The sequence below is a fragment of the Pseudomonas sp. RG1 genome (assembly GCF_025910115.1).
GTDB classification, from domain to species: Bacteria; Pseudomonadota; Gammaproteobacteria; order Pseudomonadales; family Pseudomonadaceae; genus Aquipseudomonas; species Aquipseudomonas atacamensis.
Window position 1 is genome coordinate 1 of record NZ_JAPCIK010000046.1, and the last position, 115,343, is coordinate 115,343.

Sequence of the window (115,343 nt, forward strand, 5' to 3'; positions counted from 1 at the left end):
CATATCTATGATCAGACCGCGCGGATCACATGCTTGATCTCCTGAAACGCCGCCAACCCCCAAGGCCCCAGTTCGCGGCCGACACTGCTCTGCTTGTACCCACCCCATGCCGTCTGCGGGAAGATCACCTGTGGCGCATTGATCCACACCAGCCCCGCCTGCAAGGCGTTGGCCACGCGATCCGCCGTTGCAGCATCGCGCGTCACTACACTCGCGACCAGGCCGAACTGCGTGTCGTTGGCCAGCGCAATCGCCTCGCTCTCGCTGGCGAAACTGCGCACACACACCACCGGCCCGAAAATCTCTTCACGCCATAACGCGCTGTCCAGCGGCACGTCGGTGAACACCGTCGGTTGCAGAAAATAACCGCGCGGCAAATGCGCCGGACGATTACCGCCGCACACCAACCTCGCCCCGGTGCTCAAACCGCGATCAATATGCCCAAGCACCCGTTGGTACTGCGCCTGATTGACCAGCGCGCCCATCTCCACATCCGCATCAAACGGATCAGCGACCCGGATCGCCTCCACACGTTTTTGCAGGCGCTGAAGAAATTCATCCATCAATGTCTCGGCGACAAGCACGCGACTGGTGGCCGAGCACATCTGCCCGGCGTTGAAGAACGCCCCGCCACAGGCCAGTTCCACCGCCAGTTGCAGATCGGCATCCGCCAGCACCAGCAAGGAAGATTTGCCACCCAGCTCCAGGCTCACACCCTTCACCGTTTCGGCAGCGCGTTGCATCACCTGCACGCCAACCGCATTGCTGCCCGTGAAGGAAATCCTGGCGATGCGTGGATCCGCCGACAACGGCGCGCCCACCGCCAGACCAGTGCCGCAGACCAAATTGAACACGCCGTCGGGCAAACCGGACTCAGCGATGATCGCGGCCAGTTCCAGCTCCGGCAGCGGCGTCACTTCAGAAGGTTTCAGCACCACGCAGCAACCGGCGGCGAGCGCTGGCGCCAGTTTCCATGCGGTGGTGACCATGGGGAAATTCCACGGCACGATCAGCCCGACCACACCGCATGGCTCACGACGCAGGCGTGCGCTGAAGTCATCGCTGGGCAGCGGCACGTTGCTGTCCTGACCGGCGTCGAAGCCTTCGGCGAGTTCGGCGTAATAGTCGAAAGTGGCGATCACATCATCGACATCGATGGCCGCTTCGAACTGCGGTTTACCGTTGTTGCTCGACTGCAGGTTCATCAAGTGATCGCGACCGTTGCGCACGCCGTTGGCAATGTTGCGCAGGATCGCAGCGCGTTCGGCGCCGGTGGTTGTCGACCAGTGTTCGAACGCCTCGGTCGCCGCGCTGATCGCCTGGTCGACGGCGTGTTCGTCACCGCCATTGACGGTGGTCAGCAGCGCTTCGGTAGCGGGATTGATCACCCGTAGATGCTCGCGGCCCGACGACCATTGACCGTTGATGAAGAGCCCATCAAGTGTGGTTGGAAAACTCATCATTGGGCCACCGCCTGCATCCACTGGTTCTGGTCGATTTCAATCAGCGTCGGGCCTTGCCGGTCCGTCGCTTTACGCAGCGCTGCGCGCAATTCGTCGATGCTGCTGATGGCTTGCGCGGCGCAACCGAGGCCCTTGGCCACGGCGACGAAATCCGGGGTGTAGATGTCCACGCCGACCGGATCGATGGCGCGGTTGACCATGTACTTTTTGATCTCCTCGTAACCCTGGTTATTCCACAGCAGCACGATTACCGGCACCCGCGCCTCAACGGCGCTAGCCAGTTCCGGCAGGGTGAACTGCAAGCCGCCGTCGCCGATCAGGCACACCACTGGCGGTCGCGCGCCGTTATCGAGTTGGCCGCCGAGCCACGCACCAATCGCCGCCGGCAACGCATAGCCGAGGGTGCCGTAACCGGTGGATGCGTTGAACCAGCGACGCGGACGCTCGGGATTGAAGGTGAGGTTGCCGGTGTACACCGGTTGCGTGGAATCGCCGACGAACACCGCGTCAGGCAGCTCGTGCAACACGGTTTCGAGGAAACGCGTCTGCGCCAGCGTTGGTGCATCCCAGCTCGCCGCCAACTCATTACGCAGACGCGCGGCGCGGACCTGGCCCCAATCATTGCAACGCTCGGCCAGCGGTTGGTGCGACAAGGCGCTGAGCAATGCTTGCGCGGCGTTGCGCGAATCAGCGACCAGTGCGATGTGCGGCGGGTAGTTGCGCACGGTCTGATCGGCATCGATGTCGATGCGCAACAGCTTGCCGGGAATCTCGAAGCCGCCGGCGAAAGTGACGTCGTAATCGGTCTCGGCCAGCTCGGTGCCGATCGCCAGCACCACGTCGGCCTCAGCGACCAGTGCGCGGGTGGCGACCAGGCTCTGCGTCGAACCGATCAACAACGGATGGCTGGTCGGCAGCGTGCCTTTGGCGTTGATGGTCAGCGCCACTGGAGCGTCGAGCAATTCAGCGAGTCGGGTCAACTCCGGCGCCGCGTCGATAGCACCGCCGCCGGCGAGAATCAGTGGACGTTGCGCCGTGGCGAGCAGTTCGCTCATGCGGGCCACGGCAGCCGGTGCGGCGCCGGCGCGATCGATATTCACCGGCAGGCTGGCGAGCAACTCATCGGCCTCTTCCACCAGCACGTCCAACGGAATTTCGATGTGCACCGGACGCGGTCGCCCGGCCTGGAACAGCGCGAAAGCGCGAGCAAGCACCACCGGCAGTTCGGCAGCGGACATCAGCGTGTGCGAGAACGCTGCGACGCCGCCGACCAGTGCGCTCTGGTTCGGCAGTTCATGCAACTTGCCGCGCCCACCACCCAACTGACTGCGCGACTGCACGCTGGAAATCACCAGCATCGGAATCGAATCGGCGTAAGCCTGGCCCATGGCCGTGGTGATATTGGTCATGCCCGGGCCGGTGATGATGAAACACACACCGGGTTTACCGCTGGTACGCGCGTAGCCGTCAGCCATGAACCCGGCGCCCTGTTCATGACGAGGCGTGACGTGGTTGATGCTTGAACGCGCGAGGCCTCGGTACAGCTCGACGGTGTGCACACCGGGAATGCCGAACACCTGCTCGACCGCGTAATTCTCCAACAGCTTGACCAATACTTCGCCGCACGTTGCCATGTTGATTGCCCTTTCATTCACTGAACACTCCCTGTGGGAGCGAGCCTGCTCGCGAATAAGCGGTCCAGCCAACATCCGTGTCGAACCTTGAACCGTCTTCGCGAGCAGGCTCGCTCCCACAGGGTCCGTGGAGTGCCCATTGGAACGGTGCGCAACTGGCAGCAACAATCGATTAAAAGTCATACTAGCCATGTCCCCACGTCATACCTCGGATCGCCATGAAACGCCTGCCACCCCTGCCCGCTCTGCATACGTTCTGGATCACCGCGCAATGCTGCAATTTCACTCGCGCCGCCGAGCAGTTGCACATCACCCAGGGCGCGGTGAGCCGGCAGATCGCCGGGCTCGAAGAACAGCTCGGTTATCAGCTGTTCATTCGTCTGGCCCGAGGTCTGGCGCTGACGGCCGAAGGCCGCGAATGGCTGCCGCGAGTGGAAAAGGTCTTCGGGCTGATCAGTGAAGCGACCGAGCAGATCGGTCAGACGCGGCAAACCTTGCAACTCAAGGCGCCGAGCTGCGTGATGCGCTGGCTGCTGCCGCGTCTGCTGCAATGGCAGAAGGAACGCCCGGACGTGCCGGTCAAATTGACGGCGTCGCTGCAACACGGTGTGGATTTCCAGCGCGAGCAATTCGACGCCGCCGTGATCTACGGCCCGCCGCCGGACCATTCGCCAGGCGCGCTGCATCTGTTCGACGAGCAACTGACACCGGTCTGCTCGCCGCAATTACTCAAGGGTTCGCCGGCGCTGAATTCACCGCAGGATTTGCAAGAGCATCTGTTATTGCACCCGACCCACGACATTCAGGACTGGTCGGTATGGCTCGATGCAGCGGGATTGCGCCTGGGCAACCTCGGCAGCGGGCAGCATTTCGAAACGCTGGATCAGGCGATGTCGATGGCCTCCCATGGCACGGGTGTGGCGATCGGGGACTGGTCGCTGATTGGCGATGATCTGAACGCCGGACGGCTGGTGATGCCGTTTGCGTTGAAGGTGAAGACGGGGTTGGCGTATTACGTGGTGGTGCCTGCCGCAGCCGAACCCTCGCCGCAACTTGAGGAGCTGATGCTCTGGCTGGTTGAGCAGGCTCATTTGCGCTGAAGCCTCTCCCCTCACCCTAGCCCTCTCCCCAAGGAGAGGGAACTGATTGGGGATTCTCAAGAAATTCATCGACCTGACACAGCCACGCCGAATCCACAATCGACACGGTCGTTCAGGTCAATGCGTGACCCAAGACAACTCGGTCGGCTCCCTCTCCCCCGGGAGAGGGAACTAATTGGGGATACTCAAGAAACTCATCGACCTGACACAGCCACGCCGAATCCATAATCGACACGGTCGTTCAGGTCAATGCGTGACCCAAGACAACTCGGTCGGCTCCCTCTCCCCCGGGAGAGGGCTGGGGTGAGGGGAAAAGGCTTGACTCAATACCCGACCGTATAACGCTGCCGCAAATGCTTCGGCGTCTCCACTTCGTCAATCAGCGCAATCGCATAATCGGCAAAGGTGATCCAGCTGCGCCCTTCGGCACTGACCAACAGGTGATTCTTGCCGACGCGATACTGGCCGCTGCGTTCACCCTCGACAAACTCCGCCGACGGCGACAGGAAAGTCCAGTCCAGTTCCTGCTCCTGACGCAACGCATCAAGAAACGCCGCCCCCGCGCTCGCCTCGGCTTTGTATTCAGCCGGGAAACCGGCACTGTCGATCACCCGTGTGTCATCCGGCAGCAACAGCGAGCCGGCGCCGCCGACTACCAGCAAGCGCTTCACGCCCGCCTGTTTTACCGGTCCGACAATCGCCGAGGCCGGGACGGTGGCGAAATGCGCTGCGCTGATCACTGCGTCGTGACCGGCCACCGCCGCTTGCAGCGCCGCCGAATCCAGCACGTCGAGGCTCTTGCTGACGACACCGGCGCGATCACCGACCTTCGAGGTATCGCGGGCAATGGCGGTGACGCTGTGGCCGCGACGCAGGGCTTCTTCCAGCAGTTGGCTACCGGCACGGCCGGTGGCACCAATGATTGCGATCTTGCTCATGACATTCTCCAGTTGGCTTGAAAATGCTGCGTGTTCAGGTTCGGCTTACCACTGCATCTCGCCCTTGGCGACTTTCGCGCTGAGCTCCAGCGAACTTTCTTCGCCCAGTTGCGGGTAGCGCTTTTTCATCGCTGCGATCAGTGCAGCGGAGTCTTTGGCCTTGGCGGTTTCGGCATCGAAGGCCTTGATGTAATCGGCGGTGAATTTCACGCTCGCCAGCGAGCGGCTGCTGTCACCCAGGTAATGGCCGGGCACTACGGTTTGCGGTTTCAGGCTTTCGATGGTGTGCAGGGTGTGCAGCCAGTCGGCGTGGGATTGCGCGGTCTGGGTGTCGGCCATCCACACATGAATGTTCTCGGCGACCACTACGCCACCGACCACTGCTTTGAGCGACGGGATCCATACGAAGCTGCGATCCGGTTGCTTGCCGTCGAGGCCGATTACCTGCAATTGCTTGCCTTCGAGGGTCAGGCTGTCGCCCTTGAGCACTTCAGGGACGATGGTTTTCGCCGGCACGTCGGCGCCCATTTTCGGCCCCCAATACGCCAGTTTGCCGTCAACGGTGTGCTTGATGTGATCGACAGTCGGCTGCGAAGCCAATACTTTCGCCTGCGGGAATGCTTTGGTCAGGGTGTCGAGGCCGAAGTAGTAATCCGGATCACCGTGGCTGATGTAGATGGTGGTCAACTGTTTACCACTGGCGCGGATCTTCTCCACCACCTGTTCGGCCTGGGATTTGCCGAATTGCGCATCGACCAGAATCGCTTCTTTCTCACCGCTGACCAGCACCGAGCTGACCGGGAAAATCGCCTGGGTGCCCGGATTGTAGACATCAAGGCTCAGCTCGGCGGCGGATGCATGGGCGGCAAAGCCGAAAAATGCCGCGGCGAGCAGAACGCGTTTGAAGGGGGTGAAGCCGATCATTTGTTGCTCCGGATTACCAATGCCAGTCTGGCGATGCAACAGAGCTTAGTTGCCAGACTCAGTACAAAAAATGCGATGCTTGGACATAGTTTGTTTCTGAAAGCGGGCAAATCATGGATCGGCTTCAAGCAATGCGGGTATTCGTCACGGTGGTGGACCTCGGCAGCCAGTCGGCGGCGGCCGACCACCTCGACCTGTCGCGGCCGGTAGTATCGCGCTATCTGGCGGAGCTGGAAGACTGGGTCGGCGCGCGGCTGATGCACCGCACCACGCGCAAATTGAGCCTGACCGCCGCTGGCAGTGAAATCCTCCCGCGCTGTCGGCAGATGATCGACCTGTCGCAGGACATGCAGGCCGCCGTCAGCGAACCCGATGACGCGCCGCGCGGACTGCTGCGGATCAGCGTCAGCACCTCTTTTGGCCAGGCGCAACTGGCCGATGCGATGGCGGCATACGTCAAGCTTTACCCAGGCGTGAGTATCGATCTGCAAATGCTCGACCGCACGGTGAATCTGGTCGATGAACGCATCGATCTGGCGATTCGCACCAGCAATGATCTTGATCCGAATCTGATCGCCCGGCGCCTGACCGTGTGCCGCTCGGTGGTCTGCGCAGCGCCGGCTTATCTGCTTGAGCATCCGGCGCCGCAGACGGTTGAGGATTTGAGCCGACATAACTGCCTGACCCATTCCTATTTCGGCAAAAGCCTGTGGCATTTCGAGGAGGATGGCGAACCGGTTTCGGTACCGGTGCAGGGCAATATCAGCGCCAACGAGGCCAGCACCCTTCTGCGCGCAACCCTCGCCGGCGCCGGCGTGGCGATGCTGCCGACCTACCAGGCTGGCGTGCATATTCACAACGGCGAACTGCTGCGTTTGCTGCCACAGGCAGAACCGCGCCAGATGAATATCTACGCGGTGTACGCCTCTCGCAAACACATGCCGGCGGCACTGCGAAGCATGCTCGACTTTCTGGTTCGGCGCTTTCCCGAAAATCCCGCGTGGGATGTCGGCCTGTAAACCCGCTCCCACATAGGCATCAATTCGCTGAATGGCCGGCTAAATCCTCAAGCGCACTCGCTGGCAAGTGCGCGCCGCTGACCTATGCTCAAAGTAATACCGCAAGGTAGACGTTCAGAGGTCGAACACCATGAACATCAAAACAAAAAGATACGCCGCCATCTTCATCACCTGCGCCGCCACGCTGGCGCTGTACGGCACCGCTGCCTGGCGGGTCGAGCAGTTGCGCCAGCTGCCGCGCGAGTATGCGAGCTGCAACTATGAGCGGTGTATTCCGCACAATGCCACGCTGAACGCATTGCGCTGATAGACCTGCGCTGGAATGCAACCCTGTGGGAGCGAGCTTGCTCGCGAAAGCGGTGGGTCAGTCAGCCTGTTTGTTGGATGACACTCCGCCTTCGCGAGCAAGCTCGCTCCCACAGGTGTTGGGTGGTGCTTTTAAGGTTGTTGCTCGGCCTTCAAGCGGTCGCGGAATGCCTTTGGCGAAATCCCCACCCGGCGACGGAACAGGCGCGTGAAGTTGGTCGGATCGGAAAAACCCAACAACTCCGACATCTCGTAAATCGTCATGCTGGTGTAGGTCAGCAGGCGCTTGGCTTCCAGCAACTGACGCTCGTGCATGATCTGCAACGCCGGTTGCCCGGCCAGTTCACGGCAGGTGCCGTTGAGGTGCGACACGGAGATGCCCAGGCGATGGGCGAGGTCTTCGACCTTGACGTGCTGGCGGTAAGTCTCTTCCACCAACTGAATGAAACCGTTGAGGTATTCGCGCTGGCGTTGCGGCCGTTGGCTGGCCTTGTGCCGAACGATCGCCTGGCGGCTGACCCAGACCATGATCACGCTGACCAGCGAATGCATGAGCATTTCCCGCGCCGGTTGATGGCCGTTGTACTCGGCCTGCAACGCTGAAAACAGGCTGTTGAGATAATCGCCATCCTTGCCGGCCGGGTAGTTTTCCGCCCGAGCCAAGGCGTGTACCGAATCGCCCAGTTGCGCCTGCAAATGGTTGATCAGCGGCGTGGCCAAGGTGACGATGAAGCCTTCAACATCCTCGGAAAAACGAAATCCGTGCACCGATAACGGTGGCAGCACCTGAATCGCTGGCGTCTCGAGTTGCGTGCGCTGGCCTTCGATTTCGAGCTCTGCCTGACCTTTGAAAACGAACAGCAGCTGGCACAGATCCGCGTGGCGGTGAGGTTTGATTTCCCATTGATGTTCGCGACTGCGCGAGGAAATGGTTTCACAGTGCAGCAAGTCCGGCGTTGGCCAGTCCAGGCTTTCGCCGTAGAGCTTGAACACCGGAATAGAAGGCAGGGCAGGCTTGTTCATACTTCAATCCAGGCCTCTGGTTTTTGGGCGATAATCGCACCGATTGGCAGAATGTACAGGTATCGGCTCAGTTTTCACCTTCAATTGACAGACCCGCAAGGGAAAAATGCAAGCACTCGATCCATAAAATCATTCACCGGTTGTTGCTGCGTGAAGCTTGCGAGTCATAAAAACAATGAAAACCCTGACAACCCAAGTCGCCATTATCGGCGCCGGTCCTTCCGGACTGCTCCTCGGCCAGTTGCTGCACAACGCTGGCATCGACACCCTGATCCTCGAACGCCAGACGCCCGATTACATTCTTGGGCGCATCCGTGCCGGTGTGCTTGAACAAGGCATGGTAGAGCTGCTGCGTGAGGCCGGCGTCGGTCAGCGAATGGATGCCGAAGGTCTGGTTCATGGCGGCTTCGATCTGGCGCTGGACGGGCGTCAGGTGCACATCGACCTGCACGCGCTGACCGGCGGCAAAACAGTAATGGTCTATGGCCAGACCGAGGTCACCCGCGACCTGATGGCCGCTCGTCGGGAGGCCGGCGCGCCAACAATTTATCAAGCGAGCAATGTCGTTCCCCATGACATGAAAAGCGACGAAGCTTTTGTCACCTTCGAAAAGGACGGTGAAAGCTGGCGCGTTGATTGCGATTACATCGCCGGTTGCGATGGTTTCCATGGCGTCGCGCGGCAGTCGATTCCGGCCGATTGCCTGAAGATTTTCGAGCGGGTCTACCCGTTCGGCTGGCTGGGCATTCTCGCCGACACACCGCCGGTCCACGACGAATTGGTCTACGCCCGCCATGAGCGCGGCTTCGCTTTGTGCAGCATGCGTTCAGCCACGCGCACCCGCTATTACCTGCAAGTGCCGGCGGATGAAAACGTCGATGACTGGAGCGATCAGCGTTTCTGGGATGAGCTGAAAAAGCGCCTGCCGGATGCCCTCGCGGAAAAACTGGTGACCGGTCCTTCGATCGAAAAAAGCATCGCGCCGCTGCGCAGTTTTGTCGTCGAGCCAATGCAGTACGGGCGCATGTTTCTCGTCGGCGACGCCGCCCATATCGTCCCGCCGACTGGCGCCAAGGGCTTGAACCTGGCCGCCAGTGATGTCAGCACGTTGTTCAATATTCTGCTGAAGGTCTATCGCGAAAATCGCACTGATTTGCTGGAAAAATACTCGGAGATCTGCCTGCGCCGAGTATGGAAAGCCGAACGGTTTTCCTGGTGGATGACGTCGATGCTGCATCGCTTCGACGAGCATGATGAATTCAGCCAGCGCATCAGCGCGTCGGAACTGGACTACTTTGTCAGCTCGCAAGCAGGGCAAAAAACCATTGCAGAAAATTACGTCGGGCTTCCGTACGAGGCTATCGAATAGCTTCCTACCGACTTACACTGCGAGCATCCACCCGCGCGCGAAGGCCGCGCGGGTCAATCACTGCCCGCAGGTTTTCCGTGACCACTCTCAATCAGCCTGAAACGCCCAAACCGGCCATTCGCAGCGTGCTGGTCGCCTTGATGATGGCGATCTTCCTCGGAGCGCTGGACCAGACCATCGTCGCCGTGTCGATGCCGGCGATCTCCGCGCAATTCAAGGACGTCAGCCTGCTGGCCTGGGTGATTTCCGGCTACATGGTGGCGATGACCGTGGCGGTGCCGATCTACGGCAAGCTCGGCGACCTGTACGGGCGACGCAAACTGATGCTGTTCGGCATGGGCCTGTTCACCCTCGCCTCGCTGTTTTGCGGCATGGCGCAGAGCATGGAACAGCTGGTGCTGGCGCGGATCCTTCAGGGCATTGGCGCCGGCGGCATGATCTCGGTGAGTCAGGCGATCATCGGCGACATCGTCCCGCCGCGTGAACGCGGGCGCTATCAGGGTTATTTCAGCAGCATGTACGCCGTGGCCAGCGTTGCCGGTCCGGTGCTCGGCGGCTACATGACCGAATACCTGTCGTGGCGCTGGGTGTTTCTGATCAACCTGCCGCTGGGCCTCGGCGCCTGGTGGGTGGCGCGACGTAATCTGCGCGGCTTGCCGATTCCGCAGCGCAAACCGGTGATCGATTACCTCGGCACGGTGCTGATGATCATCGGCCTGACCGCGTTGCTGCTCGGCATCACCGAAGTCGGCCAGGGTCATTCATGGCGCAGCAGCGAAGTGCTCGGCCTGTTCGCTTGTGCCGTGGTGGTATTGGCGCTGTTCGTCTGGCATGAACGCCGGGCACGGGAGCCGTTGCTGCCGATGCACCTGTTCGCCAACCGCAATGCCCTGCTGTGCTGGTGCACGATTTTCTTCACCAGTTTCCAGGCCATCTCGCTGATCGTGCTGATGCCGCTGCGCTTTCAAAGCGTCACCGGCGCTGGCGCCGACAGCGCAGCGTTGCACTTGCTGCCTCTGGCGATGGGCTTGCCGATCGGTGCCTATTTCGCCGGCCGCCGCACCTCGATCACCGGACGCTACAAACCGCAGATTCTCACCGGGGCGATCCTCATGCCGATCTCGATTCTCGGCATGGCCTTCAGTCCGCCACAAGCGACGCTGCTCAGCGGTTTGTTCATGTTGCTCAGCGGCATCGCTGGCGGCATGCAGTTCCCGACCTCGCTGGTCGGCACGCAAAACTCGGTGGAACAACGCGACATCGGCGTCGCCACCAGCACCACCAATCTGTTCCGCTCACTGGGCGGCGCGGTGGGCGTGGCGTTGATGTCGGCGCTGCTGCTGGCGTTGCTGCACGATTCCAGTTTCGCCCATCTGGCAAACAGTTCGCTGATCAGCGAAGGGCATTCGGGCAACGTCCTGCTCGATGGCCTGAACGCAGCCCCCGGCGAAGCGCAGAACGCTTTGCGCGCGGAGCTGCTGGTGACCTTCCGCCACTTGCTCTGGGTCAGCACGGCAGTGTCGTTGCTCGGGCTGGCAGCGGCGATTGCCATGCCGAACAACCTGCTGCGCGGGCGGGAGCACGGCGCGAAATGAGCCTTTTGCGCTGATCGTTGCCACGCTCTGCGTGGGAATGCCTCAACGGACGCTCTGCGTTCGGCCTTGGATGGGACGCAGAGCGTCCCGGGCTGCATTCCCAAGCGGAGCGTGGGAACGATCATCGCGCGCTCAAGGGCTGTAGTAGCCCACCGCGACGAGGAAATGCCCGACCTTTTTCAGGTACGCATGCTTGTCCTCGATCTTGCCGGTCACCGGGTTTTTCCAGCGGTATTCATATTCGCCTTCATCCTGCTTGCCGATCAGCGCCAGAATCGGCTCGCCCACCGGTTTGCCGTCCGGATCCTTGACCTTGCCAAAATCAGTGTTGATCAAACGCAGATTGGTGCCGTGGGCGACATAGCGCTGGTTGTTCAGATCGACCACGAAGACATACAGGTCATCCTGCAAGTAACCGCCCTTGAGTGAGTTGATCGCGGTCAGCGTGCCCTTCTCGTCCTTGGTCAGATCCGTCGCGGCTTTGTCCAGCAAGGCCTTGGCTTGCTCAGCCGAAGCCCGTGGCAGGTAGTAACCCACCGCGAGAATGCGCTGCCCGACGCGCTGATAGAACACATGCTTGCGCTCGACCTTGCCGTCGGCCCAGTTCTGCCAGCGGTATTCGGCCTGCTGGATGCCATTGCCTTCCGGCACTTTCAGCGCATCCTTGAACGCCTTCTGCAGATCCGGCCCGAGCACTTCGCTGACATCACGGCCGATCAGCGCCGATGACGGCCCGCCACTGGCAAGCATGACGCCTTTGGTGTCGAGGACGAACACGTAGCGATCCTTGTCGACGAACTCACCCTGGCGGCTGAAGGCGGCGAACGCCTTGTCACCATTGTCGTGGTAGTAGGCCAAGGCTTTTTCCAGCAGGGCGATAGCGGCCTGACTGTCCTCCTTGGCGGCGGTGGCGGCGCTGGCCTGGCCGAAACCGGCCAACAGCATCAGGCCGAGCCAGACCACTTTATGCAAAAACCCCATAGCGCATCCCTCGTTCTTTTTGGTGTTTCAAGAGCGTAGACGGCTTGGGCTGATGTACGAGTATTCAGAATGATGCAGGGGATTACAGGCCCCTGTGGTAAGGGGACAAAGCACTCCAGGGAACAGATCAGTCGCTATGGGCGGGAATTGATCTGCTGCTGGAGATTCTGGATCTGCGCCTGCAAGGTGTTGAGGTTGCGGGTCATCTGCGCGCGGAACGCATCGAACTCGGCGGTGTTGCCGCCACCCTGTGGCGCTGCCGGGCGGTTGTCCTGCTGACTTTTCAGCACCACGATGTCCTGCTCCAGACGATCGATCGCCGCGCTCGGGTTGCCCTGTTTCTTCAGCGCGGCGATATCGGCGCCGAGGCTTTTGAACTGGGCGTCGAAGGCTTTCAACTGGGCATCGACCTTGCTGGTATCGGCCGGGGTGCTTTTGATGGTCGCCAGCTCGGCACTCAAAGCTTTGACCTGAGCCTGCAACTGCGTATTGGCGTTCTGTTGTTCGGTGGTCTGCGCGGTCATCTGCGCCAGACGCTTGTCCAGTTCGCTGGCCTGCCCGGCCACGCCTTGCTGCTGCTTGCTCTGGTCGAGCAGCTTGCCTTCGAGTTGCTTGATTTGCAGCTTCAGCGCTTCGCTGTCGCTGCTGACGTTGCTCTGGCTGGCGACGACCTTGCCGGAAATATCCTGCAGGCGCCCTGCCGCTTCTTCGCTGATGCGGGCGAAGCTTTCCTGGGTGGCGACCAGTTGCTGCTCCATCAGCGAGATCTGCTGAAAGCTCCACCAGGCCAGACCGATGAAGGCAAAAAACAACGCGCCGACCAGCGCCCACAGCGGCCCGGTGCTGGCGGCCTTGACCTTGACCACTGGCGCGCTGCGCGAATGCACGGAAGTGCGGGGGCCGGGCGCGATGTCATCGTCATCGAACGGGTCGGCGCGCAGGCTTGGCACGTTGTCGAAATCGTCGTCGTGGGCATCGTTTCGCATGGACATTGAGGCAACCTTTGGCAAACGCGGTGATGGCTAAATGCTGCGAAGTATAACCGCCGCAGCCGCAGGCATTGACCCTCAACCCGCAAGGCGGTTCATTGCCGCCCGGCCGAATCGTTTCAACGGATGTCCTGGGCTTTCCACCACGCGCAGAACTCATCGAGGGCGGCCCACAGGCTGACTTTCGGATCGTAGTCGAGATAATGCCGGGCGCGGCTGATGTCGAGGGTGAAATTTTTTTTCATGACCTGCATGCCCAGGCGCGACAGGGTCGGCTCAGGGCGTCCCGGCCAGAGCATGCACGCGCCTTCGTTGAGCGCCGCGACGCTGTAGGTCAGACCGTAGGAGCGGTATTTGCGCACCTGATCGACGTCCATCCGCCGCATCACGTAATTGACCACGTCCCACAGCGGCACCGGCGAACCGTTGCTGATGTTGTAGGCCTTGCCCAGCGCCGAACCTTGGGCCAACAGGCTGCTGAGCATGGCTTCGTTGAGGTTCTGCACGCTGGTGAAATCGACCTTGTTCAAGCCATTGCCGATGATCGCCAGGCGGCCCTTGCGCTGCATCTTCAGCAGGCGCGGGAAGATGCTCATGTCGCCGGCACCGGTGACGAAACGCGGGCGCAGGGCGATGGTTTCCAGACCGAATTCCTGCGCGCCGAAGACTTTCTGCTCGGCCAGATATTTGGTCGCGGCGTAGGGATGCTTGAAGCGTTTGGGCACTTGCTCTTCGGTCAGACCGAGATGGTCGCGGCCATCGAAATAGATCGACGGCGACGACAGATGCACCAGCCGCCGCACCCGCTGCTTGAGGCACGCTTCGACGACGTTTTCGGTGACTTCGACGTTGCCCTGATGAAAGTCCTGATAACGCCCCCACACGCCAACCGCACCGGCGCAATGCACCACGGCTTCGACATCGTTGCACAGGTCGTGCACCAGATCGGCGTCGGTCAGATCGCCCGGCACGAACTCCGCGCCCCGGCGCACCAGATGCTCGACGCTCTCGGCCCGGCGACCGTTGACCCGCACTTCAAGGCCCTGCTCCAGGGCGAAACGCGCAAAGCGCCCGCCAATAAAGCCGCTGGCGCCGGTAACCAAAATCTTCATCAAAAACTCCAGGGAAGCAGCTGCAAGCTTCGAGCTTTCAGCTGCAAGTTGAAACGGTGCGTGTTCTTGCCGCTTGCAGCTTGACGCTTGTTGCTGCGTTCAAGCCACTAGCCATTGCTTTGAGGAGCGCAGCAGTTGTTCGGTCAGTAGATTGAGCAACTGGCCGCCATTGCGCCAATGATGCCAGTACAGCGGCACGTCGATCGGTTTATCTGGCAGCAATTCGCGCAGCACCCCGCGTTGCAACTGTTCGCGCACCTGCAGTTCCGGCACCAGCCCCCAACCCAGACCGGCCTCGGTCAGGCGAATGAAGCCTTCGGAAGACGGGCATAAGTGATGCTGGAACGCGCCGTCGACGCCCAACAGCGCCAGATAGCGATGCTGAAGAAAATCGTCCGGGCCGAACACCAGCGCCGGGGTGCGCGGCAGCTGTTCGGCGCGCACGCCTTCGGGAAAATGCCGAGCGATGAAGGCCGGGCTGGCCAAGGCGCGATAACGCATGGCGCCGAGCAATACGCTGCGTGCGCCGGCCACCGGGCGCTCGCTGGCGCACAGGCACGCAGCCACTTCACCGGCACGCATGCGCTTGAGGCCAACGGTCTGGTCTTCGACGATCAGGTCGAGCAACAAATGCTGCTCGGCGCAGAAACCGCCGACGGCCGCGGCCCACCATGTGGCGAGGCTGTCGGCGTTGAGGGCGATGCGCAGGCGATCGGGCAGGCCTTCTTCGTCCAGCGCTGGCACCGCCGACTGCAAGTCGCGCTCGAGCAAACGCACCTGCTGCACATGGTTGAGCAAACGTCGGCCGATTTCCGTCGGCGCTGGCGGTGTCTCACGCACCAGCACGGGTTGGCCGATCCGCGCCTCGAGCAATTTGATGCGCTGGGAGATCGCCGACTGCGACAGACCAAGGACCTGTGCAGCGCGATCAAATCCGGCCTGTTCGACCACAGCAGCCAGCGCGGAAAGCAATTTATAGTCGAACATCAGTTTTCCTAATGGGCGATCAGCACTATTGGTTTTTCTTATACAGCCTTACACCGGAGAATAGCCAGCAAGCACTCTCTTTCAAGGAAATCTCCCATGTGGCAAAGCTATGTAAACGGCCTGCTGGTGGCGTTCGGCCTGATCATGGCGATCGGCACGCAGAACGCTTTTGTCTTGGCGCAAAGCCTGCGCCGTGAACACCATTTGCCGGTGGCGGCATTGTGCGTGGTGTGTGACGCGATTCTGGTCGCGGCCGGAGTGTTCGGCCTGGCGACGATTCTGGCGCAGAACCCGACCCTGTTGGCGATCGCCCGTTGGGGCGGCGCGACGTTTCTGATCTGGTACGGCAGCCAGGCGCTGCGCCGGGCCTGTTCGAAGCAGAGCCTTGAACAAAGCGAGAACCAGACCGTGCGTTCGCTGCGCGCAGTGATGCTCAGCGCTCTGGCGGTGACCTTGCTCAACCCCCACGTTTATCTGGATACGGTATTGCTGATCGGCTCGCTGGGCGCGCAGCAATCGGTGCCCGGGGCTTATGTGGTCGGCGCGGCGAGTGCATCGTTGCTGTGGTTTTTCACCCTGGCCCTTGGCGCGGCATGGCTGGCACCGTGGCTGGCCCGCCCGAGCACCTGGCGCATTCTCGATCTGGTGGTGGCGTTGATGATGTTCGCCGTGGCCGCGCAGTTGATCATCGCCGGATGAATTATTGCTGAAGGCTCTGGAACCTCTATCCCACACAGTTGTTGCGTGGTTAAGGCGCGACCCCGGTGCTATGATCCGAACCCTGCGCCGCAAAGAGTAAAAACTCGCCGGTGCATTTCCGGCCGCCCGTGATCGGCCTTGCGCTCACCGCAACAGACCTGATTAGGAGAATCATCATGGCTTTCGAATTGCCGCCGCTGCCTTACGCACACGATGCCCTGCAGCCGCACATCTCCAAGGAAACCCTGGAGTTCCACCACGACAAGCACCACAACACCTACGTCGTGAACCTGAACAACCTGGTGCCAGGCACCGAGTTCGAAGGCAAGACCCTGGAAGAAATCGTCAAGACTTCTTCGGGCGGCATCTTCAACAACGCCGCTCAGGTCTGGAACCACACGTTCTACTGGAACTGCCTGGCGCCAAACGCCGGCGGTCAACCAACCGGCGCCCTGGCAGACGCCATCAACGCAGCGTTCGGTTCGTTCGACAAGTTCAAGGAAGAATTCAGCAAAACCTCGATCGGCACCTTCGGTTCCGGCTGGGGCTGGCTGGTGAAAAAGGCTGACGGTTCCCTGGCCCTGGCCAGCACCATCGGCGCCGGCAACCCGCTGACCAGCGGCGACACCCCGCTGCTGACCTGCGACGTCTGGGAACACGCTTACTACATCGACTACCGCAACCTGCGTCCGAAGTACGTTGAAGCGTTCTGGAACCTGGTCAACTGGAAGTTCGTGGCCGAGCAGTTCGAAGGCAAAACCTTCACCGCTTAAGCTGCGCGCCCGATGAAAAGCCCGGCTTCGGCCGGGTTTTTTTATGCCCGGCGCATGGCGTTTCTCGCACGGTAAAAGCAGCCTCGCGCCGTTTGCCGCCAGCCCCCAGCCGTCTACCATCACAGAAAGGAAAAAATCTTTGGCCCAGTGCTCAAGTTGAAGGCAATTGCAACCGACACAGTTAATTCAGAGCTATTACTCAAATGACGACATTGCGGCCAGGATCACGGCGACTTTTCCCGTGCCTGATTGTCCCTTTGACTGCCAACCCGGGATTGCCAATACTCATGGCAACTTGACGCTACCCGCACGGAACAAGGAATAACCCTTTGAAGCTGGAACTCAAGAACAGCTTGTCGGTGAAGTTGCTCCGGGTCGTGCTCCTGTCGGCATTGATCGTAGGCGTAGTCTTGAGCTGCGCGCAGATTGTCTTCGATGCCTACAAGACCCGTCAGGCGGTGGCCGGCGACGCCGAGCGCATCCTCGACATGTTCCGCGATCCATCGACCCAGGCCGTGTACAGCCTGGATCGGGAAATGGGCATGCAGGTGATCGAAGGGCTGTTCCAGGACGACGCCGTGCGTCAGGCCTCCATCGGCCACCCCAACGAAGCCATGCTGGCGCAGAAATCCCGCGAGCTGCAGCATTCCAACAGCCGTTGGCTGACCGACCTGATTCTCGGCCAGGAACGCACCTTCACCACGCAGCTGGTCGGCCGTGGCCCTTACAGCGAATACTACGGCGACCTGAGCATCACACTCGACACCGCCACTTATGGCGAAGGTTTCATCGTCAGCTCGGTGATCATTTTCATTTCCGGCGTGCTGCGCGCACTGGCGTTGGGCCTGGTGCTGTACCTGGTCTATCACTGGCTGCTGACCAAACCGCTGTCGCGAATCATTGAGCACCTCACCGAGATCAACCCCGATCGTCCCAGCGAGCACAAGATTCCGCAGATCAAGGGCCACGAAAAAAACGAGCTGGGCCTGTGGATCAACACCGCCAACCAGTTGCTCGAGTCCATCGAACGCAACACCCACCTGCGCCACGAAGCGGAAAACAGCCTGCTGCGCATGGCCCAGTACGACTTCCTCACCGGCCTGCCGAACCGCCAGCAATTGCAGCAGCAACTGGACAAGATTCTCGTCGATGCCGGCAAATTGCAGCGCCGCGTCGCCGTGTTGTGCGTCGGCCTGGATGACTTCAAAGGCATCAACGAGCAATTCAGCTACCAGACCGGCGACCAATTGCTGCTGGCCCTGGCCGATCGTTTACGTGCCCACAGCGGTCGTCTCGGCGCCCTCGCCCGCCTGGGCGGCGATCAGTTCGCGCTGGTGCAGGCCGACATTGAACAGCCTTACGAAGCAGCAGAACTGGCGCAGAGCATTCTCGATGACCTTGAGGCGCCCTTCGCCCTCGACGATCAGGAGATCCGCCTGCGCGCGACCATCGGCATCACCCTGTTTCCGGAGGACGGCGACAGCACCGAGAAGCTGTTGCAGAAAGCCGAGCAGACCATGACCCTGGCCAAGACCCGCTCGCGCAATCGTTATCAGTTCTACATCGCCAGCGTCGACAGCGAGATGCGCCGTCGTCGCGAGCTGGAAAAAGATTTGCGCGATGCGCTGATCCGCGACCAGTTCTACCTCGTCTATCAGCCGCAGATCAGCTATCGCGATCACCGCGTGGTCGGCGTCGAAGCGCTGATTCGCTGGCAACATCCGGAACACGGTCTGGTGCCGCCGGACCTGTTCATCCCGCTGGCCGAACAGAACGGCACGATCATCGCCATCGGCGAGTGGGTGCTCGATCAGGCCTGCAAGCAGTTGCGCGAGTGGCACGATCAGGGTTTTGTCGATCTGCGCATGGCGGTCAATCTGTCCACCGTGCAACTGCACCACGCCGAGCTGCCACGGGTGGTCAACAACCTGCTGCAAATGTACCGCTTGCCGCCGCGCAGTCTGGAACTGGAAGTCACCGAAACCGGCCTGATGGAAGACATCACCACCGCCGCCCAGCATCTGCTCAGCCTGCGCCGCTCCGGTGCGCTGATCGCGATCGACGACTTCGGCACCGGCTATTCGTCCCTCAGTTATCTGAAAAGCCTGCCGCTGGACAAGATCAAGATCGACAAGAGCTTCGTTCAGGATCTGCTCGATGACGACGATGACGCGACCATCGTTCGCGCGATCATTCAACTGGGCAAGAGCCTGGGCATGCAGGTGATTGCCGAAGGCGTGGAAACCGCCGAGCAGGAAACCTACATCATTTCCGAGGGTTGCCACGAAGGTCAGGGCTACCACTACAGCAAACCGCTGCCGGCGCGGGAGCTGGGTATTTACCTCAAGCAGGCGCAACGCAGCAACGCGGCCATTCTCTAAAAGCGCAAGATCGCGCCATCACACCTGCCTAAATAAGAAATATTTCCAAGCACGCCTTTACACATAATGCGAAAGATTTGCATTATGTCGCAGTTTTGCGCGCCACCGGCGCCAGTCCACTCAACTACCGAAGCAGGATGTTCGCCATGATTCGTATGCCTCTGGCTACCGCCAGTCTGCTGGCCATCGCTATTTCCCTCGCCGGTTGCGGCGAAGGCAAGGACAAAGAAAAAGCCTCCGAAATGACTCCGGCTTCCAGCAGTGCTGCTCCAGCCCCTGCCGCTGCACCTGCTCCTGCCGCCGGTAAAGTTGACGATGCCGCCGCCAAGGCCGTGGTCGCGCACTACGCCGACATGGTCTTCGCCGTTTACAGCGATGCCGAATCCACCGCGAAAACCCTGCAGAGCGCGGTCGACGCGTTCCTCGCCAAGCCGAACGCCGACACCCTCAAAGCCGCCAAGGCTGCCTGGGTCGCCGCACGCGTGCCGTACCTGCAGAGCGAAGTATTCCGCTTCGGCAACACCATCATCGACGACTGGGAAGGTCAGGTTAACGCCTGGCCCCTGGACGAAGGCCTGATCGACTACGTCGACAAATCCTACGAGCACGCGCTGGGTAACCCGGGCGCCAGCGCCAACATCATCGCCAACACCGAAGTGCAGGTCGGCGAAGACAAAGTCGACGTGAAAGAAATCACCCCGGAAAAACTCGCCAGCCTCAACGAGCTGGGCGGTTCCGAGGCGAACGTTGCCACCGGCTACCACGCGATCGAATTCCTGCTCTGGGGCCAGGATCTGAACGGCACCGGCCCTGGCGCTGGCAACCGTCCGGCCTCGGACTACCTGGAAGGCGCCGGCGCCACCGGTGGTCACAACGAGCGTCGTCGTGCCTACCTGAAAGCCGTGACCCAACTGCTGGTCAGCGACCTGGAAGAAATGGTCGGCAACTGGAAGCCGAACGTGGCCGACAACTACCGCGCCACCCTGGAAGCGGAGCCAGGCGAAACCGGCCTGCGCAAAATGCTCTTCGGCATGGGCAGCCTGTCCCTCGGTGAACTGGCGGGCGAACGCATGAAGGTTTCCCTGGAAGCCAACTCCCCCGAAGACGAGCAGGATTGCTTCAGCGACAACACCCACTACTCGCACTTCTACGACGCCAAAGGCGTGCGTAACGTTTACCTGGGCGAGTACACCCGTGTTGACGGCACCAAGCTGACCGGCGCCAGCCTGTCGTCGCTGGTGGCCAAGGCCGACCCGGCTGCCGACACCGCGCTGAAAGCCGATCTGGCCGCGACCGAAGCGAAGATCCAGGTCATGGTCGATCACGCCAACAAGGGTGAGCACTACGACCAGTTGATCGCTGCCGGCAACACCGCTGGCAACCAGGTGGTTCGCGACGCCATCGCCGCGCTGGTCAAGCAGACCGGCTCGATCGAAGCGGCAGCGGGCAAACTGGGCATCAGCGACCTGAACCCGGACAACGCCGATCACGAATTCTGATCGCAGCGTCCGCGTCAAAAAGAGGCGACCTTCGGGTCGCCTTTTTCATTATTGGCACACCACTATCCCTGTGGGAGCGAGCCTGTTCGCGAAGGCTTGATCCGGCGCAGCATTTTCAGCGCGTCGGGCGCCGCTTTCGCGAGCAGGCTCGCTCCCACAGTGTTGGCATGCGCTTAAAGGCTTGCGCGATATCAAGCAAACGATAATTCCTCTTATTCAAACTCCCCCGCCCTGTTAGACTTTGCGCCTTTGTTTTCGCCCGTTTGCAGGATGTCTGATGCTGTCGTTGCCGCTTCGCTTGTCCGCACTGTTGCTGGCCTTGGGCCTGAGTGCCTGCGATGACGCCCCGCGTTTCACCAAGGCCGAGCCGGGTGAAGCGCGTTCGGGCGGTGCGGCGACCGTGCGCAAGAGCGATCAGAACGCCTTTTCCCTGCCATCGGCCAACCTGCCGCCCTCGCGGCGGGTGGATTTCAGTGTCGGCAACAGTTTCTTTCGCAGCCCGTGGGTGATCGCGCCGTCGACCACCACGGCGCGCGACGGCCTCGGCCCGTTGTTCAATACCAATGCCTGCCAGAACTGCCACATCAAGGACGGTCGCGGGCATCCGCCGGCACCTGACGCATCCAATGCGGTTTCAATGCTGGTGCGCCTGTCGATTCCCGACGCGCCGCAATACGCCAAAGTCATCGAACAGCTCGGCGTAGTGCCGGAGCCGGTGTATGGCGGGCAGTTTCAGGACATGGCCGTGCCCGGCGTTGCCCCGGAAGGCAAGGTGCGGATCGACTACACACCGGTGCCGGTACGCTTCAAGGACGGCACCGAGATCGAGTTGCGCAAGCCGACCCTGCAGATCACTCAACTCGGCTACGGCCCGATGCACCCGGACACGCGTTTTTCCGCGCGGGTGGCGCCGCCGATGATTGGTCTGGGCCTGCTCGAAGCCATCCCCGAGGAGGCGATCCTCGCCAACGCCGCCGCCCAGGCGAAAGAGAACAACGGCATCAACGGCCGGCCCAACCGTGTCTGGGATGACCAGTTGCAGAAAACCGTCATCGGCCGGTTCGGCTGGAAAGCCGGGCAGCCGAATCTCAATCAGCAGAACGTTCACGCATTCTCCGGTGACATGGGCCTGACCACCAGCCTGCGGCCGTTCGACGATTGCACCGAGGCGCAAACCGCCTGCAAACAGGAGCCGAACGGTAATGGCCCGGACGGCGAACCGGAAGTCAGCGACAACATCCTGCGTCTGGTGCTGTTCTACAGCCGCAACCTGGCAGTGCCGGCGCGCCGTGGCGTCAACGACCCACAGGTGCTGGCCGGCAAGAATCTGTTTTTCCAGGCCGGTTGCCAGTCGTGCCACACGCCGAAATACACCACCGCCGCCGATGCCGCCGAACCGGAATTGGCCAATCAGGTGATTCGTCCGTACAGCGACTTGCTGCTGCATGACATGGGCGAAGGCCTGGCGGACAACCGCACGGAATTTCAGGCCTCCGGCCGCGACTGGCGCACCCCGCCGTTGTGGGGGATTGGTCTGACGCAAGCGGTCAGCGATCACACCCAGTTTTTGCATGACGGCCGCGCACGCAACCTGCTCGAAGCGGTGCTCTGGCATGGCGGCGAAGCGACGGCGGCGCAGCAACAGGTTTTGTCTTTCAATGCCGAGCAGCGCGCTGCGTTGCTGGCGTTTCTGAACTCACTTTAAATACTGAAAAAACATCGGGAGCCCGACATGTTCCGTCCCAAGTTACTGTTCACCAGCCTCGCCGCGCTCGCCCTCGGCGCCTGCTCGCCGCAGGACCCGCAAGCGGTCACTTCGGCGGCGATCGCCAAATCGGTGATCCTGCCGACCTACACTCGCTGGGTCGAAGCCGACAAGCAACTGGCAGTCAGCGCCCTCGCCTACTGCCAGGGCAAAGAGACCCTGGAAACCGCCCGTGCCGACTTCCTTCACGCGCAGAAAGCCTGGGCCGAGTTGCAACCGCTGCTGATCGGTCCGCTGGCCGAGGGCAACCGTTCGTGGCAAGTGCAGTTCTGGCCGGACAAGAAAAACCTCGTCGGCCGTCAGGTCGAGCAACTGGTCGTCGCCCAGCCGCAGATCGATGCCGCCGCACTGGCCAAATCAAGCGTCGTGGTGCAGGGCCTGTCGGCTTACGAATACATCCTCTTCGACGCCAAGCCTGACGTCGCCAACTATGGGCAAAAAGCCAAATACTGCCCGCTGCTGATCGCCATCGGCGAGCGCCAGAAGCAACTGGCCGAAGAGATCCTGCAGGGCTGGAACAACACCGATGGCATGCTCGCGCAGATGAGCAAGTTCCCCAACCAGCGCTACGCCGACTCCCACGAAGCGATCGCCGATCTGCTGCGCGTACAAGTGACTGCACTGGATACCCTGAAGAAAAAACTCGGCACGCCGATGGGCCGCCAGAGCAAAGGCGTGCCGCAGCCGTTCCAGGCGGATGCGTGGCGCAGCCAGTCGTCGCTGACCGCACTGGAAGCCAGCCTTGCCGCGGCCAAAACCGTCTGGGAAGGCGTCGACAACAAAGGCCTGCGCGGTCTGCTGCCGGCCGAACAGAAGCCGTTGGCGGACAAGATCGATGCCGCTTATGCCGCTTCGCTGAAGCTGTTCGACAGCACCCAGCGCTCGCTGGGCGAAATGCTCGAAGACGACGCCGGTCGCCAGCAACTCAACGATATCTACGACAGCCTCAACGTCGTCCATCGCCTGCATGAAGGCGAGCTGGCCAAGGCGCTGGGCATCCAACTGGGCTTCAACGCCAACGACGGTGACTGATGAGGGCGAGTGCCATGCTGCGACGTCAGGTTCTGACTTTAGGTAGTGCACTGCTGGGAGCAGTGACGCTGGGCGGCTGGACGCTGTTCAAACGCAAGGATCAGAGCCCGCTGCTGCTGTCGGCGCGCGACGATACTGACGGCAAGCATTACGCCGTCGGCTATCGGCTCGACGGTACGCGGGTGTTCGCCACCCACGTCGGCCAGCGTTGCCACGACATCATCAATCATCCGACGCAGCCGCTGGCGCTGTTCGTCGCGCGGCGTCCGGGAACCGAGAGTTACCTGATCGACCTGCGCGACGGCAAGCTGCTGCAGACCGTGACCTCGCAGCCGGACCGGCACTTCTACGGCCACGCCGTGGTGCACAAGGACGGCGAATACCTGTACGCCACCGAGAATGACACGAGCGATCCCGGCCGTGGCCTGCTCGGCGTGTACAAGTTCGAGGGCGAACGGCTGGTGCACACGGGCGAGATTTCCACTCACGGTCTCGGCCCGCATCAGGTGTCGTGGATGCCCGACGGCGAGACGCTGGTGGTGGCCAACGGCGGCATTCGCACCGAGGCGGAAAGCCGCGTCGACATGAACCTCAACGCCATGGAGCCGAGCCTGGTGCTGATGCAGCGCGACGGCACGTTGCTGAGCAAGGAAACCCTCGCCCAGCAGATGAACAGCGTCCGCCACCTGGGCATCGCCAGTGACGGCACCATCGTTGCCGGTCAGCAATTCATGGGGCCGTCCCACGAGCGCTCGGAGCTGTTGGCGATCAAGCGACCCGGGCAACCGTTTGTGGCGTTCCCGGTAGCGGAAGATCAGTTGCAGGCGATGGGTCACTACACCGCCAGCGTTGCGGTGCACAGCGACCTGCGTCTGGTCGCGTTGACAGCGCCGCGCGGCAATCGCTTCTTTATCTGGGATCTGGACAGCGGCGAACTGCGCCTCGATGCGCCTTTGCCTGATTGCGCCGGCGTTGGTGCGGTAAAGGATGGCTTTGTCGTGACCTCGGGTCAGGGCCGTTGCCGTTACTACGATTGCCGTCAAGCACAACTGCTGGCCAAGCCGCTGGAATTGCCGGCGGGGCTCTGGGACAACCATCTGCACTTGATGGCCTGATACCCGCTCATTTTTGAGATGCCCCCCCATCCTGTGGCGAGGGGATTTATCGCCGCTGGGTGGCGCAGCCGCCCTTAAAACTGCAATTGCGGTATGACTGAAGGATTCAGGGGGCCGCTTCGCAGCCCAACGGGGATAAATCCCCTCACCACAGGATTGTGTCCCGCTGCACCTGTAAACACTGCCAGTTGGAATCCCCACCTGACTCGGAGTAATGTGCCCGCCTGTCTCATGATTTATCCAAGGAACTGGACATATGCTGCGTCGCCGCATGCTGATCATGTTGGGTGTTGTTTTGCTGATCGTCCTGGTACTGGGCGGATACAAAGCCTTTTCGATCTACACGATGATCCAGGGCTTTTCCAAGCCCAAGCCGCCGATCAGCGTCGCCGTGGCCACTGCCGGCGAACAGCCGTGGCAGATGCGCCTGCCCACCGTCGGCACGCTCAAGGCGCTGCAAGGTGTCGACTTGAGTCTGGAAGTCGCCGGCACCGTCACTGAACTCAAATTCGAATCCGGGCAGAAGGTCAAGGCCGGACAGCCGTTGCTGCAACTCGACAGCGCCGTGGAAACCGCCCTGCTCGAAACCGCCAAGGCTGACCTGGGCCTGGCGCAACTGGACTTCGGCCGTGGCGCGCAACTGGTCGACAGCCGCGCGATCTCCAAAGGCGAGTACGACCGCCTCTCCGCCGTGCTGCAAAAGAACAAGGCCACGGTCAATCAGCTCAACGCGTCGCTGGCGAAAAAACGCATCCTCGCGCCCTTCAGCGGCACCATCGGCATCCGCCAGGTCGACGTCGGCGACTACCTCGCCAGCGGTACCAAAATCGCTACGTTGCAGGATTTGAGCAGCCTTTACGCTGACTTCTATGTGCCGGAACAAGCGGTGCCAAAACTCGCTATCGGTCAGCCCGTGCAGTTCACCGTCGCCGCTTATCCGGGGCAGAGTTTTGCCGGCAAGATCAGCGCAATCAACCCGATCGTCGAAAGCACCACGCGCAATATCCTCGTCCGCGCCACCCTCGCCAACCCCGACGGCAAGCTGCTGCCGGGGATGTTCGCCAGCCTTGAAGTGCTGCTGCCTGATCCGCAAAAGCACATCGTCGTGCCGGAGAGCGCGATCACCTACACCCTGTACGGCAACTCGGTGTACGTGGTCGGGCAGAAGAAGGCCGAGGACGGCAGCGTCGCCAAGGATGACAACGGCCAACCGCTGCTGATCGCCGAACGTCGTTTCGTCGAAACCGGTGAACGCCGCGATGGCCTGGTGATGATCAACAAGGGCGTGCAGAGCGGCGAACAAGTGGTGACGGCGGGCCAGATCAAACTGGACAACGGCGCCCACATTGCCATCAGCGACGACAAGACCCTCGGCGAGCAGAACAGTCCGCCTCGCGCCGACTGATCAAGGAATCCCCATGGCTTTTACCGATCCGTTCATCCGCCGCCCGGTGCTCGCCACCGTGGTCAGCCTGCTGATTGTGCTGCTGGGCTTCCAGGCCTGGAGCAAGCTGCCCCTGCGCCAGTACCCGCAGATGGAAAACGCCCTGATCACGGTGACCACGGCTTATCCCGGGGCCAACGCCGAAACCATTCAGGGCTACATCACCCAGCCGATGCAACAGAGCCTGGCCAGCGCCGAAGGCATCGATTACATGACCTCGGTCAGCCGGCAGAACTTCTCGGTGATTTCAATTTACGCGCGCATCGGTGCCAACACCGACCGCTTGTTCACCGAACTGCTGGCCAAGGCCAACGAGGTGAAGAACAAGCTGCCGCAGGACGCCGAAGACCCGGTGCTGAGCAAGGAATCCGCCGACGCTTCGGCGCTGATGTACATCAGTTTCTTCAGCAAGGACCTGAGCAACCCGCAGATCACCGACTATCTGTCGCGGGTCATCCAGCCAAAACTGGCGACGCTGCCGGGCATGGCCGAAGCGGAGATCCTCGGCAATCAGGTGTTCGCCATGCGCCTGTGGCTCGACCCGGTGAAACTCGCCGGCTTCGGCCTCAGCGCCGCCGACGTGACCGCTGCGGTGCGCCAGTACAACTTCCTCTCCGCTGCCGGCGAGGTGAAAGGCGAGTACACCGTCACCAGCATCAACGCCAACACCGAACTGAAATCCGCCGAGGCCTTCGCGGCGATTCCGCTCAAGGTCGATGGCGACAGCCGTGTGTTGCTGCGTGATGTCGCGCGGGTGGAAATGGGCGCGGAAAACTACGATTCGATCAGCTCGTTCGGCGGCACGCCATCGGTATACATCGGCATCAAGGCCACCCCCGGCGCCAACCCGCTGGACGTGATCAAGGAAGTGCGCAAGCTGATGCCCGAGCTGGAAGCGCAGCTGCCGCCGAACCTGAAAAGCGAAATCGCCTACGACGCGACATTGTTCATTCAGGCCTCGATCGATGAGGTGGTGAAAACCCTGTTCGAAGCGGTGCTGATCGTTATCGTCGTGGTGTTCCTGTTTCTCGGCGCTCTGCGTTCGGTGGTGATCCCGGTAGTGACCATTCCGCTGTCGATGATCGGCGTGATGTTCTTCATGCAGATGATGGGTTACTCGATGAACCTGCTGACGCTGCTGGCCATGGTGCTGGCCATCGGTCTGGTGGTGGACGATGCGATCGTCGTGGTGGAAAACATCCACCGACATATCGAGGAAGGCAAGACGCCGTTCGACGCAGCGCTGGAAGGCGCGCGGGAAATTGCCATGCCGGTGGTGTCGATGACCATCACCCTGGCAGCGGTGTATGCGCCGATCGGTTTCCTCACCGGGCTTACCGGGGCGTTGTTCAAGGAGTTCGCCCTGACCCTGGCCGGCGCAGTGGTGATTTCCGGCGTCGTCGCCCTGACGCTGTCGCCGATGATGTGCGCGTTTCTGCTGCGCCACGAAGAGAATCCCAGCGGCCTGGCCCATCGCCTCGACCGCGTCTTTGAAGGCCTCAAGCGCCGTTATCAAAGCATGCTGCATGGCACGCTCAATACCCGGCCGGTGGTGCTGGTATTCGCAGTAATCGTGCTGTGCCTGATTCCGGTGTTTCTCAAGTTCACCAAGTCGGAACTGGCCCCGGACGAGGATCAGGGCATCATTTTCATGATGGCCAGCGCACCGCAGCCGACCAACCTCGACTACCTGAGCACCTACACCGACGAATTCATCACCATCTTCAAAGAGTTTCCCGAGTACTACTCATCGTTCCAGATCAACGGCTACAACGGCGTGCAGGCCGGTATCGGCGGCTTCCTGCTCAAGCCATGGAACGAGCGCAGCCGCACGCAGATGGAAATCCTCCCCGAGGTGCAGAGCAAACTGGAGAGCATTCCCGGCCTGCAGATCTTCGGTTTCAACCTGCCCTCCCTGCCCGGCACCGGTGAAGGCCTGCCCTTCGAATTCGTGGTCAACACCGCCAATGACTACGAGCTGCTGCTGCAAGTCGCCGAGCGCATCGAGAAACGCGCCATGGAGTCGGGCAAGTTCGCCTTCGTCGACCTCGATCTGGCGTTCGACAAGCCGGAAGTAGTCGTGGATATCGACCGCGACAAGGCCGCGCAGATGGGCGTGTCGATGCTTGACCTCGGCAGCACGCTGGCGACCTTGCTCGGCGAGGCGGAGATCAATCGCTTCACCATCGACGGGCGCAGCTACAAGGTCATCGCCCAGGTTGAACGGGCCTACCGCGACAACCCGGACTGGCTGAACAATTACTACGTGAAAAACACCCAGGGCGAATTGCTGCCGCTGTCGACCTTGATCAAGGTCAGCGACCGCGCACGGCCGCGCCAGCTCAATCAGTTCCAGCAGCTCAACGCGGCGAAGATTTCCGGTTTCCCGCTGGTGAGCATGGGCGAAGCCATCGACACCGTGCTGCAGATTGCCCGCGAAGAAGCACCGGCCGGGTTTGCCTTCGATTACGGCGGTGCCTCGCGCCAGTACGTGCAGGAAGGCAGCGCATTGTGGGTAACTTTCGCTCTGGCATTGGCGATCATCTTTCTCGTGCTGGCCGCACAGTTCGAAAGCTTCCGCGATCCGCTGGTGATTCTGGTGACCGTACCGCTGTCGATTTGCGGGGCGCTGATTCCGCTGTTCCTCGGCTGGTCGAGCATGAACATCTACACCCAGGTCGGGCTGGTGACGCTGATCGGCCTGATCAGCAAGCACGGCATCCTGATCGTCGAATTCGCCAACCAGTTGCGCAAGGACAAGGGCCTGAGCGCCCGTGAAGCGGTGGAGGAAGCAGCGGCAATTCGCTTGCGCCCGGTGCTGATGACAACGGCGGCAATGGTGTTCGGCATGGTGCCGCTGATTCTGGCCACCGGTGCGGGAGCCGTGAGCCGCTTTGATATCGGCATGGTGATTGCCACGGGGATGTCGATTGGCACGCTGTTTACGTTGTTCGTGCTGCCGTGTGTTTATACCTTCCTGGCGAAACCGGATCGCAAATAACATCCTGTGGGAAGCGAGCCTGCTCGCGAATGCGGTATTTTGATCGTTCCCACGCTCTGCGTGGGAATGCAGCTCGGGACGCTCCGCGTCCCATTGGAACGCGGAGCGTCCTTTGAGGCGTTCCCACGCAGAGCGTAGGAACGATCAAGCAAGATCAAAAGATCGCAGCCTTCGCCAGCTCCTACACAATCCGTATCCCAAATAAAAGGCCTCGCAATTGCGAGGCCTTTCATTTGGGCTTCAATCGTTTCAACTGGCTGGCCTCATTCCCTGAGACAGTCCGAACATGAACAACAGCAAATCATGATCGGGCTGGGTCGCCACGGAGGCTTTTGCCACCCGTGGAACCGAACAATGAGCGTCGTTCCCGGACGCCCCTATGACCTGCATGCGCGGCTGCTCCCAGGCAGCCACCGCCAGTGAAGCAACTGCCAAGGCCCCGACCAGGAACAAACCTCGTGCAATTTCGAGTTTCATCGCTATAAACCTTTGATAGCGCTGCCAAACGCCGTCTCATAAAAGTAGACGAGTTTTTTCCAGTCGGCATCGCGGAACGACGAATGGCGACGCAGTTGCTTCAAGTCATGCTGTGCGGCTCGATAGGGGGTCAGACGCTGGCGGCACTTCTCCAGATCGATCAACGCCACTTCAACCTGCGCCGTTTCACCTTCACCGGTGACGCGCACGAAAACGTGTTTGATGTAAATGCAGCTGTGTTGCCAGCGGCCCTTGTGCATGCGCGCCAGGTTCTCGGCGAGGTCCTTGAGGACTTTTTCGTAGACCACGTCACCACATTGATAGCGACCACCGGCGGCGGCCAGCCAGTGTTCCAGTTCCTGAAAACCGTCGAGGGATTTGGTGACAAGCAGTGCGCGCCATTTGTGCTGCGGATCCGGCTGAGCGCCGCAAAAGACGATCTGCGGTACGCGTACGCCGAGTTTGCTTACGCCAGTCAGGGCATCGAGTTCGCGCAATACGGTCGGGCGACCGAAGGGGTGCAACCAACTGCGATAGATGTGCCCGGTCTGGCGCTTGGCGTACAAAAGCTGACCGTCACGGTCGACGATGCGCTGCACCCCGCTTTCGCCACCACGGCGCACATTGGGCTCTTCAACCCATTCGCCGCGCTGGTTCCAGTAATAATCGAAACGATCCTGGGGAGCGACATCCGCTTCAACCGCTGCTTGCACTGCCATCCTCTACCTCTTGCGTAATACGTAAACTCGCCACATCGCATAGAGCGGTATGAAGTCCAGTTGTTCCTGAATGCGGAAACCCGCCTGTTCAAATTCTTTCTCGATCGTCGCCGCCGGAATCAGAAACCGATTCTGGTAATCATGACTTGGCCGATCCCGCTCGGCGCGCTTGCGCTTCCAGGCCTTGAAATTGCCGTCGACCCACAACGAAACAATCACGCTGTCACGGGTCACCCGCTCGAACTCGCGCAGGATCACCCGGCGGTGCTCGGCCTCGCCGATGTGGTGCAACAGACGCATGCAAAAGATGCTGTCGACCGAGTTATCCGGCAGAGCGATATCGAATGCCGAGGTGTGCAGCGGCTGTACACGCTTGACCACATCGGCTGGCTGCCCTTGCAGCGCGGTCTTGATCATCGACTCGGAATTGTCCGCGCCAATGATCACCCGGTTGGGCTTCTCCGCGAGCATTGGCCAGAAACGCCCGGCACCGCAGGGCAGATCCAGCACCAGCCCGGGATCTCCCGCCAGCGCCAAGGCCTTGCGACCGACTTGCTCATCGCGCCAGTGCGACAGGCGGCGACCGAGGCTTTGCTGGTGCTTGCGCAGATATCGTTGTGCGTGTTGGTCGTCGTACTTTTCGGAAAAATCGAGCTTGATCGGGCCGGCCATCATCTGGACTCCTGTTCTGATGACGCCACCTTAAGCAGCGGCGTGTCAGCGTCAGGTCATCCAATTGTGAAAATTCTGTCAGGTAAATCTGCAAAGTATTACAACGTTATACAGGATTTAGACAGGTGGGCGGGAGTAGCCTCGAGCCACTATTTGCTGGCATTCACGCCAAGATCTACCTCGAATCGGCAGCCATTGGGCTCCATCGTGCTCAAACTGACCGTCCAGCCCTGGTTTTCGCAGATACGCTGGACCAGTGACAGGCCCAAGCCGAGACCCTCGCCACGTTTCTCGCTACCGCGCACAAACGGCTCGAACATCGCCTCGCGTTTTTCCTCGGGAATACCCACCCCTGAGTCCTCGACGACAAAACCGTTGGCAGTGAGGGTAAGGCGAATGAAACCCTCTTCGGTGTAATGCAGTGCGTTACGCAGCAAGTTGCCCATCACCGCATTGAGCAAGGTCGCGTTGTAACGTGTGTCCGGTGGATCGCCCGGCTCGAACATCAGCTTCAGGCCCTTGCGCTCGATCGGCTCGCGCCACAGGCACAGCAGGCTCTCGGCGACTTGCGTGAGGTTTTGCTGCGGCGCGGCGCCGGCCTCTTCGTTCTGTGCGCGCGCCAGCATCAGGAAGGTCTGCACCAGTTCGCGCATCTCCTCGCTGGCCCGGGCAATGCGCTCGACCTGGGCGCGACCGCGCTGATCAAGACCGGGGTTTTCCAGCAGCAGTTCGCAGGAACTGGCGAGGACCATCAGCGGCGTGCGCAATTCATGGCTGACGTCGCTGGTGAACAAACGCTCGCGGTTCAGCGCCTGACGCAAGCGCCCCAGCGTGGCATCGAACGCCACCGCCAGTTCACCGACTTCATCCGCCGCATAATCCGGCGCCAGGGGCGGCGCCAGCCCGAGCAACTGGTCGCGATGACGGACCTGCCGCGCCAGGCGCACCACCGGCGCCATCACCTTGCGCGCGAGCACCCAGCCGAGAAACACCGCCAAGGCCAGGCTGAGCACGAAGCCCACCAGCACCACGGCAAACAGCACGCGCTCGCGCTCTTCGAAATCGCTTTGGTCCTGCAGCAAGACATAACGCCGACCATCCACCACTTCGACCATGGCGTGATAGGACAGCTGCTCGCGAAAGACCTCGTGGAAACCGGCATCGAGGTGACGCAGATCCTTGGGCAGGTCGAAATCCCCCGGCCCGCCACTGAAATAGAACAACTGATCCGGCTCGGGGCGATGGCTCCAGTCGGAGACGTTGTCCATCAGCAGCAAACGTTGCAGATCGCCGCCCAGCCCTGCGGAAATCAGTTTCTCTTCCACCAGATGCACCGTTGCAACGATGCCCATGGCGAAGGCGCCGGCGACCAGTGCGCTCATCAGCGCAAAGGCGATGATGATCCGCTGGGAAAGACTCTGCTTAAACTCCATCTCGCCCCTCGGCCAAGCGATAACCGACACCGTGCACGGTGTGCAGTAGTGGCTTGGCGAATGGCTTGTCGATCACCTGGCGCAACTGGTGAACATGGCTGCGCAGGCTGTCGCTGTCCGGGCAGTCATCGCCCCACAGCGCTTCCTCGAGAATCTCCCGACGCAGCACGTGCGGGCTCTTCTGCATCAACACCGCGAGCAGCTTGAGACCGACCGGGTTGAGCTTGAGCAGCTTGCCTTCGCGGGTCACTTCCAGGGTGTCGAGGTCGTAGCTCAGATCACCGACCTGCAATGCGCGGCGACCGCCGCCCTGAGCACGGCGCATGACCGCTTCGACGCGGGCCGCTAGCTCGGACAGCGCAAACGGTTTGATCAGGTAATCGTCGGCGCCGGACTTGAAGCCTTGCAGCCGGTCGTCGAGTTGATCGCGGGCGGTGAGCATGATCACCGGCGTGTCACGCCGGGCGTCTTCGCGCAGGCGTTTGCACAAGGTGTAGCCGTCGATGCCGGGCAGCATGATGTCGAGCACGATCAGGTCGTAATGCTCGGTGGCCGCCAGATGCAGACCGGACAAGCCGTCTTGTGCGCAATCGACGGTATAGCCTTTCATGCCCAGGTAATCGGCCAGATTGGCCAGGATGTCACGGTTGTCTTCGACCAGCAGAATTCGCATGGACATCTCCTCCGAACGGGGTAACGGCCGTCTTGGCCCGCGCAGCTTACGGCCAAGTGTGGCTCAGGGCTAGGGGCGTTTTTCGATAAACCTGCGCTGCGCGCGCTGCGACGTTTTTTTCACTTTCGGTTAACAAATCGCCGACGCCAGCGCGCGCAGACTCCGCGCGATTACGCTCTCTCCTCCGTTCATCGACCAAGGAACCTGTCATGGTGTCGACCTCTGCCCTTCCCGCTTCAAGACCGCTGAACTGGTGGTTGTGTCTGGGCATTCCCGCAGCGGCGGCGATCATTCTGCTGTTGCTCGAACTGACCGATCTGGACATGGTTCTGGCGCAAATGTTCTACGACCCGGTCGCCGGGGATTTCATCGGGCGGCACAGCTATTTTCTTGAAGACATCCTGCATGACCGGGCGAAACAGCTGGTGATCGGCTTCTCGGTGTTTGCCATTCTGGGTTTCATCGGCGCGTTTTTCATCGAACGGCTGAAACCGTTCAAGCGCGAACTCGGTTGCCTGGTGCTGTCGCTGGGGCTGGCGACTTCGTTTGTCACTCCAGTCAAAGCCGTCACCGCCGTGCAGTGCCCATGGAGCCTGGAGCAATTCGGCGGCCACGAGACCTACAGCAAACTGATGGAGCATCGCCCCGCCACGGACAAGCCGGGACGTTGCTGGCCGGGTGGCCATGCGGCAACCGGGTTTACCTTGTTTGCGTTGTTCTTCGTGTTGCGCGACCGCCGCCCGCGACTGGCACGGCAGGCGTTTGTATTTGCCTTTGCGCTGGGCTCGGTGTTCTCGATCAGCCGCATGATGCAGGGCGCGCACTTCTTTTCGCACAACGTATGGACGGCGATTTTCTGCTGGCTGATTTGTCTGGGGGCTTATTACTGGGTGCTGTATCGCCCGGCTGGCAAGACTTCGACGGCGATGAACACACAGCCGATCAACGCCTGAAATAAACAACCTGTGGGAGCGAGCCTGCTCGCGAATTGGCGGCTCAACTGGCTTGCATGTCGGATGACAGACCGCTTTCGCGAGCAGGCTCGCTCCCACAGGGGGATACCAGTGAGCTTCGAAATTGGGGCAATAAAAAACCCCGCTGACTTTCGCCAGCGGGGTTTTGCGTTGCAGGGCCAGGGCTGGCTTACATCATGCCGCCCATGCCACCCATGCCGCCCATGTCTGGCATACCGCCGCCAGCTGCACCTTCTTTCTTCGGTGCGTCGGCAACCGCTGCTTCGGTGGTCAGGATCAGACCGCCGATGGAGGCTGCAGCTTGCAGAGCCGAACGGGTTACCTTGGTTGGGTCCAGGATGCCCATTTCGATCATGTCGCCGTATTCGCCGGAAGCAGCGTTGTAACCGAAGTTACCTTTGCCGTTCTTCACTTCGTTGACGACTACGCTTGGCTCGTCACCGGAGTTGGCAGCGATCTGACGCAGCGGCGCTTCAACAGCGCGACGCAGCACAGCGATACCGACGTTCTGGTCAGCGTTGTCGCCGGTCAGCTCGGTCAGTGCTTCCAGAGCACGGATCAGCGCCACGCCACCGCCAGGTACCACGCCTTCTTCAACGGCTGCGCGGGTTGCGTGCAGGGCGTCTTCAACGCGGGCTTTCTTCTCTTTCATTTCAACTTCGGAACCAGCGCCAACCTTGATCACTGCAACGCCGCCGGACAGCTTGGCCAGACGCTCTTGCAGTTTTTCACGGTCGTAGTCCGAGGAAGTTTCGGCAACCTGGGCGCGGATCTGAGCGATACGGCCTTCGATGTCTGCCTGCACGCCAGCACCGTCAACGATGATGGTGTTTTCCTTGGACAGGGTCACGCGCTTGGCGTTACCCAGGTGCTCCAGAGTGGTGCTTTCCAGGCTCAGACCGATCTCTTCGGAGATAACGGTGCCGCCGGTCAGAACAGCGATGTCCTGCAGCATGGCCTTGCGACGGTCGCCGAAGCCCGGTGCCTTGACGGCAGCGACTTTGACGATGCCACGCATGTTGTTCACAACCAGAGTCGCCAGGGCTTCGCCTTCAACGTCTTCGGCCACGATCAGCAGTGGGCGGCCGGCTTTGGCAACGGCTTCCAGCACTGGCAGCATTTCGCGGATGTTCGAGATCTTCTTGTCGACCAGCAGGATCAGCGGGCCGTCGAGCTCGGCAACCATGGTGTCCGGCTTGTTGACGAAGTATGGCGACAGGTAGCCACGGTCGAACTGCATGCCTTCTACAACCGACAGTTCGTTTTCCAGGCCCGAGCCTTCTTCAACGGTGATCACGCCTTCTTTACCGACTTTTTCCATGGCTTCGGCAATGATGTCGCCGATGGAGTTGTCGGAGTTGGCCGAGATGGTGCCGACCTGAGCGATGGCTTTGAAGTCAGCGCATGGCTTGGACAGGGCTTTGAGCTCTTTGACAATGGCGATGGTCGCCTTGTCGATGCCGCGCTTGAGGTCCATCGGGTTCATGCCGGCAGCGACGGCTTTCAGGCCTTCGTTGACGATCGACTGAGCCAGAACGGTAGCGGTGGTAGTACCGTCACCAGCGTCATCGTTGGCACGGGAGGCAACGTCTTTGACCAGCTGCGCGCCCATGTTTTCGAAGCGGTCATCCAGTTCGATTTCTTTGGCGACGGAAACGCCGTCCTTGGTGATGGTCGGAGCGCCGAAGCTCTTCTCGATAACCACGTTACGGCCTTTCGGGCCCAGGGTCGCTTTTACCGCGTCAGCCAGAACGTTGACGCCTTTGAGCATCTTGGTACGGGCGGCATCGCCGAACTTAACTTCTTTAGCAGCCATGATCGATATTCCTTAAATACTTTGTAGTAGCGGGAAAATGAACGGGGATATCAGCCTTCGATAACCGCGAGGATTTCGTTCTCGCTCATTACCAGCAGGTCTTCGCCATCGACTTTCACAGTGTTGCTGCCGGAGTAAGGACCGAACACAACCTTGTCGCCTTCCTTCACGGACAGTGCACGCACTTCACCGTTTTCCAGAGCTTTGCCCGGGCCTACAGCGAGAATCACACCGTGGTTGGCTTTTTCAGCAGCCGAACCTGGCAGGACGATACCGCCAGCGGTTTTCTTTTCTTCTTCGCTGCGACGGATGACGACGCGGTCATGCAGAGGACGAAGCTTCATTGTCGATCTCTCCTAATTGTGGTTTTCATCGGCCGGTGTAGTCCCGGCGGGTTTAACGAATCCGGCCTGCGCCGGTTGCGGTCCGTCGAGCGAACCGCGCAAGTCTGTCCGGTTTGAATACCGGAAACCTTTCGGTGACCGATACATAGGGGCGTACAAGCCGATTACAAGGGCTGGCGGAAAAAATTTTTCATCCAGACACGGTAAATAACAGCCATAAACGAGCACGGCACCCGAAGGTGCCGTGTCGATGCTGATGTCACTTGTTGTCGCGATGTTCGAACTCGCCTTCGATCACATTCGGCTCTCGACCGAGCGGCTCGCGCGGGGCCGGGCCGCCACGGGGTTGCAGGTCGTCGGCGAAGGCACGCTGGCGCATCGCCTGGTCTTCAGCACGCTGGCGCATCTTGTTCGCCAGCAGACGACGGGTGACCGGCAACAGCATCACCAGACCGACCACGTCACTGATGAAGCCGGGAATGATCAACAGGCCGCCGGCCAGTGCCAGCATCAGGCCTTCGAGCATGGTCTGCGCGGGCAATTCGCCGCGATTCAGGCTTTCCCGGGCACGCAATGCGGTGGCCAGACCGGCGACGCGCAGCACGAACACACCGAACATCGAGCCGAGAATGATCAGCAGCAGGGCCGGGAAGAACCCGATTGAGCCTGCCACTTTGACGAATACGAACAGCTCCAGCACTGGAAACAGCAGAAAGAGCAACAGAAAAGGGCGCATCAAAGTTTCCTCAACGCAAGAAATGCCTTGCAGTAAGCCTTAGATGACGTCGCCCTTGCGTGAATTCAAGCTTAACTTTGCGCTTTTTTCGGCCAGGACTGGGCGTGAGCCAGAGAAACCAAGGCCTCGCGCACTTGTGTCGGCGTATTACATGGTGCCGCGAAGGGCAACCAATAGACGGCCTGACCAATGCGCAGGTGCATGCCCTCGCTGTCGATGCCGGCCAGTTGCGCCGGCGTGCTGTTGGGCAGCCCGGTCAGCTCGACGTAATGGGCAATGGCTTTGGCGTGATCGCTGTTCATGTGCTCGACCATGCTGATTTCAGCCTTGCCGGCGAACGGGTTAGCCAGAGTCAGGTTATCGATCCAGTGGATCGCACCAAAGCCGCCGATGTAGCGATGGCGCACCGGATTGAGCACCCAGAAATCGAAATCGTGGGCCTGGTGATAATTCTGCGAGTCGGGGAAATAGCGGTAATAACGCTCGGCGGCAGCCTCGATCGCGGCCGGGTCTTCGAGTTTCTGCGCTTGGGCCAGATAGGTCAGCCGCCCGACCGCCTGCACGTCGTCGGCCTCGCGCTCGCCCACCAGCATCGAGCACTTCGGATCTTTCTGCAGGTTATGCGTGTGCTGCGCGATGCGGCTGATCAGGATCAGCGGCCGGCCCTGCTCGTCCAGGCAATACGGCACAACCGAGCCAAAGGGAAAACCCGGCATCGACTTGGAGTGGGTCGACAGCACTCCACGGTATTCCTTGAGAAGCAATTCTCGGGCATTCTTCGCCACTTCAGCGCTCAATTTGTGACTCCTTAAATGGGTTCCGTCTAGAAAACGGACAGGCGCGCAGCGAAAAGTAACCGGCGCGCATCGGGCAAATGTTCGTGTGCAACCAGGCCTGACCGGTGCCGATCGAGCGTTGCCGACAACAAAAACAACTCAGACCTGCCAGCGGGACATGCGAATGCAACTCAACGACAAAGTAATCATTATCACCGGCGGTTGCCAGGGTTTGGGCCGTTCCATGGCCGAGTATTTCGCCGGCAAGGGCGCGAAGCTGGCCCTGGTCGATCTGAATCAGGAAAAACTCGACGACGCCGTGGCCGCCTGCAAAGCCAAAGGTGTCGAAGCGCGCAGCTACCTGTGCAACGTCGCCATTGAAGAACAGGTCGAGCACATGGTCGCGCAAGTGGCGGAAGACTTCGGCGCCATCCACGGCCTGATCAACAACGCCGGGATCCTGCGCGATGGTCTGTTGCTGAAGGTCAAGGACGGTGAGATGACCAAGATGAGCCTGGCGCAGTGGCAGGCGGTGATCGACGTCAATCTGACCGGCGTGTTCCTCTGCACCCGTGAAGTCGCAGCGAAAATGGTCGAGCTGAAGAACAGCGGTGCGATCATTAACATTTCGTCGATCTCCCGTGCGGGCAACGTCGGCCAGACCAACTATTCCGCAGCCAAGGCCGGCGTCGCGGCGGCGACCGTGACCTGGGCGAAGGAGCTGGCGCGTTACGGCATTCGTGTCGCGGGCATCGCACCGGGCTTCATCGAAACCGAGATGACCCTGGGCATGAAGCCGGAAGCGCTGGAAAAGATGACGTCGGGCATTCCGCTCAAGCGCATGGGCAAGCCTGAGGAGATTGCCCATTCAGCGGCGTATATCTTCGAGAACGACTACTACACCGGGCGGATTCTGGAGATGGATGGCGGGTTGCGGATCTGACTGTCACCCTGAAACAAATGTGGGAGCGAGCCTGCTCGCGAATGCGGTGTGTCATTCAACCCATTGGTTGCCTGATCTACCGCTTTCGCGAGCAAGCTCGCTCCCACAGGTTTTTCAGCGCTGCCGATGGATCAATCGTCGCTGATGGTGATATTCGGCATCGCCGGCGTGGCCGCTTCCTGCAAGACAATGCGCGCGCCGACGTGGCGGGCCAGTTCCTGATAGACCATGGCAATCTGGCTGTCCGGCTCGGCGATTACGGTTGGCTTGCCGCCATCGGCCTGTTCGCGGATCAGCATCGACAGCGGCAGTGAGGCCAGTAGTTCGACGCCGTATTGGGTGGCCAGTTTCTCGCCGCCGCCTTCACCGAACAGATGCTCGGCATGCCCGCAGTTCGAGCAGATGTGCACCGCCATGTTTTCCACCACGCCCAGCACCGGAATGTTGACCTTGCGGAACATTTCCACGCCTTTGCGTGCGTCGAGCAGTGCCAGATCCTGCGGCGTAGTGACGATCACCGCCCCCGCCACCGGGACTTTCTGCGCCAGGGTCAGCTGGATGTCGCCGGTGCCTGGCGGCATGTCGATGACCAGATAATCCAGATCGCCCCAAGCGGTTTGCGTAACCAGTTGCAACAGCGCCCCGGAAACCATCGGCCCGCGCCAGACCATCGGCGTGTTGTCGTCGGTCAGGAACGCCATCGACATGACTTCCACACCGTGGGCCTTGAGCGGCACGAACCATTTCTGATCCTTGACCTCGGGCCGGGTGCGCTCGGGAATGCCGAACATGATGCCTTGGCTCGGGCCGTAGATATCGGCGTCGAGGATGCCGACTTTGGCGCCTTCACGGGCCAGCGCCAGCGCGAGGTTGGCAGCGGTGGTGGATTTGCCCACGCCGCCCTTGCCGGACGCGACGGCGACGACGTTCTTGACGTTGGCCAGCCCGGGAATCTGCGCCTGGGCCTTGTGCGCGGCGATCACGCTGGTGACCTCGACGCGGGCGATGACCACGCCGTCGAGGTTTTCGACGGCCAGTTGCAGCAATTGCGCCCAGCCGCTCTTGAACAGACCGGCGGCGTAGCCGATTTCCAGCTGCACATTGACGCGGTCACCGATGATCTCGATGTTTTTCACGCACCCGGCGCTGACCGGATCCTGGTTCAGGTAGGGGTCGGTGTATTGGCTGAGGACGGCTTCCACCGCTGCGCGAGTGACGGCGCTCATGGGCAACTCCGATAACAAGACTGGAAAAGATGGCAGCTATCGTACGCTGGACACCGATTTGAGGCGAACAGATTACTTGCGCTGAAAAGCCACTGTGGCGAGGGGATTTATCCCCGTTGGGCTGCGCAGCCGCCCCAAAACTTCCGCCCCCGTTACGTCAGGAGCTGCGTGTGTAACGATATCCACGACTGCTGCGCAGCCGAACGGGGATAAATCCCCTCACCACACGAGCTCTCAAAGTACCCAGTGGCGCAGGGGTGAAAAATATGCGCCGGCGCTTTATAGTGGCCGACCTCCGTTTCATCAAGTAGCGAAGCCCCATGTCCGAGCCACGCAAGATCCTCGTCACCAGCGCCCTGCCCTACGCCAATGGTTCGATCCACCTTGGCCACATGCTGGAATACATCCAGACCGATATGTGGGTGCGCTTCCAGAAGCATCGCGGCAACCAATGCATCTATGTCTGCGCCGACGACGCCCACGGTTCGGCGATCATGCTGCGCGCGGAAAAGGAAGGCATTACCCCGGAACAACTGATCGCCAACGTGCAGGCTGAACACAGCGCCGACTTTGCAGACTTCCTCGTCGATTTCGACAATTTCCACTCCACTCACGCCGAAGAAAACCGTGAGCTGTCGAGCCAGATCTACCTCAAGCTGCGTGACGCCGGGCACATCGCCCAGCGCTCGATCACCCAGTATTTCGACCCGGAAAAGAAAATGTTCCTGGCCGACCGCTTCATCAAGGGCACCTGCCCGAAATGCGGCACCGAAGACCAGTACGGCGACAACTGCGAAAAATGCGGCGCGACCTACGCACCGACCGACCTGAAGGATCCGAAGTCGGCGATCTCCGGCGCCACCCCGGTGCTCAAGGATTCCCAGCACTTCTTCTTCAAGCTGCCGGATTTCCAGGAAATGCTCCAGGCCTGGACCCGCAGCGGCACCCTGCAGGACGCCGTGGCCAACAAGATCGCCGAATGGCTGGACGCCGGCCTGCAGCAGTGGGACATTTCCCGCGATGCGCCGTATTTCGGTTTCGAGATTCCGGGCGAACCGGGCAAGTATTTCTACGTCTGGCTGGATGCACCGATCGGCTACATGGCCAGCTTCAAGAACCTCTGCAACCGCACGCCGGAGCTGGACTTCGACGCGTTCTGGGGCAAGGACTCGACTGCCGAGCTGTACCACTTCATCGGCAAGGACATCGTCAATTTCCACGCGCTGTTCTGGCCAGCCATGCTCGAAGGCGCCGGCTACCGCAAGCCGACCGGCATCAACGTGCACGGCTACCTGACCGTCAATGGTCAGAAAATGTCCAAGTCGCGCGGCACGTTCATCAAGGCCCGCACTTATCTCGATCATCTGTCGCCGGAATACCTGCGCTATTACTACGCAGCCAAGCTGGGCCGTGGCGTCGATGACCTCGATCTGAACCTCGAAGACTTCGTGCAGAAGGTCAACTCCGACCTGGTCGGCAAAGTGGTCAACATCGCCAGCCGTTGCGCCGGTTTCATCCACAAGGGCAACGGCGGTCTGCTGGTCGACAACAATGCCGCGCCGGAGCTGACCGAGGCCTTCCTCGCCGCCGCGCCGAGCATTGCCGACGCTTACGAGGCCCGCGACTTCGCCCGCGCCATGCGTGAAACCATGGCCCTGGCTGACCGCGCCAACGCGTGGATCGCCGACCAGGCGCCGTGGTCGTTGAACAAGCAGGAAGGCAAGCAGGATGAAGTCCAGGCGATCTGCGCCACCGGCATCAACCTGTTCCGCCAGTTGGTGATCTTCCTCAAACCGGTACTGCCGCTGCTGGCCGCTGATGCCGAGGCGTTCCTCAACGTCGCGCCGCTGACCTGGAATGACCACACCACCCTGCTGGCCAATCACCAGCTCAACGAATTCAAACCGTTGATGACCCGCATCGACCCGGTAAAAGTGCAAGCCATGACCGACGCCTCCAAGGAAGACCTGACCGCCAGCCAGACCGACACTGGCGCAGCCGCCCCTGCGGGCAACGGCGAACTGGCCAAGGATCCGCTGTCGCCGGAAATCGATTTCGACGCCTTTGCCGCCATCGATTTGCGCGTCGCTTTGATCGTCAAGGCCGAACACGTCGAAGGCGCGGACAAGCTGCTGCGCCTGACCCTCGACATCGGTGACGAGCAACGCAACGTGTTCTCCGGGATCAAGAGCGCGTATCCGGACCCGTCAAAACTCGACGGTCGTCTGACCATGATGATCGCCAACCTCAAACCACGGAAAATGAAGTTCGGTATTTCCGAAGGCATGGTGATGGCAGCCGGCCCCGGCGGTGAAGAGATCTACCTGCTGAGCCCGGACAGCGGCGCCAAGCCAGGTCAGCGCATCAAGTAAGACGTTGCCGCAAAACGATCCCACCGACGTGCTCTGCATGCCGGTGGGATTTTTCATATCTGGCCCGATAGTGCCTACCCTTAAGAGACACCCGCCCGTTTCGCTGGCAGAACCATGACCGAACTCGTGTTAACGCTGATCAGTGCTGCGCTGCTCAACAACTTCGTGTTGCACTGGCCGCTGGGCGTCGCTCCGCTGCTGGCGGGCAACCGACGCCAGGTGCATGCGCTGGGGTTGGCGACGTTGTGCCTGATGGTGGTGGTCGGCGTTATCGGTCAGGCGATCTGGCAGTGGATACTGCTGCCGTTGCAGCTTGAAGCGCTGCGCCTGTTCGTGTTTCTGCCGCTGAGTGTGTTGATGATCGCGCCGCTACTGAAACTGCTGACGCGCGGGCTGCCGGATTGGCCGTTCGACGGATTGTGGCCGCTGCTGCTCGGCAATGCCGGCGTACTCGGGCTGGCGTTGATCAATGCGCAAAATGATCAAGGCCTGCTGCACGCGACAGCATTGAGTTTCGGCGCCGGGCTGGGTTTCTGGCTGGTGTTGAGCGTGTTCTGCGATCTGCGCGAGCGCACGGTCGACAACGATATTCCCCTGCCCTTTCGCGGCCTGCCGATCGATCTGATCAGCGCCGGACTGATCGCAGTGATTTTTCTCGGATTCAGTGGATTGATCAAAACATGAGTCTGCTTCAACGCATCGATGCCCTGCTGCCGCAGACCCAATGCGGCAAGTGCGGCCATCCCGGATGCAAACCCTATGCGCAAGGCATTGTTGACGGTGAGCCGATCAACAAGTGCCCGCCGGGCGGCGAAGAAACCATCGCTGCCCTGGCCGAGCTGTTGAAAATACCGGTCCTGGAACTGGACATCAGCCGTGGCCCGGCACCGCCGCAAGTCGCCTTCATCCGCGAGGCCGAATGCATCGGCTGCACCAAGTGCATTCAGGCCTGCCCGGTCGACGCCATCGTCGGCGCGGCAAAACTCATGCACACGGTGCTGATCGACGAGTGCACCGGTTGTGATCTGTGCGTTGCGCCGTGCCCGGTCGACTGCATCGAAATGCATCCTTTGCCTGCGAACACGATCCCAGTGGTTGGCGGTCTCGCATTTGATCTCGAAGAACAGCGCGCCCGCGCGATCAAACGTGACCATGCGCGCCAGCGTTTCGAGCGCCGCAACCAGCGCCTGCTGCGTGAAGAACAGCAAAAGCAGGCTGAACGTGAAGCGCGAGCCGCGCGTGCGGCACAACCGCAAGTCTCGACCGCCGATCCGGTGCAGGCTGCACTTGAGCGGGTGCGCGCACAAAAAGCCGCTAACGCCGATGCGGCGCTGAAGAAGGCCAAGGTCGATGTGGCGATGAGTCGGGCTCAGTTGCATAAATCGCTGAAAGCTTTCGGCCATCCGCCGACGTTCGAACAGCAGTCGCAACTGATCGTCCTGCAGCAACAATTCGAAGCCGCCGAGCAAGCGCTGGCGAAGCTGGAAAGCAGCCAACCGGTGATTCCCGCCGTCCCTGCTCCGAGCAACGACGCCGAACTCAAGCGAGCCAAGATCCAGTTGGCCATGCGCCGCGCCGAACTGAAAAAAGCCCAGGCAGCGGAAGCTGCGCCGGAGCAGATCGCAGCACTGGAGCAAGCCGTGACTGACGCCGAGCGCCAGGTGCAAAACCATGCCACCCCTTGAGGCAGCGGACGATCGCCTGCAACAGGCGATGAATACCGTGCTGCTCGCAGCGCTGCCAGGGCTGCTCGCTTTGTTCTGGCTGTATGGCTGGGGCGTGTTGATCAATCTGCTGTTGGCGGTTGCCAGTGCTTTGCTCGTCGAAGCCGGGGTCGCCCATCTGCGTCGACAAGCGGTGCAAGCGGCACTGCGTGATGGCAGCGCGCTGGTCAGTGCGATGTTGCTGGCCGCCGCGCTGCCGGCTTATTGCCCTTGGTGGCTGACTGTCATTGCGACCGCTTCAGGTCTGTTGTTCGGCAAACATCTGTATGGCGGCGTCGGCAAAAACCCGTTCAACCCGGCGATGCTTGGTTTTGCCCTGAGCATGGTGCTGTTTCCGCAAGCGATGACCCACTGGCCCGGTCATGGCCTCGATTTCCTCTCGGCGTTGCAACAGGTTTTCAACCCGGCTCCGGCACCGGACGCCTGGACGCAGGCCACGGCACTGGACAGTCTGCGCATCAATAAAAGCCTGACCATCGATGAGCTGTTCGCCAGCAACCCGGCCTTCGGCCGTTTCGGCGGGCGCGGTGTGGAATGGGTGAATCTGGCGTTTCTGCTCGGCGGCCTGTGGCTGTTGCAGCGGCGGATTTTTTCCTGGCACGCACCGGTGGGGATGCTCGCCAGCCTGTTCGTCATCAGCCTGTTGTGCTGGAACGGATCGGGGTCGGATTCTCATGGTTCGCCGCTGTTTCATCTGCTCAGCGGCGCGACCATGCTCGGTGCATTTTTTATCGTGACCGAACCTGTGTCCGGCGCGAAAAACGCCCTCGCCCGCCTGCTGTTCGGCATTGGCGTCGGCTTGCTCACCTATCTGATTCGCACTTGGGGTGGTTACCCGGACGGCGTCGCGTTTGCGGTGTTGCTGATGAATCTGCTGGTGCCGACGCTGGAGCGCTTCGCCGCCAGCCGCCAGTCGAAGGTGACGGCGTGAACCGCTCAGCAAGTGTCGCGACCCTGGTGCTGCTGGCACTCATTGGCGCGAGCGCAACATACGTGCTGCAGCGCAGCAGTGCACCGCAGATTGCCAGCGAGCAGCGCTTGCTCGAAAGCCGCCAACTGCTCGATGTCATGCCTGCCGCGCTCTACGACAATCAGCCGCTGGAGCAACCGCTGACGAAGCTCACCGAGCCTGTTTTGCGCCATAGCACGCTGTCAGGCGGCTATCGAGCGACCCGCTCCGGACAGACAGTTGCGGTGCTGTTGCGCAGTCGCAGCGAAGGTTACGCAGGTACTCTGGAACTGCTGATTGCCGTTGATGCAAATGGCCAACTTTTAGGCTTGAAAACCCTTGAGCAGCGCGAAACGCCAGGATTGGGTGGTTACATCGGTGAATGGCCGAATGCCTGGCTTCAGACCTTCCTCGGTAAATCCCGTACTGAGCCGACAGACGCCCGTTGGGCGCTGAAAAAGGATCAGGGGCAGTTCGATCAAATCGCTGGTGCGACCATAACCTCCCGTGCCGCCATCAACGCGATTCACGACGCACTGCGTTATTTCGATGAACATCGGGCGCTGCTGTTAGGAACTGGCTCATGAAACGCACGGTAGGTTTATTGATGCTGGTGCCGCTATTGGGCGCCACACAAACACTCAGCGCTGCACTGGGGATAACCTTGATGCTCGGCGCGGTGCTCGGCGTTTTTGCCGTTTGCATGTCGCCGCTGCGCGAACGCCTGACGGGCACCCGTGCGTTGCTCGCCAGCCTGACGCTTGCTGCGACGTTGACTAGTTGCGCGGATATTGTGGCGCAACGCTGGTTTTTGCCATGGCAGCAAACATCTGGGCTCTACATAGGGCTGATCGCCTTGCACTGCGTCGTGCTTGAGTACCACGGTGCCTTCCGCGAGCCCGTCGCTGTCAGCTTCAAACGCTGCGCCTTGTTCGGCGCGCTCATGCTGGTGGTCGGCGGGCTGCGCGAGATCATCGGTTATGGCAGCCTTGGCCGAGGTCTTTCGGAGCATTGGCCAGGTCTGGTTTTGTTCCCCGAGGGGCTGCATCTGTTTACGCTGGTCCCCGGCGCTTTCGTTTTACTGGGCCTGCTTCTCGCCGTACGTCAGGCGTGGGCACGCCGCAACTCTGTCATCAAGGAAACGCATCGCCCATGAATGCTGCAAAACGTCTTGAGATATTTCGCCGACTGCACGAAGACAATCCCGAGCCGAAAACCGAACTGGCCTATTCTTCGCCGTTCGAGCTGCTGATTGCGGTGACTCTTTCGGCGCAGTCCACCGATGTCGGGGTCAACAAGGCGACCGCCAAACTCTTTCCCGTCGCCAATACACCCGCCGCGATTCATGCGCTGGGTGTAGAGGGGCTGTCGGAGTACATCAAGACCATCGGCCTGTACAACAGCAAAGCGAAGAACGTCATTGAAACCTGCCGTTTGCTGGTTGAACGCCACGGCGGCGAAGTTCCGCAAACCCGAGAAGAACTGGAAGCCTTGCCCGGCGTCGGGCGCAAGACCGCCAACGTGGTGCTCAACACCGCTTTCCGTCAATTGACCATGGCCGTCGACACGCACATTTTCCGCGTCAGCAATCGCACCGGCATCGCGCCGGGGAAAAATGTGGTGGAAGTTGAAATGAAGCTGATGAAGTTTGTACCGAAAGAATTCCTGCTCGACTCCCATCACTGGCTGATTTTGCATGGCCGCTATGTTTGCCTGGCGCGTAAACCGCGCTGTGGCAGCTGCCGCATCGAAGATCTGTGCGAATACAAACATAAAACTTCTGACGATTGAGCCGTCATCGGTTTTTCGTATCCATCGATTGAAAAAATCTTTTTTACCCGCCGCAGTAATGTCGATATAAGGAGCGCCAAAGGCAGTCTTAGCCGGGAGTTGACTTCATGAGTACCGACAAAGAGCAACTGGATGTAGAAGAAGATTTTATTGCCGTCGAGGCCGATGAGGTCGAACCGGTGGTAGAGGTGGCGAAGACCAACCTCAGCAAGCGTCGCACAATCGACAACCTGCTTGAGGAGCGCCGACTGCAAAGGCAATTGGCCGATTACGATTTTGATCTGTGATACCTGAAGGCCTCCCGAAGCGGAGGCTTTTCATTTTCTGCGACAACCGAGCTTGATCGGCCCATGACGGTCTCAGCTGTCGAATCGTTCAAACCAGGCCGTTGCGCTGCGCCAACTCGATCAGATCAACCAGAGACCGCGCATTGAGTTTCAGCAACAGGCGAGTCTTGTAAGTGCTTACAGTCTTGTTGCTCAAAAACATGCCGTCGGCGATTTCCTTGTTGGTCTTGCCGCGCGCCAATTGCTGCAACACCATCATTTCCCGCCCGGACAGACGATCAACCATGTCCGCCTCACTCGCATTGCCCAGACTGGTACGCACAGTGTGCAGGGCCTGATTGGGGAAATAGCTGTAGCCGGACAGAACTGCCTTGATCGCACTCAGCAGTTCGGTCAGATCCTGCTGCTTGCACACATAACCCGCTGCACCCGATTGCATGCAACGCATTGAAAAATGTCCGGGAGCCTGGGAAGTCAGCACCAGCACTTTCACCGGCATGGCGGTGGAAGTCAGGCGAGCAATAACTTCCAGCCCGTCAAGTTTGGGTATTCCAATATCCAGAATGACAAGATCCGGTATTTGTTCACGAGCAATTTGTAGTGCATCAACGCCATTATCCGTTTCTGCAATGACTTCGTAGCCATGCCGTTCCATCAGCATACGTACCGCAAGTCGAATGACGGGGTGGTCATCCACGATCAGCACTTTATTCATGGGCAAGTCCAGTTTTCGCTGTTCGAATTTTTAGAACACGCACGATATCCCAGTCACTTGCTTCAAGGGATGGCAACTTTTACACGCATTTGCATCGAGAGACATTCCCTACAGGCATTGAGGATAATTCCCACAAATAGGTCCCGTCGCATCCATCGCAATTGCTTCCCGTCCTTCAAGACCGCAGCGAATTTCCGTTTACTGCGCACACGTCCTACGCAGGTGCGAATTCCAATCGAGCCATCTGAAATTTCCTGGACCACTTTTGCCGGCTGCCGATTCGACATATGACGTAACGAACCGCCGCTACTGCATATTCGACGCACCAGCAGCCCTTCTATAAAACTTGAAACAACAGCCTGAAACTTCAATGAAGGCTTTTGCTATATATAGAAATATTCAACCTCAAACAAACAGCATAGAACTTGAATCATGCTCAAGATAACGAACAAGATCACTAACCCAATGACCGTCATCGCGATATTCGCCATTATCTCGGAAACTTCAGCGGCGGTATCGCTGCCGTTTCTCGACAACAAGGACCGGGAGATTTATGTCTGGTTTCTGATCAGCTTTCCGTTTTACTTGTTATTTCTTTTTTTTATCACGCTGAACTTCAACCACCGCTCGCTCTACTCGCCCTCGGATTTCGGCAAGGACAAAAATTTCCTGAAGGCGGCTGAACATTCGGAACGCGACAGCGAACGAAAAGTACCGTTGCGAAAAACCGATGGATCGTGCGCTTTCGAGATAACCAGCTGCGTGGTGTCCAGCAACACTGGGAGCGGCGGATTCCAGCGTCCATGCAGGATTCACAACGCGCCTGACCCACCAACCGATATTGATGGCCAAGCGAACCCCGTGGTGCAGACGATCAAACTGTCACCGCTGATAAGCGAACTGAACATCATCGACGCCCGGGACGTTGATGCGTCCAGGGAGTTCGATGCGATTCTCGACACTCTTCGGAGCGCCGGTAAAAAAAATCCGCGAGTGCTGGTTTTTCTGTCGAATCATGTTTCGGACTCTCTGGCGCATACTTCGCTGCAACAGATCAAGCAGGCGAAGAAAAGCTCAGGTGCAACACTGTGTGTCGTTTACAACCTGTGCACACAGACAGTTACCCTGCTGGGGCGAACCAGCTGACAGGCGTGGCACATCCCGCAAGCGGGCAGACAAGAGAAACGGCTTGATGAACCCGATGAAAATTCCGAAAAAAAAGGCGGCCCTGAACTGGCCGCCTTTTTTATTGCGCGTGGGTCTGAGCCACTCAGAACAACTTGCGGCCCTTGTTGGCAGCAATGCGCATGCGCAGCGCGTTGAGCTTGATGAAGCCCGCCGCGTCGGCCTGGTTGTAAGCGCCGCCATCTTCTTCGAAGGTGGCGATGTTGGCGTCGAACAGCGAATCGTCGGACTTGCGACCGGTGACGATGACGTTGCCCTTGTACAGCTTCAGGCGCACTACGCCGTTCACGTTGACCTGCGAAGCATCGATCATCTGTTGCAGCATCAGACGCTCAGGGCTCCACCAGTAACCGGTGTAGATCAGGCTGGCGTACTTGGGCATCAGCTCGTCTTTGAGGTGAGCGACTTCGCGGTCCAGAGTGATCGATTCGATGGCGCGGTGAGCGCGCAGCATGATGGTGCCGCCCGGGGTTTCGTAGCAGCCGCGGGACTTCATGCCGACATAACGGTTTTCGACGATGTCGAGACGACCGATGCCGTGCTCGCCGCCGATCTTGTTCAGCGTCGCCAGTACGGTGGCCGGGGTCATTTCCACGCCGTCCAGCGCGACGATGTCGCCGTTGCGGTAGGTCAGTTCCAGGTACTGCGGGGTGTCGGGAGCCTTCTCCGGGGAGACGGTCCAGCGCCACATGTCTTCTTCGTGCTCGGTCCAGGTATCTTCCAGCACGCCGCCTTCATAAGAGATGTGCAGCAGGTTGGCGTCCATCGAGTACGGAGATTTTTTCTTGCCGTGGCGTTCGATCGGGATCGCGTGCTTCTCGGCGTAGTCCATCAGCTTCTCGCGGGACAGCAGGTCCCACTCGCGCCAAGGGGCAATAACTTTTACGCCTGGCTTGAGCGCGTAGGCGCCCAGTTCGAAACGCACCTGGTCGTTGCCCTTGCCGGTGGCGCCATGGGAAATGGCGTCGGCGCCGGTTTCGTTGGCGATTTCGATCAGGCGCTTGGCGATCAGCGGACGGGCGATGGAAGTACCCAGCAGGTACTCGCCTTCGTAAACGGTGTTGGCGCGGAACATCGGGAACACGAAATCACGCACGAATTCTTCGCGCAGGTCGTCGATGTAGATTTCTTTGACGCCCATGGCCTGAGCCTTGGCGCGGGCCGGCTCGACCTCTTCGCCTTGACCAAGATCAGCGGTGAAGGTCACCACTTCACAGTTATAAGTATCCTGCAGCCACTTGAGGATCACCGAAGTGTCCAGGCCGCCGGAATACGCCAGAACGACCTTGTTTACGTCCGCCATGCCATCACTCCACGGGGTTCTACGGAAAGCCGGGGAGTCTACCGCTCAAACGCGATAATTTACAGAGGCGCGACAGCTTAAGACGACAAAGCGACAGAATCTGTCGAGAGCGCGACGATGACCGGCGAGTCAGGAAGTCGTTGCGGCCGTGGCCGGCGTACTCGCTTGCGGCGCCGGAGCCGGGGCGGTAGTCGGTGCAACGCGCGACAGTTTCACGTTGACCCGACGGTTCTTCGCACGATTGGCCTTGCTGGTGTTGGGCACGATCGGATACTGCTCGCCGTGGAAACGCACGGTGATCTGCGATTCCTGAATGCCGTTGGCCTTGAAGAAATCCACCACCGCCAGCGCGCGGCGGCGCGACAATTCGCGGTTGGTCAGACGATTGCCGCTGTTGTCGGAATGGCCGTCGAGGTCGATGTGGTTCACCGTCGGGTCGGCCTTCATGTATTCGAGCATCACTTGCAGCTTGGCCTTGGCAGCCGGGTCCAGCTCAACGCCTTCGCCGGGGAAGCCGATCTGCGACTGCTTGATCTGGTCGAAATTCTGCGGCAGCAATTTCGCCACACAGCCTTGATAGTCGTTGAACGCCTTGCTGAATTTCACCGGCAACAAACGCACTTCGGAGACGCGGCCATCGCCAGACGCACGGCGTACCACCGGGCTGCGACCGTCCAGCAGACCGCTGATCAATCCCCCGGCCTGGGATTGCGAGCTGTTGAACAACACGTTGCCGCTGCCCAGACGCACAGAGCCCAGATTGATGTCGCCACGCCCTGGCTGCCAAGGTGCTGCGGCAGCGAGCAAGGTCGCCGAACCGCCGCCGAGCATGGCGTTGTAGGCGTTCAGGCGAAAGATCGCCTGCTCACCGGCCTTGCGCACGAACTCGCCCGAGCCGAAATCGGTGATCGGCTGGGTAAGGCGGCATTCGAACTGGTCGCCGGCGACCGTCCACTCAATGTTCTCCAGACGGGTCTGGTAAGTCAGCGCCATCGCGGGAAGGCTGGCAAACACACTGAGCAGGGCTAAATAACGCTGGCGCACGGGAGGCTCCATTGGCTTGTGAAACACAAACACCGATTCACACAATGTTTACGGCATACCTCCGGGATATCGGACGCTTGTGGCAAAACTTGATAGCGGGTGCCTGCAAGAGTCTTTTCCGGTAGCATTCGCCTCAGTTTGACCCGCCTGGAATCCCCTCATGTCCGACCGCCTGACCCTGCTGCGTCCCGACGACTGGCACATTCATCTTCGCGATGGTGCCGTGTTGACCAATACCGTTGCCGATGTGGCCCGCACCTTCGGGCGCGCGATCATCATGCCGAACCTGGTACCGCCGGTGCGCAACGCCGCTGAAGCCGACGGCTATCGTCAGCGCATTCTCGCTGCCCGCCCGGCCGGCAGTCAGTTCGAGCCGTTGATGGTGCTGTACCTCACCGACCGCACCCAACCGGAAGAAATTCGTCAGGCCAAGGCCAGCGGTTTCGTCTACGCCGCCAAGCTGTACCCGGCCGGCGCGACCACCAACTCCGATTCCGGCGTGACCAGCATCGACAAGATCTTCCCGGCGCTGGAAGCCATGGCCGAAGTCGGCATGCCGCTGTTGATCCACGGTGAAGTCACCCGTGGCGACGTCGATGTATTCGACCGCGAAAAGATTTTCATCGACGAGCACATGCGCCGCGTGGTCGAGCGTTTCCCGACACTGAAAGTGGTGTTCGAACACATCACCACTGGCGACGCCGTCCAGTTCGTCAATGAGGCTTCGGCCAACGTCGGCGCGACCATCACCGCGCATCACCTGCTGTACAACCGCAACCACATGCTGGTCGGCGGGATTCGGCCGCACTTCTACTGCTTGCCGATTCTCAAGCGCAATACCCATCAGGAAGCCTTGCTCGACGCCGCCACCAGTGGCAGCGCCAAGTTCTTCCTCGGCACCGACTCGGCGCCCCACGCCCAGCACGCCAAGGAAGCCGCCTGCGGTTGTGCCGGTTGCTACACCGCTTACGCCGCCATCGAGATGTATGCCGAAGCGTTCGAACAGCGTAACGCGCTGGACAAGCTCGAAGCCTTCGCCAGCCTCAACGGCCCGCGTTTCTACGGCCTGCCGGCAAATACCGATCGCATCACCCTGGTCCGTGAAGAATGGACCGCCCCGACCAGTCTGCCATTTGGCGAGCTGACCGTTATCCCGCTGCGCGCCGGTGAAAAACTGCGCTGGCGCCTGCTGGAGGAACACGCGTGAGTGAAGACAATTTCGACGATGAACTGGACGGTCAAGGTGGCGGCGGCGGTTCCCGTCATCCGATGGCAGCGCGTTTTCGCGGCTACCTGCCGGTTGTCGTCGACGTAGAAACCGGTGGCTTCAACGCAGCCACCGATGCCTTGCTGGAGATTGCCGCGACCACCATCGCCATGGATGAAAAGGGTTTCGTCTACCCGGATCACACCTACTTCTTCCGCGTCGAGCCATTCGAAGGCGCCAACGTTGAAGCGGCAGCGCTGGAGTTCACCGGGATCAAGCTCGATCATCCGCTGCGCATGGCCGTCAGCGAAGAAACCGCGCTGACCGACATCTTCCGTGGGATCCGCAAGGCGCTGAAAGCCAACGGCTGCAAGCGGGCAATTCTGGTCGGACACAACAGCAGTTTCGACCTGGGCTTCCTCAATGCAGCAGTTGCGCGCCTGGACATGAAGCGCAACCCGTTCCACCCGTTCTCCAGTTTCGACACCGCGACCCTGGCGGGTCTGGCGTACGGTCAGACCGTGCTGGCGAAAGCCTGTCAGGCGGCCGGCATCGATTTCGACGGTCGTGAAGCGCACTCGGCGCGTTACGACACCGAAAAGACTGCTGAGCTGTTCTGCGGCATCGTCAATCGCTGGAAGCAGATGGGCGGCTGGGAAGACTTCGACGACTGATCCTCGGCGAGCAAATCCCGCACATAAAAAAACCGGCCACGTGGGCCGGTTTTTTTGTACCTCGACGTTGCGCCTTACAGGGCCGCAGCGTTCTCGGTCAGGTAAGCCGCAACGCCTTCCGGCGAAGCGTTCATGCCTTTGTCGCCTTTCTTCCAGTTGGCCGGGCAGACTTCGCCGTGCTCTTCGTGGAATTGCAGCGCGTCGACCAGACGGATCAGCTCTTCCATGTTACGGCCCAGCGGCAGGTCGTTGATAATCTGCGAGCGAACCACGCCTTTGTCGTCGATCAGGAACGCGCCACGGAAAGCCACGCCGCCTTCGGATTCAACGTCGTATGCCTTGGCGATGTCGTGCTTCATGTCGGCAGCCATGGTGTATTTCACCTGGCCGATGCCGCCATTGTTCACTGGAGTGTTGCGCCAGGCGTTGTGGGTGAAATGCGAGTCGATCGACACAGCGATCACTTCAACGTTGCGCGCCTTGAAGTCAGCCATGCGGTTGTCCAGAGCGATCAGCTCGGACGGGCAGACGAAGGTGAAGTCCAGCGGGTAGAAGAACACCAGGCCGTATTTGCCTTTGATGGCCGAGGACAGGGTGAAGCTGTCAACGATCTCGCCATTGCCGAGTACGGCCGGGACGGTGAAGTCTGGGGCTTGTTTGCCTACGAGTACGCTCATTGATATCTCCTGGTGTAAAAACTTGAAGTTCAGGGTCCGGGCCAGCCTGTCACCCTCAGGCGACAGCCCTGTGACACGAACCCTCTTCGCAAGGGACGACCATCATACACTGCGTGTTTGGCCTGTCCGTAACGGATTTTCCCTGTTCGGTTATCCACTGCGTATTCATGGGGTCAGACGCGCATTTGGAAAATACCGTTCGTCAGTCGCTGGGAAATTTGCTGCGAAGCGTTCCGAAAGCACTTTGACAATCATTCTCGTTAACATTAAGATCCATCGCAATTGAGTCACAACCAGCGACGGTTCTTACTTATGTATGTTTGCCTCTGCACTGGCGTCACCGACGGACAGATCCGCGAAGCGATCTATGAAGGTTGCTGCAGCTACAAAGAAGTTCGCCAGGCCACCGGCGTCGCCAGCCAGTGTGGCAAATGCGCCTGCCTTGCCAAGGAAGTGGTGCGCGAAACCCTGACCAAGCTGCAAACCGCCCAGGCCGCGATCCCTTACCCGGTAGAATTTACTGCTGCGTAAATGCCCCATTTCAAAGAACCGGACTAGATGTCCGGTTTTTTTATGCCTGAAAATCAATTGCTTAGCGTCCAGACGCGGAACACAAACATTCTTATTCCGATTAATTTTCATTTATTATTCAATAACTTAGGTTTGACACTTATAACTGCCAAGCTCAAACTCCGCCTTATATACGGTTAATTCAGGGCAGGACTCCGATCATGAAAGGCGACATTACAGTCATCCAGCATCTCAACAAGATCCTCGCCAATGAGCTGGTCGCGATCAATCAGTACTTCCTGCATGCGCGCATGTATGAAGATTGGGGTCTGAACAAGCTCGGCAAGCACGAATATCACGAATCCATCGACGAGATGAAACACGCGGACAAGCTGATCAAGCGCATCCTGTTCCTTGAAGGCCTGCCGAACGTTCAAGACCTGGGCAAGCTGCACATCGGCGAGCACACCCGCGAGATGCTCGAATGCGACCTGCGCATCGAAAAGACCGGCCACGCCGATCTGAAAGCCGCCATCGCCCATTGCGAAACCGTTGGCGACTTCGGCAGCCGTGAACTGCTCGAAGACATTCTCGAGTCGGAAGAAGAACACATCGACTGGCTGGAAACCCAGCTCGGCCTGATCGACAAGATCGGCCTGGAAAACTATCTGCAGTCGCAGATGGGCGAAGAGTAGGAGCTGTCGAGTGAAACGAGGCTGCGATCTTTATCGATTTCAGCCTTGATACTCAGTCAACTCGTATAACCAACAAAAAGCCCCGCCCTCTTTCGAGGTGCGGGGCTTTTTGTTGGCCGAAGATCAAAAGATCGCAGCCTCGTTTCACTCGACAGCTCCTACAGGAGACGCGTCGTCGAGCGAAACTCTATGAACGTAGAATCAGGCTTCGGACTTGTTCGCCGCTGCCGCTTCGACAGCCGCCTTGATGGTGCTTTGCAGCGAACCGTCTGCAGCCATCTCGGTCATGATGTCGCTGCCGCCGACCAGCTCACCGCCGACCCACAGTTGCGGGAAAGTCGGCCAGTTGGCGTACTTTGGCAGGTTGGCGCGGATTTCCGGGTTCTGCAGGATGTCCACGTACGCGAACTTTTCACCACAGGCCATCACGGCTTGCGCAGCTTTCGCGGAGAAGCCGCACTGCGGGGCATTCGGCGAGCCTTTCATGTAAAGCAGAATGGTGTTGTTGGCAATCTGCTCTTTAATCGTTTCGATGATATCCATGGAGCACCTCGGCTGAACTTTCCGACTCAGGGGTCGGCACGGTGGCGCATTGTAACGGAATCCCGAGCGCCATGCTCGGTCTCCCCGACAGACCCGCTCAAGCCGCCGCCACGGTCACCGGCACACCGTTCAACGCCGCGTTGCCCGACAGTTCGTCGAGCTGGCACTCGTCGGTCAGGTCGTTGGCGCTCGATCCCGGCTGGCCGCTGGCGATCGCCATCTGCACGCCCGGGCGCGCATGGCCCCAGCCGTGCGGCAGGCTGACCACGCCTTTCATCATGTCGAGACTGGCGAGCACTTCCACCTCGATCTGCCCGACCCGCGAACTCACCCGAACCCGTTGCCCGTCAGCCAGGCCACGGCTGGCCAGATCATCCGGGTGCATCAGCAACTGATGCCGCGGCTTGCCCTTCACCAGTCGATGGAAGTTGTGCATCCACGAATTGTTGCTGCGCACATGGCGGCGGCCGATCATCAACAATTCATCGGCAGCCGGCGCCTGCAACGCGGCAAAGCGAGCGAGGTCAGCGAGAATTTCCGGCGGTGCGGCCTGGATACGCTGATTCGGCGTTTTCAGACGTGATGCCAGATTCGGCTTCAGCGCCCCCAGATCCACGCCATGCGGATGATCGAACAGCGTCGCCAACGACAACTTGTGCTCGGACGCATCGCCGTAGCGGCCCATGCGCAGGCCCATGTCGATCATCTTCGCCGGCGGCATCGTCGGTTTCAGTTCTTTACCGGTTTTCTCGGCGAAGGCCTTGGCCAGCCCGACGAAGATCTCCCAATCATGCAAAGCCCCCTCGGGCTTGGCGAGGATGGCGCGATTGAAGCGGGTGACGTTACGCACCGCGAACAGATTGAACGTGGTGTCGTAGTGATCGTTTTCCAGCGCCGAGGTCGACGGCAGGATCAGATCGGCATAGCGCGTGGTTTCGTTGATGTACAGGTCGATGCTGAGCATGAAGTCGAGGCCGTCCAGCGCCTGCTCCAGCTGCCGGCCGTTGGGTGTCGACAACACCGGGTTGCCGGCCACAGTGATCAGCGCGCGGATCTGCCCCTCGCCCTCCGTGAGCATCTCTTCGGCCAGTGCCGAGACCGGCAACTCGCCGCCGTATTCAGGACGCCCGGAAACCCGGCTCTGCCATTTGTTGAAATGCCCGCCCGAGGTCGACGCCACCAGATCCACCGCCGGTTCGGTGCACAGTGCACCGCCAACGCGGTCGAGGTTGCCGGTGACCAGATTGATCAACTGCACCACCCAATGACAGAGGGTGCCAAAGGCCTGGGTCGAGACGCCCATGCGCCCATAGCAGACCGCACTCGGTGCGGCAGCGAAGTCGCGCGCCAGTTGGCGAATCTGTTCGGCAGGCACTGCGCATAGCGGGCTCATCGCTTCGGCGCTAAACGCAGCCACGGCGTTGCGCACCTCGTCGAGGCCATCGACCGGCAAATGGCTGTCGCGGGTCAGGCCTTCGCTGAACAGCGTATTGAGCATGCCGAACAACAGCGCCGCATCGCCGCCCGGGCGGACGAACACGTGCTGATCAGCCATCGCTGCGGTTTCGCTGCGGCGCGGATCGACTACCACCACTTTGCCGTCGCGCGCCTGAATCGCCTTCAGGCGCTTCTCGACATCCGGCACGGTCATGATGCTGCCGTTGGACGCGAGCGGATTGCCGCCGAGGATCAGCATGAAGTCGGTGTGATCGATATCGGGAATCGGTAACAGCAAACCGTGGCCGTACATCAGGTAGCTGCTGAGGTGGTGCGGCAGTTGATCGACCGACGTTGCCGAGTAGCGATTGCGGGTTTTCAGCAACCCCAGGAAGTAATTGCTGTGGGTCATCAGGCCGTAGTTGTGCACGCTCGGATTGCCCTGATACACCGCAACGGCGTTCTGCCCGTGACGTTCCTGAATCGCCGCCAGTTTCTCGGCCACCAGCGCAAACGCCTCGTCCCACTTGATCGGCAGCCATTCGCTGCCGACGCGGCGCATCGGCTGACGCAGGCGATCGGGATCGTTCTGAATATCTTGCAGGGCCACGGCTTTCGGGCAGATATGGCCGCGGCTGAAGGTGTCGAGGGCATCACCCTTGATCGAGGTGATCGCGACGTTGCCATCGGTTTCCGTGGTTTCGATGGTCAGGCCGCAAATGGCTTCGCACAGGTGGCATGCACGGTGGTGAAGAGTCTTGGTCATGGCCAGTCTCTGTCTTGTTCGGGAGCAGGCAATCACGCCCGCGGGAACAAAACTATGGCCCGTGCGCAGAGGCGGCGCCAGCGACGTTCGTCTTGTGAATCGACGGTTATCAGGACAGCCGATAAATCGCCGCGATCAGTTCGGCGGCAACTGCGGCGGTGCCGCCAGCTGGATTTCCTGAATGGTTTCGATCTGCTCATGGGCGACGTGGACGCCGGTGAGCTCGCCGATCAATCGCCAGTGCTCATCGAGCCCGGCGCTGATGGTGGCCATGCGATCGATCATGTGCCGACCGGCGGATTTGACCACTTCGTCGTCACTGCGCAGCAACTCGAAAGACATCGAGGTGACAGACGCGGTGAGATGGGTCAGGGAGCGAGCCGTGTGGCCCAGCAGCTCCATTAACAGTTGTTCTTTCGATTCCATGCGGAGGCTTCCTGCGTCGCTCGAAACTTATTTATAACCCAGCACTTTGCTTTAGCAAATGTTTCAGTCTGAACATCCGACCAAGCGAATCGGTGGCGCCGCGTTCGTAAACCGACCAGGACCGCTGCGTTGCCGTCGCGGCGCATTGCCAAGCCCGGCGGCGCCAGTGTACAAAGAGGCTCACCGCTGTACTGAATCCGGCTTCAACATGCGTGATCGAAATGCTCGGTCCGCGCTCCGAATCCCGCTGAAAAAGTACCCTATTGGAAAAACGCGACATTTAGTGTCAATATCGCGCCTTCCCCTATTTCGTCGCCCCGTGCGGCTTACGCCGCAGGTCTCGCCCGTTGTTCCGTTAAACAAGGCTTTGAGCATCTGCGGTCTGTAGCAAAAAGGTAGTCAATGATGAGCGCAAGGCACTTTCTCTCCCTGATGGATTGCACGCCCGAAGAGCTGGTCAGCGTGATCCGTCGAGGCGTTGAGCTCAAGGACCTGCGTAACCGCGGCGTACTGTTCGAGCCTCTGAAAAACCGCGTGCTGGGGATGATCTTCGAAAAATCCTCGACCCGTACCCGGATCTCCTTCGAGGCCGGCATGATCCAGCTCGGCGGCCAGGCAATCTTCCTGTCCCCGCGCGACACTCAACTGGGCCGTGGCGAGCCGATCAGCGACTGCGCCATCGTCATGTCGAGCATGCTCGATGCGGTGATGATCCGCACCTTCGCCCATAGCACCCTGACCGAATTCGCCGCCAACTCGCGGGTGCCGGTGATCAACGGCCTGTCCGATGATCTGCACCCGTGCCAGTTGCTCGCCGACATGCAGACCTTCCTCGAACACCGTGGCTCGATCCAGGGCAAGACCGTGGCCTGGGTCGGTGACGGCAACAACATGTGCAACAGCTATATAGAAGCGGCGATCCAGTTCGACTTCCAATTGCGCGTTGCCTGCCCGGAAGGCTACGAGCCGAACCCGGAATTCGTCGCCCAGGCTGGTGATCGCGTGACCATCGTCCGCGATCCGCAAGACGCCGTGCGTGGCGCGCATCTGGTCAGCACCGACGTCTGGACTTCGATGGGTCAGGAAGAGGAAACTGCCAAGCGCCTCAAGCTGTTCGCGCCGTTTCAGGTCAACCGTGCCCTGCTCGACCTCGCTGCCGAGGACGTGCTGTTCATGCACTGCCTGCCGGCGCACCGTGGCGAAGAAATCAGTCTCGACCTGCTCGATGACCCACGCTCCGTCGCCTGGGATCAGGCAGAAAACCGTCTCCACGCACAGAAGGCCCTGCTCGAGTTCCTCGTCGAACCGGCATATCACCACGCATGAGCCATGAATTACTGCTGAACCTGCGCAACCTCGCTTGCGGCTACCAAGATCAACGCGTGGTGCAGAACCTCAATCTGCACCTCAACGCCGGCGACATCGGCTGCCTGCTCGGCTCGTCCGGCTGCGGCAAGACCACCACCCTGCGCGCCATCGCCGGTTTCGAACCGGTGCATGAAGGCGAAATCACCCTCGGTGGCGAAACCCTCTCCAGCGCCGGTTTCACCCTGGCGCCGGAAAAACGCCGGATCGGCATGGTGTTTCAGGACTACGCGCTGTTCCCGCACCTGAGCGTGGCCGACAACATCGCCTTCGGCATCCGCAAGCACCCGAACAAGGCGCGCGTGGTCGAAGAGCTGCTGGAACTGGTCAACCTGAAAAACCTCGGCAAGCGCTTTCCGCACGAGCTGTCCGGCGGCCAGCAACAGCGCGTCGCTCTCGCCCGCGCCTTGGCGCCGGAACCGCAGCTGTTGCTGCTCGACGAGCCGTTTTCCAACCTCGATGGCGAGTTGCGCCGCAAGCTCAGCCATGAGGTGCGCGACATCCTCAAGGCCCGTGGCACCAGTGCGATTCTGGTCACCCACGATCAGGAAGAAGCCTTTGCCGTCAGCGATCACGTTGGCGTATTCAAGGAAGGTCGGCTGGAACAATGGGACACGCCCTACAACCTCTACCACGAACCGGCGACGCCTTATGTCGCCAGTTTCATCGGTCAGGGTTATTTCATTCGCGGTCAGCTCGTCACCCCGGAATCGGTGCAGACCGAGCTGGGTGAGCTGCGCGGTAATCGCGCCTACACCTGGCCGATTGGCGGAGCGGTGGATGTGCTGTTGCGTCCAGATGACATTGTTTACGCACCGGACAGCGCATTGCAGGCGCAGATTGTCGGCAAGACATTCCTCGGCGCGGCGACCTTGTATCGCCTGCAACTGCCGACCGGTGCACAACTGGAATCGATCTTCCCCAGCCATGCCGATCATCTGGTTGGCGCGCAGGTCGGGATTCGCGTAGCGGCGGATCACCTGGTGCTGTTCCAGGCTTCGGGGAGCACTGCGGCACAGATCCCGGCGGTGGAAAACGGCGTCCGTCGATTCAGCACCAGCCTTTAATCCGCACTGGATAAAAATTGTGGGAGCGAGCCTGCTCGCGAATGCGGTGTTTCAGTCGCCGAAGATGTTGACTGAAAGAGCGCTTTCGCGAGCAGGCTCGCTCCCACAGTTGGTATTGCCTCAGCCTAAAAACAGGGTACCGCTGGCCACCAGCGTCGCATTGCCGCCAATCTTCACCCGCTCACCTTCCAGCCGACAGAACAATTCCCCGCCCCGCGCCGAGCGCTGGCACGCGGTCAGGTTCGATTTGCCCAGACGTTTGGCCCAGTAAGGAATCAGGCTGCAATGGGTCGAGCCGGTCACCGGGTCTTCATTGATACCGATGGCCGGGGCGAAATAGCGCGAGACGAAGTCATGCTGGTTGCCACGCGCAGTGACAATCGCCCCCAGCCACGGCAGTTTCGCCAGCGCTGCCATGTCCGGTTTACAGTCGAGCACCGCCTGTTCCGAGTCCAGCACGACGAACAGTTCGTTGGAGCCGAGAACGTCGACAGCCTCAACGCCCAGCGCCCGCTCGACATCCAGCGTCACGCCGATTTCCGATGGCACGATGGTCGGAAAATCCAGCCACAAGCGGTCGCCTTCGCGGCTGACACTCAACGGCCCGGACTTGCAGGTGAAGTCGATGCGCTCGGCACTTTCCTTATAGATTTCGAACAGTACAAACGCGCTGGCCAGGGTCGCATGCCCGCACAGCGGCACTTCGGTGGTCGGGGTGAACCAGCGGATATGCCAGGCCTGGCCTTCGCGCACCAGAAACGCAGTCTCCGCCAGGTTGTGTTCGGCGGCGATCTTCTGCATCAAGTCATCGGCCAGCCAGCTGTCGAGCCGATAGACCATCGCCGGGTTGCCACTGAACGGCCGATCACTGAACGCGTCGACCTGATGAAACGCAAGCTGCATGATTTTCTCCCTGAACTGGTCGACCGAGCATGCAACGGCGGCCCGGATCAGTGCCAGTGACAGAAGCGCAATTTTTTCTTCATACAGCCGGCGCGCATTTTATGCCCGGCCGATATCGGCAAACTTCGCCTGGGTGTGCTCGGCCAGCACCGCAGGCGCCAGTTCCACTTCAAGTCCTCGCCGCCCGGCACTCACATAAATAGTCGCGAACCCCTGAGCGGAATTGTCGATGAAGGTGCGCAGGCGTTTCTTCTGCCCGAGCGGGCTGATGCCGCCCAACAGGTAGCCGGTGGAGCGTTGCGCGGCGGCGGGATCAGCCATTTCGGCTTTCTTCACTCCGGCGGCGTGTGCCAGTCCCTTGAGGTCGAGCGTTCCGACGACCGGCACCACAGCCACCAGCAGTTCGCCTTTTTCACTGGCGGCCAGCAGGGTTTTGAACACTTGCGCCGGTGCGAGCCCGAGCTTCTCGGCTGCCTCCAGTCCGTAGGACGCGGCCTTCGGATCATGTTCGTAACTGTGCACGCGATGTTCGGCACGAACTTTTTTCAACAAGTCCAACGCTGGGGTCATGGCAGCTCCGGGTTCGGCAGTCTTTGAAAAACCTGCGGCGGATTCTAGGTCATCGTTGGGCAAAAGGCTCTATTCCAGGCCGCGAATCCCGTGGCTTAGCGCCACATTCAAGCTGATCGCCGCGCTGATCATTCACATGGCGAATAGTTTTATTGTGACCGACGGTTCACTTTCGACCTTTGACAGGTTTGTTTCTTGTCTATATTTTTTCGAATCTGAATAATGTAAGAATCATGCTCCGCGCAGTACCCAGCAGTAACCCGGGAACCGAATGGGGATTCCGACCCGGTGAAGATCGCGCCCTGCTCCGTTGGCAAGGCGCTACACAAGAAAAAGAACCGAGGTTTTCAATGACAGCTGCTTTACCGCAACCATCGCTTTCCGGCCAATGCATGGCCGAATTCCTGGGCACCGCCCTTCTGATCTTCTTCGGCACCGGTTGTGTCGCCGCGCTCAAAGTCGCGGGCGCCAGCTTCGGCCTGTGGGAAATCAGCATCATCTGGGGCGTCGGCGTGAGCATGGCGATCTACCTCACCGCCGGGGTTTCCGGCGCGCATCTGAACCCGGCCGTGAGCATCGCTCTGGCAATCTTCGCTGACTTCGAAAAGCGCAAACTGCCGTTCTACATCCTTTCGCAAATTGCCGGCGCCTTCTGCGGCGCGTTGCTGGTCTACACGCTCTACAGCAATCTGTTCTTCGATTACGAACAAACCCACCAGATGGTTCGTGGCTCGGCCGCCAGCCTGGAATTGGCCTCCGTGTTCTCCACCTACCCGAACCCGGTGCTGTCGACGGCGCAGGCATTTCTGGTCGAGATGATCATCACCGCGATCCTGATGGGCGTGATCATGGCCCTGACCGATGACAACAACGGCCTGCCACGCGGCCCGATGGCGCCGCTGCTGATCGGTTTGCTGATTGCCGTGATCGGCAGTGCGATGGGTCCGCTGACCGGTTTCGCGATGAACCCTGCGCGTGACTTCGGTCCGAAACTGATGACTTTCTTTACCGGTTGGGGTGAAATTTCCTTCACCGGTGGTCGTGATATTCCGTACTTCCTGATTCCGATTTTTGCACCGATTGTCGGTGCCTGCCTCGGCGCTGCCGGGTATCGCGGGCTGATTGCCCGTCACCTGACCGGCGCCACACCTGCTACAAAGGATGCAGAACCGGCCATTGACGGCAAACCAAGAACTTCTTGAAACAGTCGGCGCCGGCTCCTGCCCATCCGAGCCTGCGCCACGGCCCACTCTCGTTTTTTTCGTCCAAGGCAATCGACATGACCGACATTCAGAACAAGAACTACATCATTGCCCTTGATCAGGGTACGACCAGCTCGCGCGCGATCATCTTCGACCGCGACGCGAACGTGGTCTGCACCGCGCAGCGCGAATTCGTTCAGCATTACCCGCAAGCCGGTTGGGTCGAGCACGACCCGATGGAAATTTTCGCCACCCAGAGCGCGGTGATGGTTGAGGCGCTGGCCCAGGCCGGCCTGCATCATGACCAAGTCGCCGCGATCGGTATCACCAACCAGCGTGAAACCACCGTGGTCTGGGACAAGACCACCGGCCGTCCCGTGTATAACGCGATCGTCTGGCAGTGCCGCCGCAGCACCGAGATCTGCCAGCAACTCAAGCGCGACGGCCACGAAGACTACATCCGCGACACCACCGGCCTGGTCACCGACCCGTACTTCTCCGGCACCAAACTGAAGTGGATCCTCGACAACGTCGAAGGCAGCCGTGAGCGGGCGCGCAACGGCGAGCTGCTGTTCGGCACCGTCGATAGCTGGCTGATCTGGAAATTCACCGGCGGCAAGGTGCACGTCACCGACTACACCAACGCCTCGCGCACCATGCTCTTCAACATTCACTCGCTGGAGTGGGATTCGAAGATGCTGGAGATCCTCGACATCCCCCGCGAGATGCTCCCGGAGGTCAAAGCCTCCTCGGAAATCTACGGTCGCACCAAGAGCGGCATCGCCATCGGCGGTATCGCCGGCGACCAGCAAGCGGCACTGTTCGGCCAGATGTGCGTGGAGCCGGGCCAAGCGAAAAACACCTACGGCACCGGTTGCTTCCTGCTGATGAACACCGGCGACAAAGCGGTGAAATCCCAGCACGGCATGCTCACCACCATCGCCTGCGGCCCACGCGGCGAAGTGGCTTATGCTCTGGAAGGCGCCGTGTTCAACGGCGGTTCGACCGTGCAATGGCTGCGCGATGAACTGAAAATCGTCAACGACGCCCACGACACCGAGTACTTTGCCAACAAGGTCAAGGACAGCAACGGCGTGTATCTGGTGCCGGCGTTTACCGGTCTCGGCGCACCGTACTGGGACCCGTATGCCCGTGGCGCACTGTTTGGCCTGACGCGCGGCGTACGCGTGGATCACATCATCCGCGCCGCGCTGGAATCGATCGCCTACCAGACCCGCGACGTACTCGACGCCATGCAACAGGATTCCGGCGAACGCCTCAAAGCCCTGCGCGTGGACGGCGGCGCGGTGGCGAACAACTTCCTCATGCAGTTCCAGGCCGACATCCTCGGCACCCAGGTCGAACGCCCGCAAATGCGCGAAACCACCGCACTCGGCGCGGCTTATCTGGCCGGTCTGGCCTGCGGTTTCTGGGGCAGCCTGGAAGAACTGCGCGGCAAGGCAGTGATCGAGCGCGAGTTCGAACCGAGCCTGGACGAAACCGAGAAAGAGAAACTCTACAAAGGCTGGAAAAAAGCCGTCAGCCGCACCCGTGACTGGGCGCGTGAGGACGCTGAATAAGCCAGCCTTGAGTTACACATAGGTATCTAACTGGTCGGGAGCGGATTCCTGCGGCATCATGGGCAAATTTTGCACGGCAGCCCAAAGGAAGCCCCATGAATCTGCCTCCCCGTCAGCAGCAAATCCTCGAGCTGGTCCGCGAACGCGGCTATGTGAGCATCGAGGAGATGGCGACGCTGTTCGTTGTCACCCCGCAAACCATCCGCCGCGACATCAATCAGCTCGCGGAAGCCAATCTGCTGCGTCGCTACCACGGTGGCGCCGCGTACGATTCCAGTGTGGAAAACACCGCGTATGCGATGCGTGCCGATCAGATGCGCGACGAAAAGCAACGCATCGGTGAAGCCATTGCCGCGCAGATTCCCGATCACGCCTCGCTGTTCATCAATATCGGTACGACCACCGAATCGATTGCTCGCGCCCTGCTCAATCACAGTCACCTGAAGATCATCACCAACAACCTGCACGTCGCCTCGATGCTCAGCGCCAAGGATGATTTCGATGTGCTGCTGACCGGCGGCAACGTGCGGCGGGACGGCGGTGTGGTCGGTCAGGCGAGCGTGGACTTCATCAATCAGTTCAAGGTCGATTTCGCCTTGGTCGGCATCAGCGGGATCGATGAGGACGGCAGCCTGCTCGATTTCGACTATCAGGAAGTCCGGGTCAGCCAGGCGATCATCGCCAACGCGCGACAGGTGATTCTCGCGGCGGACTCAAGCAAGTTCGGGCGTAATGCGATGATTCGACTGGGTCCGATCAGCCTGATCGATTGTCTGGTCACCGATCAGCAGCCGGTACCGGCGCTGGCGCAGTTGCTGAGTCAGCACAAGATTCGTCTGGAAGTCGTCTGATTCCTCTCCCTCGCTGACCGAACCGACGCTTTCGCGAGCAGGCTCGCTCCCACTCTTGGAATGCATTCCAGAATGTGGGAGCGAGCCTGCTCGCGAAAACAATCGATCAAACAACACATCTTCTGCGCCCTTGCGCGCGTTCATGTTCGAAAATTTTCTTTTAATCGCCCTTCGATGAGTTTTTTCAATCGAACGCGACTGGCTGCGCGAGTGTTTATGGGCTACCATTTTCGCAAATGAACATTTATGTTCGATTTCCAAGACAAAATCAAAAGAACCGAGGCCAGCCGATGTCCACCTCTACCTTGCGTACGCCCCCTCTCTCCGAGATCTATGACGTTGCCGTGATTGGCGGCGGGATCAACGGCGTGGGGATCGCAGCGGATGCCGCCGGTCGCGGTCTTTCGGTGTTCCTTTGCGAAAAAGACGACTTGGCCAGCCACACCTCGTCGGCCAGCAGCAAGCTGATCCACGGTGGCCTGCGCTATCTGGAGCATTACGAATTCCGTCTGGTGCGCGAAGCGCTGGCTGAGCGCGAAGTGTTGCTGGCCAAGGCGCCGCACATCGTCAAACCGATGCGTTTCGTACTGCCGCACCGCCCGCACCTGCGTCCAGCGTGGATGATTCGTGCCGGCCTGTTCCTTTATGACAACCTCGGCAAGCGCGAGAAGCTGCCAGGTTCGAAAAGCCTGAAGTTCGGCGCCGACAGCGCGCTGAAAAGCGAAATCAAGAAAGGCTTCGAATACTCCGACTGCTGGGTCGACGATGCCCGCCTCGTGGTCCTGAACGCCATGGCCGCCCGGGAAAAAGGTGCGCATGTGCACACCCAGACCCGTTGCGTCAGCGCACGTCGCACCAAAGGCCTGTGGCATCTGCATCTGGAGCGCGCCGACGGCAGTTTGTTTTCGATCACCGCCAAAGCACTGGTCAACGCCGCCGGCCCATGGGTGGCCAAGTTCATCCGTGACGACCTGAAGATGGAATCGCCTTACGGCATCCGTTTGATCCAGGGCAGCCACATCATCGTGCCGAAACTGTACGAAGGCGAACATGCGCATATTCTGCAAAACGAAGATCAGCGCATCGTTTTCACTATTCCGTACCTGAACCACTTCACCCTGATCGGCACCACCGACCGCGAGTACACCGGCGACCCGGCGAAAGTGGCAATCACCGAAGGCGAAACCGATTACGTGCTGAAAGTGGTCAACGCCCACTTCAAGAAGCAGCTCAGCCGCGAAGATATTGTGCACAGCTACTCGGGCGTCCGTCCTTTGTGCAACGACGAATCCGACAATCCGTCGGCAGTGACCCGCGATTACACCCTGGCGCTGTCGGGCAGTGCCGAAGAAGCGCCGTTGCTGTCGGTGTTCGGTGGCAAGCTCACCACTTACCGCAAACTCGCCGAGTCGGCGATGGCGCAGTTGATGCCGTTCTTCACCCAAATGCGCCCGAGCTGGACTGCCACCGCCACCCTGCCCGGCGGCGAAGACATGACCACGCCAGAGGCGCTGAGCGCGCGAATTCGCGACAAGTTCGATTTCGTCCCGACTGAAATCGCCCGGCGCTGGGCCGTCACCTACGGCAGCCGCACCTGGCGCATGCTCGAAGGCGTGGAAACACTGGCCGACATGGGCGAACACATCGGCGGCGGGCTCTACACCCGCGAAGTCGATTATTTGTGCAGCGAAGAGTGGGCGACCACGGCGCACGACATCCTGTGGCGCCGTACCAAACTAGGCTTGTTCACCACGGCGGAGGAGCAGCAGAAGCTCGCGACGTATCTGGGCAAGGTTGAGCAGAATCGGAAGATCGAAGCGGCTTGATCTCACCGTTCAAATGAAAGCCCCTGAATCGAGAGATTCAGGGGCTTTTTGTTATGTGGACTTTGTTGAACCTGATTGGGGCAGTTAGATCTTTTCCCCCTCACCCCAGCCCTCTCTCCCAAGGGGTAGAGGGGGAAAGGGAGCCGATCTCCGTGGGTTCCAAAGTCCGAGGTCGACTCGGTATCTCACGTCGCCGTAACTCGACCATCCACCGCAGTCAGTCCCCTCTCCCTCCGGGAGAGGGTTAGGGTGAGGGGCTTTTGATCGTTCGGTTTTCCGAACGCGACTCCACAGTCGATTCGGTTAACCGGATCTCACCCTCAAAAAATTACCGCCACAAAACTTTAATAACGTTATAAAACAACTGGTTAACCGACTGTGACTGGTCTGGCACGAGTCATGCTCTACACTCTCTCGACGAATGCCTGCTGTGCCGACACTTCAGGAGCCGTCAGGCATTCGAAGCACAAAAAGGGCCGACAAACTGGCTCCATAAAAAAAACAATGTCGAGGAAAATTTGATGCGCATCGTTCCCCATATCCTGGGCGCAGCCATTGCTGCCGCTCTGATCAGCACGCCAGTTTTCGCCGCCGAGCTCACCGGCACCCTGAAGAAGATCAAAGAGTCCGGTGTCATCACCCTGGGCCACCGTGACGCCTCCATTCCGTTCTCCTACATCGCTGATGCATCCGGCAAACCGGTCGGCTACTCGCACGACATCCAGCTGGCCATCGTCGAAGCGATCAAGAAAGACCTCGACCTGCCGAACCTGCAAGTCAAATACAACCTCGTCACCTCGCAGACCCGTATCCCGCTGGTGCAGAACGGCACCGTGGACGTCGAGTGCGGTTCGACCACCAACAACGTCGAGCGTCAGCAGCAGGTCGACTTCTCCGTCGGCATCTTCGAAATCGGTACCCGTCTGCTGTCCAAGAAAGACTCCAAGTACAAGGATTTCGACGATCTGAAAGGCAAGAACGTCGTGACCACCGCCGGTACCACTTCCGAGCGCATCCTCAAGGCGATGAACGCCGACAAGCAGATGGGCATGAACGTCATCTCCGCCAAAGACCACGGCGAGTCCTTCCAGATGCTGGAATCGGGCCGTGCCGTTGCCTTCATGATGGATGACGCACTGCTGGCCGGCGAAGCCGCCAAGGCCAAGAAAGCCGCCGATTGGGAAGTGACCGGCACGCCACAGTCGTATGAAATCTACGGCTGCATGATGCGCAAAGGCGACGAGCCGTTCAAAAAGGCTGTGGATGACGCGATCAAGGCCACTTACGCTTCGGGCGACATCAACAAGATCTACGAGAAGTGGTTCATGCAGCCGATTCCGCCAAAAGGCCTGAACCTGAACTTCCCGATGAGCGACGAGCTCAAGGCGCTGATCGCCAATCCGACCGACAAAGCGGCTGACGACAAGAAGTCCTGATTTTCTGACTAACCTTATCCCCTGAGGAGGCGCCTGCCTTTTCAGGGGATGGTCATTCCCTGCTGGCATTTTTCTGGAAACACTCGAACCGGTGGCTGTCGAGCCGATCGCGTGTGCCCGGTCTTTGAAAAAAGACTGGGGAGGGAACGGAGTTCCCCAGGCGGGCACTTGTACATCGATCGAATCGAGGGGAGACCCTAATGAATTACAACTGGGACTGGGGCGTGTTCTTCAAGTCCACCGGCGTGGGCAGCGAGACCTATCTCGACTGGTTCATCTCCGGTCTGGGCTGGACCATCGCCATCGCCATCGTGGCGTGGATCATCGCCCTGCTGCTCGGCTCGCTGCTGGGCATCATGCGCACCGTGCCGAACCGCATCGTATCGGGCATTGCGACCTGCTACGTCGAGCTGTTCCGTAACGTGCCGCTGCTGGTGCAGCTGTTCATCTGGTACTTCCTGGTGCCCGATCTGCTGCCACCGGATCTGCAGGAGTGGTACAAGCAGGACCTCAACCCGACCACCTCGGCCTACCTGAGCGTTGTCGTCTGCCTGGGTCTGTTCACCGCCGCCCGTGTCTGCGAGCAGGTGCGCACCGGTATCCAGGCACTGCCTCGGGGTCAGGAATCCGCCGCCCGCGCGATGGGTTTCAAACTGCCGCAGATCTACTGGAACGTGCTGCTGCCCCAGGCCTACCGGATCATCATTCCACCGCTCACCTCGGAATTCCTCAACGTATTCAAGAACTCCTCCGTGGCGTCCCTGATCGGTTTGATGGAATTGCTGGCGCAGACCAAACAGACCGCCGAGTTCTCGGCCAACCTGTTCGAAGCGTTCACCCTGGCAACGCTGATCTATTTCACCCTCAACATGAGCCTGATGCTGCTGATGCGCCTGGTCGAGAAGAAAGTCGCGGTGCCCGGCCTGATCTCCGTGGGGGGTAAATAATGGAATTCGATTTCAGTGGCATCGTCCCGGCCATTCCCGGTTTGTGGAACGGCATGGTGATGACCCTCAAGCTGATGGCCATGGGCGTGATCGGCGGGATGATTCTCGGCACGATCCTCGCGCTGTGCCGTCTGTCGCACAACAAGCTGCTGTCGAGCATAGCCGGCGCCTACGTCAACTATTTCCGCTCGATTCCGCTGCTGCTGGTGATCACCTGGTTCTACCTGGCGGTGCCATTCGTGCTGCGCTGGATCACCGGCGAAGACACGCCGATCGGCGCGTTCACCTCCTGCGTCGTGGCGTTCATGATGTTCGAAGCGGCGTACTTCTGCGAAATCGTCCGGGCTGGTGTGCAGTCGATTTCCAAGGGCCAGATGGGTGCCGCGCAAGCGCTGGGCATGAACTACGGACAGATGATGCGCCTGATCATCCTGCCGCAGGCGTTCCGCAAGATGACCCCGCTGCTGCTGCAGCAGAGCATCATCCTGTTCCAGGACACCTCGCTGGTCTACACCGTGGGCCTGGTGGATTTCCTCAACGCCTCGCGCGCCAGCGGCGACATCATCGGCCGCTCCAATGAGTTCCTGATTTTCGCCGGTCTCGTGTACTTCATCATCAGCTTCGCCGCCTCGCGGTTGGTCAAGCGTCTGCAAAAAAGGTTCGCCGTATGATCTCTATCAAAAACATCAACAAGTGGTATGGGGACTTCCAGGTGCTGACTGATTGCAGCACCGAGGTCAAGAAAGGCGAAGTGATCGTGGTCTGCGGCCCGTCGGGTTCCGGCAAGTCGACGCTGATCAAGTGCGTCAACGCCCTGGAGCCGTTCCAGAAAGGTGACGTGGTGGTTGACGGCACGTCGATCGCCGACCCGAAAACCAACCTGCCGAAACTGCGTTCGCGCGTGGGCATGGTGTTCCAGCATTTCGAGCTGTTCCCGCACCTGACCATCACCGAAAACCTGACCATCGCGCAGATCAAGGTGCTTGGCCGCAGCAAGGAAGAGGCGACCAAAAAAGGCCTGCAACTGCTCGAGCGCGTAGGTTTGTCGGCGCACGCCCACAAGCATCCGGGGCAACTGTCCGGCGGTCAGCAACAGCGTGTGGCGATTGCCCGTGCGCTGGCGATGGACCCGATCGTCATGCTGTTCGACGAACCGACCTCGGCGCTCGACCCGGAAATGGTCAATGAAGTGCTCGACGTCATGGTGCAGCTGGCCCACGAAGGCATGACCATGATGTGCGTGACCCACGAAATGGGCTTCGCCCGTAAAGTGGCGGACCGGGTGATCTTCATGGACCAGGGCAAGATCATCGAAGACTGCCCGAAAGAGGAATTCTTCGGCGACATCAGCGCCCGCTCCGAACGCGCGCAGCACTTCCTTGAGAAAATCCTGCAGCACTAAAAGCAACACACCCGCACCCTGTCTGTGGGGTGCGGGCAGCCTGACAATGAGATTCCCTGTGGCGAGGGGATTTATCCCCGTCCGGCTGCGCAGCAGTCGTAAAACCTCTGCATGCGGTCTTTCAGTTAAACCGCAGTGATGGTTTTGGGGCCGCTTCGCGGCCCAACGGGGATAAATCCCCTCGCCACAGGCACAAACAAGTGTTGTGGTTGACCCAAGGCATCTGTGATGAAATGCGACCCCACTCTTTATCGCGCTGCCGAGCCATCACTTGCCGTGAAGCCCCGTCTGATCCGTCATCTGTTCCTGCCGCCACTGATCATCGCCCTGATGGTCGGCCTGGGTTTCATCGGCTTCTGGACCAGTGAACACTTCGGCATCCGCAGCCTCGGCGAGAACGGTCAGCGTCAGCTGGAACTGCACGCCCGCGCGGTCGAAAGCGAGATCAGCAAATACACCTACCTGCCCAGCCTGCTGGAACTCGAAACCAGTGTGCCGCAGTTGCTGGCCGACCCGACCCCGGAGCACCGGCAGACGGTCAACGATTACCTCGAAGGCCTGAACCGCCGCAGCCGCAGCCGGGCCATCTACGTCATGGACACCACCGGCCGGGTCATGGCCACCAGCAACTGGCGCGATGTCGACAGTTATCTGGGTGAAGACTTGTCCTTCCGCGCCTATTTCAAGGACGCCGTGCGCGGCCAGCCCGGGCGCTTCTATGGCATCGGCAGCACCAACGGCGAACCCGGTTACTACCTTGCCCACGGCCTCGAAGAGCACGGCAAGATCATCGGTGTCGCGGTGGTCAAGGTGCGTCTGGAAGCCATGGAAGAGCGCTGGCAGCGCGCGCGTCTGGAAGCGTTCGTCAGCGATGAGAACGGCATCATCATTCTGTCCAGCGATCCGGCGCGACGGCTGAAATCGGTGATCCCGCTCAGCGACGAGGTCAAGGAAAAACTCGCCCGCAGCCTGCAGTATTACTGGTTCCCTCTCAACGAACTGCAACCGCTGGCCCGCGAGACACTGGCCGAGGGCGTGGAGAAACTGACGTTCCCGGCCAACAGTGAATTGCAGCCCGACGAAGACGACATCAGTTATCTGGCGCAAACCCGACTGCTGAGTGACACGCCGTGGAATTTCACTCTGCTGACACCGTTGCAGGACCTGCGCCGCGAAGCGATCAACCAAGGCATTCTGGTGGCGGTGGCGTTCGCCCTGTTCGCCTTCCTGCTGATTGCCTGGAACGAGCGGCGCAAAGTCCTCGCCACCCGCCTCGCCGCCCGCGAAGCGTTGCAGGAAGCGAACAGCCAACTGGAGCGTCGGATTACCGAACGCACCGCCGATCTGCGCGCCAGCAACGAACGCCTGAAGAGTCAGATCCGCGAGCGCCGCCAGGCCGAAGAGACGTTGCGCCGCGCTCAGGATGAACTGGTGCAGGCCGGCAAACTTGCGGCCATCGGCCAGATGTCGACCAGCATTGCCCATGAACTGAACCAGCCGCTGGCGGCGATGCGCACGCTGTCGGGCAACACCGTGCGCTTTCTCGAGCGCGGCCAGCTCGACGTCGCCAGCACCAACCTCAAGACCATCAACGACCTGATCGACCGCATGGGCCGGATCACCGCCAGCCTGCGTTCGTTTGCCCGGCGCGGCGACAACAAGGGTCAGGCCAGTCTCGGCAAAGCCGTCGACGCCGCCTTGCAAGTGCTCGGCGCGCGCGTGGAAAACACCGCGCTGCAGATTCACCGGCAGTTTGCCGATGTGCAATTGCTGATCGATCAGACCCGCCTCGAACAGATCCTCGTCAACCTGATCGGCAACGCCCTCGACGCCATGCACGCGCAACCGCAGCCGCAGCTGTGGCTGGAGGGTGAAGAATTCAACGGCAAGTATCGCCTGCGGGTGCGCGACAATGGCCACGGCATCGACGCCGAAGCACGCAAGCATCTGTTCGAACCGTTCTTCACCACCAAGCCCGGCGAGCAAGGCCTGGGACTGGGCCTGACCCTGTCCGCCAGCCTCGCCGCCGCTACCGGCGGGCACCTGGGTGTCGAACACCCGGCCGGCGGTGGCACCACTTTCGTCCTCAGTTTACCGTTGGTAAGCCCTCTTTCTGCCGAGCCAATATGAACCCTGAACTCAGTGTGCTGATTGTCGAAGATGACCCCCATGTGCTGCTCGGCTGCCAACAGGCGCTGACCCTCGAAGACATTCCGTGCATCGGCGTCGGCAGTGCCGAAGAGGCGCTGGCGCAGGTCGGCGACAACTTTGCCGGCATCGTCATCAGCGACATCCGCCTGCCGGGCATCGATGGCCTGGAATTGCTCACCCGCCTCAAGCAACGTGATCGCAGCCTGCCGGTGGTGCTGATCACCGGCCACGGCGACATTTCCATGGCTGTCGGCGCGATGCAGAAAGGCGCCTACGATTTCATGGAAAAACCGTTCTCGCCGGAGCGCCTGGTCGATGTCGCGCGACGGGCGCTGGAGCAACGCAGCCTCGCCCGCGAGGTTTCCTCGTTGCGTCGGCAACTGGCTGAACGCGACTCCCTTGAAGGGCGGATCATCGGTCGCTCGCCAGCAATGCAGAACCTGCGTGAACTGATCGCCAACGTCGCCGACACTTCGGCCAACGTCTTGATCGAAGGCGAGACCGGCACCGGCAAGGAACTGGTCGCCCGTTGCCTGCACGATTTCAGTCGGCGCCACAGCAAACAGTTCGTCGCGCTGAACTGCGGCGGCCTGCCGGAAAACCTCTTTGAAAGCGAGATCTTCGGCCACGAAGCCAACGCCTTCACCGGCGCCGGCAAACGCCGGATCGGCAAGATCGAGCATGCCGACGGCGGTACGCTGTTCCTCGACGAAGTGGAAAGCATGCCGCTGCCATTGCAGATCAAGTTGCTGCGCGTATTGCAGGAACGCACCCTCGAACGGCTCGGCTCGAACCAGAGTGTGGCAGTGGATTGCCGGGTGATTGCGGCGACCAAATCCGACCTCGATGAGTCAAGCAAGGCCGGCGAGTTTCGCAGCGACTTGTACTACCGCCTCAACGTCGTGACCCTGGAATTGCCACCGCTGCGCGAACGCCGCGAAGACATCCTGCAACTGTTCGAACACTTCACTCAGCAATCGGCGCTGCGCTTTGATCGCGCACTACCGGAGCTGGACAACCAGACCCTGTCGAACCTGATGAGCCACGACTGGCCGGGCAACGTGCGCGAACTGCGCAACGTCGCCGAACGCTTCGCCCTCGGCCTGCCGGCTTTCAAGAAATCCGGGGCCAGCGCCGGCCAGGGTCTGGCGTTTGCCGAAGCGGTGGAAGCGTTCGAGCGCAATCTGCTGGTCGACGCCTTGCAACGCAGCGGCGGCAACCTGACCCAGGCCAGCCAGGAACTGGGCATGGCCAAGACCACGCTGTTCGACAAAGTCAAAAAGTACGGGCTGAGCCACTGATGGATCTGATTCTCAAAGCCGCTATCGGCGCGGCAGTGGTGCTGATCCTCGCGGCACTGTCCAAGACCAGAAATTACTACATCGCCGGCCTGGTGCCGCTGTTTCCGACCTTTGCCCTGATCGCGCATTACATCGTCGGCAAGGGTCGTTCGGTCGACGACCTGAAGACCACGATCGTATTTGGGATGTGGTCGATCATTCCCTACTTCGTGTATCTGGCGACGTTGTACGTGATGGTCGACCGCATGCGCCTGGAAGCGTCACTGGCGGTGGCGGCGGTAGCCTGGTTGATAGCGGCGACGGTGCTGGTCAGCGTGTGGGTCCGGCTGCATGCCTGAACCCACGCGCATCTGCCTCTAGCGACCGTAGACTCGGGCCAGTTGCGCGGACGACAAGGCATCCTCGAACGGCACCGGCACTGACTTCACCGCACCGTAGAGATTGCGGTAGCGCCAGTAGTTGCCGCTCTGCGCCAGTTGATAACCGCGCTCGACCACGCGCTGGCCGTCGAGCACGTAACGCAGGGTTTCCTGCGCGGCGGGCGGTGGCGTCGGTTGCATCAGGTCGGCGCTCAACACGCGCATGGATTCATCAATGCATTCATCCAGCACGGCGGTGACCTTGGCCAGGTCAAGGGCGCCATCATCAATGCATTGCTTGCCGCAACGACGAATCGGCTGACTGGCCACTTCGATGCGCATGCGGTACAGCGGCGAGCCGGCGATATCCTGCAATTGCACCTGATTGACCAGCACGAAACTGCCGCGATCGGGCGTCAGCATCAGCTTCGGTTCGATCAGCAAGCGTGCCGTGACCGCACCTGCCCCCTGCTTGAATCCGGACACCTGCGACGCCGCCTGAAAACGCTGTTGCAAGCGCTCCTGCAACGGCACGCCAGCAAGCAGGTCAGCCAGCGGCCGCGATTCGTTCAGCGCGGCTTTTTCGGCATCGCGCTGTAACGTACCGGAACCCATTTGCGTGTTGATCAGGCTGGCCACCAGAATCCCCGCCAGCCCAGCGCCCGCGCCGGAGCTCGACACCAGCGTGTAGCTGGAATTGGCCGCGTTCACTGCCGCCTTGCTGTCGATCACCGTGCTGGCGCCGACGAATTCCGCCGGCAGTTGCACGTCGACCTTGAGCCCGTGAGCCTGCACATAGCTCATCGCCGCCTGATCCTTGAAACCGGCCTCAGGTGCCGGTTTCTGCGCACAGCCAGGCAACGCCAGCAGCGAGATCGCCGCGAAGGTCAGCGCCAGACGTTTCATTGCGCGAACGGGGCGATCATTTGCTGACGGCTGTTATCCATCGCCTGATAAAACGCGTTGGACAGGTTGGTGTAGGACGGCTCGTCCCACTCGCCTTGCGCGGCTTGCACAGCGGCGAATGGCTGGTACCACAAGAGTTTGTTGTCCGACAGATCGATCACCATGCCCTGGCCGCCGACCTGGGCCATCGGCACGCTGGTGGGCACGATGCTGTAGTAGCTGCGGGTGGCACCGGTGGCATAAATCGACACCAGCAGCAGACGGTCGATGCCGTGGGCAGCTTTCATCGGCGACAGGTCCTTGGTCATGTAGCCCTCGCGGAAATCGACTTCCTTGAAGGTCTTCAGATCGACCTTTTCATCAATGCGCTTGGCCTTGTAGCCCTTGGCTTGCAGCTTGGCGACGATGGCGTCGGGCAGGGTTTCCAGATCGCGCACCTGCCAGGTCTCGACATTGGCGCTGAGCTTGCTGTTGACGCCGGCATTGATGGCGTAATCAAGGATGCCCTGATTGCCGGTCAGCGCCAGCACTGGCGACGGTACGACGGTAATGGCCACACCGATGGTCGGCTCTTTGGCATCCCAGAACTGTTTGTCCAGGGCCACGGGCGGTTGCAGATGGGCGCAGCCGGTGAGAGTCAGTACGGCGAGCAGAGCCAGCGCGGCCCATTGACGTGTAGCGCGAAAAATCATGGATCAAGTCCCTATGTCTGAAAACGTTCCTGCGCCTTATCGGCAACAACGCGGCAAACAATAGTGGCACATTGATATTTTTTTGGCGACAGGATGCTGGCGCACTCTTACAGCAGATTGTTCTGCGCCGCCGGATCGACCCGAGCCCAATGCGAAGTGTCCTCGCGATGCGCCTGCAAATACGGCAGCACCGCCGCCAGCAACGGCTCCTTGAACGCCTCCTGAAAGCGATGCGCCAGTCCCGGAATCAGTTTCAACTGACTGCCCTGAATGTGCGCCGCCAGATGTACGCCGTGCATCACCGGCAGCAGTGGATCTGCCGTGCCATGCACCACCAGGGTCGGCACGCGCAGTTGATTGAGCAGTGCCACCCGGCTCGGCTCGGCAAGAATCGCCATGATCTGCCGTTTGACGCCTTCGGGGTTGAACGCGCGGTCGTAGGACGCAGCCGCCTGTTGCAACAGCGCTTGGCGATCATCGTTTACCGCCGGGCTACCGAGTGCCGCGAGCAGATCGGCCTGTTGCTCCAGCGCCACTTCGCGGTTCGGCGCGCCCCGCCGCGAGAGCAACTGCACCAGCGCCGCACTCGGCGCCGGCAGGCCTTCAGCGCCGGAAGTGGTCATGATCAGCGTCAGGCTTTCCACCCGCTGCGGCGCCATCGCCGCCATGTGCTGGGCGATCATTCCGCCCATGCTCGCGCCGAGCACGTGGAATTGCTCGACCTTCAGCGCGGTCATCAAACCCAGCGCATCGTCGGCCATGTCAGTCAGGCTGTAAGGGGCCGAGACCGGCAGACCGAGTTTGTAACGCAGCACTTCGAAAGTCAGATTGGCCTCGATCGGCGCCTGCCGCCAGGTGGACAGGCCGACGTCGCGGTTGTCATAACGAATCACCCGAAACCCTTGCTGACACAGCGCGACCACGACTTCGTCCGGCCAGTGGATCAACTGTCCTCCCAGGCCCATGACCAGCAACAGCGCCGGGTCCGATGCACGGCCGATACTTTGATAGGCAAGACTGACCTGCGCCAGCTCGGCGTGCTCGGTCGGCACGTTGACATCACAGCGTCCGGCTGCAAACGAGCCGGCCCCGAACAAAAGCGCGGCCAACACGGCCGCGACTGAAAACAATCTCTTGAACATGAAAAACACCAAAACGCAGCACCCCAGTAGAGCGCGAGTCTGATGAAGTTCGGGCGAGCGCGCTGCCACAGTTGCATGACAGTTTGATGAAGAGTGCCGAGCGGTCGGCTGTCGATTGCATCGCCGGATCCTGGCCGGCAGATCGACAAAGCCAACGTCATGAGACAAACTCACCTTCGACGCATTCGTCACAAGTTTTCTTCATGGAGCCCGCCGGTGCTTGAAATCCGACATCTGAAAACCCTGCATGCCCTGCGCGAGGCCGACAGTCTGGTCGACGCCGCCGACCGTTTGCATCTGACACAGTCAGCACTGTCGCACCAATTCAAAGAACTGGAAGAGCGCATGGGCATGCAGTTGTTCGTACGCAAGACCAAACCGGTGCGCTTCACCAGCGCCGGTTTGCGCCTGCTGCAACTGGCCGACGCCACCCTGCCGCTTTTGCGCGCCGCTGAACGGGACATCGGTCGGCTGGCCGGTGGCACCGCCGGGCGTCTGCACATGGCGATCGAATGCCACAGCTGCTTCCAGTGGCTTATGCCGACCATCGACCAGTTCCGCGATGCCTGGCCGGAAGTCGAGCTGGACCTGGCTTCGGGTTTCGCTTTCGCGCCGCTGCCGGCACTGGCCCGTGGCGATCTGGATCTGGTGGTGACCTCCGATCCGCTGGAAATTGCCGGCATCACTTACGTGCCGCTGTTCACTTACGAAGCCATGCTCGCGGTGGCCAACCAGCATGCGCTGGCGAGCAAGCCGTACATCGTTCCTGAAGACTTGTTGACGGAAACGCTGATCACCTACCCGGTCGAGCGCGATCGCCTGGACATCTTCACCCGCTTCCTCGAACCGGCCGACATCGAACCGGCGCAGGTGCGCACTTCAGAACTGACGGTGATGATGATGCAACTGGTCGCCAGCGGCCGTGGCGTCTGCGGCATGCCGCACTGGGCGCTGCATGAATACAGCTCGCGCGGTTATGTGAAGGGCAAGCGGCTGGGTGAAAAGGGCTTGTTTGCGACACTGTACGCGGCGATTCGCACCGACATGCTCGACGCGCCGTACATGCGCGATTTCCTGCTGACCGCCAAGGACACCTCGTTTTCGACCCTCGATGGTGTCAGCGCCGTACGCTGATCTGCTGTGCAGGAGATGATCGTTCCCACGCTCTGCGTGGGAATGCCTCAACGGACGCTCTGCGTTCGGCTTTGGATGGGACGCAGAGCGTCCCGGGCTGCATTCCCACGCAGAGCGTGGGAACGATCAGTAGGCGGAAATTATCGCTGGGTCAGAGTTCGCGCCACATGTGGATCTTGTCGAAATACTCTTCGCCCACCCGCACGGCGAGCGGTTCGAGGCCGTACTGAATGAAGCCGCAACGCCGGTACAACTGGAAAGCCGCGTCATTGCCGGCAGTCACGGTGAGCTGCAGCAATTTCAGCGCCGGATGCTTTTGCGCTTCGGCCAATGCCGCCTGCACCAGATCAAAGCCCAGGCCCCGGCGACGAAAATCCGCCGAGACATACATGCCGAACAGCGTGGCCTTGTGGCGCGCCTTCTCGCGCGGTTCGAACGCCAGGCCGACAATCCCGGCCAACGTCCCGGCATCGAATGCCCCCAGCACCACATCGAGCTTGCTGGTCAGGCGCCCTTCCCACCAACTCAACGGCATCACCGCGCGTTCGCGCACGCTGGAAGTGAAGGCCTGCGGATGCCGGTCATAGGCTTCAAGCATCAGTTCGCGGTAGGCCAGGGCGTGGCTGGCGTCCAGCCGTTCGATCCACATGTCAGGCGGCCCGGCGTTGTTCGAGCATCAGTTTTACGGCGAGGCCGCCGAGCACCAGGCCCATGAAATAACGCTGCATCGCCAGCCACGTCGGGTTGCGCACAAACCACGAGGCGATGCCTGCGGCGAACAGCGCGATCAACAGATTGACGCTGAAGCTGACGCTGATCTGCGTCAGGCCGAGGACGATGCTTTGGGCGAACACCGAGCCGTGCTCAGGGCTGATGAATTGCGGAAACACCGACAGATAGAACACGGCGATTTTCGGGTTCAGCGCACTGGTGAGAAAGCCCATGGTGATCAGCTTGCGCGACGAGTCCGGCGGCAATTGCTGCGCTTCGAACGGCGAACGTGCGCCGGGCTTCAGCGCTTGCCAGGCCAGCCACAGCAGGTACAACGCGCCGGCCCATTTCAACACTTCATAAGCCATCGGCACGGCGAGAAACACCGCCGTCAAACCCGCCGCCGCGGCGAACATATGCACGAAGAACCCGCCGACCACGCCAAGCAACGAAGTCACTCCGGCGCGGCGGCCCTGACAGATCGACCGCGAGATCAGATAGATCATGTTCGGCCCCGGCGTCAGCACCATCAGCAATGCGGCGGCGGCGAAGATCAGCAGGTCTTGCAACGGGATCATGGCAAAGTCCTTTGCGGGAATGATCAGGCGAGTGCCGTCAGTGAACGGCGATAGAACGGCAGGATGTGCTCGCGTGTCAATGGCGCCAGCTCGAGCGCCGGATCAGTGGCCGGATCGACCCAGATGACTTCCTCGATCTCCGCCGCCGGGCAGACATCAGTGTCGATGGTCAGTTGAAATATTTCCGCATGGACAATAAAGCCCGGCTCGTTGGCGGCGGGGGCGGAAAAGCTGTTGAGGAAAATCGCCTGCGCCGGGTCGATCTGCAGCCCGAGTTCTTCTTCCAGCTCACGGGCCAATGCGTGCACTGGCAACTCGTGGGCTTCGATCTTGCCACCCGGTTGCATGAACGCCGTGGTGCCGCGCTTGCGCACCAGCAGAGTCTGGCCTTGCGGGTTGAGCAGCAGCGCAGCGGCGATATGAATGGTCGACATAAAGGAATCCCTTGGCGCAAAAGCGCCAAGGATCCCATGCCCGTCAGAGGGAAGCCAAGCCACGAAGCTCAGGTCGCTTCCTGAAAATCCAGTTCCGGCGGCTGACGGCGGAAACCACCCGTCAGCACGGCGAGATACACCACACCAATCGCCAGCCAGCTCAGCCCCAGCCACACCGCCAGATGATCAAGGCTGACCATCAGCCACAGGTCGGCCACCAGACCGATCAGCGGGCAGAGCAGAAACAGCAGCAGCTCGCGCGGACCTTTTTTCTCGCCGCCGATCCAGTAATGGAAGATCACCGACAGGTTGACCAGGCTGAACGCCAGGAACGCGCCGAAGTTGATGAACGAGGTCGAGGTGGTGACGTCGAGTTTCAGCGCCAGCAACGCCACCGCCGCGCACAACAGAATGCTGTTGACCGGGGTGCCGAAGCGCGCGTGCAAGGTGCCGAAAAATGACTTCGGCAAGACGCCGTCGCGGCCCATGGCGAACAGCAGTCGCGAACCACTTGCCTGGGCCGACAGCCCCGAGGCGAACTGGCCGACGATCAGGCCGATCAGGAAGATCGACACGAACAGGTCGCCACCGATGTTGCGCGCAATTTCATAGGCTGCCGAGTCGACGCTGTCGAACTGGAACGATGGATGAGCGATCTGCACGAAGTACGAAACGCCGACGAAGATCAGGCCGCCAATCAGGGTGATCAGCATGATCGCCCGGGGAATGGTGCGGCGTGGATCGCGGGTCTCTTCGGTCAGGGTGCTCACAGCGTCAAAGCCAAGGAATGAATAGCAGGCAATCGCCGCGCCGCTCATGATCAGCGGCATCTTCATGTCGCCGTTGAAGAACGGTTTGATCGACCACAGCGGCGTGCTCGCATCGCCGCCGATGTAGTGCACGCACAGCGCAACGAAGGCAATCAATACGAGGAACTGCACCAGCATCAGCAAGGCGTTGATGCCGTTAGCCAGTTTCAGCCCGACGATGTTGATCGCACTGGTGATGCCGATGAACGCCAGCACCCAGATCCATTGCGGGATCGACGGAAATGCCGAAGCCAGATAAGCGGCGCCGATCAGCCAGATCGCCATCGGTAGAAATAGATAATCGAGCAACACCGCCCAGCCGGCAATGAAACCGAGTTTCGGACTGATCGCCTTGCGCACATAGCTGTAAGCCGAACCGGCGACCGGGAAAGCGGCGGCCATGCGTCCGTAACTCATGGCGGTGAAGAACATCGCCACCAGCGCCGCCAGGTAGGCGGCCGGCACCATGCCGGCGGTGGACTGGGCGAGGATGCCGAAAGTGCCGAGGACAATGATCGGCGTCATGTAGGCGATGCCGAACAGCACCACCGACCCTAGCGAAAGGGTGCGTTGCAAACGAGCCATGGGCGACTTACTCCGAATGTTATTGGATTTATGGCAGAGCCGGGTTCGGCGAAAATTTCGGGTGTGGCTGATTATTTTTGTTCGACTGAAGATCGTTACCCCCCTCACCCCAGCCCTCTCCCCCGAAGGGGGCGAGGGGGAAAGGGAGCCGATCTATGTGGACTTCAATATCTGAGTTCGACTCGGTATCTCAGGTCGATGTATTTCGAAACTACACCTCGGTCAGTCCCCTCTCCCTCCGGGAGAGGGCTAGGGTGAGGGCAGCGGTTATGGGTGTGGAATCAATAGCTCGCGAACACCGCAAGCCTGCTCCACCACCTCCCCCGGCAACTTCAAACGCTGATCATCCAGATAGCGATAATCCTTGCGCGCAAACTCCAGTTGCGTGGAATCCAGCTCGACCCTGAACTGCCCTTCTTCGCGTCCGGCCTCGAACAGCAGCGCACCCAACGGATCGACCAGCGCGCTGCCGCCGGCAAACACCAGACCGTCATCCCCTGCATCAACGCGATTGACCATCAGCGCAAACGCCTGGTTTTCCTGGGCGCGGGCCATGATCGCGGTGCGGTGGGTCGGGCCGTACGGGTCCATGTTGCCGTTGGTGACGATGAGCAATTCCACGCCAAGTTGCGCCAGTGCGCGGGCGGTTTCCGGGAACTCGATGTCGTAGCAGATCAACAGGCCCACACGCGCACCGTTCCACACGCAGGTGGCGTAACGGTCGCCGGCTTCGAACACGCCGCGATCCGAAGCCCACAAGTGGGTCTTGCGGTATTTCAGGGCGATGCCTTCGGGAGTGATCAGCAGCGTGGTGTTGTAGAAGCGGCCGTTGTCGTTTTCGGCCATGCCGACCACCACAGCGATGTCACGCTCACGCGCTGCTGCGAGCACGGCGCTGACGGTCGGGCCGTCGAGCGGTTCGGCGATCTGCGCCACGGTTTCGGCGTTGGGGAAGCCCATCAGGTGGGTTTCCGGGAACACGATCATCTGCGTGTCGGCCGCGCAGGCAGCAATCGCCGCCAGTGCGCGTTGCAGGTTGTAAGCCGTGTCGTGATCACGGCCCGCCAGTTGGGCGAGTTCGACTTTCATGGATATCCCTTGTTATGTGGCCCGGCCCGGAAAGATTGCCCGGTGCCTGTCTGTGGGCCAGTATGCGCAGCAAGCAACCGGCCAGGGAATCACGCGGCCGGGGTAACCCGATAGGGGTAGATCGATGACACTTTCGTTGAATGACATCACTTGGCACCGCGCCGTCGGGCAATTGATCGACGCGCTCGACAAGCCCAATTTCTGGGCGCAACTGGTGCGTCTGCTTGAACAGTACGTGGCGTTCGATAGCTGGGTGGTGCTGCTGTTCAGTGCCGATCAGCATCCGCAAGTCTTCGCCGAATGCCCCGGCGAGGACGGCAGCCCGGACCCGTTGTTCCAGGATTATCTGCGCGGGCTGTATCTGCTCGATCCGTTCTACATCGCCTGCCGCGAGCAGTCGCGCACCGGCCTGTATCGTCTTTCGGAAGTCGCGCCGGAGCATTTCGAGCTGACCGAGTACTACCAGCGATACTTTCGTCTGAATGTGGTGGCCGACGAAATCCAGTTCAATTGCCAGCTCGAAGGCGAGCGCACGCTGTGCCTGTCGCTGGGCAGTGAAAAACGTTTCACTGGCGAACAGATCGCTTTGCTGTCTTTGATTCAACCATGGGTGCTGGGCCTGTTGCGCCAACGTCTGCCGTACGAAATCAACGAAACCGTGGCCCTCGCCGTCGCACCTGCGCAGGCAGACTGGCGGGTGCAACTGGAAGCGTCGGTGCAACAGCTCAAAGGCGCCCAACTGACCGCGCGGGAACTGGACGTCGGGCGTTTAATGCTCAGCGGTTGTTCCAGCAAAGAAATCGCCCGCAAGCTGGAAATCTCCGTGGAAACCGTGAAAGTCCATAAGAAACACATGTACAGCAAGCTGGGGATCAAATCCCAGTCCGAGCTGTTTTCGATTTTTCTGCAGGCGCAGAACGCCTGAAACAATGTGACTAACGCTTTTTGTGGGAGCGCGCCTGCTCGCTCCCACAGAAATGCGTGCCGTTGCACAAAATTGAGTCCGAACCAAGGAAACCGTATGAGCCTGTCGCTGCTGAGCCGCTACGCCTTCTTTGCCGTCTGCGTGATTTTCACCCTCGCCAGCCTGCCCTTTCTCGAACATGACTGGCTGTGGCCGATCACTGCCGTCACTGGGGTGCTGAGCCTGCTCGGCGTGTTCGACCTGTTGCAGACGCGCCATGCAGTGCGCCGCAATTATCCGATTCTGGGCAACATCCGTTATCTGGTCGAAGGTATCCGCCCGGAGATTCGCCAGTACCTGCTCGAATCCGACAGCGACGCCCTGCCCTTCTCCCGCGCCCAGCGTTCGCTGGTGTACTCGCGAGCGAAAAACGAAACCGCTGACAAACCGTTCGGCACGCTGATCGACGTCTACCAGTCCGGCTTCGAATTCATCGGCCACTCGATGCGCCCGGCGCCGTTGAGCGACCCGAACGGTTTCCGCGTCACTGTCGGCGGGCCGCAGTGCACGCAGCCGTATTCGGCGTCGATCTTCAATATCTCGGCGATGAGCTTCGGCTCGCTCAGCGCCAACGCCATCCGCGCCTTGAACCAGGGCGCGAAACTCGGCAACTTTGCCCACGATACCGGTGAAGGCAGCATCAGCCCGTATCACCGCGAACACGGCGGCGACCTCACCTGGGAGCTGGGCAGCGGCTACTTCGGCTGCCGCACCAGCGACGGCCGTTTCGACCCGGAGCGCTTCGCCGTACAGGCACAGAATCCGCAAGTGCGCATGATTGAAATCAAGATGAGCCAGGGCGCCAAACCCGGCCACGGCGGCATCCTGCCCAAGCACAAGGTCACCAAAGAAATCGCAGAGACCCGCGGCATCCTGATGGGCGAAGACTGCGTTTCGCCGTCGCGCCACAGTGCGTTTTCCACGCCGATCGAGATGATGCAGTTCATCCAGCAACTGCGCGAACTGTCCGGCGGCAAACCGGTGGGTTTCAAGTTCTGCCTCGGCCATCCGTGGGAATTCATGGGCATTGCCAAGGCCATGCTGGAAACCGGCATTCTTCCCGACTTCATCGTCGTCGATGGCAAGGAAGGCGGCACTGGCGCAGCGCCTGTCGAGTTCACCGACCACATCGGCGTGCCGATGCGCGAAGGCTTGCTGTTCGTCCATAACACGCTGGTCGGCCTCAACCTGCGCGACAAGATCAAACTCGGCGCCAGCGGCAAGATCGTCAGCGCCTTCGACATCGCCAGCGTGTTGGCCATCGGCGCCGACTGGGCCAACTCGGCGCGCGGCTTCATGTTCGCCATCGGCTGCATCCAGTCACAGTCGTGCCACACCAACAAATGCCCGACCGGCGTCGCCACCCAGGACGCCCTGCGCCAACGCGCTCTGGTGGTGCCGGACAAGGCCCAGCGCGTCTACAACTTCCATCGCAGCACGCTCAAAGCGCTGGCGGAGATGCTCGCTGCCGCCGGGCTCGATCATCCATCGCAACTGTCGGCCAAGCATCTGGTGCGGCGCATGTCGGCAACCGAGATCAAACTGTTTTCGCAGCTGCACGTGTTTCTGAAACCGGGGGAATTGCTTACTGGCGAAGTGAATGGCGAGTTTTATTCGCGGATGTGGCAGATGGCGCGGGCGGACAGTTTTGAGCCGCAGGAAGTGGTAGCGGCGTAAGATTGGCGATCAGCTCGCGCGAACCAAAAAAGCCCCGATCTTGCGACCGGGGCTTTGTGGTTTTCAGGCGTCAGGATTCAAGAAACCGAACGCACCGAACCTTGCGACACTTGCGTCGGCTGCAACTTGAACACGTAAAACAACACCGTCAGCAACACCAGAAACGCCGGCCCGACATACAGCGCCACGCGGGTATCCGGGAAGTACGCCATCAGGCCGACCACCAGTACCAGAAACGCCAGGGCGAAGTACGAGCTGACCGGGTACAGCCACATCTTGTACTTGAGGCCGGCACGTTCGCTGGCGCTCAGGCCTTTGCGGAATTTCAGCTGGGCGAGAAGGATCATCACCCAGGTCCAGATCGCACCGAAGGTGGCAATCGAGGTGACCCAGACGAAGACCTTTTCCGGCACCAGATAGTTGAGCACTACGCCCAGCAGCAACACCGCGATCGACAGCAACAGCGCCCGACGCGGCACGCCGTTGTTCGAGGTCTTGGCGAAACCGGCCGGGGCCTGGCCGTTCTGCGCCAGGCTGTAGAGCATGCGCCCGGTGCTGAAGATGCCGCCGTTGCACGACGACAGCGCCGCAGTAATCACCACGAAGTTGATGATACCGGCGGCGGTCTTGATGCCCAGCCGCTCGAAGGTCATCACGAACGGGCTGCCCTGGGTGCCGATTTCGTTCCACGGGTAGATCGACAGAATCACGAACAGCGCGCCGACGTAGAACAGCAGAATCCGCCAGAACACCGAGCCGATCGCGTCAGGAATGGTCTTCTGTGGGTTTTTCGCTTCACCGGCGGTCAGGCCGATCATCTCGACACCGAGGTAGGCGAACATGACCATCTGCAGCGACATCAGCACACCGGTCACGCCGTTGGGCATGAAACCGCCGTGGGCCCACAGGTTGGAAATGCCCAGCGCCACGCCATCATTGCCGAAACCGAAGGCGATGATGCCGACGCCGCCGATGACCATGGCGATGATGGTGACGATCTTGATCAGGGCGAACCAGAATTCGAACTCGCCGAAGGCTTTCACCGCAATCAGGTTGATCGAGCCCATGCTGATCAACGCCGCCAGGGCCCAGATCCAGCGCGGTACATCGGGGAACCAGATACCCATGTACACCGCCACCGCAGTGATTTCCGCGACGCAGGTGACCAGCCACAGAAACCAGTAATTCCAACCGGTGAGAAAGCCTGCCAGCGGACCGAGATAGTCCTGCGCGTAGCGGCTGAACGAACCGGCCACCGGGTTATGCACGGCCATTTCGCCGAGTGCGCGCATGATCACCAGGATCGCCAGACCGCCAAGAATGTAGGAAAGCATGATCGCCGGACCGGCCATCTGGATGGCTTTGGCCGAGCCGAGAAACAGGCCGACGCCGATACAGGCACCGAGCGCCATCAGGCGGATATGCCGTTCGCCGAGTTCACGTTTGAGCGGACCGCCCGAAGCGGTGTCGCCGTGCGGCAGAGGATTGCCAACTGGCATAGGGGTACAACCTCGTCTTGTTATTGGATATGACCACCGGGTTTCGAAGCGTCGGCCGATAGGCCTTGGCTGGGCAGGAAACCGCGTCGGCTTCGTGGGCAGACGCGTCTTGCAGGGCGGGCCTGAAAGATCAGCGGGGCGTGCAGTATAAAAAGCTCAGGGCAGGATTTTTCACTCTAAAAGTCACAACATTCAGCGACAACTCTCGGCAATAGTGGGTTCTGCGGAGAGGCATTACCTGCATTACGTAGGAAAAGTCGTCACTGAAAAAGCCGCGAAGTATTGCACAGCGATGGTGCAGCGTCATGTTTCAGCCCTAGGGCATTTGATCCACTGTGTGATGTCTCGCCTCGCTTGATCACGGATAAATCGCCCGACGGATTCAGAAATTTCGCTCAACAGTTGCAGCGCCGAGCGGGACGGCCAACCACTAACCTTTGAAAAAGCCAGGAGCACATGCAAGGAAGCTCACATGCCAGTCCGTCCCAACTCCCACCGTCTGCGCCAAGGTCGTTTCTCGGAAAACGGTCGTGCCTATTTCATCACCTCGGTCATCCACGAACGCCAGCCCGTATTTGCAGATTGGCAGACCGGCCGGTTACTGGTTGCCGAACTGCGCCGGGCTCATGAGCAAGGAGTCGCGCAGTCCATCGCCTGGGTTGTCATGCCTGACCACTTTCATTGGCTGATGCAATTGCAACGCGGCTCACTTGGTGAAGTCATTGGCGGTGTAAAGGCTCGCTGTGCGCATGCGGTTAACAGAAAAACCGGACGTCACGGACCGCTGTGGCAAACCGGCTACCACGACCGTGCGATCCGTGACGGCGAGGACCTGGAGCCCATCGCCCGCTATATCATCAATAATCCCTTGCGAGCCGGGCTGGTCGATAACCTCGGTGATTACCCGCTTTGGGATGCCTGCTGGCTCTGAGCACAACAGTTCTATGGAATAGGTGGGTTTCTTCCTCACACAGACAACATCCCGGGATGTGCACAGCCTACTTGTGGCGAGGGGATTTATCCCCGCTCGGCTGCGAAGCAGTCGTCATTTGCTCACACGCGGAGGGCCTGTAGAAACTGTGGTGGCAGGTTTTGGGGCTGCTTTGCAGCCCAGCGGGGATGAATCCCCTCGCCACAGGGAGTCCCTGCAAGACTGATAAATCTGCTAGCCACAGGAATCCTTTCCTCAACACAGACAACATCCCGGGATGTGAACAGTATCTTTGTGGTGAGGGGATTTATCCCCGCTCGGCTGCGCAGCAGGCGCAATTTGCTCACATGCGGTGGGCCTGTAGAAACTGTGGTGGCAGGTTTTGGGGCTGCTTTCCAGCCCAACGGGGATGAATCCCCTCGCCACAGGGAATCCCTGCATGACTGATAAATCTGCCAGCCACAGGGAGTCCTTCCCTCAACACAGACAACATCCCGGGATGTGAACAGTATCTTTGTGGTGAGGGGATTTATCCCCGCTCGGCTGCGCAGCAGTCGCCATTTGCTCACACGCGGTGTGCCTGTAGAAACTGTGGTGGCAGGTTTTGGGGCTGCTTTGCAGCCCAGCGGGGATGAATCCCCTCGCCACAGGGAATCCCTGCATGACTGATAAATCTGCCAGCCACAGGGAGTCCTTTCCTCACACAGACAACATCCCGGGATGTGCACAGCATCCTTGTGGTGAGGGGATTTATCCCCGCTCGGCTGCGCAGCAGGCGCAATTTGCTCACATGCGGTGGGCCTGTAGAAACTGTGGTGGCAGGTTTTGGGGCTGCTTTGCAGCCCAGCGGGGATGAATCCCCTCGCTACAGGGAGTCCCTGCATGACTGATAAATCTGCTAGCCACAGGGAATCCTTTCCTCACACAGACAACTTCCCGGGATGTGCACAGCATCCTTGTGGTGAGGGGATTTATCCCCGCTCGGCTGCGCAGCAGTCGCAACTTGCTCACACGCGGTGTGCCTGTAGAAACCGTGTTGGCAGGTTTTGGGGCTGCTTTGCAGCCCAGCGGGGATGAATCCCCTCGCCACAGTGTTTGTTCCAGTTTTATTCAGATAAAGCGCCGGCTCCGCTCTTCACATTTTTTTCACCGGCTTCAACCACCGTCTAAGCTTCAGACAAGTCCGATCAATCTGCGTGAATGGATCAGTCGACTATGGGCGCTTTGTGGCAAACCGATTCGAGTAAAACCGTGGTTCAGACTGAAAGCGTGAATGAAGCGCCTGTCCCTGAAAAACCCCGTCGCAACCGGCACGGGTGGAAGGCTTTCTGGTTGCTGTTTTTGATCATTGCGGTGGTGGTGGGACTCGCTGCGTCCAAGGAAATGCGCACCTCGCGTTTCCAGGCGCGGGAGCTGAGCCAGTACGCCGCTTCGCTGACCTACAAACTTGAACCCGGCCCCAGCGAAGCGATTCGTTATCCGGGCAACGGCCCATTCGATCTGCGCCTGGGTTACAGCTCCCTGGACGAATTCCTGCCACGCCTGCTCAAGCGCAATTACGTGATCACCGAGCAAACGCGCTTCTCCCCCGCCCTGCTCGGTTACACCGACAAAGGCCTGTTCGTGCCGTATTCGGAAAAGATTCAGGCCGGGCTGTCGATTACCGATTGCCGAGGCGCGCCGCTGTATCGATACAACTATCCGCAGCAACTGTATGCCGACTTCGCGGCGATTCCGCCGGTGGTGGTCAGCAGCCTGCTGTTCATCGAAAACCGCTTTCTCCTCGACCCGAAACAACCGCTGGCCAACCCGGCGGTGGACTGGCCGCGCTTCGGTATGGCGGCATGGTCGCAAGTGGCCAAGCTGCTGCGCCTGCCCGGGCAATCGGCCGGCGGCAGCACCCTGGCGACGCAACTGGAAAAGTATCGCCACTCGCCCGATGGCCTGACCGTGTCCGGCGCGGAGAAGATCCGCCAGATGATTTCCGCCAGCGTGCGCGCCTACCAGGATGGCCCAGAGACTCTAGGTTCGCGGCAGAACATCGTGCGTGACTATCTCAACAGCGTGCCGCTCTCGGCGGTACCTGGCCACGGTGAAGTGCACGGCATGGCCGAAGGTTTGCGGGTCTGGTACGGCAGCGATTTCAACAAGGCCAACGAGCAACTGAACAGCCCGAAGACCGATCCGCAGACCATGGCCGCCAAAGGCCTGGCATTGCGTGAAATGCTCTCGCTGATGATCGCCCAGCGCCGTCCTTCGCATTACCTGACCAAGGGCCGCGAGGAATTGGCGAGCCTCACCGACAGCCACCTGCGCCTGCTCAAGCAGAACGGCGTGATCGACAGCGCTCTGGCCGACGCCGCGCTGGCAAGCACCGTGTCCTACCGTGACTGGCAGACCCAGCCAACGATGCAGCCGATTGAAACCAACAAGGGCATCAGTGTTGCCCGCAGCCGCCTGGCGAGCATGCTCAACCGGCCGCTTTACGACCTCGATCGTCTCGACCTCTCAGCCACCAGCACCCTGCAGGGCGACCTGCAAACGCAGGCCACGGCTTATCTGAAAAAACTCGCCGATCCGGCCTACGCAGCAGAGATCGGCCTGCTCGGCGAACGCCTGCTGACGCCGACCAGCACCACGCAAGTGCGCTACAGCTTCACCCTCTTCGAACTGACCCCGGACGGCTCGCGCGTACGCGTGCAGACCGACAGCACCGATCAGCCGTTCGACATCAACGAAGGCAGCAAGCTCGAACTCGGCTCCACGGCGAAAATGCGTGTGCTGACCACGTACCTGCAAATCGTCGCCGAGCTGCACGACAAATACGGCGCGATGAGCGGGCCAGAACTGAAGAAAGTTGAGGTACCGGATCAGGACCGCCTCAGCCGCTGGGTCATCGACTACCTGATCCAGAACAAGGATCACGATCTGTCGAAGCTGCTCGGCGCCGCGCTGGATCGCAAATATTCGGCCAGCCCCGGCGAAGCGTTTTTCACTGGCGGCGGCCTGCACAGATTCAACAACTTCCGCAAAGAGGACAACGGTCGCCTGCCGACTCTGCGCGATTCACTGCGCGAGTCGATCAACCTGCCGTTCATTCGGCTGATGCGCGACATCGTCCGTTACACCACCTACTCAGGCCCCAATGGCGAATTGCTCAAGGATGACCGCGACCCCCGCCGCCAGGAATACCTGGCCAGTTTCGCCGACCGCGAAGGCACCTCATTCCTGCTCAAGTTCTGGAAGAAGTACAAGAACAAGGACACCCAGGCGCGCCTGGAAACTTTCCTCGACAGCATCCGCCCGACGCCGATTCGCATGGCGGCGGTGCACCGTTATCTGTTGCCGGATGCCAGCCAGGAAGACTTCAACAGCTTTGTTCGCGCCCACCTCAAAGGCGCCAAGCTCAAGGAGAAACTCACCGATGACCGCCTGATCCGCCTCTACGATGCCTATGGGCCCGGCAGTTACGATTTGCCTGATCAGGGCTTCATCGCCAAGGTGCATCCACTGGATCTGTGGATGATGGGTTATCTGTTGCATCACCCGGAAGCGACCTTCAGCGAGATCGTCAAGGCCAGCCATTTCGAGCGCCAGGAAGTCTACAGCTGGCTGTTCAAGAGCCGGCACAAAGGCGCGCGCGACAGCCGCATTCGCACCATGCTCGAGATCGAAGCGTTCCTCGACATTCATCAGCGCTGGCAGAAAGTCGGCTACCCGTTCGATCACCTGGTGCCGTCACTGGCCACCGCCATCGGCAGTTCCGGCGACCGTCCCGCCGCGCTCGCCGAGCTGATCGGCACCATTCTCAATGACGGCGTGCGCATGCCGACGTTGCGCATCGACAGCCTGCATTTCGCCGCCGATACGCCGTACGAAACCAGACTGGTCAACGACCCGCACGTGGGTAAACGAGTGATGCCGGTGGAAGTGGCCAGAGCCATGCGCGAGGCGTTGTCGCAAGTGGTCGATGCCGGTACCGCCAAACGGTTGTCGGGCAGTTTCAAATTGCCCGACGGCACGCCGCTGGCCATGGGCGGCAAGACCGGCACCGGCGACAACCGTATTGCGGCGATCGGCTCCGGCGGGCGGATCATCAGTTCGAAGTCGATCAACCGCACGGCGACCTTCGTGTTCTACATCGGCGATCACCATTTCGGCACCCTCACCGCTTTCGTCCCGGGGCGCTCGGCAGAGAACTTCAAGTTCACCTCGGCCCTGCCCACGCAGGTGCTCAAGGGCATGGCGCCGATTCTCACGCCGTATCTGCAACCGGGCAGTGACTCGCAATGTCGTCCGGCGGAAAATCCCCCCGTGGTTACCACCGGGCCGGCGCAGTTGGCAATCCTGTCCGGATGACAGCGTATTACTGCTCCTGCTTCCGTCGCAAAGACCGCGAGGAGTTCTGCCAGGCTGGCCCCGTTCAGCCGCGCAAGACGCTGGGGCCCGATCGAGCGTCTGAACGCAGCCAGACTGGCATGGGCTGCTTGGCCGGAATCGCGCTTAACCTACCTCTGAATCCCAGATCACCGTGACATTGCCCGAATAGGTGCGCGCTTCCCCTTCCCTGATCATTCTTTCCACCGCATCGCGGGCCACTTCGAAATGCAGCGTGCCCACCTTGCGGTCCAGATAAAAGCTCGGCTGAAACAACTCGGTGCCCGTGCCATCGCGCAGCAATCGCCGGCGATTGACCGCTTGTCCGGCGCCATCGGTCAGCCCGTTGGGCAGGCTGACGCTGACTTCCAGTGGTACCGCATGGCCGGTGCCCGATTCCCGTATCAAGCAGTCGTTGACGAAGAAGTACTGGCACTCGATGTTCATCTTGAAGCGGCTCGAGGCCGAGATATTGAACGTCTGGTCACGCATCAGCCGGGTCGGCTTGCGGCCCTCGTTCAGCCACGACTGCCAACCGCCCACCGGTTGCAGCGCCACGCGGTTGCCGCCGGGAGGAATATCGACCTTCATGGTGTGCGTGACCCTCAAATTGAAATTGAGGGTCAGTATCGAGTCGTTCGGGATCATCACATCGCCCATGTCGAAATCCATGTTCGGACCGACGGTGTAGGTAATGGCACCGGTGTAGTCGCCAGCGTCCATTTTCAGCGGATCCGGCGTGCGCAGTTCGTAGGCAAAGACGAAATATTGATAGCTCATGCCAAGCGGTATATCGAACTGAGCTTTCTTGGCGCAGGCCCCCGCCCCTTCCGGAACTCTCCAGAAGCTGTTGTAACCATGATATCCCGCTGTATGGGTACCGACACTCAGACACGGTGGCGGAGCGTAGACCCAGCCGCCGCCCTCCCACAAGTCATCCCACCAGCCGCCTCCGGTCAGCTCGACGACCGACAACGGGAAGCCCGCCTCGTGACCAACACCGGCGATTCTCACCTCGACAACGTGGCTATCACCGGCAGCGTTGGTCACCGAAACAGTCCTCCAGTCGGACGGCACTTTGGCCATGCCACCCTGGCGCGGATCGGCGTGGTTGGCCTGAATCGGTGCATTGGCGGCGAACGGAATTTGCGCGATCAGGCTGAACAGCCCCAAAGACTCGCACGTTGCCGGTACCTGACGGCAGAAACCCTGGGATGGGGTCTGATTCTTGAACTGATTTTTTTGCGGATTGGCAAAGTCCGGCTCGAAGGTGGCATCAATGTTGTGCACTTCGGCCACTGCCGCAGCGCTGAACAACGTCAACAGCAATCCGATCCATGGGCGGATGCCCGGGGCGCTAGAAAAAATCATGGGTGGTCTCCAGAAAATACTTCGATACCAGCATTGCGCGAGCCATCTCACTCGCCAGGCGCTCGGGCACTGAACAGCAACAGCACGTTGCCGGCGTAATCCCCGGGGCGGTAGCCGCCCTCCGGGCTGATCGGGTCGATCTGCAACAGCACCCGTGTCCCCGCAGCGGCCTCGGCCTGCGACACCACCTCGCGCGGCGCCATCTCGGCGCTCAGCTCCACCTTGTTAAAGGTCACGCGCAGACTGATATCGTCTGCCGGCCGACCGTTCGAAAGGTAGGGTGCGGATTCCAGCCGCGCTTCAATCGCACTGGTGTCATGACGCACATCAAAGTACTTGCGCACACTGCTCAGGCTTGAGGTCGAGTGATTCCAGTCGAGCCGCTGCGGTCGGTGAATCCAGTCCGGCACCGCGGGAATGATGTAGAACGATCGGTTCGGAACTTCCACTGTCACTTCGAACGTGTGTGCTTCCCGAGCCGCCCAGGCCGCATCGCTGGCCATGGCCGCCGCGGCTATCAGCGCGACGACGGTGCATTGCTTGATCATGTTGGTTACCCGTTGCGTCAATGAAAAGCAGACCTAGCGGCTGCTGACCGTCAGGTTCTTCTTCTCGCTGCCTTCGATCAGGAAGAAGCGGTACCCACGGCCCTTCTCCTTGTCGAAAGCGAACGTCTTGCCCGCCAGCACATGGTGTTTGGTGGTCACACCGCAGTCGGTTTCGTCGCTCAACGAGCAGTCTCTGAACTCGTCGACAATCACCACGGTGTTGCCGTCATTGCGCAGTTCGTAGCGGCTGTCGGTTTCATTGATCGTCGTGGCAAACCGTGTTTCCCTAGGCCGTACGAAGAACACCGTGCCGAAACCGGTCATCACGTTGACCCCGGCCGTCAGTGCCTTTTTGTAGTCTTCCCGTTCTTCCTGGCTGACAGCGAACTCGTCTTCCATTTCCGGCACCACCGGCACGAAGCGCACGCGGAAGTAACGCTCGCGATCGCGTTCGCCCATGTACAGCAAGCGGGTGCCCTGCATGCCCTCGGCCGGGACGATCAGCCGCGCCGGGCTGGCCATCAGGCCGTTGCGCGAAGCGCCGTCGGCAGCGTTCTCAACCGGGATTTCCTTCGGCGTGCCGTCGGCGTCGTAGACAATCTCCAGAACGTTTACCTTGACGAACGCGGTGGCATCGCCGCTGTTGAACACCCGTTTCAGATAAGTGCTCTTGTCGCCATCCATATAGTCGTACACCGTACCGACATTGATCTGCGGCCCGGCCTGCGCCGTCAGGCAAAACACGCTGAGCACGCCCAGCAAAAAACCACGGTTCATCACTTCAACTCCATGAAAAAAGGAACAAGGCGCCGGCGTGCACGTTCATACGTCGGCTTCCCGGATAGCGCTGATATTGCTGGTGCGCGTGTCGCCCAAATGTGGACTTGGTCATCGGTTCAGCCCGCCTTCTGCGCGGTGACACCGACGTCGGCCACGGTGTCTGGCGTGCAGCGCAGATCGCCTATCATCAGGACGTTGTTTTCACTGCGGTACTGGTTGGCATCGAGGCGGAACTGACACAGCAAGCGATTATCGCGACGGATTTCGAGGGTCGGCGAACCGGCGTTCATCTCCATTGAAAAGAACCCGTCGACCTCGGTGACGCCACGGCTGGCATGGTTGATCACATGATGGCCCTTGAGCGGCTGCCCTGCTTCATCGATCAGGCGACCGAGCACTGTCAGGGTTTTCATCACACGGATCTTGCGGTACTCCACCCCGCCCTTGTTCAGGTGATAGCGAGTGCGCGCCGGCTCGATGGTCGCTGCGGGCACGTTATTGCCTTCGAAGTCGAAGCTCACGGAGCTGTTCTGATAGGCCGTGATCGGGATGAAATTGCGCCCCGGCTTCAAGGCAGCGCTGCTCCCGCTATAGTCGTCGGCACGCAGGATGATGTCGTCGATGTCCGATTCGACATCGACGATCATCCCGGCGCCGCGCACTTCGCTGTGATTGGTCATGAGCATCTGCTCGCCACCGACGACCAGCGTGCTGTCGAGGTTGAGGCCGCCGGTGAAATTGCCGTTGTAGGACGAGCGTTGAATAAAGCCATCGCCGTTGACCGCATCGGTGCGGAAATTGGCCAGGCTCGACATGCCCAGACCGTAGGTATCGGTGAGCGCCGTGACCGAGACGCTTTGCAGCACGTGATCCTTGAAATCCTTGCGCCAGCCGAGCGAGGCGTTGTTGTCGCGTTTGCCATCACGGGCGGTGCGTGAGCCGATGCTGCCGGTGAGCTGTTGACCGGGCGCGCCGAGCGCCAGATTGATGCTCAGATCGATCCCGCGATTGCGCGCATCGCCGCTGCTGAAACTGCCCGGGCGATCAAAGACCGACAGGCGCCAACTGGCATCACTGCCCAGCAGCACAGTGCGCTGGGTCCAGCCCAGATCCAGGCCCATGCCTTCGACATTGCCTTCGCTGTGCGACACCCGGGCATTGACCGAACTCTTGCTGCTCACCCGATGATTGAGCGCCAGCGATGAATTGCTGGTCTGGCCGACGAACACGTTACGCGGACGAACGCGTGTGCCGTCGGGCAGCGTTTCGTAGGTGTTGGTGGTGTCGAGCCAGCTGCGGTTGTGGCTGATCACCAGACTGCCCGCGCCGTAGTTGTAAAGGCTTTGCAGATCCAGACCGGTGCCGTAATCCTCGGTCTTGTAGACATTGGCATACAGGCTGAGGTGGTTGGCCAGCGTCCAGTCGATGGATGTGCCGTACTGCAGCTTTTCGCGAATCTGCCGCGCCGAAGCGCCGAGAATCACCCGCGGATGCAACAGATAGTTGAGCGATGCACCGGCGGTCGGGCTGCCACTGCTTTGCTTGTCCCAGTTACTCAACAGTTTGCTTTCTTCGCCGGCAAATACGTTGTAGCGCCAGCGCTCATCGAGGTTGCGCCAGTTGCTCGGCTTGTAGACCAGTTCCTGCGTGGTGGAGGTGATCTGGCCGTCCTCGATCAGGCGAACCTCCACCTCGTAAATGCCACCCGGCAGCGGCCGCGTATCGAGCGACTGCAGACCGGCGGGTACCGATTGCGTGTTGATCAGCAAACCGTTGCGCCAGATTTCCACCGCCCCCTGACGATTGGCGGTCACGTAGATCGGATACACGCTCGGCATCGGCGTGTTGATCGCCAGACTGTCGGAGCTGCCATACATGAGGCCTACAGCGGTGTCGGGGCTGGTGCCGAACGTGCGCGGCTGACGCATCAGCCCTTCGGAATTGGGGGTGAAATAGCCCAGGCGAAAGAAACTGCCTTGCAGTTCGCGCTGGGTGTGCAGCTCATGCACGGCGTGATACAGCTTGGTATCAGGACCGCCGAGCCGGGCCATTTGCAGGTTGAGGGTCTGGCTCCAATTGCCCAGACTGGAACTGGCTTCCAGGCCGAAGCGCCCACCCAGATCCTGATCCTGGCCGCCATTGAGATTGAGTTGATTGCGCACCATCAGGCCACGACTGCCGCCGTCGGGTTGCTCGTAATAACGCTTGGCCTGAACATCGCGCTCGGCATTTTCAGTGAGGATCGAAACCAGCGAACTTTGCAGGTTGTAGTGCACCGCCAGAAACTGATCGGGACATGAACCGCGGCACGCGCCCAGAGGCACACCGGGTTTGAGGTAGCTCGCCCACTTTTCCCGCTCGGCCGGGCCAAAGCGGTTTTCGCTGGTATCGGTGAATTCGAGAAGCGTGATGCGGTCATCTCGCGACAGCACCACCATGGCTTCGCCCAGCGGCTGCTGATCGACTTCGACCCGCACCGCCAGCGGTACATCAAAGAAATGCTCCTCGAAATCCGCCGGCAAGCCTTTGGCCTGCGCCAGCAAACTGCGTGGCGTGGTACCGGTGGCGTCGGAAGCCATGACTGCGCTGGCACAGAACAACAGCGCAAGCGCAGCCGCGATGGGTGTCATCGGGAACATGAACTCGTACTCTGATTTTCAGACAATGAAAGTCCGTCGGGGCAAACACGGATGTTTGCCCCGCCGGTCAAACCCACGGCGAAGGTGGGCGTCTAGCAGGCGATCATGCGATCAGCGCGAACCGACCGGAGGTACCGCATCGAAAACCATTGCAATAGTTCCGGTGTAATCACCCGGCGCGTATGTGGAGCTGGCACGTGGAGCGATTTTCAGCAATGCGCGGTAGGTACTGTCGGATTCATCTTCACCCACAACCATTTGTGGCACTTGGGTAAGAACCTTGCCGTTGAATTCAACGTCCAGGGCAATCTGATCGACACCCGATTGCAGCATAGGGATGCCATTGAGGCTGGCGTGAACGGAGCCGTCAGTGTTACGTACGTCGAAGTAACCTTTGACCTCGGTCATCTTGCCGGTGGCAGGGTTGTAGCTCATGTCCTGGTCCTTGTTGACCAGATCAGGGTCGACCGGCACCACATAGAAGCTGGTGGTTGGCACTGTGGCGACAAGACTGATGGAGTGCGACGCTTCATTCGCCGCGAAGGCCGTGGAGGACATTGCCAGAAGAGCCAGTGGAGCAGCGATTGCGATTTTCTTGAACATCGTTCAGTACCTGTTTGCTTTATATAAGGGGGTGTCATTGAAAGTTCATAAACCTTTTGCTCGTCGACCGCTGAAGCAACTTGAACTTTCAATGCCGGGCATCATCGACTGTTGCCTCTGGAATGTAAGCAGGCAACTTCCGACAAACTTGTAGTTAAACAACCCCACACCCCGCCAGAAAAAAGAACAAAAAACAGATACTTGCAACATTCGCTGTAAGTTGCGCCCTACACACAGTTACAGGCAAAAAACCATACAGCAACTTAGCCGCTTTAACGCGGCAACTTGCGAGAAATTAGAATATATACTCAAGCACAACTAGAGCGATAACTTTAACTTTAAGGTCACCCCTTTTTATTTTTTGATTGGGAAGAGTTTTGTGGCTTTTTTCACGCCGACCGCTCGTCCGTCGAGCGTCGCCAGAGGCTAAAAACATCTTGCACAGCGCTTAAGATATATCTTAAGTTGTATCTAAATACGACGAGAGAGAAGCGAAATGAGAGACCATCATTCCCCCCACCGCGAGCATGGCGATGGCCGCGACGGCTTCGAGAAGCGCCCCGGTCGCGAACGCGGCGGCCGCGGCCCGCGAGTCTTTGCCCCCGGCGACCTGAAATTGCTGTTGCTGGCGCTGATCGCCGAGCAGCCCTGCCACGGTTATGACCTGATCCGCCAGATCGAAGGCATGTTCGACGGCGCCTACAGCCCCAGCCCCGGGGTGATCTACCCGACCCTGACCTTTCTGGAAGAGAGCGACCTGATCGCCGGTGATGCCGAGGCCGGCAAAAAGCGTTACAGCGTCACCGACGCCGGTCGTTTGTCTTTAAGTGAACAAGCGGTGGCGCTCGACGGCGTCCGCATGCGCATCGACGTCAGCAAGCGCTCGCTGCGCGGCCATGATCGTCCGGCGGAAATCCACGAAGCGGTGCACAACCTGCGTCATGCCCTGCAACTGCACCACGGGCGCTGGAGCGCCGAGGAAATCCTGCGCGTACGCGACCTGCTCAATGACACCGCCAAAGCCATCGTCGACGGCCCTGCCGTTCAACCAGCCACGGAGAAAGCCGAATGACTGCAGTCGATAACCAAACCATTCACCGCGTGATGCACGAAATCAAACGGCGCAAGCTTGAAGTGCTGCGCGTCACCGACCTGACCCCGCGCATGCGCCGTATCACCCTCGGCGGGCCGGAACTGGCCGGGTTCATCAGCCTGGGCACGGACGATCACGTCAAACTGCTGTTCCCGCAGAACGCCGAACAAGCGGCGGCGCTGGAGACGATGCAACTGGGCGCCGGCAAGGACAACGGGCCGATGCCCGAGATGCGCGACTACACGCCGCGTCGTTACGATCTGGAAAAAATGGAGCTGGACATCGATTTCGTCCTGCACGGCGACGGCCCTGCCTCGACTTGGGCGGAGCAGGCGCAACCGGGGCAGTTCCTGCATATCGGCGGGCCGCGCGGTTCGATGATCGTGCCGGACATCTTCGACAGCTACCTGCTGATCGGCGACGAAACCGCCCTCCCCGCCATCGCCCGCCGCCTCGAAGGTCTGGCGGCAAATCGCCGGGCACTCGTGGTGATCGAAGTGGAAAACGGTGCCGAGCAGCAAGTGCTGGAAAGCGCGGCGCAGTTCAATGTGATCTGGGTGCTGCGTGAAGGTGGCAAGGACAACCTGCTGGCTACCGTCAAGCAATTACAGGTGCCCAAGGGCAATCTGTACGCGTGGGTGGCCACCGAGACCAAGGTCTCGCGGCAGATCCGCCGGGTGCTGATCGATGAGCATGGGCTCGATGAACAGTTCATCAAGGCTGTCGGCTACTGGCGCGCGGAAGGCTCTGACGAGGAGTGATTTTCCTCTGACCACAATTCCCCTGTGGGAGCGAGCTTGCTCGCGAAAGCGGTGTGTCAGTCAACATCCATGCAAACTGATACACCGCATTCGCGAGCAAGCTCGCTCCCACACTGGATCTCAACTTCGTGCGGACAATCTGCGGTCGAGACCGATAATCAGCAGGCCCACCAACACAAACCCCACCAATATCCCCCCGGCATTCGCCAGCACCTGTGGATATCCCAACACCGCCACATCAATGAACGGATACGCATAGGCGCCAAGCAGATGCCCGCGCAGCAAGGCGTAGATGAAATACACCAGCGGATAGATCAGCCACAGCGGCAAGTGCCAGAGGCGCAACGTGCCTTTGGGGACGCAGCACCACCAATAGCCGAGAAACAGCAATGGCATGACGTCGTGGAGCAATTCGTCGGCAACAAACTGCCAGCCTTCGGGGTGCCACAAGTGCCGCAACAGGATGCTGTAGGCCAGACCGACCACGGCGATGCTCACCGCGATCCCGCTGCTGACCCACGGTTGCAGAAACCAGCGCCGTGCGGCGGATTCGCGCTCGGTGACCGCGCAGGTCAGCACCGTCGCCACCAGGGTGTTGGTCAATATGGTGAAGTAGCTGAAGAAACTCACCAGCCCGCCCAGCAGGCTGGCGCCAATGCTTAATCGTGCGAAGAGAATCAGGTACAGCTGAATTGCCAGCCCCGCCCAGCCCAACACGGCCAGGCCGGTGATCAGGCGTCGGCGCCTCGCGCTGTCCATCTTAGAGCGGTCGCTTGGTGCGCATCAGCTTCACGTACAGGCGCTCGACCTTTTCCCGCGCCCACGGGGTTTTACGCAGGAAGGTCAGGCTCGACTTGATGCTCGGATCGCTTTTGAAGCAACGGATGTCGATACGCTCGGCCAGACCCGACCACTCGTAGTGAGTCACCAGTGCGTTGAGGATCTGTTCGAGGGTCACGCCGTGCAGCGGATCGGGGGATTGTTCGTTCATGCCGGGCCTTTGGGCGAAGTGATATGCAGAAGCCGCGCACCTTAGCCGAGGGGCAGAGCAGGTGGAAGGCCTTCCTGCAAATGTAGGCCAACCCGGGAAGATCGCAGGCTGTGGCCCGGCTCACAATGCGCCCGTTTGCCGCACTATTACCGAATCCGAAACGCTGCATGTCTGCAAAAGCGCTTTCTCAATTTGTTACAGATCATTATCCTGCCGCCCTTCCGCTGAAACGCTTCACTGCCTGCGACAATCTGAAGCGCTCGGCCTGCACTCGAAAAACATCAAAAAAAGACTTCTTCATGCCTGACTTTTCCTTCTCCCGAGACAGCGCTATCTCTGCCCTGCGCACCCTTGGCGGCTGCACCGCCCTTGGCTTGGCGACCTGTGCCCACGCGGCGCCGGCCTTCGACAGTGAATCACCGTACATGCTCGGTGACTGGAACGGCACGCGCACAGAACTTGCGGAAAAAGGCTACGACTTCAAACTCGATTACACCGGCGAAATGGGCAGCAACCTGCACGGCGGTTACGACCACGACCGCACTGCCCGCTACAGCGACCAGTTCGGCCTCGGCACCCATCTGGATCTGCAGAAGATCCTCGGTTGGAACGACGCCGAATTTCAACTGACCATCACCAAACGCAGCGGCAACAACATCAGCAACGACCGCATCAACGACCCGCGCGTTGGCGGCTTCACTTCCGCCCAGGAAGTCTGGGGCCGTGGCCAGACCACGCGCCTGACGCAGATGTGGTATCAGCAGAAATTCTTCGATCAGAAACTCGATATCAAGGTCGGCCGCTTCGGCGAAGGCGAAGACTTCAACAGCTTTCCCTGCGACTTCCAGAACCTCGCGTTCTGCGGCTCGCAGGTCGGCAACTGGGTCGGCGGCATCTGGTACAACTGGCCGGTCAGCCAATGGGCGCTGCGGGTCAAATATCACCTGACGCCGGAGCTGTATGCGCAGGTCGGCGCCTATGAGCAGAACCCGTCGAACCTCGATCGCGGCAACGGTTTCAAACTCAGCGGCAGCGGCACGCAAGGTGCGATCCTGCCGGTCGAACTGGTGTGGACGCCGAAGCTCAACGGCCTGCCGGGCGAATACCGCGCCGGTTATTACTACAGCAATGCCAAGGCCTCTGACGTCTATAAAGATCGCAATGACCAACCGGCAGCGCTGAGCGGCGAAGCCTACCGCAGCGCGTCGAGCAAGCACGGCGTATGGCTGGGCGTGCAGCAGCAGGTCACCAGCATCGCCAGCGACCACTCGCGCGGCTTGAGCCTGTTCGCCAACGCGACGATGCATGACAAGAAGACCAACGCCATCGACAACTACGTGCAGGCCGGCCTGACCTACAAAGGTCCGTTCGATGCCCGCGCCAAGGACGACATCGGTTTTGCCCTCGCTCGTGTGCACGTCAACCCGGCCTATCGCAAGAACGCCGAAATGACTAACCGCGCCAATGCTGTCTACGACTACGACAATCCGGCGTTCCTGCCACCGCAGGGCACCGAATACAGCGCCGAGCTGTATTACGGCGTGCACGTGACCAACTGGCTGACCGTACGCCCGAACCTGCAATACATCCGCCACCCAGGTGGCGTGAACGACGTCGACGACGCCCTGATTGGCGGGATCAAGATCCAGTCGTCGTTCTAAAGATCACAGCTAACCCCTGTGGGAGGGAGCCTGCTCGCGAAGGCGGCATGTCAGTCGCTGCAGTGTTGCCTGATACACCGCTTTCGCGAGCAGGCTCGCTCCCACAGGAATGCATTTCGTTAGTCGAACAAGTTTTTATCTGAACCATGCCTGCGCCAAATCGTCATCTAAAGTGACTACAGCGCGGGACTACATAAACGTCACGGAGAATCACACTATGAGCACCGAAAGTGCTTCGAGTCGGGGCCGTCTGCTACCGGGCCTGCTCGGCATCCTGCTTCTACTGATGGGCCTGGCCATGCTGGCCGGGGGAGTCAAGCTGAGCATGCTCGGCGGCTCGCTTTACTATCTGCTGGCCGGTATCGGCATCGCCCTGAGTGGCATCCTGCTGCTGATGCGTCGCCGCGCGGCGCTGGGCCTGTACGCCATCGTGCTGTTTGCCAGCACGGTGTGGGCATTGTGGGAAGTCGGTCTGGACTGGTGGCAACTGGTGCCGCGTCTGGCGCTGTGGTTTGTCCTCGGTTTCGTGATGCTGCTGCCGTGGTTCCGTCGTCCGCTGCTGCTCAACGGCCCGGCGAAAATCGGCACTGGCGGCCTGACCGTCGCTGTGATCCTGGCCGGTGTTACCGCTCTGGCCAGCCTCTTCACCCACCCGGGCGAAACCTTCGGCGAACTGGGCCGCGACAGCGCGGACATGACCAGCACCGCACCGGCCATGCCGGATGGCGACTGGCAAGCGTACGGTCGCACCGAGTTCGGTGACCGCTACTCGCCGCTCAAGCAGATCACCCCGGAAAACGTCGGTAAGTTGCAGGAAGCCTGGCGCATCCAGACCGGCGACCTGCCAACTGCCGATGACCCGGTCGAGCTGACCAACGAAAACACCCCGCTCAAAGCCAACGGCATGGTCTACGCCTGCACCGCGCACAGCAAAGTGCTGGCGCTGGACCCGGACACCGGCAAGGAAATCTGGCGCTTCGATCCACAGATCAAGAGCCCGGTCGGCTTCAAGGGCTTCGCCCACATGACTTGCCGTGGCGTTTCGTATTACGACGAAGCCGCCTATGCCAAGTCTGAAAACGCCGGTTCCGCGGTCATCTCCGAAGCCGGCCAGGCCGTTGCTCAGGCCTGCCCGCGTCGTCTGTTCCTGCCAACCGCTGATGCGCGCCTGATTGCGTTGAACGCCGACACCGGCAAGATCTGCGAAGGCTTCGGCAACAAAGGCGTGGTCGACCTGACCCAAGGCATCGGCCCGTTCACCGCCGGCGGCTACTACTCAACCTCGCCAGCGGCGATCACCCGTGATCTGGTGATCATGGGCGGTCACGTCACCGACAACGAATCGACCAACGAGCCATCGGGCGTGATCCGCGCCTTCGACGTGCGCGACGGTCACCTGGTGTGGAACTGGGACAGCGACAAGCCGGACGCCACTGAGCCTCTGGCCCCGGGCGAAACCTACAGCCGCAACTCGGCGAACATGTGGTCGCTGGCCAGCGTCGATGAAAAACTCGGCATGGTCTACCTGCCACTGGGCAACCAGACCCCGGACCAATGGGGCGGAAACCGCACCCCGGGCGCCGAGAAATTCAGCGCCGGCCTCGTTGCCCTGGACCTGGCTACCGGTAAAGTGCGCTGGAACTACCAGTTCACCCACCATGACCTGTGGGACATGGACGTCGGCAGCCAGCCAACCCTGCTCGACATGAAAACCGCCGACGGCGTGAAACCTGCGCTGATCGCCCCGACCAAACAGGGCAGCCTGTACGTCCTCGACCGTCGTGACGGCACGCCGATCATTCCGATCAAGGAAATCCCGGTACCGCAAGGCGCTGTCAAAGGCGACCACACCGCACCGACCCAGGCCCGTTCGGATCTCAACCTGCTGGCCCCGGAACTGACCGAAAAAGCCATGTGGGGCGCCAGCCCGTTCGACCAGATGCTGTGCCGCATCCAGTTCAAGGAACTGCGTTACGAAGGCCAGTACACCCCGCCATCGGAACAGGGCAGCCTGATCTATCCGGGTAACGTCGGCGTGTTCAACTGGGGCGGCGTCTCGGTCGACCCGGTTCGCCAGCTGCTGTTCACCAGCCCGAACTACATGGCCTTCGTCTCGAAAATGGTCCCACGCGAGCAAGTCGAAGCCGGCAGCAAGCGCGAGAGCGAAACCTCGGGCGTGCAGCCAAACACCGGCGCGCCATACGCGGTGATCATGCACCCGTTCATGTCGCCACTGGGCGTACCGTGCCAGGCCCCGGCCTGGGGCTACGTCGCCGGTATCGACCTGACCACCGGCAAAGTTGTGTGGAAACGCAAAAACGGCACCAGCCGCGACAGCTCGCCAATCCCGATCGGCTTCACCCTCGGCGTACCGAGCATGGGCGGTTCGATGGTTACCGCCGGCGGCGTCGGCTTCCTCAGCGGCACCCTCGACCAGTACCTGCGCGCCTATGACGTGAATACCGGTAAAGAGCTGTGGAAATCGCGCCTGCCAGCAGGCGGCCAAGCGACTCCGATGACCTACACCGGCAAGGACGGCAAGCAATACGTGCTGCTCGTTGTTGGCGGTCACGGCTCGCTGGGCACCAAGATGGGTGACTACATCATTGCGTACAAACTGCCGGAATAAGCGTTAGCTGGCGGTAATGAAAAGGCGATGTTCCGTGAGGGACATCGCCTTTTTTTGTGAGCGCAACCTGGCAGGCAATGAATAAACCTGTGGGAGCGGTTGTGAACAGCTTCGTCCTGCAGGCGCTGATCAATGCGCCAGAATTTTCCGACAGGCGGGTCGGTAGCGTTTGAGAAATGCACTGGGCCTGAATAATTATCGCGAACAAGAATAAAAAACTGTCAGGTATTACAGTTCACAGCGTTCACGCTTTTACCCAGACTTGCCTCTTCATTATTCGGATCATACAGAGGCAGCTCTCATGGCAAACCCAAACGTAACCATCGCCGTCTTCGCGTTCGGCTCTATTGAAACTGATGTCAAAGGCACCATCAGCGGTAATTATCTGGACTTGACCAGCTACAGCACTTCAAGCACATCCATTTCCTTCAACGTGTTAGGGGGATACAACTTTTCTTTCCGCCACAACGACGGCTTGTCGGGCGCTCGAAACATCTTCATCTCGCTTCGCTACCCGCTGGATCCTTCCCCTTTGCGCTATTCAGAAACGATTGTCATAGACCGAACCGATCCTCGTCCCTATGAATTTGAAACAACAACTTCTTCAATTATAGCGGTAACCCAAATCAGTAACTTCGTGTACCGATACGACCTCAAAGATTACAAATTTTCCGGCAAAGCACAGCACACGAATGACACGCGGGAACTCACCTGTAATGGATTCTTTGTGGTTCAGGGACTGACATGGCCGATCTGACAACGCTGGTTGTGGGGACCTTCTGTATGAGCCTTTATTCGAAACTGCGCATCGCCCTGCTGGCTGCCATATTCGCACTCAGTGCCTGGATCCCTGCGCAGGCTGACAATAACGCAGAGAAGGCAAAAGACTGTAGTGCAGCGCTCAATGAATTGAAATCCATGAACATCACGCCTGCCGCATCCAATTGTCAGACAGGCCAAACACTACAGTGGCGCGTCGAGGCAACTGCCGAGCAATTTGAGCAGGTCATGGATGTTTGCGAAAAATCCAGACTGGCCGCCTTGTATCGATACAGCGAGTCAAGGATCGTCAGTTGCCAATACACCTCAGGTACGAGGAACACTCCGAGCGGAGCGTATTGATAGAGGAGTGACGTCTGCCACGGGTTGCAATACATCGAGGCTGCAGGATATCTACTACATACGCAGGTCAAAGCTCCCGAGAATGTCTATGTCGCCGGCAACTGGATCATTAACAACCGCATGGAAAGACATCTTGTAATGATCAGCTTGCGTATCAAAATCGATAGTGAAATTACCGTCCCGGGTATGAGCTTTCTCGAATCCAAATCCTGATCGGGCTATATACGACATCAATACAACCGTTGGTCAGAACCTACATTCACTCCAGGAACCTAGTCAAATTCAGGCCGCCTTCGCGAGCAGGCTCGCTCCCACAGAAAATCAAAATCAAAAGATCGCAGCCTTCGGCAGCTCCACAATGAGCGCAAGATCGAGTACTGCCCATGCTCTTGATCCATACGTACCGGCAGGTAAGCGGGGCAGAACTTTCGGAAAGAATTCGGCGGCTGACTACATAAGGCGCTACCACTGATTTTCATTCGCCGCGACGGCGAAGGTATTCCGCGAAAAGAGGAACGGTGAAATCAAGGTAACCATGGTCGGTGCTGTAGATCATACCTTTGGAAATGATATTGGCCCGGGCCGGGCCCAGCGATGATTGATCACGCTCCATCACCTTGGCGATACCTGCCATAGGATAGGGCCCATCACCAAGGGCGGCCATCGCCATTACAAACTGGATCTCGGCTTTGGTAAGCCGGTCATACCGAACCTTGAAGAAGCCGGCATCGAGTCCGGCGATAGTCTCTGGATAAGCGCGTTCGACATCAGCGAGCGTGATCATGGGGCCGGCAGCAACATCCCATGAAGTTGAACCCCATTCCTGCAGAAAAAACGGATAGCCCTTCGTTCGCGCGACAATCGCTTGGAGGGCAGCGTCTTCGATCGTCTGCTCCTCCTCCTCGACGGGTTTTCGAACAGCAAGTTTTGCTGCTTCTTCGTCCAGCGCGCCTACAGGCGGGTAGAGGAAAAGTCGCTCTGCATAGGACTTCGCCTCACCAGCCAATTTGGCAACCTGTGGTAGTCCTGCCCCAACCAAAACCACAGGCAACCCGCGCTGGGCCATTCGATGCATCGCAACGATAAGTGCCGACAGATCGCCTTCCGAGAGGTACTGAACCTCGTCGATGAGCAGCACCCATCCCTTGCCAGCGGCTTTAGCGCCCTCGCCAATCACACCGAACAGGTCTGGAAGATCATGTTGCAGATCGCCGCTATCAGCCAGCCCAGGTTCAGCACCCTCAACGCCCACCTCAACGCCACCGATATCGATTTGGAATATCGAGGCAAAATTGCGCAGGGCGCTCATACCCCGGCTGGCAATTTGCTTTGCTCCTTCGAATCCCGAAAGTGAACGCATTACGCGTCGCAGTTCAGGGAAAAGAAGGGTGGAAAGTGTATTTTTCTCCGGAGCTTCGAGCTGGGAAACGAGCATCCCCTCTTGTCTGGCGATATTGCCGATCTCATTCAGGAGTACCGTCTTGCCCACTCCACGAAGGCCAAGGAGCATCAGCGACCGTGCAGGTTTGCCCCTCACTGCTCGGCCGCAGGAAATCCGAGCCATTTCGAGAACAGGGTCTCGGCCAGCAAGCTCCGGTGGTGGAAAACCAGCCCCGGGGGCGAACGGATTACGATAGGGATCCATCAAAACTCCATTTAATAGTTAAAGCTAACCAACACTAGCGTTTTTTGCTATTTATGCACAGACATTGTTAGATTCTAATAGGCACCCGTGCCCACCTGAAGGATCTCGCCACCGCCCAAAGGCCGCCAAGGTTAACAAGGTCAAAAACTTTGCAAACCTGAACACACACGCAGAAACACACCCGCCCCATTGAAACCACCCCACCCCTGCCCCATCTAAGACCCCATACCCCATTGCGCAGGTGCCCCATGACCGACCAGCAAGATCGCCCGGACAATCACGACGATTACGAAACCGACCACATCGAACACACCTCCTCCGGCACCGGCCTGGCACTGCCCGGGCAAAACCTGCCGGACAAGGTCTACATCATCCCGATCCACAACCGTCCGTTCTTCCCGGCTCAGGTCCTGCCGGTCATCGTCAATGAAGAGCCGTGGGCCGAAACCCTCGAACTGGTCAGCAAATCCGAACACCACTCCCTGGCCCTGTTCTTCATGGACACGCCCCAGGAAGACCCGCGCCATTTCGACACCGGCGCTCTCCCCGAATACGGCACGCTGGTCAAGGTTCACCACGCCAGCCGCGAAAACGGCAAACTGCAATTCGTCGCCCAGGGCCTGAGCCGTGTGCGCATCAAGACCTGGCTCAAACACCATCGCCCGCCGTACCTCGTCGAAGTCGAATACCCGCACCAGCCCACCGAGCCGACCGACGAGGTCAAGGCTTACGGCATGGCGCTGATCAACGCGATCAAGGAGCTGCTGCCGCTCAACCCGCTGTACAGCGAAGAACTGAAGAACTACCTCAACCGCTTCAGCCCCAACGATCCGTCGCCGCTAACCGACTTCGCCGCCGCGCTGACCTCCGCCACCGGCCCCGAGCTGCAAGAAGTGCTCGACTGCGTGCCGATGCTCAAGCGCATGGAAAAAGTCCTGCCGATGCTGCGCAAGGAAGTCGAAGTCGCGCGCCTGCAAAAAGAGATTTCCGCCGAAGTTAACCGCAAGATCGGCGAGCATCAGCGTGAGTTTTTCCTCAAGGAGCAACTCAAGGTCATTCAGCAGGAACTCGGCCTGACCAAGGACGACCGCAGCGCCGACCTCGAACAGTTCCAGCAACGCCTCGAAGGCAAAACCCTGCCGGCGCAGGTGCAGAAGCGCCTCGAGGAAGAAACCCACAAACTGTCGATCCTCGAAACCGGCTCGCCGGAATACGCGGTCACACGTAATTATCTGGACTGGGCAACATCGGTACCGTGGGGCGTGTACGGCGAGGACAAACTCGACCTCAAGCACGCACGCAAAATCCTCGACAAGCATCACGCCGGTCTGGACGACATCAAGGATCGCATCCTCGAATTCCTCGCCGTCGGTGCGTACAAAGGCGAAATCAGCGGCTCGATCGTGCTGCTGGTCGGCCCACCAGGCGTGGGTAAGACCAGCGTTGGCAAATCCATCGCCGAATCCCTCGGCCGGCCGTTCTACCGCTTCAGCGTCGGCGGCATGCGCGATGAAGCCGAGATCAAGGGCCACCGCCGCACCTACATCGGCGCGCAGCCGGGCAAACTGGTGCAGGCGTTGAAAGACGTCGAGGTGATGAACCCGGTGATCATGCTCGACGAGATCGACAAAATGGGCCAGAGCTACCAGGGCGACCCGGCCTCGGCGCTGCTGGAAACCCTCGATCCTGAGCAGAACGTTGAATTCCTCGACCACTACCTCGACCTGCGCATGGATCTGTCGAAGGTGCTGTTCGTCTGCACCGCCAACACCCTCGATTCGATCCCCGGCCCGTTGCTGGACCGGATGGAAGTGATTCGCCTGTCCGGCTACATCACCGAAGAAAAAGTCGCCATCGCCAAGCGTCACCTGTGGCCGAAACTGCTGGAAAAGGCCGGCGTATCAAAAGGCAGCCTGAGCATCAGCGACACCGCGCTCAAAGCCCTGATCGACGGCTATGCCCGTGAAGCCGGCGTGCGGCAGCTGGAAAAGCAGATGGGCAAACTGGTGCGCAAAGCGGTGATGAAGCTGATCGACGATCCGAAAGCGGTGATCAAACTCGGCCCGAAAGACCTCGAAGCCTCGCTGGGCCATCCTGTATTCCGCAATGAGCAAGTGCTGTCCGGCACCGGCGTGATTACCGGTCTGGCCTGGACCAGCATGGGCGGCGCGACCTTGCCGATCGAGGCCACGCGAATTCATACACTCAACCGCGGCTTCAAGCTCACTGGGCAACTCGGCGATGTGATGAAGGAATCGGCAGAGATCGCCTACAGCTACGTCAGCTCGCACCTCAAACAGTTTGGCGGTGATGCGAAGTTCTTCGACGAAGCCTTCGTCCACCTGCACGTGCCCGAAGGCGCAACGCCGAAGGACGGCCCGAGCGCCGGCGTGACCATGGCCAGCGCCCTGCTCTCCCTCGCACGTAATCAGCCACCGAAAAAAGGCGTGGCGATGACCGGCGAACTGACCCTGACCGGGCATGTACTGCCGATCGGCGGCGTGCGCGAGAAAGTGATCGCAGCGCGCCGGCAGAAGATTTTCGAACTGATTCTGCCGGAGCCGAACCGGGGTAACTTTGAGGAATTGCCGGATTATCTGAAGGAAGGGATTACCGTGCACTTTGCCAAGCGGTTTGCGGATGTGGCGAAGGTACTCTTCTGACGATCATGTAGTGCCTGATGTACCGCTATCGCTGGCAAGCCAGCTCCCACAATGTTCAATGTGCCCACAAATCTTGTGGTCAACCGAGAAACCTGTGGGAGCTGGCTTGCCAGCGATGGCTTCAGTGCTGCCAACAAGGAACTCCCTGACCGTCACACTTTGTCCCATCTTCAGTTATGCTCGCCGTTCGTCGTAACCGCCGGAGCTGCTGACCTTATGTCCCCCACTCGCCTGTTTCTCCCCCTCGCCCTTTCCTTGCTGGCGGCATGCGCCACGCAACCGAAACACAACGTGACCGTGGAAAAACAAAGCGAATGCCCCGTGCGGCTCAATGTCGGGCAAAACCTGATCATCAGCCTGCCAAGCAACCCGACCACCGGCTACCGCTGGGCGATTCAGGATTCGGCTGGCGGCGTGTTGCGCGCGCTCAGCCCGGAGGTTTACAGCAATCCGGAAGATGCCGGCGTGGTGGGCGCAGCGGGGGTTTCGACCTGGCGCTTCCAGGCCTTCGCGGCCGGCACCGGGCGTTTGCGCCTGACTTCGCAACAACCGTGGGCTCCGGAAGTGCTGCCAGTGGAAACCTTTGACTGCGCCATTTCGGTGAACTGACTGCGGGAAACGGCGCTGGCTTCTTCGCGAGCAGGCCCGCTCCCACAGGACACCACGATACCCTGTGGGAGCGAGCCTGCTCGCGAAAGCCATATCCCTGACGGCGAGAAATTACCCCCCTCTCGGTGCTTTATCAGACAACCCAAGCATCCCCGCGCCACTTTGGCTAAAATGCCGGCCTTTTCCACCGACACCGCCGGACGCCGCCGTGAGCAAAGAACCCGATCGCCTATTCGCCCAGCCTTTGGCCCAGGTGCCTGACTTCGCCTTCAATGAAGACGTGGTGCGGGTGTTCCCGGACATGATCAAGCGCTCGGTGCCGGGTTACCCGACCATCGTCGAAAACCTCGGCGTGCTCGCGGCGCAGTTCGCCCAGCCGAACAGCGTGCTCTACGACCTCGGCTCGTCGCTCGGCGCAGTCACTCAAGCCCTGCGCCGTCATGTGCGCACCGACGGTTGCCGGGTTATTGCTGTGGATAACTCGGCGGCGATGGTCGAGCGTTGCCGGGAATACCTCAACGGTCAGGATTCGATGTTTCAGGAATTGCTGCCAGTCGAGGTGATCGAGGGCGATATCCTCGCGCTGGAGTTTCAACCGGCCTCGGTGGTGGCGCTGAACTTCACCCTGCAATTCATCGCCCCGGACCAGCGCACCGCGTTGCTCTCGCGCATTCGCCAATCGTTGTTGCCCGGCGGCGCGCTGATTCTCTCGGAGAAGCTGCGCTTCAACGATGCCGAAGAGCACGCGCTGCTCACCGATCTGCACGTGGCGTTCAAACGCGCCAACGGCTACAGCGAACTGGAAATCGCCCAGAAGCGCAGCGCCATCGAAAACGTCATGAAGCCCGACAGCCTCGAAGAACACCGCAAACGCCTGCTGGCCGCCGGGTTCTCGAAAGTCGTGCCGTGGTTCCAGTGTCTTAACTTTGCCTCGTTGATTGCCTTGCCATGATTGATCTGTCCCCCCTCGCCCGCCGTCTGGCCGGTACACCGCTGGCCGAATGGGCCAACACCCTGCAAGCGCAACTCGACAAGAAAATGGACAAAGGCCACGGCGATCTGGAGCGCTGGCAAAGTGCGCTGGACGCCTTGCCGAAGATCCAGCCAAGCGAAATCGACCTGCTCAACGGCCTGAAACTCGACACCGACTGCGACGACGACACTCGCGCGCAGATGCGCACCGCGCTGATGGGCTTGTCGCCGTGGCGCAAGGGGCCGTTCGATCTTTTCGGTGTGCATGTCGACACCGAATGGCGCTCGGACTGGAAGTGGTCGCGGGTCTCCCCGCACCTCGACCTGAAGGGCAAACGCATTCTCGATGTCGGCTGCGGCAACGGCTACTACATGTGGCGCATGCTCGGCGCCGGTGCCGACAGCGTGATCGGTGTCGACCCGAACTGGCTGTTCTTCTGCCAGTTCCAGGCGGTGCAGCGTTACTTGTCCGAGCCGAATGCCTGGCACCTGCCGTTTCCGTTTGAAGACCTGCCGCCGAATCTGGAAGGCTTTGACACGGTTTTTTCCATGGGCGTCTTCTATCACCGTCGCTCGCCGATCGAGCATTTGCTGGCGCTGAAGGATTGCCTGGTCAAGGGTGGGGAACTGGTGCTGGAAACCCTGGTGGTCGAAGGCGACAAGCACCAAGTGCTGGTGCCGGAAGATCGCTACGCGCAGATGCGCAACGTGTGGTTTTTGCCGTCGGTGCCGGCGCTGGAATTGTGGCTGCGCAGAGCCGGGTTCAGCGATATTCGCTGTGTGGATGTCAGTACCACGACGGTGGAGGAACAGCGCGGGACGGAGTGGATGAAGTATCAGTCGCTGAGTGATTTTCTGGATCCTGAGGATCACAGCAAAACCATTGAAGGGCTGCCGGCGCCGATGCGGGCGGTTATCGTCGCCAGGAAGTAAGCGTATTTTCCCATGACCGCGGTGGGCCTACCCCCTCACCAGCCCTCTCCCCAGGGAGAGGGAGCTGATTATTGAGCTTTTCAAAACTTGCGTCCGACTCGGTATTTCAGGTCGGCGGATTTGGTCCATCCAACTCGGTCGGTCCCCTCTCCCTCTGGGAGAGGGTTAGGGTGAGGGGCTTTTGGTGCGTCTGGCGCGGAAAAACTCGGTCAGCACCGCACCACATTCTTCAGCCAGCACCCCGCCCTCATACAACACCCGGTGATTCAAAAAGCCCTGGGTAAAAAACTGTCCCTGACTCTGCACAATCCCGGCCTTGGGTTCCAGCGCGCCGTACACCACCCGCGCCACCCGCGAATGCACGATCAGCCCGGCGCACATGCTGCACGGTTCCAGCGTCACATACAGCGTGCTGCCCGGCAGGCGATAGTTATCCACTGCCTGCGCGGCGGCGCGGATCGCGACCATTTCCGCATGGGCGCTCGGGTCGCTGGTGCTGATCGGGCAATTGAAGCCGCGACCGATGACCACGCCATCCTGCACCAGCACCGCGCCCACCGGCACCTCACCGAGGGCGGCGCCCTGTGCGGCGAGGGTCAGGGCTTCGCGCATGAAGTCGCGGTCGCGGCTGCGGTCGATGATCGCCGCCGGGCGGATCTGGCGCATCACTTCACCTCGATCGCGGCCATCAGGCCGGTTTCCATGTGGTCGATGACATGGCAGTGGAACATCCACACCCCCGGGTTATCCGCCACCAGCGCCACTTGCGCACGCTCGTTCTTGCCCAGCAGATAGGTGTCGGTGAAATACGGAATGACTTTGTGCCGGTTCGACGCGATCACCTTGAAGCTCATGCCGTGCAGGTGGATCGGGTGCTGGTACTGGGTCATGTTCTTCAATTCGAAAATATAGCTCTGACCCAGTTTCAGGCTGGCAATCGGTCGGTCAGCACAGGTCTTGTCGGTGATGTCCCAGGCCTTGCCGTTGATCTGCCACAGGCTCGGCGGTTTGCCGTTTTCGGTGTTCACCGAGACCGAGCCGACCCATTCGAAATTGAAGTTGAGTTTCTCCGCATTGGCCAGATCCGGCTCGGCCACCGGGTTGGCCGGCAGGGCTTTCGGCCAATCCGTCGGCGCATCGGTGTTGGCGACTGAACGCAGCGTGCCAAGGCGCACCGGGCCGTTGCGCAGCGATAACTCTTCACCCGCCGCCGGGGCCTTGATCGCCAGGCAAATGCGCATGCCGGGGCCGAGCCAGTATTCCTTGCCCAATGGTCGTGGCTCGACAGGGTTGCCATCCAGCGCGTAGATCTTCGCTTCGACCCCAGGAATATTGATGCGATAGGTCAGGGTGTTATCGAGATTGAGCAAACGCACCCGGGTGATCTGCCCGGCCGGCAGATCAATCACCGGCAGCGGCACGCCATTGATCGTCGACAAGCGCCCAGCGGTACCGCCACGGGCCGCTTCGCGGGGGATGCTGAATTCGACGAACTGGCCTTGCTCGTCGATGTGCCAGTTCTTCAGGCTCAGGGTTTTCTCGTACTTGAAGCCGGTCGGCTCGCGTTCTTCGATGATCAGCGGCCCGACCAG

104 protein-coding genes and 1 pseudogene (1 of these 105 running past the window's edge) are annotated in these 115,343 nt (G+C 60.2%); 58 read left to right on the forward strand and 47 right to left on the reverse strand.

All coding sequences use genetic code 11. From position 1 onward, the window contains the following. Window positions 1–11: 11 nt before the first annotated feature. On the reverse strand, window positions 12–1,460 hold the full coding sequence (locus tag OK411_RS22135) for an aldehyde dehydrogenase family protein (protein WP_123443765.1): 1,449 nt from the start codon (window positions 1,458–1,460) through the stop codon (window positions 12–14). Then, a complete protein-coding gene (locus OK411_RS22140; RefSeq protein ID WP_264365697.1) occupies window positions 1,460–3,097 on the reverse strand; it encodes a 5-guanidino-2-oxopentanoate decarboxylase in 1,638 nt (545 codons plus the stop codon). Before OK411_RS22140 ends, OK411_RS22135 begins: the two co-directional genes overlap by 1 nt. Before the next feature lie 218 nt (window positions 3,098–3,315). Between OK411_RS22140 and OK411_RS22145 the strand changes: the two genes are divergently transcribed. Next, complete coding sequence (locus tag OK411_RS22145; RefSeq protein WP_136492811.1) at window positions 3,316–4,197, forward strand: LysR substrate-binding domain-containing protein; 882 nt, start codon at window positions 3,316–3,318, stop codon at window positions 4,195–4,197. A 323-nt stretch (window positions 4,198–4,520) separates the two neighbouring features. Here OK411_RS22145 and OK411_RS22150 read toward each other — a convergent pair whose 3' ends face one another. Further along, entirely contained in the window at window positions 4,521–5,135 is a 615-nt protein-coding gene (locus OK411_RS22150; protein WP_130902335.1) for an NAD(P)-dependent oxidoreductase, read from the reverse strand. A 45-nt stretch (window positions 5,136–5,180) separates the two neighbouring features. Next, complete coding sequence (locus OK411_RS22155; RefSeq protein ID WP_264365698.1) at window positions 5,181–6,059, reverse strand: MBL fold metallo-hydrolase; 879 nt, start codon at window positions 6,057–6,059, stop codon at window positions 5,181–5,183. Window positions 6,060–6,172: 113 nt separating this feature from the next. Between OK411_RS22155 and OK411_RS22160 the strand changes: the two genes are divergently transcribed. Both OK411_RS22160 and OK411_RS22165 read left to right on the forward strand, forming a co-directional pair. Then, a complete protein-coding gene (locus tag OK411_RS22160) occupies window positions 6,173–7,078 on the forward strand; it encodes a LysR family transcriptional regulator (protein ID WP_264365699.1) in 906 nt (301 codons plus the stop codon). Between the two features lie 130 nt (window positions 7,079–7,208). Further along, window positions 7,209–7,385 carry a hypothetical protein gene (locus tag OK411_RS22165; RefSeq protein ID WP_016773438.1) on the forward strand — a complete coding sequence of 59 codons (177 nt, stop codon included), beginning with the start codon at window positions 7,209–7,211 and terminating at the stop codon, window positions 7,383–7,385. Between the two features lie 131 nt (window positions 7,386–7,516). Here the strand turns inward: OK411_RS22165 and OK411_RS22175 are convergent, their stop codons facing one another. Continuing rightward, the gene (locus tag OK411_RS22175) at window positions 7,517–8,407 is read right to left on the reverse strand and encodes a helix-turn-helix domain-containing protein (RefSeq protein ID WP_110603224.1); all 891 of its coding nucleotides are present in this window, start codon (window positions 8,405–8,407) and stop codon (window positions 7,517–7,519) included. Window positions 8,408–8,582: 175 nt separating this feature from the next. Between OK411_RS22175 and pobA the strand changes: the two genes are divergently transcribed. Together pobA and OK411_RS22185 are read left to right on the forward strand one after the other, a co-directional pair. Then, window positions 8,583–9,776, forward strand: coding sequence for a 4-hydroxybenzoate 3-monooxygenase (gene pobA, locus OK411_RS22180; protein WP_264365700.1), 1,194 nt, complete (start codon window positions 8,583–8,585; stop codon window positions 9,774–9,776). A gap of 77 nt (window positions 9,777–9,853) precedes the next feature. Next, complete coding sequence (locus OK411_RS22185; protein ID WP_071173411.1) at window positions 9,854–11,371, forward strand: MDR family MFS transporter; 1,518 nt, start codon at window positions 9,854–9,856, stop codon at window positions 11,369–11,371. Between the two features lie 132 nt (window positions 11,372–11,503). Here the strand turns inward: OK411_RS22185 and OK411_RS22190 are convergent, their stop codons facing one another. The 4 genes from OK411_RS22190 to OK411_RS22205 form a co-directional block, all read right to left on the reverse strand. Further along, a complete protein-coding gene (locus OK411_RS22190) occupies window positions 11,504–12,352 on the reverse strand; it encodes a cache domain-containing protein (protein WP_264365701.1) in 849 nt (282 codons plus the stop codon). Window positions 12,353–12,486: 134 nt separating this feature from the next. After that, window positions 12,487–13,344, reverse strand: coding sequence for an ATPase (locus OK411_RS22195; protein WP_076563987.1), 858 nt, complete (start codon window positions 13,342–13,344; stop codon window positions 12,487–12,489). 116 nt (window positions 13,345–13,460) lie between these two features. Continuing rightward, entirely contained in the window at window positions 13,461–14,453 is a 993-nt protein-coding gene (locus OK411_RS22200; protein ID WP_264365702.1) for an NAD-dependent epimerase/dehydratase family protein, read from the reverse strand. A 99-nt stretch (window positions 14,454–14,552) separates the two neighbouring features. After that, window positions 14,553–15,440 (reverse strand): LysR family transcriptional regulator ArgP, encoded by an 888-nt coding sequence (locus OK411_RS22205; RefSeq protein WP_264365703.1) that lies wholly within the window; start codon window positions 15,438–15,440, stop codon window positions 14,553–14,555. A gap of 96 nt (window positions 15,441–15,536) precedes the next feature. On the opposite strand from OK411_RS22205, the gene OK411_RS22210 reads away from it, so the two are divergent. From OK411_RS22210 to OK411_RS22250, 9 genes are all read left to right on the forward strand, one after another. Continuing rightward, window positions 15,537–16,139, forward strand: coding sequence for a LysE/ArgO family amino acid transporter (locus OK411_RS22210; protein ID WP_065616683.1), 603 nt, complete (start codon window positions 15,537–15,539; stop codon window positions 16,137–16,139). Between the two features lie 176 nt (window positions 16,140–16,315). Beyond that, the gene (locus OK411_RS22215) at window positions 16,316–16,912 is read left to right on the forward strand and encodes a superoxide dismutase (RefSeq protein WP_016773431.1); all 597 of its coding nucleotides are present in this window, start codon (window positions 16,316–16,318) and stop codon (window positions 16,910–16,912) included. Between the two features lie 329 nt (window positions 16,913–17,241). Then, a complete protein-coding gene (locus OK411_RS22220; RefSeq protein ID WP_016773430.1) occupies window positions 17,242–19,293 on the forward strand; it encodes a putative bifunctional diguanylate cyclase/phosphodiesterase in 2,052 nt (683 codons plus the stop codon). 146 nt (window positions 19,294–19,439) lie between these two features. Continuing rightward, complete coding sequence (locus OK411_RS22225) at window positions 19,440–20,792, forward strand: imelysin family protein (protein WP_122507743.1); 1,353 nt, start codon at window positions 19,440–19,442, stop codon at window positions 20,790–20,792. A 277-nt stretch (window positions 20,793–21,069) separates the two neighbouring features. After that, the gene (locus OK411_RS22230; protein ID WP_264365704.1) at window positions 21,070–22,497 is read left to right on the forward strand and encodes a di-heme oxidoredictase family protein; all 1,428 of its coding nucleotides are present in this window, start codon (window positions 21,070–21,072) and stop codon (window positions 22,495–22,497) included. 27 nt (window positions 22,498–22,524) lie between these two features. Continuing rightward, complete coding sequence (locus tag OK411_RS22235; RefSeq protein ID WP_264365705.1) at window positions 22,525–23,589, forward strand: imelysin family protein; 1,065 nt, start codon at window positions 22,525–22,527, stop codon at window positions 23,587–23,589. 14 nt (window positions 23,590–23,603) lie between these two features. Further along, window positions 23,604–24,704 (forward strand): DUF1513 domain-containing protein, encoded by a 1,101-nt coding sequence (locus OK411_RS22240; protein WP_264365706.1) that lies wholly within the window; start codon window positions 23,604–23,606, stop codon window positions 24,702–24,704. Window positions 24,705–24,960: 256 nt separating this feature from the next. Continuing rightward, on the forward strand, window positions 24,961–26,109 hold the full coding sequence (locus OK411_RS22245) for an efflux RND transporter periplasmic adaptor subunit (protein ID WP_264365707.1): 1,149 nt from the start codon (window positions 24,961–24,963) through the stop codon (window positions 26,107–26,109). Between the two features lie 13 nt (window positions 26,110–26,122). Next, window positions 26,123–29,149: a multidrug efflux RND transporter permease subunit gene (locus tag OK411_RS22250; RefSeq protein ID WP_125925635.1), complete on the forward strand. Its 3,027-nt coding sequence runs from the start codon at window positions 26,123–26,125 to the stop codon at window positions 29,147–29,149. A 249-nt stretch (window positions 29,150–29,398) separates the two neighbouring features. On the opposite strand, the gene OK411_RS22255 is transcribed toward OK411_RS22250, so the two are convergent. The 5 genes from OK411_RS22255 to colR all read right to left on the reverse strand — a co-directional run bounded on the left by OK411_RS22255 (window position 29,399) and on the right by colR (window position 33,123). Next, window positions 29,399–29,626, reverse strand: coding sequence for a hypothetical protein (locus OK411_RS22255; protein ID WP_016773424.1), 228 nt, complete (start codon window positions 29,624–29,626; stop codon window positions 29,399–29,401). Between the two features lie 2 nt (window positions 29,627–29,628). After that, window positions 29,629–30,345 (reverse strand): lipopolysaccharide kinase InaA family protein, encoded by a 717-nt coding sequence (locus OK411_RS22260; protein ID WP_264365708.1) that lies wholly within the window; start codon window positions 30,343–30,345, stop codon window positions 29,629–29,631. A 3-nt stretch (window positions 30,346–30,348) separates the two neighbouring features. Beyond that, window positions 30,349–31,017, reverse strand: a complete 669-nt coding sequence (locus OK411_RS22265; RefSeq protein WP_038861247.1) for a class I SAM-dependent methyltransferase — start codon at window positions 31,015–31,017, stop codon at window positions 30,349–30,351. 149 nt (window positions 31,018–31,166) lie between these two features. After that, complete coding sequence (locus tag OK411_RS22270; RefSeq protein WP_110646244.1) at window positions 31,167–32,450, reverse strand: sensor histidine kinase; 1,284 nt, start codon at window positions 32,448–32,450, stop codon at window positions 31,167–31,169. Continuing rightward, window positions 32,440–33,123, reverse strand: a complete 684-nt coding sequence (gene colR, locus OK411_RS22275) for a two-component system response regulator ColR (protein ID WP_016773421.1) — start codon at window positions 33,121–33,123, stop codon at window positions 32,440–32,442. Before colR ends, OK411_RS22270 begins: the two co-directional genes overlap by 11 nt. A gap of 209 nt (window positions 33,124–33,332) precedes the next feature. Here colR and OK411_RS22280 point away from each other — a divergent pair, with 209 nt between their 5' ends. Beyond that, window positions 33,333–34,076, forward strand: coding sequence for a phosphatase PAP2 family protein (locus tag OK411_RS22280; protein WP_024014149.1), 744 nt, complete (start codon window positions 33,333–33,335; stop codon window positions 34,074–34,076). Between the two features lie 190 nt (window positions 34,077–34,266). On the opposite strand, the gene groL is transcribed toward OK411_RS22280, so the two are convergent. The 4 genes from groL to OK411_RS22300 form a co-directional block, all read right to left on the reverse strand. Beyond that, window positions 34,267–35,913: a chaperonin GroEL gene (gene groL, locus OK411_RS22285; RefSeq protein WP_016773419.1), complete on the reverse strand. Its 1,647-nt coding sequence runs from the start codon at window positions 35,911–35,913 to the stop codon at window positions 34,267–34,269. A 50-nt stretch (window positions 35,914–35,963) separates the two neighbouring features. Continuing rightward, window positions 35,964–36,257: a co-chaperone GroES gene (locus OK411_RS22290; protein WP_007916610.1), complete on the reverse strand. Its 294-nt coding sequence runs from the start codon at window positions 36,255–36,257 to the stop codon at window positions 35,964–35,966. A 259-nt stretch (window positions 36,258–36,516) separates the two neighbouring features. Next, window positions 36,517–36,993, reverse strand: a complete 477-nt coding sequence (locus OK411_RS22295) for an FxsA family protein (protein WP_016773418.1) — start codon at window positions 36,991–36,993, stop codon at window positions 36,517–36,519. A gap of 71 nt (window positions 36,994–37,064) precedes the next feature. Continuing rightward, window positions 37,065–37,790 (reverse strand): HugZ family protein, encoded by a 726-nt coding sequence (locus OK411_RS22300; RefSeq protein WP_125917697.1) that lies wholly within the window; start codon window positions 37,788–37,790, stop codon window positions 37,065–37,067. A 163-nt stretch (window positions 37,791–37,953) separates the two neighbouring features. On the opposite strand from OK411_RS22300, the gene OK411_RS22305 reads away from it, so the two are divergent. Continuing rightward, the gene (locus tag OK411_RS22305; RefSeq protein WP_136492797.1) at window positions 37,954–38,712 is read left to right on the forward strand and encodes an SDR family oxidoreductase; all 759 of its coding nucleotides are present in this window, start codon (window positions 37,954–37,956) and stop codon (window positions 38,710–38,712) included. Between the two features lie 131 nt (window positions 38,713–38,843). Here the strand turns inward: OK411_RS22305 and apbC are convergent, their stop codons facing one another. Continuing rightward, window positions 38,844–39,938 carry an iron-sulfur cluster carrier protein ApbC gene (gene apbC / locus OK411_RS22315; protein WP_136492796.1) on the reverse strand — a complete coding sequence of 365 codons (1,095 nt, stop codon included), beginning with the start codon at window positions 39,936–39,938 and terminating at the stop codon, window positions 38,844–38,846. Between the two features lie 320 nt (window positions 39,939–40,258). On the opposite strand from apbC, the gene metG reads away from it, so the two are divergent. The 8 genes from metG to OK411_RS22355 all read left to right on the forward strand — a co-directional run bounded on the left by metG (window position 40,259) and on the right by OK411_RS22355 (window position 47,061). Next, window positions 40,259–42,310 carry a methionine--tRNA ligase gene (gene metG, locus OK411_RS22320; protein ID WP_217878759.1) on the forward strand — a complete coding sequence of 684 codons (2,052 nt, stop codon included), beginning with the start codon at window positions 40,259–40,261 and terminating at the stop codon, window positions 42,308–42,310. 114 nt (window positions 42,311–42,424) lie between these two features. Continuing rightward, window positions 42,425–42,994, forward strand: a complete 570-nt coding sequence (locus OK411_RS22325) for an electron transport complex protein RnfA (protein WP_217878760.1) — start codon at window positions 42,425–42,427, stop codon at window positions 42,992–42,994. Then, a complete protein-coding gene (gene rsxB / locus OK411_RS22330) occupies window positions 42,991–43,995 on the forward strand; it encodes an electron transport complex subunit RsxB (RefSeq protein WP_217878761.1) in 1,005 nt (334 codons plus the stop codon). The genes OK411_RS22325 and rsxB overlap by 4 nt, the downstream gene beginning before the upstream one ends. Further along, window positions 43,982–44,965: an RnfABCDGE type electron transport complex subunit D gene (locus OK411_RS22335; protein ID WP_264365709.1), complete on the forward strand. Its 984-nt coding sequence runs from the start codon at window positions 43,982–43,984 to the stop codon at window positions 44,963–44,965. The genes rsxB and OK411_RS22335 overlap by 14 nt, the downstream gene beginning before the upstream one ends. Continuing rightward, the gene (locus OK411_RS22340; protein ID WP_264365710.1) at window positions 44,962–45,570 is read left to right on the forward strand and encodes an RnfABCDGE type electron transport complex subunit G; all 609 of its coding nucleotides are present in this window, start codon (window positions 44,962–44,964) and stop codon (window positions 45,568–45,570) included. The genes OK411_RS22335 and OK411_RS22340 overlap by 4 nt, the downstream gene beginning before the upstream one ends. Continuing rightward, window positions 45,567–46,139, forward strand: coding sequence for an Rnf-Nqr domain containing protein (locus OK411_RS22345; protein WP_264365711.1), 573 nt, complete (start codon window positions 45,567–45,569; stop codon window positions 46,137–46,139). The genes OK411_RS22340 and OK411_RS22345 overlap by 4 nt, the downstream gene beginning before the upstream one ends. Further along, entirely contained in the window at window positions 46,136–46,774 is a 639-nt protein-coding gene (nth, locus tag OK411_RS22350) for an endonuclease III (RefSeq protein ID WP_264365712.1), read from the forward strand. The genes OK411_RS22345 and nth overlap by 4 nt, the downstream gene beginning before the upstream one ends. Before the next feature lie 107 nt (window positions 46,775–46,881). Then, window positions 46,882–47,061 (forward strand): PA3496 family putative envelope integrity protein, encoded by a 180-nt coding sequence (locus OK411_RS22355; protein ID WP_016773409.1) that lies wholly within the window; start codon window positions 46,882–46,884, stop codon window positions 47,059–47,061. Between the two features lie 88 nt (window positions 47,062–47,149). Here OK411_RS22355 and OK411_RS22360 read toward each other — a convergent pair whose 3' ends face one another. Continuing rightward, window positions 47,150–47,776, reverse strand: coding sequence for a response regulator transcription factor (locus tag OK411_RS22360; protein WP_016773408.1), 627 nt, complete (start codon window positions 47,774–47,776; stop codon window positions 47,150–47,152). Window positions 47,777–48,208: 432 nt separating this feature from the next. Here OK411_RS22360 and OK411_RS22365 point away from each other — a divergent pair, with 432 nt between their 5' ends. Next, the gene (locus OK411_RS22365) at window positions 48,209–48,922 is read left to right on the forward strand and encodes a hypothetical protein (RefSeq protein WP_016773407.1); all 714 of its coding nucleotides are present in this window, start codon (window positions 48,209–48,211) and stop codon (window positions 48,920–48,922) included. Between the two features lie 124 nt (window positions 48,923–49,046). Here the strand turns inward: OK411_RS22365 and OK411_RS22370 are convergent, their stop codons facing one another. Next, entirely contained in the window at window positions 49,047–50,264 is a 1,218-nt protein-coding gene (locus OK411_RS22370) for an argininosuccinate synthase (RefSeq protein WP_007953201.1), read from the reverse strand. Between the two features lie 129 nt (window positions 50,265–50,393). Continuing rightward, on the reverse strand, window positions 50,394–51,308 hold the full coding sequence (locus OK411_RS22375; protein WP_016773406.1) for a flagellar protein MotY: 915 nt from the start codon (window positions 51,306–51,308) through the stop codon (window positions 50,394–50,396). A 160-nt stretch (window positions 51,309–51,468) separates the two neighbouring features. Between OK411_RS22375 and pyrC the strand changes: the two genes are divergently transcribed. Then, complete coding sequence (gene pyrC, locus OK411_RS22380) at window positions 51,469–52,515, forward strand: dihydroorotase (protein ID WP_016773405.1); 1,047 nt, start codon at window positions 51,469–51,471, stop codon at window positions 52,513–52,515. After that, the gene (gene rnt / locus OK411_RS22385) at window positions 52,512–53,189 is read left to right on the forward strand and encodes a ribonuclease T (RefSeq protein ID WP_016773404.1); all 678 of its coding nucleotides are present in this window, start codon (window positions 52,512–52,514) and stop codon (window positions 53,187–53,189) included. The genes pyrC and rnt overlap by 4 nt, the downstream gene beginning before the upstream one ends. 74 nt (window positions 53,190–53,263) lie before the next feature. Here rnt and OK411_RS22390 read toward each other — a convergent pair whose 3' ends face one another. Further along, window positions 53,264–53,866: a peroxiredoxin gene (locus OK411_RS22390; protein WP_003227723.1), complete on the reverse strand. Its 603-nt coding sequence runs from the start codon at window positions 53,864–53,866 to the stop codon at window positions 53,264–53,266. A gap of 312 nt (window positions 53,867–54,178) precedes the next feature. On the opposite strand from OK411_RS22390, the gene OK411_RS22395 reads away from it, so the two are divergent. Then, window positions 54,179–54,397, forward strand: coding sequence for a bacterioferritin-associated ferredoxin (locus tag OK411_RS22395; protein WP_003227725.1), 219 nt, complete (start codon window positions 54,179–54,181; stop codon window positions 54,395–54,397). Between the two features lie 200 nt (window positions 54,398–54,597). Beyond that, complete coding sequence (gene bfr / locus OK411_RS22400) at window positions 54,598–55,071, forward strand: bacterioferritin (protein WP_016773403.1); 474 nt, start codon at window positions 54,598–54,600, stop codon at window positions 55,069–55,071. Window positions 55,072–55,272: 201 nt separating this feature from the next. Here the strand turns inward: bfr and grxD are convergent, their stop codons facing one another. The 3 genes from grxD to OK411_RS22415 form a co-directional block, all read right to left on the reverse strand. Next, window positions 55,273–55,614 (reverse strand): Grx4 family monothiol glutaredoxin, encoded by a 342-nt coding sequence (gene grxD / locus OK411_RS22405; RefSeq protein ID WP_016773402.1) that lies wholly within the window; start codon window positions 55,612–55,614, stop codon window positions 55,273–55,275. Window positions 55,615–55,711: 97 nt separating this feature from the next. Next, on the reverse strand, window positions 55,712–57,817 hold the full coding sequence (locus OK411_RS22410) for a molybdopterin oxidoreductase family protein (protein ID WP_264365713.1): 2,106 nt from the start codon (window positions 57,815–57,817) through the stop codon (window positions 55,712–55,714). Window positions 57,818–57,952: 135 nt separating this feature from the next. Beyond that, complete coding sequence (locus OK411_RS22415; protein ID WP_016773401.1) at window positions 57,953–58,243, reverse strand: hypothetical protein; 291 nt, start codon at window positions 58,241–58,243, stop codon at window positions 57,953–57,955. Window positions 58,244–58,648: 405 nt separating this feature from the next. Here OK411_RS22415 and argF point away from each other — a divergent pair, with 405 nt between their 5' ends. Both argF and OK411_RS22425 read left to right on the forward strand, forming a co-directional pair. Then, window positions 58,649–59,569 (forward strand): ornithine carbamoyltransferase, encoded by a 921-nt coding sequence (argF, locus tag OK411_RS22420; protein WP_264365714.1) that lies wholly within the window; start codon window positions 58,649–58,651, stop codon window positions 59,567–59,569. Beyond that, window positions 59,566–60,675 carry an ABC transporter ATP-binding protein gene (locus OK411_RS22425; RefSeq protein ID WP_016773399.1) on the forward strand — a complete coding sequence of 370 codons (1,110 nt, stop codon included), beginning with the start codon at window positions 59,566–59,568 and terminating at the stop codon, window positions 60,673–60,675. Before argF ends, OK411_RS22425 begins: the two co-directional genes overlap by 4 nt. A gap of 120 nt (window positions 60,676–60,795) precedes the next feature. Here OK411_RS22425 and OK411_RS22435 read toward each other — a convergent pair whose 3' ends face one another. Together OK411_RS22435 and ybaK are read right to left on the reverse strand one after the other, a co-directional pair. Continuing rightward, window positions 60,796–61,578, reverse strand: a complete 783-nt coding sequence (locus tag OK411_RS22435; protein WP_130888398.1) for a PhzF family phenazine biosynthesis protein — start codon at window positions 61,576–61,578, stop codon at window positions 60,796–60,798. A gap of 99 nt (window positions 61,579–61,677) precedes the next feature. After that, the gene (ybaK, locus tag OK411_RS22440; RefSeq protein ID WP_217865355.1) at window positions 61,678–62,148 is read right to left on the reverse strand and encodes a Cys-tRNA(Pro) deacylase; all 471 of its coding nucleotides are present in this window, start codon (window positions 62,146–62,148) and stop codon (window positions 61,678–61,680) included. Window positions 62,149–62,498: 350 nt separating this feature from the next. Between ybaK and OK411_RS22445 the strand changes: the two genes are divergently transcribed. The 11 genes from OK411_RS22445 (at window position 62,499) to OK411_RS22495 (ending at window position 75,182) form a co-directional block, all read left to right on the forward strand. Then, window positions 62,499–63,350 (forward strand): MIP/aquaporin family protein, encoded by an 852-nt coding sequence (locus OK411_RS22445; RefSeq protein WP_016773396.1) that lies wholly within the window; start codon window positions 62,499–62,501, stop codon window positions 63,348–63,350. 77 nt (window positions 63,351–63,427) lie between these two features. Continuing rightward, window positions 63,428–64,930 (forward strand): glycerol kinase GlpK, encoded by a 1,503-nt coding sequence (gene glpK / locus OK411_RS22450; RefSeq protein ID WP_024014162.1) that lies wholly within the window; start codon window positions 63,428–63,430, stop codon window positions 64,928–64,930. Window positions 64,931–65,025: 95 nt separating this feature from the next. Then, entirely contained in the window at window positions 65,026–65,781 is a 756-nt protein-coding gene (locus OK411_RS22455; protein ID WP_007953179.1) for a DeoR/GlpR family transcriptional regulator, read from the forward strand. A 290-nt stretch (window positions 65,782–66,071) separates the two neighbouring features. Further along, window positions 66,072–67,607 (forward strand): glycerol-3-phosphate dehydrogenase, encoded by a 1,536-nt coding sequence (gene glpD / locus OK411_RS22460; protein ID WP_136492784.1) that lies wholly within the window; start codon window positions 66,072–66,074, stop codon window positions 67,605–67,607. A 521-nt stretch (window positions 67,608–68,128) separates the two neighbouring features. Next, window positions 68,129–69,043, forward strand: coding sequence for a glutamate/aspartate ABC transporter substrate-binding protein (locus tag OK411_RS22465; protein WP_024014164.1), 915 nt, complete (start codon window positions 68,129–68,131; stop codon window positions 69,041–69,043). A gap of 200 nt (window positions 69,044–69,243) precedes the next feature. Further along, window positions 69,244–69,990 carry an amino acid ABC transporter permease gene (locus OK411_RS22470; RefSeq protein ID WP_016773392.1) on the forward strand — a complete coding sequence of 249 codons (747 nt, stop codon included), beginning with the start codon at window positions 69,244–69,246 and terminating at the stop codon, window positions 69,988–69,990. Further along, window positions 69,990–70,661 (forward strand): amino acid ABC transporter permease, encoded by a 672-nt coding sequence (locus tag OK411_RS22475; protein WP_016773391.1) that lies wholly within the window; start codon window positions 69,990–69,992, stop codon window positions 70,659–70,661. Before OK411_RS22470 ends, OK411_RS22475 begins: the two co-directional genes overlap by 1 nt. Beyond that, entirely contained in the window at window positions 70,658–71,392 is a 735-nt protein-coding gene (locus OK411_RS22480; protein ID WP_016773390.1) for an amino acid ABC transporter ATP-binding protein, read from the forward strand. Before OK411_RS22475 ends, OK411_RS22480 begins: the two co-directional genes overlap by 4 nt. A gap of 228 nt (window positions 71,393–71,620) precedes the next feature. Further along, window positions 71,621–73,522: a sensor histidine kinase gene (locus OK411_RS22485; protein ID WP_056790048.1), complete on the forward strand. Its 1,902-nt coding sequence runs from the start codon at window positions 71,621–71,623 to the stop codon at window positions 73,520–73,522. Beyond that, the gene (locus tag OK411_RS22490) at window positions 73,519–74,844 is read left to right on the forward strand and encodes a sigma-54-dependent transcriptional regulator (protein ID WP_024014166.1); all 1,326 of its coding nucleotides are present in this window, start codon (window positions 73,519–73,521) and stop codon (window positions 74,842–74,844) included. Before OK411_RS22485 ends, OK411_RS22490 begins: the two co-directional genes overlap by 4 nt. Window positions 74,845–74,852: 8 nt before the next feature. Then, window positions 74,853–75,182 carry a GlpM family protein gene (locus tag OK411_RS22495; protein WP_172834034.1) on the forward strand — a complete coding sequence of 110 codons (330 nt, stop codon included), beginning with the start codon at window positions 74,853–74,855 and terminating at the stop codon, window positions 75,180–75,182. 18 nt (window positions 75,183–75,200) lie between these two features. On the opposite strand, the gene OK411_RS22500 is transcribed toward OK411_RS22495, so the two are convergent. The 3 genes from OK411_RS22500 to OK411_RS22510 all read right to left on the reverse strand — a co-directional run bounded on the left by OK411_RS22500 (window position 75,201) and on the right by OK411_RS22510 (window position 77,943). Beyond that, complete coding sequence (locus OK411_RS22500; RefSeq protein WP_264365715.1) at window positions 75,201–76,109, reverse strand: hypothetical protein; 909 nt, start codon at window positions 76,107–76,109, stop codon at window positions 75,201–75,203. Beyond that, a complete protein-coding gene (locus tag OK411_RS22505; protein WP_122747864.1) occupies window positions 76,106–76,801 on the reverse strand; it encodes a hypothetical protein in 696 nt (231 codons plus the stop codon). Before OK411_RS22505 ends, OK411_RS22500 begins: the two co-directional genes overlap by 4 nt. A gap of 107 nt (window positions 76,802–76,908) precedes the next feature. Further along, complete coding sequence (locus OK411_RS22510) at window positions 76,909–77,943, reverse strand: alpha/beta fold hydrolase (protein ID WP_264365716.1); 1,035 nt, start codon at window positions 77,941–77,943, stop codon at window positions 76,909–76,911. 216 nt (window positions 77,944–78,159) lie between these two features. Between OK411_RS22510 and metR the strand changes: the two genes are divergently transcribed. Then, complete coding sequence (gene metR, locus OK411_RS22515; RefSeq protein ID WP_016773382.1) at window positions 78,160–79,077, forward strand: transcriptional regulator MetR; 918 nt, start codon at window positions 78,160–78,162, stop codon at window positions 79,075–79,077. 151 nt (window positions 79,078–79,228) lie between these two features. On the opposite strand, the gene OK411_RS22520 is transcribed toward metR, so the two are convergent. The 5 genes from OK411_RS22520 to OK411_RS22540 all read right to left on the reverse strand — a co-directional run bounded on the left by OK411_RS22520 (window position 79,229) and on the right by OK411_RS22540 (window position 83,283). Beyond that, window positions 79,229–79,726, reverse strand: coding sequence for a GNAT family N-acetyltransferase (locus OK411_RS22520; RefSeq protein WP_264365717.1), 498 nt, complete (start codon window positions 79,724–79,726; stop codon window positions 79,229–79,231). Window position 79,727: 1 nt separating this feature from the next. Then, complete coding sequence (locus OK411_RS22525) at window positions 79,728–80,366, reverse strand: LysE family translocator (protein ID WP_024014171.1); 639 nt, start codon at window positions 80,364–80,366, stop codon at window positions 79,728–79,730. Window positions 80,367–80,389: 23 nt separating this feature from the next. Further along, window positions 80,390–80,800 carry an NUDIX hydrolase gene (locus OK411_RS22530; protein WP_071173448.1) on the reverse strand — a complete coding sequence of 137 codons (411 nt, stop codon included), beginning with the start codon at window positions 80,798–80,800 and terminating at the stop codon, window positions 80,390–80,392. Between the two features lie 68 nt (window positions 80,801–80,868). Continuing rightward, window positions 80,869–82,194: an APC family permease gene (locus OK411_RS22535; RefSeq protein ID WP_264365718.1), complete on the reverse strand. Its 1,326-nt coding sequence runs from the start codon at window positions 82,192–82,194 to the stop codon at window positions 80,869–80,871. A 267-nt stretch (window positions 82,195–82,461) separates the two neighbouring features. Further along, the gene (locus OK411_RS22540; protein ID WP_264365719.1) at window positions 82,462–83,283 is read right to left on the reverse strand and encodes a carbon-nitrogen hydrolase family protein; all 822 of its coding nucleotides are present in this window, start codon (window positions 83,281–83,283) and stop codon (window positions 82,462–82,464) included. A gap of 124 nt (window positions 83,284–83,407) precedes the next feature. On the opposite strand from OK411_RS22540, the gene OK411_RS22545 reads away from it, so the two are divergent. Beyond that, window positions 83,408–84,208, forward strand: coding sequence for a helix-turn-helix transcriptional regulator (locus OK411_RS22545; RefSeq protein ID WP_016773377.1), 801 nt, complete (start codon window positions 83,408–83,410; stop codon window positions 84,206–84,208). Between the two features lie 96 nt (window positions 84,209–84,304). Beyond that, complete coding sequence (locus OK411_RS22550; protein WP_122691339.1) at window positions 84,305–85,924, forward strand: FMN-binding glutamate synthase family protein; 1,620 nt, start codon at window positions 84,305–84,307, stop codon at window positions 85,922–85,924. 77 nt (window positions 85,925–86,001) lie between these two features. Here OK411_RS22550 and OK411_RS22555 read toward each other — a convergent pair whose 3' ends face one another. Beyond that, window positions 86,002–87,423, reverse strand: a complete 1,422-nt coding sequence (locus tag OK411_RS22555) for an amino acid permease (protein WP_110646216.1) — start codon at window positions 87,421–87,423, stop codon at window positions 86,002–86,004. A 472-nt stretch (window positions 87,424–87,895) separates the two neighbouring features. Between OK411_RS22555 and OK411_RS22560 the strand changes: the two genes are divergently transcribed. Together OK411_RS22560 and OK411_RS22565 are read left to right on the forward strand one after the other, a co-directional pair. Beyond that, on the forward strand, window positions 87,896–88,354 hold the full coding sequence (locus OK411_RS22560) for an REP-associated tyrosine transposase (protein WP_264365720.1): 459 nt from the start codon (window positions 87,896–87,898) through the stop codon (window positions 88,352–88,354). 1,215 nt (window positions 88,355–89,569) lie between these two features. Continuing rightward, complete coding sequence (locus tag OK411_RS22565) at window positions 89,570–92,713, forward strand: transglycosylase domain-containing protein (RefSeq protein ID WP_264365721.1); 3,144 nt, start codon at window positions 89,570–89,572, stop codon at window positions 92,711–92,713. Window positions 92,714–92,857: 144 nt separating this feature from the next. On the opposite strand, the gene OK411_RS22570 is transcribed toward OK411_RS22565, so the two are convergent. The 5 genes from OK411_RS22570 to OK411_RS22590 form a co-directional block, all read right to left on the reverse strand. Then, a complete protein-coding gene (locus tag OK411_RS22570) occupies window positions 92,858–94,102 on the reverse strand; it encodes a hypothetical protein (protein WP_136492774.1) in 1,245 nt (414 codons plus the stop codon). Window positions 94,103–94,149: 47 nt separating this feature from the next. Beyond that, window positions 94,150–94,650 (reverse strand): CS1 type fimbrial major subunit, encoded by a 501-nt coding sequence (locus OK411_RS22575; protein WP_136492773.1) that lies wholly within the window; start codon window positions 94,648–94,650, stop codon window positions 94,150–94,152. A 33-nt stretch (window positions 94,651–94,683) separates the two neighbouring features. Beyond that, window positions 94,684–95,427, reverse strand: coding sequence for a molecular chaperone (locus tag OK411_RS22580; RefSeq protein WP_123443754.1), 744 nt, complete (start codon window positions 95,425–95,427; stop codon window positions 94,684–94,686). 119 nt (window positions 95,428–95,546) lie between these two features. Further along, window positions 95,547–98,069 carry a CS1-pili formation C-terminal domain-containing protein gene (locus OK411_RS22585; protein WP_136492772.1) on the reverse strand — a complete coding sequence of 841 codons (2,523 nt, stop codon included), beginning with the start codon at window positions 98,067–98,069 and terminating at the stop codon, window positions 95,547–95,549. A gap of 111 nt (window positions 98,070–98,180) precedes the next feature. Then, window positions 98,181–98,672: a CS1 type fimbrial major subunit gene (locus tag OK411_RS22590; RefSeq protein WP_136492771.1), complete on the reverse strand. Its 492-nt coding sequence runs from the start codon at window positions 98,670–98,672 to the stop codon at window positions 98,181–98,183. Between the two features lie 496 nt (window positions 98,673–99,168). On the opposite strand from OK411_RS22590, the gene OK411_RS22595 reads away from it, so the two are divergent. The 3 genes and pseudogenes from OK411_RS22595 to OK411_RS22605 all read left to right on the forward strand — a co-directional run. Next, window positions 99,169–99,744: a PadR family transcriptional regulator gene (locus tag OK411_RS22595; RefSeq protein ID WP_024014184.1), complete on the forward strand. Its 576-nt coding sequence runs from the start codon at window positions 99,169–99,171 to the stop codon at window positions 99,742–99,744. Further along, the gene (locus OK411_RS22600; RefSeq protein ID WP_125917662.1) at window positions 99,741–100,526 is read left to right on the forward strand and encodes a siderophore-interacting protein; all 786 of its coding nucleotides are present in this window, start codon (window positions 99,741–99,743) and stop codon (window positions 100,524–100,526) included. Before OK411_RS22595 ends, OK411_RS22600 begins: the two co-directional genes overlap by 4 nt. Window positions 100,527–100,550: 24 nt before the next feature. Continuing rightward, window positions 100,551–100,637: pseudogene (locus tag OK411_RS22605) on the forward strand (metal ABC transporter ATP-binding protein); the annotation flags it as partial. A 9-nt stretch (window positions 100,638–100,646) separates the two neighbouring features. Here OK411_RS22605 and OK411_RS22610 read toward each other — a convergent pair. Both OK411_RS22610 and OK411_RS22615 read right to left on the reverse strand, forming a co-directional pair. Further along, window positions 100,647–101,285, reverse strand: coding sequence for a Pr6Pr family membrane protein (locus OK411_RS22610; protein WP_136492770.1), 639 nt, complete (start codon window positions 101,283–101,285; stop codon window positions 100,647–100,649). 1 nt (window position 101,286) lies between these two features. Beyond that, a complete protein-coding gene (locus OK411_RS22615) occupies window positions 101,287–101,517 on the reverse strand; it encodes a VF530 family DNA-binding protein (RefSeq protein ID WP_016773359.1) in 231 nt (76 codons plus the stop codon). A gap of 299 nt (window positions 101,518–101,816) precedes the next feature. Here OK411_RS22615 and OK411_RS22620 point away from each other — a divergent pair, with 299 nt between their 5' ends. From OK411_RS22620 to OK411_RS22635, 4 genes are all read left to right on the forward strand, one after another. Then, the gene (locus OK411_RS22620) at window positions 101,817–103,178 is read left to right on the forward strand and encodes a carbohydrate porin (protein ID WP_136492769.1); all 1,362 of its coding nucleotides are present in this window, start codon (window positions 101,817–101,819) and stop codon (window positions 103,176–103,178) included. A gap of 217 nt (window positions 103,179–103,395) precedes the next feature. Next, window positions 103,396–105,807 (forward strand): glucose/quinate/shikimate family membrane-bound PQQ-dependent dehydrogenase, encoded by a 2,412-nt coding sequence (locus tag OK411_RS22625; RefSeq protein WP_264365722.1) that lies wholly within the window; start codon window positions 103,396–103,398, stop codon window positions 105,805–105,807. A gap of 301 nt (window positions 105,808–106,108) precedes the next feature. Continuing rightward, a complete protein-coding gene (locus tag OK411_RS22630; protein ID WP_264365723.1) occupies window positions 106,109–106,564 on the forward strand; it encodes a hypothetical protein in 456 nt (151 codons plus the stop codon). Next, window positions 106,552–106,929, forward strand: a complete 378-nt coding sequence (locus tag OK411_RS22635) for a hypothetical protein (protein ID WP_136492767.1) — start codon at window positions 106,552–106,554, stop codon at window positions 106,927–106,929. Before OK411_RS22630 ends, OK411_RS22635 begins: the two co-directional genes overlap by 13 nt. 475 nt (window positions 106,930–107,404) lie before the next feature. On the opposite strand, the gene OK411_RS22640 is transcribed toward OK411_RS22635, so the two are convergent. After that, complete coding sequence (locus OK411_RS22640) at window positions 107,405–108,574, reverse strand: ATP-binding protein (RefSeq protein ID WP_136492766.1); 1,170 nt, start codon at window positions 108,572–108,574, stop codon at window positions 107,405–107,407. Between the two features lie 248 nt (window positions 108,575–108,822). Between OK411_RS22640 and lon the strand changes: the two genes are divergently transcribed. The 4 genes from lon (at window position 108,823) to cmoB (ending at window position 113,751) form a co-directional block, all read left to right on the forward strand. Further along, window positions 108,823–111,237: an endopeptidase La gene (lon, locus tag OK411_RS22645; RefSeq protein ID WP_024014191.1), complete on the forward strand. Its 2,415-nt coding sequence runs from the start codon at window positions 108,823–108,825 to the stop codon at window positions 111,235–111,237. A gap of 216 nt (window positions 111,238–111,453) precedes the next feature. Beyond that, window positions 111,454–111,846 carry a protease inhibitor I42 family protein gene (locus OK411_RS22650; protein ID WP_024014192.1) on the forward strand — a complete coding sequence of 131 codons (393 nt, stop codon included), beginning with the start codon at window positions 111,454–111,456 and terminating at the stop codon, window positions 111,844–111,846. Window positions 111,847–112,054: 208 nt separating this feature from the next. After that, a complete protein-coding gene (cmoA, locus tag OK411_RS22655) occupies window positions 112,055–112,798 on the forward strand; it encodes a carboxy-S-adenosyl-L-methionine synthase CmoA (RefSeq protein ID WP_264365724.1) in 744 nt (247 codons plus the stop codon). After that, window positions 112,795–113,751, forward strand: a complete 957-nt coding sequence (gene cmoB / locus OK411_RS22660) for a tRNA 5-methoxyuridine(34)/uridine 5-oxyacetic acid(34) synthase CmoB (protein ID WP_110603679.1) — start codon at window positions 112,795–112,797, stop codon at window positions 113,749–113,751. The genes cmoA and cmoB overlap by 4 nt, the downstream gene beginning before the upstream one ends. A gap of 165 nt (window positions 113,752–113,916) precedes the next feature. Here the strand turns inward: cmoB and tadA are convergent, their stop codons facing one another. Together tadA and OK411_RS22670 are read right to left on the reverse strand one after the other, a co-directional pair. Further along, on the reverse strand, window positions 113,917–114,417 hold the full coding sequence (gene tadA, locus OK411_RS22665) for a tRNA adenosine(34) deaminase TadA (protein ID WP_137214089.1): 501 nt from the start codon (window positions 114,415–114,417) through the stop codon (window positions 113,917–113,919). After that, a protein-coding gene (locus OK411_RS22670) for a multicopper oxidase family protein (RefSeq protein ID WP_024014196.1) crosses the window boundary here: on the reverse strand, window positions 114,417–115,343 show its 3' portion. Its footprint extends 450 nt past the window's final position; the window shows 927 of its 1,377 coding nt (coding positions 451–1,377); its start codon lies off the right edge, out of view — the gene reads right to left on this strand; its stop codon occupies window positions 114,417–114,419. The genes tadA and OK411_RS22670 overlap by 1 nt, the downstream gene beginning before the upstream one ends.

Coding starts and splice junctions, on each gene's coding strand:
- OK411_RS22135 (WP_123443765.1), bottom strand. CDS start 1,460: ATGAGTTTTCCAACCACACTTGATGGGCTCTTCATCAACGGTCAATGG.
- OK411_RS22140 (WP_264365697.1), bottom strand. CDS start 3,097: ATGGCAACGTGCGGCGAAGTATTGGTCAAGCTGTTGGAGAATTACGCG.
- OK411_RS22145 (WP_136492811.1), top strand. CDS start 3,316: ATGAAACGCCTGCCACCCCTGCCCGCTCTGCATACGTTCTGGATCACC.
- OK411_RS22150 (WP_130902335.1), bottom strand. CDS start 5,135: ATGAGCAAGATCGCAATCATTGGTGCCACCGGCCGTGCCGGTAGCCAA.
- OK411_RS22155 (WP_264365698.1), bottom strand. CDS start 6,059: ATGATCGGCTTCACCCCCTTCAAACGCGTTCTGCTCGCCGCGGCATTT.
- OK411_RS22160 (WP_264365699.1), top strand. CDS start 6,173: ATGGATCGGCTTCAAGCAATGCGGGTATTCGTCACGGTGGTGGACCTC.
- OK411_RS22165 (WP_016773438.1), top strand. CDS start 7,209: ATGAACATCAAAACAAAAAGATACGCCGCCATCTTCATCACCTGCGCC.
- OK411_RS22175 (WP_110603224.1), bottom strand. CDS start 8,407: ATGAACAAGCCTGCCCTGCCTTCTATTCCGGTGTTCAAGCTCTACGGC.
- pobA (WP_264365700.1), top strand. CDS start 8,583: ATGAAAACCCTGACAACCCAAGTCGCCATTATCGGCGCCGGTCCTTCC.
- OK411_RS22190 (WP_264365701.1), bottom strand. CDS start 12,352: ATGGGGTTTTTGCATAAAGTGGTCTGGCTCGGCCTGATGCTGTTGGCC.
- OK411_RS22195 (WP_076563987.1), bottom strand. CDS start 13,344: ATGTCCATGCGAAACGATGCCCACGACGACGATTTCGACAACGTGCCA.
- OK411_RS22200 (WP_264365702.1), bottom strand. CDS start 14,453: ATGAAGATTTTGGTTACCGGCGCCAGCGGCTTTATTGGCGGGCGCTTT.
- OK411_RS22205 (WP_264365703.1), bottom strand. CDS start 15,440: ATGTTCGACTATAAATTGCTTTCCGCGCTGGCTGCTGTGGTCGAACAG.
- OK411_RS22210 (WP_065616683.1), top strand. CDS start 15,537: ATGTGGCAAAGCTATGTAAACGGCCTGCTGGTGGCGTTCGGCCTGATC.
- OK411_RS22215 (WP_016773431.1), top strand. CDS start 16,316: ATGGCTTTCGAATTGCCGCCGCTGCCTTACGCACACGATGCCCTGCAG.
- OK411_RS22225 (WP_122507743.1), top strand. CDS start 19,440: ATGATTCGTATGCCTCTGGCTACCGCCAGTCTGCTGGCCATCGCTATT.
- OK411_RS22230 (WP_264365704.1), top strand. CDS start 21,070: ATGCTGTCGTTGCCGCTTCGCTTGTCCGCACTGTTGCTGGCCTTGGGC.
- OK411_RS22235 (WP_264365705.1), top strand. CDS start 22,525: ATGTTCCGTCCCAAGTTACTGTTCACCAGCCTCGCCGCGCTCGCCCTC.
- OK411_RS22240 (WP_264365706.1), top strand. CDS start 23,604: ATGCTGCGACGTCAGGTTCTGACTTTAGGTAGTGCACTGCTGGGAGCA.
- OK411_RS22245 (WP_264365707.1), top strand. CDS start 24,961: ATGCTGCGTCGCCGCATGCTGATCATGTTGGGTGTTGTTTTGCTGATC.
- OK411_RS22250 (WP_125925635.1), top strand. CDS start 26,123: ATGGCTTTTACCGATCCGTTCATCCGCCGCCCGGTGCTCGCCACCGTG.
- OK411_RS22255 (WP_016773424.1), bottom strand. CDS start 29,626: ATGAAACTCGAAATTGCACGAGGTTTGTTCCTGGTCGGGGCCTTGGCA.
- OK411_RS22260 (WP_264365708.1), bottom strand. CDS start 30,345: ATGGCAGTGCAAGCAGCGGTTGAAGCGGATGTCGCTCCCCAGGATCGT.
- OK411_RS22265 (WP_038861247.1), bottom strand. CDS start 31,017: ATGGCCGGCCCGATCAAGCTCGATTTTTCCGAAAAGTACGACGACCAA.
- OK411_RS22270 (WP_110646244.1), bottom strand. CDS start 32,450: ATGGAGTTTAAGCAGAGTCTTTCCCAGCGGATCATCATCGCCTTTGCG.
- colR (WP_016773421.1), bottom strand. CDS start 33,123: ATGCGAATTCTGCTGGTCGAAGACAACCGTGACATCCTGGCCAATCTG.
- OK411_RS22280 (WP_024014149.1), top strand. CDS start 33,333: ATGGTGTCGACCTCTGCCCTTCCCGCTTCAAGACCGCTGAACTGGTGG.
- groL (WP_016773419.1), bottom strand. CDS start 35,913: ATGGCTGCTAAAGAAGTTAAGTTCGGCGATGCCGCCCGTACCAAGATG.
- OK411_RS22290 (WP_007916610.1), bottom strand. CDS start 36,257: ATGAAGCTTCGTCCTCTGCATGACCGCGTCGTCATCCGTCGCAGCGAA.
- OK411_RS22295 (WP_016773418.1), bottom strand. CDS start 36,993: ATGCGCCCTTTTCTGTTGCTCTTTCTGCTGTTTCCAGTGCTGGAGCTG.
- OK411_RS22305 (WP_136492797.1), top strand. CDS start 37,954: ATGCAACTCAACGACAAAGTAATCATTATCACCGGCGGTTGCCAGGGT.
- apbC (WP_136492796.1), bottom strand. CDS start 39,938: ATGAGCGCCGTCACTCGCGCAGCGGTGGAAGCCGTCCTCAGCCAATAC.
- metG (WP_217878759.1), top strand. CDS start 40,259: ATGTCCGAGCCACGCAAGATCCTCGTCACCAGCGCCCTGCCCTACGCC.
- OK411_RS22325 (WP_217878760.1), top strand. CDS start 42,425: ATGACCGAACTCGTGTTAACGCTGATCAGTGCTGCGCTGCTCAACAAC.
- rsxB (WP_217878761.1), top strand. CDS start 42,991: ATGAGTCTGCTTCAACGCATCGATGCCCTGCTGCCGCAGACCCAATGC.
- OK411_RS22335 (WP_264365709.1), top strand. CDS start 43,982: ATGCCACCCCTTGAGGCAGCGGACGATCGCCTGCAACAGGCGATGAAT.
- OK411_RS22345 (WP_264365711.1), top strand. CDS start 45,567: ATGAAACGCACGGTAGGTTTATTGATGCTGGTGCCGCTATTGGGCGCC.
- nth (WP_264365712.1), top strand. CDS start 46,136: ATGAATGCTGCAAAACGTCTTGAGATATTTCGCCGACTGCACGAAGAC.
- OK411_RS22355 (WP_016773409.1), top strand. CDS start 46,882: ATGAGTACCGACAAAGAGCAACTGGATGTAGAAGAAGATTTTATTGCC.
- OK411_RS22360 (WP_016773408.1), bottom strand. CDS start 47,776: ATGAATAAAGTGCTGATCGTGGATGACCACCCCGTCATTCGACTTGCG.
- OK411_RS22365 (WP_016773407.1), top strand. CDS start 48,209: ATGCTCAAGATAACGAACAAGATCACTAACCCAATGACCGTCATCGCG.
- OK411_RS22370 (WP_007953201.1), bottom strand. CDS start 50,264: ATGGCGGACGTAAACAAGGTCGTTCTGGCGTATTCCGGCGGCCTGGAC.
- pyrC (WP_016773405.1), top strand. CDS start 51,469: ATGTCCGACCGCCTGACCCTGCTGCGTCCCGACGACTGGCACATTCAT.
- OK411_RS22390 (WP_003227723.1), bottom strand. CDS start 53,866: ATGAGCGTACTCGTAGGCAAACAAGCCCCAGACTTCACCGTCCCGGCC.
- OK411_RS22395 (WP_003227725.1), top strand. CDS start 54,179: ATGTATGTTTGCCTCTGCACTGGCGTCACCGACGGACAGATCCGCGAA.
- bfr (WP_016773403.1), top strand. CDS start 54,598: ATGAAAGGCGACATTACAGTCATCCAGCATCTCAACAAGATCCTCGCC.
- grxD (WP_016773402.1), bottom strand. CDS start 55,614: ATGGATATCATCGAAACGATTAAAGAGCAGATTGCCAACAACACCATT.
- OK411_RS22410 (WP_264365713.1), bottom strand. CDS start 57,817: ATGACCAAGACTCTTCACCACCGTGCATGCCACCTGTGCGAAGCCATT.
- OK411_RS22415 (WP_016773401.1), bottom strand. CDS start 58,243: ATGGAATCGAAAGAACAACTGTTAATGGAGCTGCTGGGCCACACGGCT.
- argF (WP_264365714.1), top strand. CDS start 58,649: ATGAGCGCAAGGCACTTTCTCTCCCTGATGGATTGCACGCCCGAAGAG.
- OK411_RS22425 (WP_016773399.1), top strand. CDS start 59,566: ATGAGCCATGAATTACTGCTGAACCTGCGCAACCTCGCTTGCGGCTAC.
- OK411_RS22435 (WP_130888398.1), bottom strand. CDS start 61,578: ATGCAGCTTGCGTTTCATCAGGTCGACGCGTTCAGTGATCGGCCGTTC.
- ybaK (WP_217865355.1), bottom strand. CDS start 62,148: ATGACCCCAGCGTTGGACTTGTTGAAAAAAGTTCGTGCCGAACATCGC.
- OK411_RS22445 (WP_016773396.1), top strand. CDS start 62,499: ATGACAGCTGCTTTACCGCAACCATCGCTTTCCGGCCAATGCATGGCC.
- glpK (WP_024014162.1), top strand. CDS start 63,428: ATGACCGACATTCAGAACAAGAACTACATCATTGCCCTTGATCAGGGT.
- OK411_RS22455 (WP_007953179.1), top strand. CDS start 65,026: ATGAATCTGCCTCCCCGTCAGCAGCAAATCCTCGAGCTGGTCCGCGAA.
- glpD (WP_136492784.1), top strand. CDS start 66,072: ATGTCCACCTCTACCTTGCGTACGCCCCCTCTCTCCGAGATCTATGAC.
- OK411_RS22465 (WP_024014164.1), top strand. CDS start 68,129: ATGCGCATCGTTCCCCATATCCTGGGCGCAGCCATTGCTGCCGCTCTG.
- OK411_RS22470 (WP_016773392.1), top strand. CDS start 69,244: ATGAATTACAACTGGGACTGGGGCGTGTTCTTCAAGTCCACCGGCGTG.
- OK411_RS22475 (WP_016773391.1), top strand. CDS start 69,990: ATGGAATTCGATTTCAGTGGCATCGTCCCGGCCATTCCCGGTTTGTGG.
- OK411_RS22480 (WP_016773390.1), top strand. CDS start 70,658: ATGATCTCTATCAAAAACATCAACAAGTGGTATGGGGACTTCCAGGTG.
- OK411_RS22485 (WP_056790048.1), top strand. CDS start 71,621: ATGAAATGCGACCCCACTCTTTATCGCGCTGCCGAGCCATCACTTGCC.
- OK411_RS22490 (WP_024014166.1), top strand. CDS start 73,519: ATGAACCCTGAACTCAGTGTGCTGATTGTCGAAGATGACCCCCATGTG.
- OK411_RS22500 (WP_264365715.1), bottom strand. CDS start 76,109: ATGAAACGTCTGGCGCTGACCTTCGCGGCGATCTCGCTGCTGGCGTTG.
- OK411_RS22505 (WP_122747864.1), bottom strand. CDS start 76,801: ATGATTTTTCGCGCTACACGTCAATGGGCCGCGCTGGCTCTGCTCGCC.
- OK411_RS22510 (WP_264365716.1), bottom strand. CDS start 77,943: ATGTTCAAGAGATTGTTTTCAGTCGCGGCCGTGTTGGCCGCGCTTTTG.
- OK411_RS22520 (WP_264365717.1), bottom strand. CDS start 79,726: ATGTGGATCGAACGGCTGGACGCCAGCCACGCCCTGGCCTACCGCGAA.
- OK411_RS22525 (WP_024014171.1), bottom strand. CDS start 80,366: ATGATCCCGTTGCAAGACCTGCTGATCTTCGCCGCCGCCGCATTGCTG.
- OK411_RS22530 (WP_071173448.1), bottom strand. CDS start 80,800: ATGTCGACCATTCATATCGCCGCTGCGCTGCTGCTCAACCCGCAAGGC.
- OK411_RS22535 (WP_264365718.1), bottom strand. CDS start 82,194: ATGGCTCGTTTGCAACGCACCCTTTCGCTAGGGTCGGTGGTGCTGTTC.
- OK411_RS22540 (WP_264365719.1), bottom strand. CDS start 83,283: ATGAAAGTCGAACTCGCCCAACTGGCGGGCCGTGATCACGACACGGCT.
- OK411_RS22545 (WP_016773377.1), top strand. CDS start 83,408: ATGACACTTTCGTTGAATGACATCACTTGGCACCGCGCCGTCGGGCAA.
- OK411_RS22550 (WP_122691339.1), top strand. CDS start 84,305: ATGAGCCTGTCGCTGCTGAGCCGCTACGCCTTCTTTGCCGTCTGCGTG.
- OK411_RS22555 (WP_110646216.1), bottom strand. CDS start 87,423: ATGCCAGTTGGCAATCCTCTGCCGCACGGCGACACCGCTTCGGGCGGT.
- OK411_RS22560 (WP_264365720.1), top strand. CDS start 87,896: ATGCCAGTCCGTCCCAACTCCCACCGTCTGCGCCAAGGTCGTTTCTCG.
- OK411_RS22565 (WP_264365721.1), top strand. CDS start 89,570: ATGGGCGCTTTGTGGCAAACCGATTCGAGTAAAACCGTGGTTCAGACT.
- OK411_RS22570 (WP_136492774.1), bottom strand. CDS start 94,102: ATGATTTTTTCTAGCGCCCCGGGCATCCGCCCATGGATCGGATTGCTG.
- OK411_RS22575 (WP_136492773.1), bottom strand. CDS start 94,650: ATGATCAAGCAATGCACCGTCGTCGCGCTGATAGCCGCGGCGGCCATG.
- OK411_RS22580 (WP_123443754.1), bottom strand. CDS start 95,427: ATGAACCGTGGTTTTTTGCTGGGCGTGCTCAGCGTGTTTTGCCTGACG.
- OK411_RS22585 (WP_136492772.1), bottom strand. CDS start 98,069: ATGTTCCCGATGACACCCATCGCGGCTGCGCTTGCGCTGTTGTTCTGT.
- OK411_RS22590 (WP_136492771.1), bottom strand. CDS start 98,672: ATGTTCAAGAAAATCGCAATCGCTGCTCCACTGGCTCTTCTGGCAATG.
- OK411_RS22595 (WP_024014184.1), top strand. CDS start 99,169: ATGAGAGACCATCATTCCCCCCACCGCGAGCATGGCGATGGCCGCGAC.
- OK411_RS22600 (WP_125917662.1), top strand. CDS start 99,741: ATGACTGCAGTCGATAACCAAACCATTCACCGCGTGATGCACGAAATC.
- OK411_RS22610 (WP_136492770.1), bottom strand. CDS start 101,285: ATGGACAGCGCGAGGCGCCGACGCCTGATCACCGGCCTGGCCGTGTTG.
- OK411_RS22615 (WP_016773359.1), bottom strand. CDS start 101,517: ATGAACGAACAATCCCCCGATCCGCTGCACGGCGTGACCCTCGAACAG.
- OK411_RS22620 (WP_136492769.1), top strand. CDS start 101,817: ATGCCTGACTTTTCCTTCTCCCGAGACAGCGCTATCTCTGCCCTGCGC.
- OK411_RS22625 (WP_264365722.1), top strand. CDS start 103,396: ATGAGCACCGAAAGTGCTTCGAGTCGGGGCCGTCTGCTACCGGGCCTG.
- OK411_RS22630 (WP_264365723.1), top strand. CDS start 106,109: ATGGCAAACCCAAACGTAACCATCGCCGTCTTCGCGTTCGGCTCTATT.
- OK411_RS22635 (WP_136492767.1), top strand. CDS start 106,552: ATGGCCGATCTGACAACGCTGGTTGTGGGGACCTTCTGTATGAGCCTT.
- OK411_RS22640 (WP_136492766.1), bottom strand. CDS start 108,574: ATGGATCCCTATCGTAATCCGTTCGCCCCCGGGGCTGGTTTTCCACCA.
- lon (WP_024014191.1), top strand. CDS start 108,823: ATGACCGACCAGCAAGATCGCCCGGACAATCACGACGATTACGAAACC.
- OK411_RS22650 (WP_024014192.1), top strand. CDS start 111,454: ATGTCCCCCACTCGCCTGTTTCTCCCCCTCGCCCTTTCCTTGCTGGCG.
- cmoB (WP_110603679.1), top strand. CDS start 112,795: ATGATTGATCTGTCCCCCCTCGCCCGCCGTCTGGCCGGTACACCGCTG.
- tadA (WP_137214089.1), bottom strand. CDS start 114,417: ATGCGCCAGATCCGCCCGGCGGCGATCATCGACCGCAGCCGCGACCGC.